This is a genomic window from Streptomyces sp. NPDC058619, assembly GCF_042717785.1.
Taxonomy (GTDB): Bacteria; Actinomycetota; Actinomycetes; order Streptomycetales; family Streptomycetaceae; genus Streptomyces.
In genome coordinates, this window is sequence record NZ_JBHXQN010000030.1 from 1 (window position 1) to 83,638 (window position 83,638).

Below are 83,638 nucleotides of genomic sequence, written 5' to 3' on the forward strand. Positions count from 1 at the left end.
CCGGCGCGGCACCCTCCGCCGCAGCCAGCACATCAGCCAGTCCGAACCGGTCCCGCGTCACATCAGCCTCCAAAGGTTGAAGGCTCTCCTTCCCAGGAAACGGCACAATCACAACCCCGACCACCCCGGACGCGCGGGCCGGCGGCATCGCGGCGAAACGGCTCCCCCGGGCGACTGAGCATCCCGGTCGCCCCCCGCCGGGGGATGCTCCGGTGTCGGCATAGGCTTTCCGGCGCGGGGCAGGCGCCGGGTGGGTCGGACTCAGCCCGTGCACCTCCTCCTCCGGAATGCGACACAGGGCAGGGCCCGGCCCGCCACTGCCCGGGGTTCTTCGTTCGCCGGCCACCACAGAACGCGACCGCGGGCGGAGATGCCGTGAGTACGCCGTGTCGGCGTCGCGCCGCTGCGGCAAGGCCCGTACAAGCGGTTCAGCGGCCTGCGCCTCCACGCTGTCGCGTTCGCTTCTGCGCATCTCCTGCCGCTCGTGAGCGGTGGCCGACTCCCGGCGGGGGTTGGCGGGCGCGTGTCGCGCGGGGGATGCGTCCTGGATGCGTCTGGGTGCGGCCGTGGCGGAGGTTATCGGTCTGGTCGGGTGGTGGGGCCGGTGCGGGCAAACTGCGGGGTCCCGGGGGCCGCCGTGGTGCAATGTGAGCTGTCCGGTGCCGTCTTGGCGCGGATCTTCGGGCATCCGGGACGGAGTCCCGGGGCGGCATCGAACAGCAAGGGGTCGCTGTGACCGCAGGAGAGCCGGACGGCGTGCGGACCTCTCGTCCCTCCACGGGCGGGAGACGCCGGGGCAGGGCGATGACTCTGGCGGGGGCGTTGGAGGCGGCGGAGGCCGCGGCGCCGGTGGAGTCGCTCGACGTGGTTGCGCGCATGCTCAAGGACCACCTCGGGGCTGTCTCGGTGTCGTTCCTGATCACCGACTTCACGGGCAGCTCGGTCGTTCGGCTGGGAGTCGCGGACAGTGTCGAGACCGATGAGCCGGCCCGGCGGATTCCGCTGCGCGGCACCCTGTACGAGGACGTGATCCGCAGCCAGCAGCCGCAGGTGGAGCACAGCGGCGAGGGCCGGCTGGTGCGCGTGGTGGCCCCGGTGACCAACCGCGGGGATGCCATCGGGCTCCTGGAGCTGTTCCTGCCCGCGGTACCGGGCGCGGAAGTGATGCGGGAGATCGGCGAGACCGCGCACGCACTGGCGTACATCGTCATCGCGAACCGGTCCCACACCGATGTGTACCAGTGGGGCCGGCGCACCAAGCCGCTGAGCCTGGCTGCGGAGATCCAGCACCGGCTCCTCCCGGCGTCACTGGCGTGTGAGGCGGCACAGTTCGCGGTAGCCGGGGCGCTGGAGCCCGCCGACCATGTCGGGGGCGACACCTTCGATTACGTGATCGACCGGGATACGGTCCAGCTGTCGGTGACCGATGCGATGGGCCACGACGTCGGCGCATCGCTGCTCGCCACCCTGGTGGTGGGCGCCCTGCGACGGGCCCGGCGGGCGGGCGCCGGCCTCGCCGAACAGGCCCACCAAGCCGACCGGGCCATGCGCGATCACGGCCGCAGCGGCTATGTCACCGGTCAGCTGCTGCGCATCAGCCTGCTCGACGGCCAGACGGAATTCGTCAACGCCGGGCACCCCTGGCCACTGCGCATGCGGGACGGGGAGGTCCACGAGATCGTTCCGAAGATCGATCCGCCGTTCGGCCTCAGCCTCTACACCCCGCGCGACAACGACTACCGGGTGCAGGCGCTGGATCTGCGCCCGGGTGACCGGCTGATCATGCTGACCGACGGGATGCTGGAGCGCAACGCCGAGAACCTCGACCTGCCGGACCTGATCATCCGCACCCGCGCACTGCATCCCCGCGAAGCCGCCCGCACCCTCATCAAAGCCATTGTCGACGCCGGTGATGGCCACCTCGACGACGACGCCACCGTCATGTGCCTGGACTGGCACGGCGTCCACCACTCCGAGCGCGACGCCGCCACCGGCGCCGACCTCACCGATGCCTCACAGCCCTCAGGGACGGTCCCCCGCTGAAGGCATCCGTCCCGAATGGCTCGGCGCCGGCCCCGAAGGGTGGGACCCGTCCCGCTGACGGGCTTGCCGTGGCCGTCGGCAGGTCGGCAGGCTGTTACCAGGGGAGCTCCGCGCAGATGGTCTTGCCACCTTCCGGGACCGGATTGATGCGGATGTGGGTGGCAAGTCGCTTGACGAGGAACCATCCCCATCCCCCGGTCCCGTCCGTACTGGGGGTCCGCGGCTGGGGAAGGTGTGGGCTGCGGTCGGTGACACAGACGTCGATGGAGCCGTCGAGGAGTTCCAGGCGCAGGGCGCAGGGGCCGACGGTGTGGCGGATCGCGTTGGCGACGAGCTCGGCCACCACCAGGAGGACGTTGTCCGTGCTCTCGTCCTTGGCGGGGGCCCGCAGGCGGGTTGCGCGGGTGAGGAAGGCACGGGTGGCGTCGCGTGCTGCTGCGGCTGGTCGGTTCATGCGGGACAGGGGCTGGTCCAGGACGGCTGCACTCACCTGTTCCTCCTTCCGTCCTGTGGGCTTGTATGTCGCGCATGCCCCGCTACGCGAGCGGAAACCGGGACACGCCGGCTTTCCGCACTTCGCGCTTGCCCTGGGACACCCACCCCGGCCGCGTCCTTGAGGACAGCGGGTCCTCGCGGGCTGGCGCTGGGCGCCGTCGGCCGTGCGCTTCTCCGCCGCGATCCAGCGGCGTGCCGATGTCTCCCCATTCAGCTGATTAATTCTTTACATGATGCTTATTCCGTCCTTTTCGGGTAGTCGCTGGGTGGGACGGCGTCGATCTTGACGTGATCCCCACCCATGGAGCGCACCACGTGCTCCGCACGACGGATTGGACAGCTGCCATGACCACAGCGAACCCGGGCGGCACCCCCGAAGCCCACCGGACCGCCAAGACAGACGTTTCCGGACACGGGACACGCCGCCTGTCCACCGAGACGAAATCAGCACTCAAGACGACGGAGTTCTTCGTCTACATCGCTGCCGTCATCGCGGTCCTGATCGCCTCCATGGTGGTGGGCACCGAGGATGACCACCGCGACTACTTCCGCGCCGACATGGCATGGCTGTACATCGTGATCCTCACCTTCGGCTACATGATCAGCCGAGGACTGGCCAAATCCGGCAGCCGCGACCACTACGACGGCTCCTGACCCCCGCCCTGCCGACGACCATCACCGGCCAGCCCCCGGAACGCCGTTTCCACTGCGCACAATGAGTCTTGAACACCGGAATCCGGCAGGGAGCAGGCCGCGTTGACGACACCACCACAAGACGCAGGCCAGCCTGCTCAGGGCTGGGCCGACTCCGTCCTCGACCGGCTCGACGTCGCGGACACTCTTGATCGGACCCTGATCACCGCGATCCACGGATACGAGGACCTCGCCGGCGAAACCCACCAGCGGCGCGCCAACGCCGTCCACGCTGCCGCCATGGGCCTCGGACCGCCGGGATGGGCCGCCGCGGCAGGCATCAGCGAGTCCCTCCTCGCCGAATGGAGGAGGGATCCAGTGTTCGACCACGCCCTCACCACGGCCGCGGCCATGGCCGGCGCCGACCGCGCCGACCGCGCGGGACAGCTCAACGGCGTGGGTCTGCGGCTCCTCCTGCTCTCCCTTGCCCAGGGCGCGTCCCTCAGCCGATCCGCCACCGTCGTCGGACTCAGCCTCAGGCAGGTGCACCGCATCCGCCGCAGCGGCACCGCGGTCAGCAGCCTGATCGACGCCGCCATCCTGCGTGGACGCAGCCGACGCGCCCACAAACCAGCCTCCGGCTACCGGCTGGTCCACCGCGCCGAAGACCCTCCCAGCGCGCCGCCCGCAAGCTCCACCCCGCAGTAGACCCACCGGAGCGCACACCCCTTCCGGGCTGTCCGCTCCGGCATCTTCCCGCGGGCCGTTCGGACCAGCCGCGCTGGCGGGGGCCGGTTGCCGGGGTGACGGTGGCGGGAGCGTCGGCGGGCCTGCCGACGCTCGTGCCGCGCCCCGCATGAGGAGCCGTGTGATGTCCGAACGCCATACCGTCCTACGCAGCCTTCACGATGTCGGCCTGGCCGCATGGTTCGGCGGGTCACTGATGGGCGCGGTCGGCCTCAACGGTGCCGCGAAGGAGCAGGGCGCGGACTGGCAGCAGGGTGCCAGGATCGCGAGCGCGGGGTGGGCCCTGTGGGCGCCTGTGGGTGCGGTCGCGATCGGCGCGCACCTCGTCGGGTCCGGCGGCCTGCTCGGTGCCAACGCCGCGCGTATCCTCACCCAGCAGGGCGTCGCCGCCTCCACCCTGGCCAAGACCGCCCTGACCGGGGCCGCGCTGGCCGCCAGCGTCTACGGCCGGGTCCTCGGCAAGAAGATCGAGCTCGCCTCCTCCGAGAGCCCCGAGGACGCGGGGAAGGCCGAACGGCTTCCTGTCGACACCGGGCAGGCCGAGCGCCACCTGTCCTATGTGCAGTGGGCCGTACCTGCCCTGACCTGTGGTCTGATCGTCCTCAACGCCCTCCACGGCGAGCAGCAACGGCCCGCCCAGCAGCTCTACGGAATGCTGCGGCGCGCCCGCACCCTGGCCCCGTACCTGGTGAGCAGCCACCACTGGCATCCGACCCATTGAGCCGTGCCGGCGTACCGGGAGGTCCCCGGCGCGTATCCGGGCGCCGGTCGGACGCCGCTCCCGTCTGTCGCGCCGACCGGCTGGCGCCGGTCGTAGCGGGGCGCGGGTGGGGTCTCACGGCCCGGTCGGTGCTCCGGCGGTGCGCGGCTTCGGGCCCGCGTCCGGCCGGCGTCGCCGCCGTAGTACACGACCTGGGCTCCGGTGTGCCGGTCGTCGGGGGTGAAGGGGCTGCCGGGGGGTGGCGTGGGTCCGGGAGAAGTGGTCGCTGGAGCACTGCGGGGGCAGGGCGGCGAACGCCGCCGTCGATTCGACCGCCGGGCCCTTCTATGCGGCGAGCATGCCGTTTCGCAGCCCGGTCAGGATGCGGGTGAGCAGACGGGATACCTGCATCTGCGAGATGCCGAGCTCGGCACCGATCTCGGACTGGGTCATCTCCTGGGCGAAGCGCATCCGGAGAATCCTGCGGTCTCGTTCGTCGAGGTCGCGCAGGAGCGGCGCGAGGGTGTGGAAGTCCTCGAAGAGGGCCATCGCGGGATCGGTGTCACCGACCGTGTCGCTCAGCGGCCGGCTCTCGCGGCAGGCAGCCGTGCGGTCCGTGGCGCCGGTGGCCGAGTCGATGGAAGCACTGCTGTAGCCGTTGGCGGCCACCAGCCCCTCGATGACCTCTTCCTCGGAGAGTTCGAGGTGCTCCGCGATCTCCCTGACGCCCGGGGCACGTCCGAGGACCTCGGTGAGCGCCTCCTGGCATTTGGCGAGTTCGACCCGCAGTTCCTGCAGGCGGCGGGGGACGTGCACGGCCCAGGTCGTGTCGCGGAAGTACCGCTTGATCTCGCCGGTGATGTACGGGAGGGCGAGCGTGGTGAACTCGACTTCCCGCTCGGGGTCGAAGCGGTCGATGGCCTTGATCAGTCCGATGGTGCCGACCTGGATCATGTCCTCGATCTCGATACCGACGTTGATTCGGGCGGCGAAACGGCGGGCGGCGAACCGGACGAGGGAGATGTTCATCTCGATCAGGGTGTTGCGCGCGTACTGGTACTCCCGGGTCCCCTCCTCCAGCTTCCTCAACCGCGCCAGGAACAGACGCGACAACTCCCTCGCGTCCGCGGGCGCCACCTCCCGCGCGTCGTCGATCCGCGGCAACGCCTCTCCGGGCTGCCCGGCGACCACGGAGGTTTCAGCGCGGGGCAAGGCGCCGGGGACCGTCCCCCGGGCGGCAATGGCGGCTGCGGCGACGTGGGACATGGAACCGTTCCTCCCCTGCACGAATGGGTTGCGCGGGCCGTGTGCCCACACGAGCGGCTCGCAATCAGACCGGCCCCGAGTTGTCGAGCCGATCAGGGCATCGCGGGTGCTCGGGTGCTGCATGCGCGGCGGTGGGCGGTCTGTGCGGCCGACCCGGCCATGGCCCGCGTCTGGGCGAGAGACGGAACAGCCCGGGGCGAAGGCCTTGTGGCGGGCGTGGACGGCCGCGGGCCGGAGCAGCCACGGGCCGGAGCAGCCGCGGGAAGCTGCCTCAGGACCGGTTGGGGAGCAGGCCGGTGATCGCGCGGGTGAACTCGGCCGGCTGCTCGATGTGGCCGAAGTGGCCACTGTGTTCGAGGACGGCCAGCCGGGCACCGGGGATGCCGTCCCGCAGCATCACGGCCCAGCGGGGGCCGCAGATGAAGTCCCGCCGCCCCGCGATCACGAGGGTCGGTGTGGTGATCGCGCCCAGCCGGTCGCGGACGTCGAACGGCTCCGGGTCGGGCGCGGTGGCCGGCTCGGCGCAGATGTGTACGCCGGCGAGGAAGTCAGCGAACTCGTCGCGCCGGGCCCAGTAGTCGGCGAAGTAGACCGGCATTGCTTCACGCAGCCTCGTACTGAGCTGCTCGTCGTCGGCTGCGTTGAGCGCGCTCTGGAAGGCTGCGGGGATGCCGGCCGCCTCGGGCTGGTCGGGGTAGAGGTCCGGGTAGGCGTTCAGCCCTGCCATCGCGGCGGCCCACCAGTCCGGGCCCGCGACGGGTGAGGTGTGGTGGAGAATCAGGCCGGCCAGCCGGTCCGGGTGGTCCAGCGCGTGACGCTGGGCGATGAAACCTCCGTGCGAGTGGCCGAGCAGGTGGACCCGCGGTTCGCCGAGGTGGTCGATGAGGGCGGCCAGGAAGTGGACGTAGGTGTCCAGGCCGTAGGCCGCGGGGCTGTCGGAGGATCCCGTGCCGACCGGCTCCGGGTAGACCACGGTGAAGTGCTCTTCCAGTTCGGGAGAGCGGAGGTAGGCGTAGTCGAAGCCGGGGCCTCCGGGGTGGGCGACGAGCACCGGCCCGCTTCCGGCCACGTGGTACGTCATCCGGACGCCGTCGACGCTTACGGAGCTCATGCGATGTGTTTCCTGCTCGTTCAGAGGGGTTGCGCCCCCGCAGCCGGGCTGGCTGTCGCGTGGTGCGGTGGCCCGTACGGGGTCAGCGGGCGAGGGAGACGGCGAAGGGCGTGAAGCCGTGGCGGTTCAGAATGTGGGGGACGATGAGGATCATGGCCTCGGTTGCGCGGGCTGTGGTGATGTCCCCGAGGTCCTCGATCCAGGCGCGCTGCCACCCCAGGTCACCGAGCAGGCCGGTGACCGTCTCCTTCGCGTCTTCGTCATTGCCCGAGACGTAGACGGTCGGCGGCGTGGCCAGGGTCTCCGGAGCGGTCATGACCGTGAACAGCATGGTGTTGAGGGTCTTGACCACACGGGTGTCGGGGAGGGCGGCCTGTAGCTGTTCGGCGAGGCTGCTGCCGGGGTAGCACAGGCCGCCGGGCAGACCGCCGACGTCGTGGGTGGCGTTGGAGACGTCGATGAGGAGCTTCCCGGCGAGTTCCGTGCGCAGGCCGGTGAGACGGTCCAGGGTGCTGTCGCCGGGCGTCGCGTTGATGACGATGTCCGCGGCGCGGACGGCGGTGCGCTGGTCGGAGAGGGAGAAGCGGGAGCCGGCGGCTTCGCCGAGGGCTGCGGCGGGCGCCTGCGTGCTCCGTCGGCCGAGGATGACGCGGTGTCCGGCGGTGGTGAGTTTGCCGGCGAGGTTGGCGCCGACACGGCCGGCGCCCAGGATGGCGATGCTGGTCATGAGGTGATGCTCCTTGCGGGATCGGGCAGGAGGAAGGATGCGGGCCGCTCCCGGTCAGGCGATGGGCGACAGGATGTCGAGCGCGGCGGCGTGGACGCCGGGGGCGGCGGCCAGGAAGTCCCGGCTGGCGGTGCTCCACGGTTGCCCCGCCAGGTCGGTGACGGTGCCTCCGGCCTCGGAGACCAGCAGGGCTCCGGCGACCAGGCCGGAGCGGACGTCGGAGAACTGCCAGAACGCGTCGGTGCGTCCTGCGGCGACGTGGATGAGCTGCATGGTGGCGGGAACGGACACGCGCACGACCAGGCCGTTGACGAGCATGGCGGTGACAGAGTCACCGATCCGCCGGAAGGTGTCCTTGTCCTCGCCGGGCTTGGCCTGGCCGGTGCCGATGAGCGCGGCGCCCAGGTCGGACTTGGCGGACACCTTCAGGGAACGGCCGTTGAGGCGGGCACCGGCGCCGGCTGCGGCGGTGTAGGTGTCGCCCGTCAGCGGCAGGTGGACGACGGTCAGTACCGGCTGGTTGTCGCGGACAAGGGTGGCGGTGACGGCCCAGTCGTCCATGCCGTGGACGTGGTTGATGTTGCCCTCGGCGGGGTCGACGACCCACCACTCCCCCGGCGGCAGCGCGCCGCCGGCCAGCTCGTCCTCAGCCCACCGCGATCCCTCCCGGGCCCGCAGCAGCGGCTCCCGCAGCACGTGGAGCACCGCGTCGTCGTTGGCGTGGATCTCCTCGACTACCTCGTCCAGGCTCACGCCTCGGGCGTGCGGGGTGTAGCGGTCAAGCAGCGTGGCGCCGGCGGCCTTCACCGCCGCGGTCACATCGGACATGAGCGTCGTACCGGCGGCGAAAGGCATGGCTGTGCTCATGGCGGGCTCCCGGGTTCGATGTGTGCGGGTGATCGCCTGCGTCCCGCACTTCGAAGGTAGGCCGCCCTAGACTTAACAACAAGTGCATGCTTGTCAGTTGTAGAGTTACCGCCATGCAACTGGATCTGAATCTGCTCACGGCTCTGGACGCCCTGCTGGAAGAGGGCAGCGTCGCCGGCGCGGCGGCACGCCTCCACGTCACCGCACCGGCGATGAGCCGCTCCCTGGGCCGCATCCGCAAGGTCACCGGAGACCAGATCCTGGTCCGCACCGGCCGCAGCATGGTCCCCACCACCCGCGCGCTGGCCATGCGCGCCGAGGTCCACGCCCTCGTGCAGCAGGCCCACCGACTTCTCTCCGCGCAGCAGGAGCTCGACCTGGCGGCTCTGGACCGGGTGTTCACCGTGCGCTGGCACGACGCCCTGACCGCCGCCTGCGGCACCGCCCTGATCACCGCCCTGCACCGGCAGGCCCCCGGCGTCCGGCTGCGCCTGTCCGCCGAACCCGGGACGGACGACGCCGAGCTGCGCCGGGGTGAGGTCGACCTCGAATCAAGCTCCATCGCTCCGGCGCTCCCCGACATCCGCCACCGCCTCGTCGGCAGGGACCGGCTGGTCGTTGCCGTCCGGCCGGGCCACACGCTCACCGAAGGCCCGCTGAGCCCCGAGCGCTACGCGGCCGCCGAACACCTCACCGTCTCGCGGCGCGGAAGCCTGCGCGACCCGATCGACGACGCCCTGGCCACGGGCGGTCTCGAACGACGCGTCGTCGCCGCCGGGCCCACCGCCGCCTTCGCGCTGCAACTCGCGCTCGGCACCGACCTGGTCGTCACCCTCCCCGACGCGGTCACCCGCGCCGCCCGGGAACAACTCGGCCTCGTCACGCTGCCCCCGCCGCTCCCGTTGCCCCACGTCCCCCTGTACCTGCTGTGGCACCAGCGCTACGACGACGACCGCGCCCACACCTGGCTGCGCGAAACGGCCACCCAGACCATCCGGGCACTGTTCGCACCACCGGCCGCCTCGCCCAGTCCCGCCTCTGCCTGACCGGCAGAGGCAAGGCCGGGCGGAGGAACCAGGACGGCGCGGCTACAGGGGGGTCGGCCACCCGCCCCGGCCGGTGACCTTCTGCTCGGCGTCACCCGGGCTGGGCCGTGGCGTCATCCCGCGGCTGCGGCCGGGCCGCCGCCACCGGGCTGGGGGCGGCGCAACGTCCGGGTGGCCGCCGAGGCGCGCAGCTTCTCCAGAGCTTCGATCTGCCGCCCGGCGCGTTCGATCAGGGTGTCCAGCTGCTCGGCGGCCAGGCGCTCGTCGGTTTCGGCGAGGGCGCGCAGGGTCCGCCAGCAGGCTGCCTTGCCCTGGACGCCCAGGAGCATGGCCTCCGCTTCGAGGACGTCGCTGAGCGGGGAACGGGAGAGGAGATGCCCGTTGGGCTTGAGCCTGCCTGCTTTCTCGGCGATCCAGCCCATGGCGGCCTTCGAACGGCTGGTGGGCACTCCCAGGTCGGTCATGAGCTGCGCCAGCGCGTCACGGTCCTCTTCGACCTGGCGGGCCAGGTCGGCCAGTGCCGTGCTGCTCTCTCCGCTGGTCTGCGCCGCCGCGGCCCGCCGGAACAGTTCCAGGCCCCCGGTGGCGCCGGCGTAGTGGTCGTTGAGGTAGGTCGCCAGGTAGTCGGCGCCGTCGGAGTCGCCGTCCCGGCTCCCGCTGCCGCCGCTCTGGGCCGCTTCGGGGTGCATCTCGCGCTCCACGGAGGCTCCGAGGTCCTTCCAGCTGTCTTCGAACTTGGTCAGTCCTTCGCGCTCCAGGGTGTCGGTGACATCGGTGAATTCGACGCCGGCGTGCTCCAGCGCCTCGAGGTGGCCGGCGGCGGCCGCGTAGTCGTCCGCGTCCGGCTGGTGGGCGGGGAGGGTGCCGTGGTCGGCGAACGCGGCCAGGGTGGCGCCCGGCATGGTGTTCACGGTGCCCGCGATGACGAGTTCGCTGACGTACATCGTGTCGGGGTAGGACGGGTCCTTCACCCCGGTGGACGCCCACAGGGGCCGCTGGACCCGGGCCCCGGCAGCGGCGAGGCGCTGCCAGCGCGGTTCCGCGGTCATCTGCTCGTACGCCCGGTATGCCAGCCGGGCGTTGGCGACCGCGGCCTTGCCCTTGAGTGCCCGGGCCTCGGGGGTGCCGAGGTCGTCGAGGCGGCGGTCGACCTCGGTGTCGACGCGGGAGACGAAGAACGAGGCGACCGAGTGGATGTCCGACAGGTCGCGCCCTGCGGCCTGCGCCTGCTCCAGGCCGCTCTGGTAGGCGTCCATCACGTCGCGGTAGCGGTCCAGGGAGAAGATCAGCGTGACGTTGACGCTGATGCCCTCGGCGATGACAGCGGTGATCGCCTTCAGCCCCTTGCGGGTGGCCGGGATCTTGACGAGCAGGTTCGGCCGGTCGACCGTCTGCCACAGCTTGCGGGCCTGGGCGGTGGTGGCGTCGGCGTCTTGGGCCAGGCGTGGGTCGACCTCGATGGAGACCCTCCCGTCGGTCCCGCCGGTGCGCTCGTAGACCGGGCCGAAGGCCGCGCAGCCGTTCCGTACGTCGTCGGTGGTCAGGGCGAAGACCGCGTCATCGACGCTGGCCGCGCCGGCGCCGAGGCCGCGCAGCTGCTCGTTGTAGCGGTCGCCCTTGGACAGGGCGGAGGCGAAGATCGTGGGGTTGGTGGTGACCCCCACCACGTGCTTGTCAGCGATCAGCTTGTTGAGCTCGCCACCGGCCAGGAGCTCGCGGGACAGGTCGTCGAGCCATATCGACACCCCCGCTGCGGACAAATCGGCAAGCGGGTCGGGGCCAGCGGAGTAGGACATGCGAAACCTCCAGATGATGCAGCGCCGCTCGCGCTGAGGATGCTTCCCGCCCGGCGGGCGGGCTTGCCGGCGGCGGCGCTCGACACCGTGGTTCTCTTCGCGCATGCCCGCATCGCCCCGTGGCAAGCGCACTGCCCCGCTCCGTGACGGTCTGCGGCGGGCTCCGGCCCGCCTCGCCCCCGGGCTGCCGAGCACCGGGACCGGACGGGGGCCCTGCGGGTTCCTGTCCCCGGCGGGGGCCGTCCCCCGCGGGGGTGGCGCCGGAGGGCCATGGGGATGGTCCTTCTGCCGCCTCCCGTGGTCCTTGGGGCCCCCCTCCCGCGGGAGGGGTTGACTGCATCCGCTGGGGTGGTCGGCGCGGAAGAGGGACGGTTGGCGCGATGGGCGGGAGGACGGGGTGAGCCGGGATTCCGATGTGACCGTCGTCGGGGCCGGGGCGGCCGGGCTGTCGCTCGCGGTCGGCCTCGCGCGGCCCCGCTCCGGGGGAGGGCCGGCGCCGCGCGTGGTCGTGGTCGACGCGCCGCCGGGTCCGTTGCGCCCGCCCGCCCGGACCTGGTGCTTCTGGGAGGCGGGCGCCGGTCCGTACGACGGGCTGCTGGCCGCGAGCTGGAACCGGCTGCGCCTGTACGCGCCGGACGGCGCGGTGATCGACCGTCCGCTGGGGCCGATGCGGTACAAGATGCTGCGGTCGGACCGGTTCGGGGCGGCCATGGCGGGGCGGCTCGGTGCGTACGGGGTCGATGTGCGGCTGATGACGGTGGAGTCGGCGCGGGATGCCGCCGGGGGTGCGGTGGTCTGCGGCAGCGACGCATCGGGGGCGCCCTCGGTGATCCGGTCGGGGCTCGTCTTCGATTCGCGGCCGCCGCGGCGCCTGCCCGCCGCCCGGACCACGCTGCTCCAGCACTTCCGGGGCTGGTTCGTGCGGACCGCCGAGCCGGTCTTCGACCCCGACGCGGCGACCCTGATGGACTTCCGGCTCCCCCAGCCGCCCCGGGGACTCGCCTTCGGGTACGTGCTGCCGCTCAGCCGGTACGAAGCACTCGTCGAGTACACGGAGTTCTCCCGCTCCGTGGTGGACGGGGCGGCGTACGACCGTGCCCTGCGGCACTACTGCACGTCGGTCCTGGGCCTCGGCCACTACACGGTGGGTGAGCGGGAGCAGGGGGTGATCCCGATGAGCGACGGCGTCTACCCCCGTCGCGGCGGGCGCCGGGTCTACTTCATCGGCGCGGCCGGCGGGGCGACCCGGCCGTCCACCGGCTACACGTTCGCCGCGATCCAGCGCCAGAGCCGCCACCTGGCCGAGGCGGTGCGGGCGGGCCGCTCCCCCGCCCGGGCACCCGCCGTGCACGGGCGCCGGGCCCGGGCGATGGACGCGGTGCTGTTGCGCGCGCTGGACACCGGGCGGGTCGACGGCGGGGCCTTGTTCTCCCACCTCTTCGCGTCCCTGCCGGCCGAGCGGGTCCTGCGGTTCCTGGACGGCGCGACCTCGCCCGTCGAGGACTTCGGGATCGGTCTGCGCACGCCCGTCCTGCCCATGCTGCGGTCTCTTCTGGAACTGCCGCTCCTCCGCCGATCCGTCCCGGCCTCGGGGCCGGGACGGTACTGAAAGGCTGTCATGTCACTGCTGCGCGAAGACTCCCTGTCGGTTGCCTTCGACCGTGCCGCGGCACGCTACGACCTGCTGGTCGCGGCGAGCCCCGGCTACCACGGACATCTGCGCCGCTCGGCCCGCCGGCTGGGGCTGCCGGACGCGGGCCGCGGCGTCCGCGTCCTGGACCTGGGCTGCGGTACGGGCGCCTCGACGGCAGCGCTGTTGTCGGCCGCGGGCGCGGCCCGCGTCACCGGGGTGGACGCCTCCGCGGGCATGCTGGAACGGGCCGCGGGCAAGAACTGGCCCGCCGGCGTCGACTTCGTACGGGCGTCGGCCGACCGGCTCGGCGAGGCGGGCGTCCACGGGCCGTTCGACGCCGTCTTCGCCGCGTACCTCTTCCGCAACGTGCCCGATCCCGGCCTGACGCTGGCCCGCGTGCGGGCCGTGATGGCGCCGGGCGCGCGGATCGCCGTGCACGAGTACGCGCTCAGCGGGGAGCCGGTGCACCGGGCGCTGTGGACGGCCGTGTGCCGGACGGTGATCATGCCGCTGGGCCGGGCGGGCGGCGACGCGGGACTGTACGAGCACCTGTGGCGCAGCGTGGTCGGCTTCGACACCGCGCCGGAGTTCGCCGCGCGGATGCGGGCGGCCGGGTTCACGGACGTTCGGGTGCTGCCGCTGCCGGGCTGGCAGACGGGGATCACCCACACCTTCGTCGGGCGGGTCGCCGCGTGAGCGGGGCCTACCCGGGCCGGGACCGGCGGGCCCGGCGCGTCGATCCCCGCGGCGGGCGGCCGCGGGTCGAGCGGGACGGGCCGCGGGTGGCCGTGGTCGGCGGGGGCATCGCGGGCCTGTCTGCGGCCACGGTGCTCGCCGAGCGCGGTGTGCGCGTCGTCCTCTTCGAGCGGGACGCGCAGCTCGGCGGCCGGCTGGCGGGGTGGGGGACGAGGCTGGCGGACGGCTCGGAGGCGACGATGAGCCGCGGGTTCCACGCGTTCTTCCGGCAGTACTACAACCTGCGGGCGCTGCTGCGCCGGACCGATCCGGGGCTTCACGGGCTGACGGGGCTGGCGGACTATCCGCTGCGCCACCGCGACGGCGGGCAGGACAGCTTCGCGCGGGTGCCGCGTACGCCGCCGCTGAGCGCGCTCGGTTTCGTCGCGCAGAGCCCGTCGTTCGGCTGGCGTGATCTGGGGCGGATGAATCCGCGCGCGGCCCTGCCCCTTCTGGATGTCGGTGTCCCGGGGGTGTACGAGGCGCTGGACGCGGTGAGCGCCGACGAGTTCCTGGCCTCGATCCGGTTCCCGGAGGCGGCGCACCATTTGGCGTTCGAGGTGTTCTCGCGGAGCTTCTTCGCGGATCCGGCGACGCTGTCGGCGGCCGAGCTGGTGCTGATGTTCCACATCTACTTCCTCGGCTCCAGCGAGGGGCTGCTGTTCGACGTGCCGCGCGAGCCGTTCCCGCAGGCCCTGTGGGATCCGCTGGCCCGCTATCTGGGCGGGCTCGGGGTGGAGTTGCGTACGGGCACGCCGGTCCACGAGGTGCGCCCCGTCGGCGAGGAGCGGGTGGAGGTCGCCGCGGGGGCAGCCGTGGAGCAGTTCGACGGGGTGGTCCTGGCGCTGGACACCGGGGGGCTGCGGGCGGTGGCCGGGGCGTCGCCACGGCTGGTGGGTCCGGCGTGGCGGGCATCGGTCGCGGGGCTGCGGACGGCGCCGCCGTTCCTGGTGTCGCGGCTGTGGCTGTCGCGGCCGGTGGCGGGCGGCCGGCACGGGTTCCTGGGCACCAGCGGCTTCGGCGACCTCGACAACGTGAGCGTCCTGGACCGGTGGGAGGGCGAGGCGCACCGGTGGGCGCTGCGGAGCGGCGGTTCGGTGGTGGAGCTGCACGCGTACGCGGTCGATCCGGCGGAGCGGCGCCGGGATGTGGAGGAGCGGCTGGTGGGCCGGTTGCGCGAGGTGTATCCGGAGACGGCGGACGCCGGGATCGTGGATGTGCGGCACGAGTGGCGTGAGGACTGTCCGCTGTTCACGGTGGACGGCTACCGGGAGCGGCCGGGTGTGCGGACGGGCGATGCGCGGGTGGTGGTGGCCGGGGACCTGGTGCGTACGGGTCTGCCGGTGGCGCTGATGGAGCGGGCGGCGACGAGCGGGTTCCTGGCGGCCAATGCGCTGCTGGAGCGGTGGGGTGTGCGGGGCGAGACGCTGTGGACGGTGCCGGACCGGGGGCGGTCAGCGGCGGGCCGGCTGTTGGCGGGGCTGGGGCAGCGGACACCGCGCGTGCCGTAGCGGGCCGGCCCGGTCCGGACGGGCCGGTCCCCTTGGCGCGGGGTCGGTTCAGCCGGGGAAGTGTCCTGTGCTGCGCAGTTGCCAGCGGCGCTCGGCGTACGCGAGGTCGTCGCGCCACAGCCGGCCGGCGGTGCGGCGCATGAGGGGCCGCAGGAGGGGGGCGGCGGTGCGGGCGAGGGTGAAGCCGGGTCGGTGGGAGGTGGCGATGACGGCTTCGGTGACCCGGGTGCGGGGGCGGCCGTCGCGGCCGGGCCCGAGCGGGGTGGCGTGGGTTTCCACGACGGAGCCCCGGCCTTCGCCCTCGGTGATGTGCATGACGACGGTGCGGGGGCCGGGGGCGGTGAACTCGGCCGTCACGGGCACGACGATGCGGCGGGCCACCTTGAAGGAGACGCGCACGGTCAGGACGTCGGTGTCGGCGCCGTCGTCGAGGACGGTGAGGTCGGCGAAGGAGTAGGGGTGGAACCACGCCCCGTGCCAGGGGTCGAGGCGGTTGGCGACGATGTCCTCCGGCTCGCAGGCGCCGGTCCCGGTGTAGACGGCGGCCAGGGAGCGGGCGGCGGGTGGCCGGGCCGGCACGGGGGGCGCTTCGAGGGGTTCCTCGCGGCCGTGGTCGTCGAGCCGTACCCAGGCCAGGACGCCGTCGTCGTGGGCGGGGTAGGGGTTCCATCCGGCGAAAGGGGCGCCGGTGAGGGCGAGTCCGTGCCAGGGGCACACCAGGGTGCCGCAGCGGACCGGGGCCTGGGCCAGCGCGGCGCCCAGGTGCGGGCAGGCGCCCGGTCCGGCGACGAGCGCCCCCTCGGCGTCCCGCCAGGCGACGGTCTCGGTGCCTTCGACGGTGACGCCGTACCCGGTGTCCGTACGGACGGAGCTGCTGGGGCCCAGGACGTACCAGTTGCCCGTGGGCCGGGCCTGGGCCCGTTTGAGGGCGGCGTCGATGAGCCGGGGCGAGGCGCTGCGCCAGGTCGGTTCCTGCCGGTGCCAGGCCACGGGTTCGCGGCGCAGGCCGACCGGGATGCGGCGGCGGGGGGCGCGGGGGCTCATCGGGCCGGCTCCTTGGCGGCGGGGGCGGCGGGGGCGGTCAGGCGGCCGGCGGCGATCCGGGCCAGTCCGGCGGCGGCGACGGCCGCCCTGCGGGTGAGGGGGACCGCGGAGCGGTGGTGGACGCTGGCGTACCCGTCGCGGGCGACGGCGTCGAGGATTTCGCCGTAGAGGACGAAGGCGGTGCGGACGCAGGGCCGGGAGTGGGGTTCGAGCATGTTCAGGCCGGGTTGTGCCCTTGCGTAGAAGCGCCGGGCCAGGGCGGCTGCGGAGCGCAGGGCGTGGGTGATGCGGGGGTCGCGGCGGCCGGTGCGTCTGCTCCAGAACAGCAGGTCGCGGTCGACGCCGTCGGCGGCGAGGAGGTCGGCGGGGAGGTAGACGCGGTCGCGGTCGAGGTCTTCGCCGACGTCGCGGATGAAGTTGGTGAGCTGGAACGCCTCGCCGAGGGCGGCGGCGTGCGGGGCGGCTTCGTCGCGGGGGGCGGTGTGGCCCAGTACGGGGAGCATCTGGAGGCCGATGACGGCGGCGGAGCCGTGCATGTAGCCGCGCAGCGCGTCCAGCGTGTCGTAGTCGGTGACGGTGAGGTCGCTGCGCATGGAGGCGAGGAAGTCGTCGAAGTGGCTGTGGGGGATGCGGTAGCGGTGCGCGGTGTGGGCGACGGCGGTGACGACGGGGTGGTGGCCGGTGCCGCCGGTGATCGCCGTGTGGAGGTCGCGCGAGAGGGTGTGGAGCCGTCCGGCGCGGTCGCCGGGCCCGGTGGGGGCGGCCAGGTCGTCGACGATGTCGTCGGCGAGCCGGGCGAAGGCGTAGAGGGCGTGTACGGCGGGGCGGCGGGAGGCGGGCAGCAGCCGGGTGGCGAGGAAGTACGTCTTGCCGTGCCGGGCGTTGAGGCGGCGGCAGCGGTCGAAGGCCGCGCGCAGGGCGGGGTCGGTGATGGCGGCGGCGTCGAGTTCGCGTCGCGTCATGCGGGGCTGCCTTTCGTCGCTGCGGGGAGTGGCGCCGTGGTGCGGGGGCGGGCGGGCAGGCCGGTGATGCGGGCGGCGGCGAGGCGGCCGGAGATCAGGACGGTGGGGACGCCGACGCCCGGGGTGGTGCCGCAGCCGGCGAGTACGGCGTTGGCGGTGCCGCGTACGAGGTTGCGGGGGCGGAAGGGGCCGGTCTGGGGGAAGGTGTGGGCGACGGAGAAGGGGGTGCCGGCGGCGTGGCCCTGGGAGGTCCAGTCGGCGGGGGTGACCAGGACCTCGGTGTCGATGGCGTCGGCGAAGCCGGTCAGGCCCCGGGCCTCCAGCTCGCGCAGCAGGCTGTCCCGGTAGCGGGGGCCGAGGTCTTTCCAGGAGGCGGCCGGGGGGCCGACGGCGGTGTTGGGGCAGGGCGCGAGGACGTAGTGGGTGTGCCTGCCGGGCGGGGCGAGGCCGGGATCGGTGGCGGTGGGCCGGGTGATGAGGAGGGAGGGGTCGCTCATCAGGCGGCCGCTGCGGGTGAGTTCGTGGAAGGTCTGCTTCCATGCGGCGCCGAAGGAGATGGTGTGGTGGGCCAGGTCCGGCCAGGTCCGGTCGGTTCCGGCGTGCAGGACGACGGCCGACGGAGAGTGGCGCAGGGCGAGCGGGCGGCGGGGGCGGGCGCCGAGCAGGCGGTAGGAGACGGGCAGGTCCGGGGTCAGGACGACCGCGTCGCAGGGGATGCGCTGCCGGTCGGTTACGACGGCGGTGATGCGGTCGCCGGTGCGCTCCAGGCGGGTGACGTTCTGGCCGTGGTGGAGGGTGGCGCCCGCCTCGGTGGCGGCGGCGGCCAGAGCGGTGGGGACGGCGTGCATGCCGCCCTCGGGGAAGTACACGCCGGCGATGGTGTCCATGTAGGCGATGACGGCGTAGGCGGCGAGCGCGCGGGCCGGCGGGACGCCGGCGTACAGGGCCTGGAAGGAGAAGACGCGCTGCAGCCGCTCGTCGGTGATGAACCGGCCGATGGCGGGCTGGAGACGGCCGAATCCGCCCAGGGCGGCGAGGCGGGCCAGGTCGGGGTGCAGGAGGGAGAGGGGCGAGTCGAAGTTGGTGTCGATGAAGCGGCCCATCTGCGCCTGGTACAGGTCGTGCAGCCAGTGGCGCAGGCGGCGGTAGCCGGCGGCTTCGCGGCCTCCGGCGAAGCGTTCGATCTCCGCTTCCATGGCGTGGGCGTCGGTGTGGACGTCGAGGCTGCTGCCGTCCGCGAAGCGGGCGTGGTAGGCGGGGTGGAGGGGGTGCAGGGTCAGCCGGTCGGACATGCTCTGGCCGACCGCGGCGAAGGCCTCCTCCAGCAGGTGGGGCATGGTCAGGACGGTGGGGCCGGTGTCGAAGCGGTAGCCGTCGCGTTCGATGAGGCCGGCCCGGCCTCCGGGGAGGCGGTCGCGTTCGACGACGGTGACCCGGCGGCCGGCGCCGAGGAGGTGGAGGGCGGCGGAGAGACCGGCGAGGCCCGCGCCGACGACGACCACGTGGTCGGTGCGGCCGGTGATCGTCTTCATCGGGTGCCTCCGCGGTGGGCGGCGGGTCCGGTGGCGGCGGCGTTGTGCGGCGGGGGCGAGGCGATTTGTCTGAGCAGTTCGGTCAGGTGCCGGGCGGCGGGGCCGTGCAGGCGGGCAGCGGTCAGGTGGCGTTCGCAGGCGCGCACCAGGCGGTCGATGCGCCGTTCGACGTGGGCGGGTGCCCCGGTGGAGTGAAGGGCCGTACGGACCGAGGCCAGGGCCGGGCCGGAGAGGGGGCCGCTCCCCCGGCAGGCCTGGAGGAGGTCGACGACGTCGGTGTTGCCGGTGGCGCGGGCGCGCGCGTGGGCGAGGGCGAGCAGGTACGTCGCCTTGCCGGAGCGGATGTCGTCGCCCGAGGGCTTGCCGGTGACCGCGGGGTCGCCGAACACGCCCAGGAGGTCGTCGCGGAGCTGGAAGGCGATTCCGGCGCACCGGCCGGCGGCGGCCAGGGAGCGTCGGGTGGCGTCGTCGGTTCCCGTCAGTGCGGCGCCCAGGGCCAGGGGCTGTTCGACGGTGTAGCGGGCCGTCTTGAGGCAGACGGTGCGGATGGCGCGGGTGGCCGAGCGGGAGGAGGTCGCCTGGCCGTGGAGGTCGAGGTACTGCCCGGCGACCATCTCCGTCCGCATGGCCCGCCAGATCTGCAGGATGTCGGTTCGTACGGGCGGGTCGAGGTCGGCTCCGGCGACGAGGTCGTCCGCCCAGCACAGCGCGAGGTCTCCGGCGAGGACCGCGACGGACTGGGCGAACGGTGCCGGGCCCGCGTCCTCCGGGAAGGTGTTCGCCGGGAACTGGAGTCCGATCTGCGCGTGGAAGGAGGGCCTGCCGCGGCGTACTGCCGACTGGTCCATGACGTCGTCGTGGACCAGGGCGCAGCTCTGGATGAGTTCGATGGCGGCAGCCAGGCGCAGCGCTCCGGCGACGTGGGCGTCGGTACCGCCGCAGGCGCGCATGGCCCACCACAGGAAGCGGGGTCGGATGCGCGAGCCGCCGCCGAGGGTGAAGGCGGTCAGCCGCTCCGCGACGTCGGTGGCGAAGACGGGGTCGAGCGACCGGCTGTACGCGACGGACTCGGCGCACAGGCGCGCCAGTTCGCCCGTGACGGCGTGGGTGACGTCGGCGTCGACGGCAGCGGCGGTGGGCCGGGAGGCGTGTGCGGTCTGCCGGTGGGGGGTGGTGATGAGGTGGCGGGCGACCGACTTCGCGTGCATAGAGTCCTCCGTGTCGTGAAGTGGTGCTTGCCACCTGTTCCGCGTTCACCCGGCGCACGGATGCGCTCTCCCGCGACCCTGGACCGTGCGAGGCATTTGTCCCCCGCGGGCGGAGGAGCTCAGACAGCAGACGGCGCCCGTCCACCTGATGGGTGCATCGGATGCGGGGCGAACGGCGGCGGGGGCCGCGGGCAGGGGCCTCCGCCGGACGTCGTCGGTGTTCTCCGGCGGCGTCGGGGCACGGCTCGTCCCCTCGCCCGCGTCGAAGGGGGGCCGTCCCCCGGTGCCGGCGGGTGCACGGGCTTCTCGCGATCGGGGCCTTGGCCGCTCGCGCGGTGAGTCGGTCGTGACGGTGGGGAAGGCCGTCCGGGCCCTGACACGACGACCGCGCCCGACCCTGGCGCGGCCGTGAGGGGCGGCTGCGGCGGGTGGGGCGCGGTCGAGGTGGTGCGGTGTGCCTGTCAGAGGGCGGGCGGGAACCTGTCCCAGGCGCGGTGCCCGCCCAGGGCTGCGGTGATCGCCTGTACCGCTGCCGCGCTGCCGTCGCCGAGGGCGACGCCCGGTTCGTCGGCGGTGATGCCGGTGGTTTCGAGGAGTTGCTCCGCGCCGTTCCAGCCGCCGAGGGCCTTGCCGTGGCGGAACGCCTCGGTGAGCAGGAGCAGGACGCGCGGGTCGGGGGCCGAGGGGGGCTGGGCCGTGCCGGCCTTGGCGTCCCGGGCGCCGTAGGCGTCTGCGCCGGCCTGGGGTGCGCCGGCGAGCAGGAGGGCGTCGAACTCGACGGATCGTGCGGTGGCGAAGGTCCGCTGCACCGTGACCGGGTCGCCGTCGAGGCCGAGGGTCCCGCCGGTCGGGGCGATGACGAGGGGGACCATTCCGGCGTCCAGGACGGCCTGCCGCGCGGTCCGTACGCCGTCCAGGTCGGCGGCGGCGTCGGCGATGATGCCGATGACGCGGCCGTCCGTGGGCCAGGTGCCTCCCATCTGGGAGAGCGCGGGGCTGGGGTCGGGAGTGACGAGCGGCACGGTGGCCGCGGGTGCGGGCAGGCCGAGGCCGGTGGCGACTTCTTCGCAGAGCTGCGGGTCGATGTTCGCCAGGACCTTCAGGGTGCGTTCCTTGACGGCCTGCTCATAGCACTTGTTCAGCTCGAAGGTGTAGGCGGCGATGATGTGCTCGCGCTCGGGCGGGGTCATGCTGAGCCAGAACTGGCGCGGCTGGCTGAAGTGGTCGGAGAACGAGGCGGGCGCCTCACGGACCTTGCTCGCCGCGGGAACCTTCACGGGCGTCTCGATGAACGCGCCCATGTCTGCGCCGGCGAGGAAGGGGCAGCCGCCGTCGAGGCTGTTGGGCCGGTACGGGGCCACGCCGGTGTGCACGGCGGTCTGGTGCATGCCGTCGCGGAGCATGTCGTTGACGGGTGCGTGCGGCCGGTTGATGGGGATCTGGCCGAAGTTGGGGCCTCCGAGCCGGCTGATCTGGGTGTCGAGGTAGGAGAAGAGCCGGCCGGCGAGCAGGGGGTCGTCGGTGACGTCGATGCCGGGGACGAGGTGGCCGGGGTGGAAGGCGACCTGCTCGGTTTCCGCGAAGTAGTTCTTGGTGTTGGCGTTCAGGGTCATCAGCCCGATGGGCTGTACGGGGGCGAGCTCCTCCGGAACGATCTTGGTGGGGTCGAGGAGGTCGATGCCTTCGAAGGTCTGCTCCGGGGTGTCGGGGAAGACCTGGATGCCCAGCTCCCACTGCGGGAAGGCGCCGGACTCGATGGCGTCGGCGAGGTCCCGGCGGTGGAAGTCGGGGTCCATGCCGTTGATCAGCTGGGCCTCCTCCCACACCAGGGAGTGCACGCCCAGCTTCGGCTTCCAGTGGAACTTCACCAGTACGCTCTCGTCGGCCGCGTTGACGAGGCGGAACGTGTGGACGCCGAAGCCCTCCATCATCCGGTAGGACCGGGGGATGCCGCGGTCGGACATGTTCCAGAGGGTGTGGTGGGTGGCCTCGGTGTGCAGGGACACGAAGTCCCAGAACGTGTCGTGGGCGCTCTGCGCCTGCGGGATCTCCCGGTCCGGGTGCGGCTTGCCGGCGTGGATGACGTCGGGGAACTTGATCGCGTCCTGGATGAAGAACACCGGGATGTTGTTCCCGACCAGGTCGAAGGTGCCCTCTTCGGTGTAGAACTTCGTGGCGAATCCCCGGGTGTCGCGCACGGTGTCCGCCGAGCCCCGCGAGCCGAGGACGGTGGAGAACCGTACGAACACCGGCGTTTCCACGTCCTTGGCCAGGAACGCGGCCTTGGACACCTCGCCGGCCGTTCCGTAACCCTGGAAGACCCCGTGCGCGGCGGCACCGCGGGCGTGGACGACCCGCTCCGGGATCCGCTCGTGGTCGAAGTGCATGATCTTCTCGCGCAGGTGATGGTCCTGCAGCAGCACCGGTCCACGGGCCCCCGCCTTCAGGGAGTGGTCGGTGTCGGGGAGCCGTGCGCCCTGAGAGGTGGTGAGGTACGCGCCGCTCTGCGCCCTGCGTGTCTGCTCGGCTCCGGTGGCCTGGCCGGTGGGGCTCACGGTCTCCGGTCCCTGCTGGTCCGCCTTCGGCGGCAGGGGCTCTGCGGGTTGCATCGGCTCGGCCACGGGCGGCGGCACCGGCCCGGGCCTGCCCGGCAGCCCGTCTCCGTCTGCGCCGGGGGTGGTGGTGTCGTGTGCTGCGCTCATGATCTCTCCTCAGGGTCTGCGGAACGTCTCGGTCATGACCGCAGAGCCGCGGGGCTCAGGCGGGCCCCCGCTGTCACACGACTGCACGGGGGGCATGGCATCTGCCCGGCGTACCGAACGGGCCGGGTGCCGCGTTCGCCGCCTACCCGGTGGAGAGGGAACAACCCGTCCACGGACGAGAAAGCTCCCAGCCGGGAGAAATCGCCTCAAATGCAGGTCGTGAAATGCAGGTAGTGCGGGGTAACGCGCGGTTCACCGGCGGGCAGGGCCGGCAGGAGCTCGTCGTGCGTCAAGTTTCCCTCGTACTCCACCGTGACGGAATCCGCGGAGTCGCCCACCCGGCAGAATCACCGTTTTGAACGGCCATCCTTCTCTGGGCTCCCGAAAGGCGTTGGCGCAGCTTTTGCCCATGTCAATGCCACTGACTCATTTTCCGGGGTCCTCCTTAACGAAGTGCGGGGATCACCCTGCCCGACACACAGCTCCACCTTGCAGTTGTGTCCGGCCCCACTTCGGGAGCCGGGACACGACCGGATGTAATTTTCGCGGACTAATTCCCGTGCCGTTTGGGGGTCATGGCCTGGCGCCCTGTGGGCAGTAGCGCAGCGAAGGGCATTCATGACCACGCCCGCGTGTCGACGAACGTCGGCGCGTCCGTGAGAGAAGGAGCTGCTTTTCATGTCGCAGGTCGAAGAGTCCATCGAGGTCGACGTTCCCGTCCGGACCGCCTACAACCAGTGGACGCAGTTCGAGACGTTCCCCCGGTTCATGGACGGCGTGGAGAAGATCACCCAGGTCAACGCCACGCTGACCCACTGGGAGACCAGGGTCGCCGGCGTGGAGCGTGAGTTCGACGCCGAGATCACCGAGCAGATCCCCGACGAGCGCGTCGCCTGGACCACGGTCGGCGGCGAGGCCAAGCAGGCCGGCGTCGTCACCTTCCACCACCTGGCCGACAACAAGACCAAGGTCATGCTCCAGCTCGACTACGACCCCGAGGGATTCACCGAGAACGTCGGCGACAAGCTCGGCTTCGTCAAGCGCCGGGTCACCGGTGACCTCAAGCGCTTCAAGGAGTACATCGAGACCCGCGGCGCCGAAACCGGCTCCTGGCGCGGCGAGGTCTGACCTCAGCATCCCGGGCAGCCGCAGACGATCAGCGGGATCGCGGCCATGAGCAGCGAATTCCACTGGCCGGCCGGGGGGCTTCGCCGGCAGTCGGAATGGGCCGGCTGTTTGGGCGGGGGGTTACGGGTCATACGGGTTTGTAAGACTTTTCCTATCGAGCAGGGAGTGATCAGCTGTGTCTGGTGAGCAGAAGGCCGAGGCGAAGGGCGAGCAGGCCAAGGGCAAGCTCAAGGAGACCGCTGGCCGCCTGACGGGCAACGAGCGGATGACCGCCGAGGGGCACGCCGAGCAGGCCAAGGGCGATGCCCGGGAGGCCAAGGAAAAGGTCAAGGACACGTTCAAGCACTGACCCCCGCGCACACGGGGCCGGGACCGCAGCTGCGGTCCCGGCCCCGACGCATGCCCGCGTGCTGTCCGGCGCGGTCAGACGGGTGAAGAGGATCGTGCGGCGGCCGTCGCGCTCCTGCTCCGGAACCTGGGCAAAGGGACAGTCGATGTGTGAGGGTTTCACACTTCCGGTCGTACCTGCGGACCCCCCGCTCCCAGCAAGGTTCAGCCACCCTCCGGTGCGTGCCTTCCACAGCGCTGGATACTCAGATCACCATCATCTCGACGCGAGGGTGCGTGGGTGATCCCCGGTCAGCGGCGGCCGGTGGCCAGGATGACGAGGAACTGGCCGCCGCCCGCCTCGATGTCGGCGCTCACCGGCATCCCCGGTACCAGGCGGGAGAACCGGTCCACCAGCCAATCCGCCGCCTCTTGGGCGTCCTTCCTGGTCGGACAACGGCCCACCATCTCGCGGCCGCCCTTGCGCCCCAGCCTGTCGGCAACGGCGATCAGCGGCGCGGGTTCGACTACGTACAGGCGCTCCGGCCAGGCGATGACCGCCTTGACCGCACCCTTGCGGGTATTGCACCCGCGGTGCGCGAGCCGCTCGGCGACCTTGGCCTTCCGGTCGGCGGTCCGGCTGTCGACACTGGGCCCCCGCGGGTCGTTCACCGACTCGTCGGGGTCGACCGGCTCGTCACACACCCAGCACCGCCAGCCGTCACGCTCGGCCACATCATCTAGAAGACTCATCCCAGCAAACTAGCCTGCCCGGCCGCCACCCGCGCACCAGGGCCCGGCAACGTCCCGACACCGGCCAACAGTGCTGCGACACCGGGTCGACTGGCGTGCATGACACGGGCTCGGCGCGGGCCAGGCCGGCTGGATGCTGCCGGGCAGGACGGGCAGGAGAGGATCGCGGCACGCACCAGGGCCTGGGGCGTCGTAGGAAGCATGTCCGCCCACCGGCCGGTGGCTCTGCGCCTTCGTATGTGCGACGTTCGCAGCGACGGCCTGGCGGGCTCCCGAGGTCATGCGGCCCAGGTGCGGGAGGCCCCCCGTCAGCTCGGCCGGAATGTCATCGCCCAGGACGCCGCGCAGCTGGTCGGCCGGCCCGGGGCCGTCTTCATCCCATCCGGTCAGCCAGGTGATCCGAGGGGGACGGCCGGCCCGTCAGTTCTTCGGCAGGGGCAGCAGTTCGGCATGCCTGACCGTGTAGCCGCCCTTGGTCACCGGGGCGTACGCGGCGGGGGCCATGCAGGTGCCGACCTGGGCTTCCGCGGGAACGGCGTCGCCGCTCGGCAGCAGGTTCACGCCGTTCCAGGAGAAGCCCAGCTGAACGAGCGGACGTCGTCGTCCGGGTAGTAGGGGAGGACGAACCCCCCGCTCCCCGTGACGCTCGCGTACCCGGTCTTGTCCGCACGCTGCTCGGCGGAGGCGACGGGCGCAGCACTCAGGGGTAAGCCGACGGCGAGGGCGGCGAGCAGGGCCGGGAGGACCATCGTCCTGGGGCGGGGCATTGAAGTCATGGGGCTCTCCGCGTGGTTGAGGGCCCCGTTGGCGGGGCCGGCCCCATCCTTGCGCCGGTCCCCGTCCGGGCCATCCGCCGTGATCCGTAACTCATCACGGGTTCGTCTCAGACCCGGGACCGACCGGCGTCAGACCCGGGTCGCACGCACGTGCCACCGCCTTTCCCCTCTGGCCGCTCGTTCGGAGATGCGCCTGTTGCCCCCGCAATCACCAGGGGCACACCGGCCAAGTACCGCCGCAACAGGGTGAACCGCTCATCTCGCGAACCGAGAACGCATCAGTCCTGCGGCGTCTTGGGCGCGGAATGTCTGCGAGGAATGACGTCACCGCGTGGGCCGCCCGGTGTCCGTGGCAGCTCCTTCGAGGTTCCGGAGCCTGCCTGAACGGCGCAAACCTCACAGATCGGTACGCTGGGCAGCTGATCTTCTGACCGGTCGCGGAGGTAGCGATGAGTCTGCCTCGCCCGGAGAGTCCCACCACTGCTGTCACCCCGTCACAGGAGGAACGCGTGGCCCAGCTGTTGAGAGTCCAGAACTTCAACGTCTCGAGTGACGGCATCGGTGCCGGTGATGACCAGACGCTCGAGAGGCCGTTCGGTCATGTCGAGCCCGCGAGGCTGTTCGCCTGGGCGGGGGCCACGGCGAGCTGGCCCATGCGCACCGACCCCGGGGGGAGCCGGGGCCTGGACGACTATTTGACGCGGGACTACGCGCGCAACATCGGCGCCGAGATCATGGGCCGCAACAAGTTCGGGCCCCAGCGCGGGCCCTGGCAGGACCATGAGTGGCAGGGCTGGTGGGGTGAGGAGCCCCCTTTCCGCACCCCGGTGTTCGTCATGACCCACCACCAGCGCCCTTCGTTCACGCTCTCCGACACCACGTTCCACTTCGTCGACGGCGACCCGGCCACGGTCCTCGAGCAGGCCCGGGAAGCGGCACAGGGCAAGGACGTCCGACTCGGCGGCGGGGCCACCACCATCCGGCAGTTCCTCGACGCAGACCTCGTCGACACCCTGCACGTGGTGGTCTCGCCGGTGACGTTCGGGTCCGGAGTACGGCTTTGGGAGTCCCCCGATGAGCTGCTCGACCGGTTCCACCTCGACATCGTTCCCAGCCCGAGCGGAGTGGCGCACCACCTGTTCTGGCGAAAGTGACCCGCTGGTAGGCGCCTGATCGACACCCAGTTCCCGCAATGGGCCGGACTGCCCCCGACCCCGGCCGGGACCGTCCCCCGGCCCGGTTCCCGGAGCCGGGGGCCTGAAGACCGTGGGCTCGGCCTCCTATGTGCTGGGGACGGCTTCGACGTCCCGGCTTGCGAGACGACCATGTTCCTGGTGGCGAAGGGGAATTGCTATCGTCACGGGGATTGCCGGTCCGATGGGCCGATCGGGGAATGCCGAGGGGACGTCGCATGGAGAATCCGCCGCAGCAGCCGGCTTCGCCGCCGTACGTGCCGCCGGCAGCCGCGAGCCCCTCCCGGGCCAAGATCTGGGCGGCCGGGGCCGCCGTGGTGAGTGCCATCGCCGGCGTGGCGACTGCCGTCGCCGCCTTTTCCAACGGGTCGCCCCAGCCGGCGGCCGTGCCGCCGCCTTCTTCGTCCTCCGTCGGCGAGCAGCCCGCGCAGAGCTCCGCCGGCCTCCCTCCGGCCCCGGGCCCTGCGACAGGCGCCGGCGGGGCCGCGGCCGTCCGGTGGTCGGGCAAGGTGGTGCTCGGGCTGGAGGGCATCGACCTCTCCCAGGTGCCGCCGAGCAAGGGCACCAGCCTCGGCGTCCGGCCCGCGGCCGGGCGCAGCGGGTCCAGTTCGATGGAGGTCAAGGGGACCGTCGCCCTGTGGGAGAACACCGGGGATCCCACGCCGCAGGGGTGTAAGGACCTCCTTGCCGGCCAGTCGCGCGACGCGGTTGTCGTGGCGGAGGGCGACAGCGTGTGCCTCGTCAACGAGAAGTCCCCGATCGGCCTGCTGAAAGTCACCGCGACCCGCTACGACGAGGGCAGTTACGGGCTGATCGAGGGCCAGCTGACCACCTGGAACCTGCGCGCCACCAGGTAGTCAGGCCGAGCGGTCAGACCAGGGCACGCCCGCCGGCGAGCTCGCCACCGGGTTGACGGCCGTGGTCCTGGACGACACGGGCGACGACGAGGAGTACCCGCCGAGCGCGCGGGCCAAGCTCGCCGCCGTCGACGCGGCCCTGGACCGTGTCCGCGCCCGCGCCGCGGAGACCGGCCGGCCCCTCCTGGACCGGCCGGACAGTGCGGCGCTCCACGCGCTGCGCGCGCTGGTCGTCGAGGACCGGGAGGCTTTCGAGGGCGGGCTCGCCGGCCTCCTGGCCGGGCACGCCGCCCTGCAGGGCCCCGCGGCCTCCGCGAGCACGCTGCTCCCGCTCGTCCCCATCGCTCTCGCCGCGCTCGCGTACCGGACGCTGGGCTGGGCACCGGCCGTGCGCACCGGCTACCTCCCGCACGCCCTGGTCACGGACTTCGAGACCCGGGGCCCGCGGGTCGCGGGGTTCGGACGGAGCCGGAGGCCCGACGCGGTCGCCGCGGGCCCGCTGGTGGTGGAACGGCCGGCCTGCGAGCGGGAGGGGGTCGCGCACATCGAAGCCACGTACGGGGAGCGCTTGCGAGAGGCGTTCGCCCCCGCCGACGGAAAGCCCCCTGCTGTCTGGCGTCTGGGCAGCGCCATGGCTGATCAGGAGCGCCTCTTCAAGTGGCGGGCGGGGAACCCCGGCGACGTCGCCGGCGCCCAGCTCGCCACCCTCCGGCTGGCCTCCGGCCTGGGGGCGGCCCTGTTCCGCATCGCGCTGGCGGAGCCGGGCACCGAGGTCGAGGTGACCATCGGCGGCCGCACGCTGCGCTACCCGGCCGAGCGGGGCGAGGAGGCCGGCGCCGGGAACTGGCAGCGGGCCACCGCCTTCGCCCTGATCACCGGCGCCTGCGAGGACCTCGCCCCGCTGGTCCTCACGGGCCCCGTCTTCGCCCGCCCGGACGGCTCGGCCTTCGCCGCGTACCGCGAAGCCCTCCACGCCTACCTGAAGGGCGCCGAGCCCGAAGCGGCCGCGCGGCGGGCGCTCCAGGAGGCCGGGAAGGCCAGGGACTGGGGCTTCGCGATGCCGCCGGCCGTGCTGTTGTCACAGCTCGTGGAGGGTGACGAGGAAAGCTTCAACCTCGCCCTGGCCGATGCGCTCGAAGCCCATCGCGCCCACTACGAGGTCGCCGACCGCGCCGACGGCCCGGACGTCTCCGTCAACCTCGACGTCCTGGCCCTGGCCTGCCACGCCCGCCGCCGCGGCTGGGCGATCCGCGTCGAGTCCCCCTACCTTCCGCAGGACCTCCTGCGGGCCGCCGAGCCCTTCTAGGGGCGTATCCAGGCCGTGGACACGGCGATGACCATGAAGGTAGGCCGCGCCGGCCAGGATGCCGCTCGCCCCTGCCGACGCGGCCGGGGCGGGCGCGGAAGGCGGTGCGGTGGCCGGGCGTGGGGGGTGAGGGCCGGTGCGGTGGGTACGGGAGGGGCGCCTTTAGCATGAGGGGGTTGCCGGCAGGGGCTTTTCGTGGAGGACGCTCAGGGTGTTCGCAGTGGATGTCGACCAGTACGCACAGGGCGTGGTGCTGGGACTGCGCGGGGAACTCGATTACGACAGCATCGTGCAACTGCACGAGGCTGCCGCGGCGGAGCTGGTCAAGGGGGCCGGGGCGGGGCTGGTGGTCGTCGACTGCGCCGGGCTGTCGTTCTGCGACTCCTCCGGTATCGGCGCTCTGGTGCAGCTGCACCGGCGGCTGTCGGCGCAGGGCCGGGTGCTGAAAGTGACCTCCGTGCCGGGATCGGTGGCGCGTCTGTTCAGGTTGACGGGGCTGGACCAGGTTTTGTCCGTGCACGCGAAGGTATCCGAAGCCCTGCAGGAGGGGGTCCGCTCCACCGGCACCGACGACGGTGGCGAGCGTCCGGCACGGCACCACGAGGGGCAGAGCGCATGACACGGGTTCCGGAGCAGCCGGCAGCCGGCCTGACGGGGGCCGCGGCGGGAGCGCGTGTGCGGAGCGGGGGCTGGGCCGAGGACGACGTACGGGCCCTGTTCGGGCAGTCGACCGCCGTGTTCGCCTCCCTGGCGGGGCCGGCGCACATGCTGGAGGCGGCCAACCCCGCGTTCTTCGCCGCGATCGGGGGTGCGGAGCGCATCCGTACCGGACTGCCCCTGGGGCAGCTGATGCCCGAACTCGTCGGGCAGGGCTTCATCGCCCTGCTGGACCGGGTGTACCGCACCGGGAAGGCCCACACCGGCCGGGACACCCGGATGCTGCTGGGCCAGGGCGAGCAGGCGCGTGAGGCGTTCTTCGACTTCACCTACGAGCCCCGCCTGGACGCCGGCGGCAACACCATGGGCGTACGGGTCATCGGGGTGGAGACCACCCAGGTCAAGCAGGCCCGGCGGCTGACGGCCGAGCACCGTGCGCTGCTGGAGCAGATCGCCCGCCAGGCCCCGATGGGTGAGGTCCTGGAGGGCATGGCGCTCGTCATCGAGGAGCTCGCGCCCGAGGAGCTGCTGGTGTCGGTGCTGCTGGCCGACGCCGACGGCCGCCACCTGCGGCACGGGGCCGCGCCCAGCCTCCCCGACTTCTACAACGAGGCCATCGACGGCATCGCCACCGGTGAGGGCGTCGGCTCCTGCGGCACGGCGGCCCACCGGCGCGAGAGCGTGATCGTCACCGATATCGCCACCGACGCGTTCTGGGACGACTTCCGGGATCTGGCCGTCAAGGCGGGGGTCGCCGCCTGCTGGTCCACGCCGATCCTGGCCCGCGACGGTTCCCTGCTCGGCACCTTCGCCATGTACCACCGGGTTCCGCGCGTCCCGCGGGAAGCCGACCTGGCCCTGGCCCGGCTCTTCGCCGACACGGCCGCCCTGGCCATCGAGCGCCACCAGGCCGAGCAGGCCCGGCAGGCCGCGGAGGCCCGGGAGAAGGCCGCCCGCGATGACCTGGCCTTCCTGCTGGAGGTCAGTACCGCCCTGGGGTCCGAGCTGGACGCCACCCAGAGCCTCAGGCACCTGGCCGCGTCCTGCGTCCCGAGGCTGGCGCCCCTGTGCGCGGTCGACATCGTCGGCGGGGGCCGGCTGCGGCGCGTCGCGACGGCCGCCCCCACCCGGCGCCAACAGGACCTCCTCGCCACCCACATCCCCGTCTACGACGCGGCCGACGACGCGGTGGCCCGCGTCATGGCATCGGGGGTGAGCGAGGTCGCGCGCCGCACGCCCACCGGGCCCGGGCCCTGGCACGAGCTGGGCGTCACCGGCTACATCTGCGTCCCCCTGCTGGAGCGGGGTGAAGCCTTCGGTACCGTCACCCTGCTGTCCACCGGCGAGCACACCTTCGACGGGCACCATGTCGCCCTGGCCGAGGAACTCGCCCGGCGCGGCGCCTCGGCCGCGCGCAACGCCCGCCAGTACACCCACCGCGTCGCCCTCGCCCGCGACCTGCAGGCCGGCCTCCTCCTGCCCGACCTGCCCGCCGTGCCCGGCGCCGAAGTCGCCACCCACTACCACCCGGCCGGGGAGGGCCTGGACGTCGGCGGGGACTTCTACGACGTCTTCCCCCTCGATGACGGCCGCTGGGCGTTCCTCCTCGGCGACGTCTGCGGACGCGGGGCCCGCGCCGCGACCACCACCGCGCTGGTCCGCCACACCGCCCGCGCCGTCGCCCCCCTGCTGCCCGGGCCCGAGGCTGTCGTCCACGCCGTCAACCGGGCCCTGATCAACCGCCCCGGCAGCCACGGCACCGGCTTCGTCACCCTCACCTACGGCCAGCTCACCCCCACCCCCGACGGCCTGGACATCGAGCTGGTGCGCGCCGGACACACCCTGCCCCTCCACCTCGACGCCGGGCACCGCGTCCACACCGTCGACGTTCCCGGCTCCCTGCTCGGCATCGCCCGTGACGCCGACGTCACCCTGCGCCGTCTTCTCCTGCGGCCGCAGGAGAGCCTCCTGCTCTACACGGACGGCATCACCGAAGCCCGTGACGGCAGCGGCGACCAGTTCGGCGAAGACCGCCTCGCCGAGGCTGTCGCCGGCGTACGGCGGCAGCCGTCCCCGCAGCACATCATCGACACGCTGAACCGGGCCGTTCGCGCCTTCACCGGCGGCCACGGCATCGACGACGACCAGGCCGTCCTGGTCCTGACCGCCACGCCCGCACAGGGAAATCGGGCGGTGTAAGGGGTCGAGGCCGTGTCGTCCGGGGTCGGCCCGTGGACCTCGGCACGCCTCCCCGAGGTGTTCGCGCCCCGCCCCGCCGCCGGGCCCGGGCAGGGCGGGGTACGGCGCCCGCGCGGGTGCCGCGGGTCAGGCGGAGAGCGCAGCCGAGACCACGGACCGTGCCGCTTCCTGGACCTCGGCGAGGTGCTCGGGGCCGTCGAACGACTCCGCGTAGATCTTGTACACGTCCTCGGTGCCCGAGGGGCGGGCCGCGAACCAGGCGCGGTCGGTGCTCACCTTGATCCCGCCGAAGGCCGCGCCGTTGCCGGGGGCGTTCGTCAGTACGCCGGTGACCGGGTCGCCGGCCAGGGTGTCCGCGGTGACCTGGTCCGGGGAAAGGCGGCCGAGCACGGCCTTCTCCTCCCGGGTGGCCGGTGCGTCGATGCGTGCGTACGCGGGTTCGCCGAACCTGGCGGTGAGCCCGGTGTACCGCTCGGAGGGGCTCTGTCCCGTCACCGCCAGGATCTCCGAGGCGAGCAGGGCGAGGAGGATGCCGTCCTTGTCGGTGGTCCACACCGAGCCGTCGCGGCGCAGGAAGGATGCGCCGGCGGACTCCTCGCCGCCGAAGCCGAGGGTGCCGCCGGCCAGGCCGTCCACGAACCACTTGAAGCCGACGGGTACTTCGACGAGTTGGCGTCCGAGGTCGGCGGCCACCCGGTCGATCATCCCCGAGGACACGAGCGTCTTGCCGATGCCCGCGGCCTGCGGCCAGCCCTCGCGGTGGCGGTAGAGGTAGTCGATCGCGGTGGCGAGGTAGTGGTTGGGGTTCATCAGTCCGCCGTCCGGCGTGACGATGCCGTGCCGGTCGGCGTCGGCGTCGTTGCCGGTCGTGAGGTCGAAGCGGTCCCTTCCCTCGATCAGGGAGGCCATCGCGTACGGGGAGGAGCAGTCCATCCGGATCTTCCCGTCCCAGTCCAGCGTCATGAACCGCCAGGTGGGGTCGGTCTCCGGGTTGGTGACGGTCAGGTCCAGGCGGTGCTCCTCGGCGATGCGCCCCCAGTAGGCGACGGAGGCACCGCCCAGCGGGTCGGCGCCGATGCGCACGCCCGCCGCGCGGACGGCGTCCAGGTCGAGTACGGAGGGGAGGTCGCGGACGTAGGTGCCCAGGAAGTCGTACCTGCCGGTGGTGGCGGCCGCGAGGGCGCGTGCGTACGGGGTTCTCCGTACCTCCTTCGAGCCGCCGGTGATGATCTCGTTGGCCCGTTCCTGGACCCAGTCGGTCGCCTCGGATCCGGCGGGCCCGCCGTGGGGCGGGTTGTACTTGAAGCCGCCGTCGCGGGGCGGGTTGTGGGAGGGCGTGACGACCACCCCGTCGGCGAGGGCTCCGGTGCGGCCGCGGTTGTGGGCCAGGATGGCGTGGGAGACGGCGGGGGTGGGGGTGTAGCCGTCGGTGGTGTCGATGAGGACGCTCACGCCGTTGGCGGCGAACACCTCGATGGCGGTGACGCGGGCGGGTTCGGACAGGGCGTGGGTGTCGGCGCCGAGGAACAGCGGTCCGTCCACTCCCTGTCGGGCCCGGTATTCGCAGATGGCCTGGCTCGTCGCGGCGATGTGGTCCTCGTTGAAGGCCGTGTCGAGGGACGAACCCCGGTGCCCCGAGGTGCCGAAACTGACGCGTTGGGCCGGATCGGCGGGGTCGGGGTGCAGGGCGTAGTACGCGGTCACCAGGCGGGACACGTCGATGAGGTCCTGCGCCCGCGCCGGCTGCCCGGCTCGTTCGTGTCGCATCCGTTCACTCCTCCGTTTTCGGTCGGGACTCCCGACGGGGCCCGTACCGCTCCATGGTCGTCTGCACGGCGCCCGCCCGGGCCCGACGCCCCGCCACGCCCTTCACACGGCCTACCCCGCAAGGCCCGGGTCCCAGCACTCCCCCGGCGTGCTCCCGAACACATCAGCTGCTCTATGTGCGTTTTTTCGGGCATGTGACGGTAATAACGTCTATGCACCGTTCGCCCGCGGTGGACGCAGCGGGCGGGATGGGCGGCGACGCCGTCTTCCACCGTTCCGAGGGAGGATCCGATGGGCAAGATCAGCGGCGGGGTCAAAGTGCTCCGCGGCATGAAGCAGGAAGCAGACGGCAAAGCGCTGATGGACACCCGGCTGCGGACAGCGGGACGAGAGCTCATCGACAGGGGGCGCACCGAGATCCACCGGCCCCGCGCGGCCGGTCGGCGCTGACCCCGGCCACGACAGGGACCAGGGCTGCGGTGTCGGTGCGCTGACGTATCCTTCCCGCCACCGCACACCGACTCGGAGGACCAAGAGAATTGTCTGCCCTGTCCGCTTTCCCGCTGCCCTTTCACGCTTCCCGTTCCATATCGTTCGCGACGCCCCGAACACTGCGGGAACTCCAGATGATGCAGTGCAGTTCGCACATCCGGGCGAAGCCGGGATGGTTCGACAAGATGAACGATGCCGACGTCGTCGGCAGGTGGACGCGGGAAGCGGTCGCCCAGGGCCTCACCGAAGCACAGGTCCGCTACGTGCTGGCCGAACTCGGCTATTACGCCGCGCTGCGGGACGGGCGGACCGGCGTCGAGGTGTCGGCCGTCGACGGCGTGTGGCAGTCGGACACGCTGGTCGACGACACGCTCCGGTCCCGGCTGCGCGAAGCGGTCCGGGTTCTGGAAGAGGTCCCCGCAGCAGAACAGGACTGGCATCCCGGATCCGACGGTCAGGTACTGGATCTGGTTCACCCCTCACTGTTCTGCCTGGTACGGGAGGTGAGCGGCGCACCCGAGCGGGCTTGGCACAACCCGACGGACCGCTACTCGGCATACGAATTCTCGGAGAAGTTCCAGTGGCTGCCCACGGACGTCGACGTCAGTGAGGACGGCGATGTCACCTTCCGTTCGTACGTCAACAACGTCCACCCCGGGATGCACCGCGAACTGGACTCCGTCCTGCCGGACTTGTTCGCGCGCATGCTTCCGCTGCTGGAGAACGTGCTCACCTCTCTGCGCCATCCGCGGCCCCCGCGGATCGAAGCCGATCCCTACGGGTGGTACGAATCGAAGCCGGAGCGGCCGAACCAAGCCTCCTACAGCGATGACGGGGCCTACGCGGAGGCCCGCCGCGCCTGGGAAGAGGCCCTGGACGACTGGTGGGGGAACCGCCGTCCGGCCGTCCCGGACGCCCCGGCCTTCACCCCGCCCGAGCCGCCCGGCGAATCCGCCCGGGTCGACCTGCGCGGCCGCCGTCTCCAGGTCATCGTCAAGCTCGCCGTCATTCACCTCACCCCGGACAAGCCCGAGTACCCCGGTGGTTCCTGGCACGTCGAGGGGATGATGAACGAGCGGATCGTCTCGACCGGCATCTACTACTGGGACAGCGAGAACATCACCGCAAGCCGGCTGAGTTTCCGGGCGGCACTCGACGACCCGGACTACGAACAGAACGACGACAGCGGCCTGCGCGAGGTCTACGGCCTGGAGGACGAGGACGCGCTGAACCAGGTGCTGGGATCGGCGTCGACCCCGGCGGGCCGCTGCCTGGCGTTCCCGAACGTCCTGCAACACCGCGTCGGCCCGTTCCGCCTCGAAGACCCCACCCGCCCGGGGCATCGCAAGATTCTCGCGTTCTTCCTGGTCGACCCGTCGGAGACGATCGTCTCGACATCCGACGTGCCACCGCAGCAACCGTGGTCCGCCACCTCGACCATGACGCTCCAACAGGCCGAGAACTACCGCGAACAGCTCATGCAGGAACGCAAGTTCTTCGTCGACGAACACAACGAGCAGCTCTACGAACGAGAATTCTCCCTCTGCGAGCACTGATCCTCTCTGCCGGCCTGAGGTCAGTCGGGCAGGTGCCAGCGGTAGGGGGTGACGAGGGCGTCGATGCCGTCCGGCCCCCAGCTCCCGGGCGCGTACGGTTGCACCGCCGGCGGCGCGTCGAGCAGCGGGGCGGCCACCTCCCAGAGCCGTTCGACGCCGTCGGACCGCGTGAACAGGGACTGGTTGCCGTGCATGGCCTCCAGGAGGAGGTGCTCGTACCCCTCCAGGAAGTTCTGTGCGGCGAACGAGGTGCGGTAGGTGAAGACCATGGCGGCGTCGGCGAGCTGCATCGACGGGCCCGGCTCCTTGACCAGGAACCGGGCGGTGATGGAGCCCGGATCGTCGAAGTCGATGACGAGTTCGTTGCTCCGGCCGTCCGCGGCGGCCCGCGCGTCCAGCGGGAACATCCGCAGGACCGGCTCGCGCAGGCCGAGCGTGACCACGTGGCGGCCCTCGGCCAGGGCCTTTCCCGTACGCAGGTGGAAGGGCACGCCCGCCCAGCGCCAGTTGTCGATCTCGACGCGCAGCGCCGTGAACGTCTCGGTGTCCGACGCCGGATCCACGCCCTGCTCGTCGCGGTAGCCGGTGTACTGGCCGCGGACGACGTGCGCGGGGTCCAGGGCGCGCATGCTGTGGAAGACCTTGACCTGCTCGTCGCGGAGCGCGTCCGCCTCCAGGGCGACCGGCGGTTCCATGGCGAGGAACCCGAGCAGCTGGAACAGGTGGGTGACCACCATGTCGCGGAAGGTTCCGGTGCCCTCGAAGAAGCCGGCCCGGCCCTGGATGTCGATGTGCTCGGGCACGTCGATCTGTACGTGGCTGATGTGCTCGCGGTTCCACAGCGGCTCGAAGAGGCCGTTGGCGAAGCGGAGCGCCAGGACGTTGTCGACGGCCTCCTTGCCGAGGAAGTGGTCGATGCGGAACACCCGTGACTCGTCGAAGACGGCGTGGATGGCGGCGTTGAGCGCGCGGGCGGACGCGAGGTCGGTGCCGAACGGCTTCTCCACGATGACCCGGCCGCCCTCGGCGAGCCCCGTCGCGCCGAGCAGGTCGATCATCGAGGTGAACGCGACCGGAGGCACGGCGAGGTGGAAGAGCCGGCGCGGTTCGCCCCCGAGGGCGGATTCGGCCTCGCGCACCGCCCGGATCAGGGGGTCGGCGGCTCCTGTGCCGGCCGCGCCGAAGGACAGGGCGGCCGCGAACGCCTCCCAGGCCGGCCCCTCGGGCCGCGAACGCCCGAATTCCGCCACGGCCTGCTGTGCGTGGGCCCGGAACTCCTGATCGGTGAGGGCCTGCGCCGCCGGCGCCGTGCCCACGATGCGGTAGCGCCGCGGCATCAGCCCGGCTCGCGCCAGGTGGAACAGGCCGGGCAGCAGCTTGCGCCGGGCGAGGTCGCCCGTGGCGCCGAACAGGACGATGACGTGGTCCGCAGGGGGTTCGGGAGACTGGGCCGGCTGGGCCATCGGCATCCTCACTGGTCCGCGCCTGAGCGCTTGCACCGCGGCACGGCCCGGGCCCCGTGCCGTGTCCGGCGTCGCGGCGGTGGCCGTGCGTCCTCAAGCCCCACTCTGCGCGCCCCCGGCCGATGCGGCACCCGGGCCGTCCGCACCGGTCCGGGGCCCCGCAGGCCTGCGGGGCCGGCCGTGTGCGACCCCGGCGGGGCCGCCGTCGCCGGGCCGGTCACCGGCGGTCCCGGTAGCCGCCGTCGCCGTGACGGCATCCGCGCCGCCTGACCGTGCCGTTCGCTGGTCCGGGGTTCCTCCGGTCCGTGGTTCCTCCGGTCCGTGGTTCCTCCGGTCCGTGGTTTCCCTTTCCTGCTCAGAGCAGGCGCAGGACGGCGTGGATGGTCTTGCCGCCGGGGCGGGCGCGGACGTCGATGCGTTCGGTGAGGCGCTGGACGAGCGGCCATCCGTACCCTCCCGGGCGGCCCGGGGCGGTGGGGCGGGGGAAGGGTGCGCGGGGGTTCGCGTCGCTGACGGACAGGTGCAGGGCGTCGTCCGTGACGGCGGTGTGGAAGCGGGTGATGCCGCCGCCGTGGCGTATCGCGTTCGTGACGAGTTCCGTCGCGACCAGCAGGGCGTCGGCCGCGGTGACGCTGTCGAGGCTGATGCCCGCGCGGTCCAGGAGGTCGGCGACGGTGCGGCGGGCGGCGGACGGCGTGGTCACGGTCGGCCGGCAGCCGTCGTTGCAACGGCTGGAGCCGGTGGCGCGGTCGGCTTCTGCTGGTTCATACCGTTGTCGCCTGCCCTCGGCCGTGGGGGTCATGCGGCCCCCCACCCGTTCGGCCGGTGGGCGGCAATGCCCTCGCGGAGCTCCGCGGCGGCGGAACGGCCCGCCGGAACCGGAGTTCCGGCGGGCCGCCGCCCTCCCGGGCCGCACGGGCCGGGCCGTGCCGGGCCGGGTGTCAGCCGGTCACGGCGTGCGCGCGGGTTCCGGCCCCGGGGTGGCTCACCTGCCGAAGTAGGCGTTGTGGATCGTGACCGTCGACCGGTTGTCGTCCTTGTCGGTGACGACGGCCTTCAGTGAGATCGCCTTGCCCTTCTCGGGAGTGCGTACCGTGATCTTGTCCGCGTCGACCGGGGCGGGCGTCCAGTTCTTGCCGTCGTACGACACCAGGACCTGGAGGGTCTTCAGGTTGGCGCCCGCCGCCGCGCCCTGCACCAGGACGGGGAAGGTCTGCTTCGCGCCCGCCGGGACGGTGGCGTCCGGCGCCAGGCGCGGCAGGAAGCGGACCGTGGAGACCGGAAGCTTCGTCGGGATGTCGGTACGGGCCGAGGTGAAGGTCCACGAGGCGTCGATGCGGGTCCCGGCGCGGTTGTACGCCGGGTTCCGGTCGATCGTGGTCTCCACCGTGTACGCGGCGGACTCCGGGGGCAGGGTGAAGGACGCCTGGTCGATGGCGGCGTCCTTCTTCGCGTACGGCACGCCGTCGCGGTGGATGGTGGTGCTCGCGCCCGCGTACCGGACGAAGCCGGAATGGCCCGCCCCGTCAGCGGCCAGCATCAGCGACCCGTAGATGTCGTCGCCGTCGCGCACGATCCCGTCGTTCGCGTTCAGCAGCGGTCCCTGTACGCCGGTGTTGAAGTCCTCGGTGTAGGTCTTCCCGGCCGCGAAGCGCCGCGGCTCGCCGAGCTGGTAGACCGAGTCGAAGCTCCGGAAGCCCGCCGGGTCCGCCGCGCCCAGGATGCCCGCGGCGATGTTCCAGGCGGCCCCGTCCCCCGTGGACAGGTACACGTTCCGCGTCCCCGGCGCCGGCCGCACGGAGTACGGCGCCTCGACGCCGCCCCCGTTGTCCAGGATGCCGTGCGCCGCGAGGCCGCCTTCGAGGCCGGGTACGGACGAGCCGGTCCTCGCCTTCACCAGGGCCATGTCCTTGGTCCGGTACGTCTTGCCGTAGCCGGTGGCCAGTTCCCGGACCGGGCCGCCCGTGAGGACGTTGTACTCGGTGGCGCCGTGCTCCCAGTGGGCGGACCACTGCTGGGTGAGGGCGCCGTCGGCCATCCGGGGGCCGAGGTACCCGGTGCGCAGGTTGTCGAAGGCGGTGAGCTCGACTCCCTCGATGAGGAACGTCTCGGGCGTGCTCAGGGTGTACATCATCCCGGCGCGCGTCGAGCGGGCCTTGCCGTCCGGCACCTTGACCGTCACCGGCCGGGTGGTCCGGGCGTCGAGGGTGACGGTGGTGGGGCCGGTCACCGAGAACTGCGGGTGGTTGAGGAGGTCGGCACCCTTACCCGGGGCGGCGGGGTCCACGAGCATGTCGGCCGACAGGTTGTAGGTGCCGCGGGGCAGCCGGACCGTGGCGGAGCCCGAGGACAGGTCGGGGAAGGTCCGCCAGCCCGCGGCGAGGCCTTCGTAGCCCTTCAGGTCGGCCTGCCAGGAGGTGCTGGGCGCGCCGTCGCGTCCGAGGGTCTTGAAGGTGACGTCGTACGACTCGGCCTCGCGTTCCACCGCTGCCGCGGTGCGTACGCTCTTGCCGGCTCCGGACGCGAGGACCGTGGTGGAGTACGAGCCGTCGGCGGCGCCGAGCCGGGTGTCGGCGGTCAGGCCGACGGCGGCGGTACCGCCCGCGGGGACCGTGATCCGCTGCGCTCCGAGGGTGAAGAACCCTGCCGGGGCGGGCTGTGCGTCGCCGCCGGTGGGCGGGGTCAGCGACAGGTCCAGCGTGAGCGCGGTGGTGCCGTTGTTGCGGTAGGTCACCTGCCGGGTGACGGGTGTGTCGTCGGTGTGGGGCCACTGCTGGGTGCCCAGGCTGATCGAGGCCGGTTCGGAGACGACGCTCTGGTCGATCGCCTGGTCGACCGCGAGGCGGCCCGCGCCCTGCTGGAAGACCGTGTGGGCGCCGTCCTTGGCGGATCCCGTCAGGGCGGCCTTGATCCGTGCGCCCGTCCAGGTGGGGTTCTTCTGCTTGAGGACGGCGGCGGCGCCCGCGACGTGCGGGGTGGCCATCGACGTACCGCTCTTGCTGACGTATCCGAGCGGGTCCTGTCCCCCGGTGCCCTCCGCGGCGGCTGCCGTGATCTCCACGCCCGGTGCGGTGATGTCGGGCTTGACGGCGTGGTCGCCGGTGCGGGGGCCCACTGCGGAGAAGTCGGCGATCGCGTCGTTGTCGTCGACGGCGCCGACGGTCAGGGCTTCGTCGGCACTGCCCGGGGAGTCGACCGTGCCCCGGCCCGGGCCGCTGTTGCCCGCGGCGACGGCGAACAGGACGCCCTTCTCGGCGGAGAGCTTGTTGATCTGGGCTTCCATCGGGTCGATCCCGGGGGTGTCGGGGCCGCCCAGGCTCATGTTGATGATGTCGGCGCCCTGGGCCACGGCCCAGTCGACCCCGGCGATGATGCCGGAGTCGTCGCCGGTCCCCCGGTCGTCCAGCACCTTGGCGTTGATCAGCTGTGCTCCGGGCGCGACGCCCTTGAACCGGGCGTCCTTGGTCCCCGTGCCGGCCGCGATGGAGGCCACGTGGGTTCCGTGCCCGACACGGTCCCGGGTGTCCGGGGAGGCGCTGAAGTTGCGTTCCGCGACCACCCGTCCCGCCAGGTCCGGATGGGTGGCGTCGATCCCGGAGTCCGCGACGGCGATCTTCACACCGGTGCCGTCGTACGAACGGGCCCAGGCCGCCGGGGCGCCGATCCGGCCGGTGCTGCGGTCGAGCGACGCCTTCCGCACGCCGTCCAGCCAGATCTGCGCGATGCCGGAGGTGGTGGCGGCCGTGCCGTCGCCCTGCGGGCGGGTCAGGGCGTCCCACAGTGCGCCCGTGCTGTCGGTGACGCTGGTGACGGCGTCGGCGTCGAGGGCCGACAGGGTCCGGCGGACGGTGGTGCCGTCGGAGGCCCGCACGTGCGCGCGGGCGGACTGGGCCGCGGCTCCCCGGTATCCGACGATCACCTTGAGCCCGGCCCGGTGGGCCTCGCGGCTCTCCGGCTTGGCGAGTTCGGTGATGTCGAACAGCCGCTGGTCCAGCGTGCCGTCGGCGATCAGCTTCCGGGCGTCACGCGGCACCACGTAGGTGCGGCCGTCGTGGACCTGGGTGAAGAAGGGTATGTCCTCCCGGCCCTTGGCCCGTTGGATGCCGCCGACCCGGCCGCGGGAGTCCACGAGGACCCGGTCGCCGGTGACCAGGGGGACGGTGTGCACGGTCCTGCCGTCCGCCGTGAGGCCCTTGGCCAAGGGCGCGGGGGCCGTGTCCGGGCCGCCGGGGGCAGCCGACGCGGGGCCGGTCAAGCCCGCCGTCAGGGCGACGGCGGCCGCGAGGGCAACGGGGGTGGCGTACGCCTTCTTTGGCAATTTTCGCAAGATTTTCCCTGCTCAGGAGTGGATACGGGCAGGCGCAGGGCCGGCCCGTACGGGGGTGTGTCCGTGTCGCTGCGTTTCCCTCTCGCCCGCGGGGCGGCCGCCGGTGCGCGGCACAGGCGGCCCCGTCGGCTGTGGCGGTCGTGTGGTGGCGCAAGGGGGCCCCTGGTGGCGTGGGTTCGGCGACTCCCCCCTGGATACGTTGCGGTGAACCGCCGGTGCCAGGTCCTGCCGGGCAGCATGGGCCGGCCGAAGGGGCAGCTTCCGGCGGCCGGTCGCCGCCGGCGGCGTCCGGTGTGCGGTGTCGGCGTCGGTGTCGCGGGGCCGTGCGTGGAGGCCTGCCGTACGGGTGCCGTACGGCCCGTGTGACCATGTCCGTCGATCATCCGCACCACATGGGGGGACCATGCGCACCCGTACCCGTACCCGCACCGATACCGTCGTGACCGGCTTCGGCGCCGCGCTCGTGGCGTTCCTCGTCCTGGCCGGCTGCACCGGCGCTCCGGCCGGGGACCGGCACGGGACCGAGGCGTCCACGGCTTCCGCGCCCGCGCCCGCACAGGGCTCCGCGTCCGGGGCGGGGGCCGGTGGCGGCTTCGAGGGGCCGCGGCCGCAGGACCAGAACCTGCTGGCCTGGACCGGAGACCCCAACGACGCGGGTCACGTCACGGCCCAGTCGGCCGCGGGGGTCGGCGGGCGGATCACCCTGGTGCGGATCGTCCTGCGCGAGCGGATCACCTGGTCGAACGTCTGGCTGGGCCTGGCCGGCATCGACCCCAACGCCCAGCTCGCCAACTGCCGCCTCGGTGTGTACAGCGAGGGCGGCGCCCTGCTCGGGACCACCCCCGACATCTCGTCCCAGCTGATGACCGATGCCATCGCCAAGCCCCTGGCCCTGGAGAAGCCGTTCACGGCCGCGCCCGGAACCTACTTCATCGCCCTGCTCCTCAACGGCAGTTGGGCCACCAACGCGCTCACCCTGAAGTCCACGGGCGCCGGCATCTCGGTCAACGCCGGGCTGACGCCGCCGAAGCTCCGTTACAGCACCATCCTGACGGGCCAGACCTCGCTGCCGTCCCAGGTGGACCTGGCCGCACAGTCCGTGAGCACCATCAACACCGGCTGGGCCAGCCAGTGGTACGCCGTCTCCTGACCACGGGGGCGAACCCGGGTCCTCGGCCCCTCCGGATCCTCGGCAAACCTGGGTCCTCGCTCGGCCCGTATGTCCGATGTTTCATCTTTTGATCGTGGGACAGTCGATAGACAGATCGCGACTTTCCCTTTCGAAGGAGACATTTCATGCGTGTGGCGTTCCTCGTGGCCACCGAGGGCATCGAACAGGTCGAACTGACCGAACCGTGGCAGGCCGTCTCCCGGGCCGGGGGCCACCCCTCCCTGATCTCCCCCGAGCCGGGCCGGGTCCAGGCCTTCGACCGCCTGGACAAGGCCGACACGTTCCCCGTCGACCTCACCGTGGGCGAGGCGAAGGCCGAGGACTTCGACGCCCTGGTCCTGCCCGGCGGCGTGGCCAACCCCGACGCGCTCCGGGTGGACGAGGAGGTCCACGTCTGCACGGCGGCGCCCTCCGCGCTGATCACCAGCCGGAACCCGGGCGACCTGCCCGCGTTCTGCACGGCACTGCTGGCCGAGCTGAAGGGCTGAGGGGACGCGCCATGGGAATCATCGCCTGGATCCTGATCGGACTGCTGGCCGGCGCCATCGCCAAAGCGATCACCCCCGGCCGCGACCCCGGCGGCTGCCTGATCACCATGCTGATCGGCATCGCCGGCGGCCTGCTCGGCGGCTGGCTCGGCAAGGTCATCTTCGGAGTCGAATCGATCAACGGCTTCTTCCACCTGTCCACCTGGATCGCGGCCGTCGCGGGCTCGGTCATCCTGCTCCTGCTGTACCGGCTCGTGGCCGGGCGCCGCAGCCACTGACGCCCCCTGCCCCGCCCGGGGTCAGTGCGGCACGGCCGTGTGCCGTGTCTGCAGGGTGCGCAGGAGGTCGAAGGCGGGGCGGTCGACCGGGCGCGGGGTATTGCCGAGGGCGATGACCCCCAGCCGCTTCTCCGGGTCGAAGGCGACGAAGGAGGAGAACCCGCCGGTGCCGCCGTTGTGCCAGATCTGGAGGTGGGCGCCCTGGCGGGGGTGGAGGCGGTGGGCCATCCAGCCGAGGTGGACCCAGGCGAAGGGGCTCTTGCGGTACTCGACGTCCCGGCTCAGGCGGATCGCGTCCGCGAGGGGCTCGGGGCCGCCGTCGATCTGGGCCCGTACGAAGGCCGCCAGGTCGGCCGCGGTGGACCGCAGGCCGCCGGCTCCGGTCAGGTCGGCGAGGTTCCAGGCAGGGGTGGGCCGGCCGCGGCGGTCGTGGCCTTGGGCGGTGCGTTGCGCGCGTGCGGCGTCCACGCCCACCACGGTGTCCCCCATGCCCAGGGGGGTCAGGATCGTCCGGGTGACGAGGGTTTCGTAGTCGGTGCCGGCCCGGTGGGCCAGGGCCAGTCCCAGCAGTCCGCTTCCCAGGTTGGAGTAGCGGAACCTGGCGCCCGGTGCGGCTCCCAGGCGGGTCCGGGCCAGCCCCGACAGGAGCCACTCGGAGCTGCAGTGGGCGTACGGGTCCGGCTTGGCGGGGCGCAGCAGGGCCTGGAGCAGCATGCCCCTGGGCAGCCGGGGCAGGCCGGAGGTGTGGGTGCCGAGGTGGCGCAGGGTGATCCGCTCGCCGCCGCGTGACGGGACGGCCGTCCCGTCGGGCAGCAGGTCGCTCAGCGGTTCGTCCAGGTCTGCTTCGCCGGTCACGGCCATCCGGGCCAGGGCCAGGGAGGTGAACGCCTTGGTCACCGACCCGATCTCGAAGAGGGTGTCGGGCCCCGGTACACGAGCGTGGTCCGTGCCGGTGCTGCCGGCACCTTTGATCTCTACGTGGTCTCCCGCGAGGGCGGCCACCACCACGCCGACGCGGCGGTCGGCCAGCCGGTCGGCGGTCTGCTGGACGAGGGTGCCGAGTTCTTGATCCATGAACGAAATCATCGCGGTGTCCGGTCGCCGGCCCGTGCGCCCTGATGATGAATTGCGGTGCGCGGCACTGCGACTTGAGCAGGAGGGCTGTGTGCTGTCTCCTGCGCCGGGAGGTGGATGCGGCGGGGGGGGGCAGGCTCCGGCCGGCAGCGTGCGCGACCACTGCGCGGTCACGTCGCCGGCCTTCGGCAGCCGCGGCTTCCCGCCGGGGGTGATCCTCCGGGGTGTGGATGTCCCCGTCTGCCTGGCCGGCCCGGATCAGGTCGGTCACGGCCTGTCCGGCGCGGTCAAACCCCCCTCCTGACGGCGCCGGTGCGGCTACAGGCCGAATTCGAGGTGTTCGATGTCGGTGAAGCGGACTTCTTCGAGGGAGCCGGCGCGGCGGCCGCCGTCCTGGAAGTAGGTCTCCCTGAGGGCTTCGGCGGCGATCTGCTGGAGGTCGGCGTCGGTGGCGCCCCGCGCGCGGGCGTCGAAGAGGCGGGCGGCGTGCCGGGGCGGCAGGGCGACGGTCAGGTGCCGGATCCGGCTCTCGTCCGTCGTTGCGACCGGGGCGTCGTAGCCCAGGCGGGCGCGGAAGTCGATGACGATCCCGTCGGTCGTGGCCGCCCTCGCCCTCGCCTTCGCCCGGACCTGCGGCTGCCACCGCGCCTTCACCTCGCGCTGCATGCGCGCGGCGAGGTCCCGGCGGGGCTTCTTGATCTGGCCCTTCACGTACCGCTCGACGGTGCGCTGGGAGACCCGCAGCATCCCGGCGGCCGCGCGGGTGCCCCCCAGCTGCCTGACCAGGTACCGCATCTGCGCGCCGGCCGTCTTCGGTGCCGGGCGGGTGAAGGCCTGCTGCACCGCCTGGTCGAGGCCGTCCCCGAACCTGCTCATCGCGGCTGTCCCTACTCTCCGTTGTCGTGGTCGGTGACGGCGCCGTCCTTGATGTAGCGGGCGAGGTTGAGGTCCGGGGCCTGGAACCGTTCGCGTACGCCCTCGCCCCACAGGACGCTCTGGGTGCCCTCGTGCTTGACCAGGCCGGGGTTCACTCCGAGTTTGAAGCCGCCCGGCAGCGGCTTCCCGTCCCGGTAGGGCAGGAAGTCCAGCGGGGACGGGCCGTCGGAGGAGTAGACGGCGCAGTCGGAGAGGATCGCGACCGGGTACTGCCCGGTGGACGCGGCGTGCTTGACGATCTTGCGGTGCATGTTGGTCCGGGTGCGGGAGATGACCGCCGCGCGGATGTCGGGCCGCCAGGTGGGCCGGGACAGTGCCCGCCAGGGCCGGCCGGGCCGCCAGTCCTCGCCGCGGGGGCGCTCGCGGAGCTTGCCCAGGCCGCCCTTGACCGTGGCCTTCACCGCCGAGACGACGATCGCCAGCTCGGGGTCGCGGTCGCGGTAGCCGTCCATCGCCGCCAGGAACTCCTCCGGCGGCAGGTCTGCGCCGACGCCGAGGTCGGCCATCGTGGCGAGGTAGGCGTCGCGCAGGCGGTTGTACCAGTCGTCCAGGTAGCGGCCGTTGTCGTGGTGGACGTACGCCTCGGAGGGTGCGACGTCGTAGCCGAGCTCCACCGCGTACGCGACGGTCGGTGTCGCGTACCAGGCCGGGCCGGTCGGGTGGTCGCCCTTCGGTGTGAACGGGCTCGGGAGCAGGCTGCCGTCCAGCTCCACCCACGTGTCCCTGCCCTGCTTCACCTTCGACAGGTCGACGTGGGAGAGGTCGACCAGCCAGGAGCCGGGCAGTTTCGGGTCGAACGTCGGCGCGGTGACGTGCCGGGGGGCGTCGAGGCCGACGAGCAGGCTGTTCGCTCCGGCGGCGAAGGCCATGTTCACGTCGATGCCGACCAGGTGGGAGCGCATGCACTCGGCGTCGGTGAGCGGGCGGGCCCAGTCGTACGCCTCCTCGAAGAGCTTCTCGGCGGGGCCGCGGACGTGGAAGCGGGGCAGGTCCGCCAGGAGGGGGTGTCCGTCGGGGGCCTCGCAGGGCGCGCAGTCGACGGGGTCCTTCCCCAGGGAGCCGGGGTTGTGCTCGGAGTGCCGCTTGCCGTCGGCGTCGGGTTCGGTGGCGCGGGTCGGCGGGACCAGGGCGGTCATCAGCTCCAGGCCGGTGACGGCGGTGGAGCCGCGCGGGGTCGTCACCCGGGACGCGTACACGCCCAGGACCCGGGCCAGTTCCGCGGGCGGGAGCTGAGCGGCGGCGCCCCAGTGGCGGGTGTCGAGGGCCTGCCAGGAGGGGATGCACAGCTGGACGCAGGCCCGCTCCGAGCCGGTCGCGGGGCGGTAGATCCGCGCCCACGGGCCGAGCCCGCGCTTCGTCAGCTGCCACTGCGCGCGGGCCAGTTGCCTGACGGCCTTGTGGTCCTCCGGGATCCGCCCGGCGTGCCGTTCCTCCTCGGTGAGGGTGGTGGGCAGGCCGTAGCGCTCCAGCGCGGCCCCGGTGAGCACGAGGAGCGGGTCGGCCGGCCTGCCCGGCCCGGAGAGCTTCGGATGCCCGAGCCGGGCCAGGCCGAGGGTCCATTCCACCAGGGCCGGAAGGGACGCGGCGGGGACCTCCAGGACCTGTCCGCCGGTGCAGTGCGCTACGACCCGGCCGTCCTCGACGTCGACGACCGCGAGCGGCCCGTTGTCGAACCGCTGCTCGGACGCCTCCGGCGCGGCGGCCGGGGCCGCCCCCCGCGCGCCCGGGCCCGGGCGTTGCGGCCTCGACGACGGCTTGGCGGCGGGGGCCGGGGCGGGGGCGGGGGCGGGGGCGGGGGCACGCTCGGGCTCCGGCGTGCGTGTCGCCGCTTCCGCCGGGGCGGGGGCGGGTTCGGGCGTGCGTGTCGCCGCTTCCGCCGGGGCGGGGGCGGGTTCGGGTTTGGCGGCCGGTACCGGATCGGCGGACGGGGCGGGTTCGGGTTCGGCGGCCGGGACGGGGTAGAGCTCGGCGAGCTGCCGCAGCAGCCGCGCGTACGCCTCGCGCTCCGGCGGGCGGGGCTCGGTCCGGCCGGACTCCCAGGCGCTGACCGTGGCCCGGCGCACGCCCAGTGCGGTGGCCACCTCGTCGATCGTCAGGCCGTGCGCGGCCCGCAGGCGCTTGCGCTCCGCCGGCGGCGGCAGGGGCGAGCGGGATGCGACCAGCGCGTCGACCGCGTCGAACAGCTTGGACATGGAGACCTCCTGCCTCGCACACTATCCAACGGAACGCACATTCAGCGTGCATGGAGCGTGCGGTGTCCGTACGCACGGCGTTCTCCGGGGGCGAGTCCCACCTGCGGACTCCGGGCGAAACGCGGCCCGGCCCCGCCCGGAACAGGGAAGCCGCCCGATCCGGTGCGGCCCCCTCAGGAGCGGGGCGCGCTCAGGGTGAGTGGTGGTTCCAGTCCAGGCGCAGTACGGCGAGGTCGTCGGAGTGGCGGCCGGCGTTCAGGGCGTGGGCTTCCTCGATGAGGCTGTCGGTGTGGGCGGCGGGGTCGGTCTGCGGGAGCCGCTCGATCAGGGCGAGGAGCCCTTCGACTCCGAGGCGGCCGGTGCCGTTGCCGTTGAACCCCTCGGTGAGCCGTCGGTGTAGAGGGTCAGGGCTCCGGCCGGCGGGAGCGGTATCTCCGTGGCGGGCCCGGCAGGTCGTCCCGGGACGATGCCGAGGGCGATCCCGTGTGCGATCCCGTGTGCGGCGGGCACTTCGCGGGTGCCCTCCCGTGTGGTGAGGAGGGGGTCGTGGCGGCCGGCGAGGTGGACGTCCGGCAGGTGCAGGTCGAGCAGGACGCAGTCGATCGCGCGGGTGGTGAGTTCGGTGCGGGCGTCGGCGAGGCTGGTGCGGGTGGTGAGTTCGAAGCGCAGGCCGGTGTCGTGGAGGAGCTCGTCGACGAGCAGGGCGTCGCCCCGGTCGTCCTCGACGAGGAGGATGCGGTACAGCGGGCCGGGCGGGCCGGCGGCGGGGGCGGTGGTCGTGGTCGTGGTCACGGCGCGGGTTCCGTGCCGGGCCTGGTCGCTTCCGCGTAGGGCGGACGGGCCGGTGGCCGCGGGGAGGGCCAGTACGGTGAGGGCCAGGGCCACTCCCGGCCGGCGCCGGGTCGTCCAAAAGGAGGGCTGCCGCGTGCGGGGCCGTCTTTCGCCGCCGGTCATCGTCTGAGCCCCTCCGCTGTGACGGCCGTCTTCAGGACGGCGCAGCGCTCACTCTCAAGGGGTGGCGACAACCCTTGTTGTCGTGGGCGGGTCATGGGCCTAAGGTGCGGGTATGCCTGGCAAGAACTTCGTATTGCGGACCACCCCGCCGCAGACGGCCGCGGTCGCGGACGCGGCGGTCGGCAGTCTCGCGCGGCGCCTTGCCCTCGAGTTGCTCGAAGACCCCGCGCAGCCCTCCGCGAACGATCCCGCGGCGGCCCTGTCCCTGCTCCACGTGCTGGACCAGCTCCAGCAGGCCGCCGAGCGGCTCCAGCGGGACGCGGCCGGGGCCGCGGCCCGTGCGGGCGCGGGGTATCCGCAGATCGGCGCCGCCTGCGGGATGACCCGTCAGGGTGCCCGGCAGCGGTGGCCGGGGCTGTTCAACCACACCGACGAAGCACCCGCGGAGCACCCGATGACGACCGAGCCCGCCCGGCCCTTCGACGTCCTGCTGGTCGAGGACGACATCGCCGACGCCATGCTCATCGAGGAGGCCCTCTCCGAGCGCGGGGCCCGCAACCTGGTCCAGGTCACCGACGGAGTCGCCGCGCTGGAGCACCTGCGCGCCCCCGGGAGCGTGCGCCCCGACCTGATCGTGCTCGACCTCAACATGCCGCGGATGAGCGGGCGGGACCTGCTCAAGGTCCTCAAGAGCGACGAGAGCCTGCAAACCATCCCGGTGGTCGTGCTCACCACGTCCGCGGCGCCGGACGACGTCGCGGGCGCGTACAGCAGCCACGCCAACGCCTACGTGACCAAGCCGGTCAACCTGGAGGAGTTCGAGCAGGCCGTGCAGAGCATCGACGCCTTCTACCTCGACACCGCCGCGCACCCCCCGCGCACCTGAGGCACGGCCCGCCGCCGCGCCCGGGGGACGGGCGCGGCGGCGGGTGTCGGGGGGTGCGGGTGGTGTCAGGGGGTGGGCGGGGTCCAGTCGGCGGGGAGGCCGGACTGGTCGAGGACGGCGGCCAGGCTGTAGTGGTCCCGGGCTTGCTCGGCCGCGCCCCCGCCCGGTCCCACCGGCCGCCGTGGCCGCATCCCCGCCCGGCCCGCCGGCCGCCGTGGCCGTCCGTCCGTCGTCCGGTCCTCGCGTCGCGGACGTTTGCCCGCGGGGGCCGGTGGAAGAGTCGGACGTACGGTCGACCGGGCGCCGCCGGTCTCACGCCCGGCGGCGCCCGGCCCTCCTCGACGCCATGACCCGAACGGGAGCCCGCTGATGCGCCTGTACGCCCAGACCCCCGCACGTCGCAACCGCCAGGTGCTCGGGGACCTGATCGCCCTGGTCCTGATGGCCGCCGCGGTGTGGTTCGCCCTCGCCGTCCGCGATGCGATCATGCTGCTGGCCGAGCCGGGGCGGAGGGTCGAGAGGTCGGGTGACAGCCTCGCCGCCGCACTGGGCGACGCCGGTGACGCGGCCTCGGACGTACCGCTCGTCGGCGGCCTCCTGGAGAAGCCGCTGCGGTCCGCGGCCGACGCCGGTACCGGGTTCGCCGACGCCGGGCAGTCGCTCCAGCACACCGTCGACCAGGTCGCCACGCTCACCACCACGGCCCTGATCGTCGTCCCGGTGGCCGTCGTCCTGCTGCTGTGGCTTCCTCCGCGGCTGCGCTGGATCCGGCGCAGCACCACCGTCCGGCGCCTCCTCGACGCGCCCGGGGGCACCGACCTGCTCGCCCTGCGCGCCCTCACCGGCCCGCTGCGCGACCTCGCCGCGCTCCCGGCCCCTGCGGGCGGCCTCGCCGGCGCCTGGCGCCGGGGGGACCGGCAGGTGATCGCCGACCTCTCCGCGGTCGCGGTCAGGCGGGCGGGCCTGCGGCCCTGACGGGCCTCGGGGGTCCTCGCCGCTGTCCGCGCAGTGCTGCGCGACCTCGTCCAGCACCGTGTCGGTGGTGGCGGCGTCCACCGAGCGTGCGGCCAGGGCGAGTCGGACCCGCGCGTTCCACCGGGTGGCGGGGTCACTCATGGGTCTCCTCCGCGCGGGGGGACAGGAGTCGGGCCATGGCGTCGGAGAACTGCAGCCAGCCGGCGGTCTCCTGCCGCAGCCGGGCCCGGCCGGCGTCGGTGAGCCGGTAGACCTTGCGGCCCGGCCCGCCCTCCCCCGGTTCCCACCGGGCCTCCACCGTCCCGTCGGCCTCCAGCCGGCCGAGCACCGGGTACAGCGCGCCGCCGCGGACGGTGCCGAAACCCCGCGCGGCCAGCTCCTGGACCAGTGCGTAGCCGTGCCGGTCGCCCTCGGCGAGCACACCGGCGAGGGCGAGGGGCAGCACCCCGCGCAGCCAGCCGGCCATCGACTCCGTACCGGCCATCCGAAAGCCATCCCCGTTCTCTGCTCCCGGAACCCGACCAGTTCGTTCTCAGACTAGTGTGACGCGCGTCTGCTCCGCGTCAACAGCCTTCAGGCGGAGGCTGCTTGACCGGCGGGGCAGGCGGGGCGCGGCGGGGGTCAGCCGATGCGCGGCGCCCGGGTGACGCGGTCGTCGGCGTCGGTGAAGACGCGGACGCGGTCCTCCCGGAAGTCCATCGTCACCAGGGAGCCGTCCGCGACGACCGGGACCTGGACGATGTCCGGGTTGGTGCGGCGGATCACCGCGACCGCCTCGTCCGCCGTGCGTCCCACCAGCTCGGGCCACTGCTCTGCGGGCATGTGCTCGTCCTCCTTCGGTCCGGGTGACCGTCTCCCCCACCCCCTACCCGTCCGGCAGGGGGCAAACGGGAGCGGCCGGGCCGGACGCCTGCCGGGACGCACCGCCCGGAGCCCGCCGGGGCCGGTCCGGGGCCGGTTCGGGGCCGCCGTAGGCTGGGCGGGTGACCCTGCGCAGCCTTCACGACCGATCCGCCCTGGCCGACCGCTTCGGGCGCGACCCGGCGATGCACCTGATGGAACTCGGCGACCTCGACGACCTGCTGTGGCCGCACACCAGTTGGTACACGGTGTCGGACGGCGGCCCGGTCGCCCTGCTGTACGCGGTCGGCGACATCCCGACCCTGCTCGCCTTCGCCCGCCCCGGGGAGGCCGCCGGGCTGGAGGAGCTGGCCGAGGCGCTGCTGCCGGTCCTGCCCCGGCGCTTCTTCGGCCACCTCACCGGAGCGGCCGGCAAGGTGCTGGAGTCGGCGTACGCGGTCAGGCCGCACGGCACCCTGGTGCGGATGGCGCTCACCGACCCCGGCCGGGCCGCCCGGCACCCGGACGGCCCGTGGCGGCCCGCCCCGCTGGACCGGAGCGATCTGCCGGAGCTGCTGGCCCTGTTCGAGCAGGCGTACCCGGGCAACTGGTTCGACCACCGGATGCTCGACACCGGCCAGTACGTGGGCGCGCGGCAGGACGGGCGGCTCGTCGCCGTCGCGGGCGTGCACGTCTACTCGGCCGCCTACCGGGTCGCCGCGATCGGGAACGTCGCCACGCACCCCGGGGTGCGCGGGCAGGGCGCGGGCGGGGCCTGTGTCGCGGAGCTGTGCCGGCGGCTCGGGAGGAACGTGGACCACATCGGGCTGAACGTGCGGGCGGACAACGCCACGGCCGTCGACCTCTACCGCAGGCTCGGGTTCTCGGAGGTCACCGAGTTCGCCGAGGCCACCTTCACGGCGCTCCCGCAGCCGCCGACCGGCTGAGCGGCGCCCCGCGGTCGCCCGCGGGGCGGGCCCCGGCCGCGGGCCCGGCCGCTCACCGGGCGGGCGTCGGCCGGTCCGTGGCCAGGCCCAGGAAGAAGCGGCAGGTCCGGGCGAGTTCCTGGAGCTGCACGTACGCGGCGGGCCCGTCGTCGGGCAGTCCGTCGGCCAGGACGCGCCGGGTGTCCTCCAGGGTCGCGGTGTCCGGGCGCTGTCCGGGCCGGGCGGCCAGCGGCATGAGCAGGCCCAGGTGCCCGCTGAGCCACAGGAACCACAGGCGGCGCAGGGCGGCGGGGGGCAGGCCCTCGCTCGGCGCGAGGACGATCGTGATCGACTCGCCGATGACCGCGACGTCCAGCGGCGCCGCGGCGGCGGCGGGGTCGTCGGCGTCCCGTACGAGGAATGCGCCGGCCTTCGCGGATGCGCTCACGCGTGTCCTGTCCCTTCTCTCCACGGCTCACCGGTGGTCCCGGGGCGGTTCGCCCGCGGGGAGAAGTCTCGCGCGAATCCGCCGGCGGGAACGTGAAATGGGGCGAGAACGCACCACGGGGCATCTCGTGGGAGTAACGTCTACCCTCCCCCTCACCGCTTCGCCCTGCCCTCCCTGCGCCGCACGCCCGTACGGCGGGCGGCGCGGCGGGGTTCGGCGCCCGGCTCCGGGGCCGGGGCCGGGGTTCAGGTTGCGGGCCGCAGGCCGGCCAGCAGGACGTCCAGGCCCAGTTCCGTCGCCTCGGGCAGCGGGGTGTCGTCGATGAGCGGGGCGACCGCGAGGGTCCGCCAGGCCGTGGACGGTCGAGGAGGCGACCTGAGCGAGCCGGACGGGATCGCCCGGGCGCACGTCGCCCGTCTGCCGGCCTTCCGCGATCAGCCGGGCGACGGTCAGCAGGCTCTCGTGGCCGAGGTCGCGCGGCTCCGCGCTGGGGTCGTCGGCGTGTTCGGCGGTGAACATCAGGTCCAGCAGCACCGTGTGCCCGACCGCGAAGTCCACGTAGGACCGGCCCAGTTCGGCCAGTAGGGCCCCGACCGACCTGGCCGCCGACGGCCGGGGGGCGCTGGTCACCCTCGCCGGCACCGCAGCCTGCCAGCCCACCCCGTCGATGGCGCTCTACGGGGCGACCAGGGCCTCGTGAGACCCGGAGCTCCGCGCTGCGCGTGCTCGCCGTCTCCCCCGGGCCGACGGGCACCGAGTTCTTCGGCGGGGTCGGCAGCCGGGGCGCGGTCGTGGGCAGGCTCGCCACGGCGGGTCGGGTCGTCTCCGCGGCCCGCCGCGCCATCGGACGCGGCGCGACCCCGCCGAGCGTGGTCGCGGGCCTCGGCAACCGGGTCTCCGCGCTGGCCTCCCGGCTCGCCCCGCGCCGTCTCGCGCCGGCCCGCGCCGGCCGTCGTCGGCTGTCGTCGGCCGGGCCCTGAATGCCTGAGCCAGGTCCGGGCCCGGGCCGAGCCCGGCCTGAGCCCGGACCGGGGCCGGACCGAACCCCGGACCGGCACGGGGCCCGGACCGGCACGGGGCCCGGACCGGCACGGGGCCAGCGGGTCCGTCAGCCCCCGTTCGACGGGGTCTGCCTGATGCCGTCGACGACGGCCCGGTGCGTGATCGCGCTGGTGAAGGTGATCGTGCCGGGCGGGATCACGGCCCCCGCTCCGGCGTCCGCGGCCGCGGCGACCTGGACGGTGCGCCGTCCGAGGAAGACGTGGGTCGTCCTGTCGAAGATCCACTCCTCCCGCTGTCCGCTGTTCCCGTCCAGCCGGGCGACGCCCACGCCGTGCCGGCCCAGCGCGTCCACCACGCCCTGCACGACGACGACGCCGGGGATCTTCGCGGCGGCCCGGAACAGGGCCGGGTACAGCTGCGCGGGCGGGTAGCTCTCGCCCAGCAGGTCGCCGATGGTGGTGAAGGCCTGCTGGTCGGGTGAGGTCCCCTTCCCTTTGGTCTCCCTGTAGATCTTCGCGAGCAGTTCGTCGGGGTCGGTGGTCAGCGTGTCCAGGTAGTCGTACGACGGGGTGTTCAGGGTGGCCACCGGCGGCCGGCCGTGCTCGTCGGGCAGGCTCAGCGTCTCTCCCCCGGAGCCGGGGTTGCTGGCCGGGTCGATCAGCCAGCCCCTGGTGCCGTCGGGGGAGTTCCACTTCTGGCGGCGGTGCAGCGCGTAGCTGGCCAGGGTGGTCTTGTCGCCGACCGTCTTCAGGAAGGTGTCCGAGGTCTGGGACTCGATGTAGAGGTACTGGCCGGGCCTGACGGCGGGGCGGGGCCCCTCGGCCGCCGCCAGCGAGATCCGGTCCAGGAGCTCCGGCACGCCCTGGGTGGTCGCGACGCCGACCGGGGTGGTCATGGCCGGTCCGGTGGCGAGGGCGCCGGGCCCCCCGGCGGGCAGGGCCAGTACGACCACGACCGCCCCGGCCACGGCGGCGGCCGCCAGGGGCAGGGTGATCGACGGGCGCGGCAGCCGAAAACGCCGCGCCCCGGCGGGTGTTGTCGTCTCCGTACGCTGTTCCTGCTGGATCCGGGCCATCAGACGCTCCTTGTGGAACTGGTGGCGGCCCGCCGGCAGGTCACGCGCCGTCCGGGACAGGAGCTGTGCGCTCTCGTCCGGTCCGGCCGGACCCTGCCCGGGCGTGTTCGCGTTCGCGTTCATCGGTTTCCTCCCTGCGCGGGCCGGACCACGGGTGTGTGGTCACCCCTTGTCTGTCGCCCGGGGCCGGCGCCTTCCCGTTTTCCGCGTACGTTCTTCGGCGCCGCACCGGCGCCGGCAGCGGCAGCCGCCCCGCCCGTCGCGTCCGGGCCGTCCGCACCGTCCGCCGCGAGCGCGCGCAGCTTCCTGCGCGCCCGGGACAGACGGGAGCCGACGGTGCCGACGGCGATCCCCAGCGCCCGCGCCGCGGACTCGTAGTCCAGGCCCTCCCCCAGGCACAGCGCCACCACCTCGCGCTCGGTCCGGCGCAGCGAGGCGAGGGCGGTCAGGGCGCGGGCGAGGCGGCGCCGGTCGTCGACCCGCCGGGCCACCTCCTCGGCGTGGTCGGGGACCGACAGCTCGGCCGCCGCGGCCGCGAGGGCCGCCGCCCGGTAGCGCCGGTTGCTCCGGTACTGGTTGCGCGCGGTGTTGGTGGCGATGCCCAGCAGCCACGGCCGCAGGGACCCGCCCTCGGGGTCGACCCGGTCGCGCAGCCGCCACGCCTCCATGAACGTCGCGGCCATCACGTCCTCGGCCGTCGACCAGTCGGCGGTCAGTCGGAAGGCGTGGTTGTAGACCGCGCGGGCATGGCTGTCGAACAGCTCCGCGAACGCGCTCGAATCCCCGGCCCGTATCCGGGTTCGCAATTGGGTGTTCACCTCCATGAGCTGTCCGGCACCGCACACCGCCTTCCCGTGACCTGCGACACACCGGGTGGACAGGCCGGCCGGGCAGCGGGGCCGGAGGTGACGGGGACCGCCCGGGCAGGGTACGAAGTCCTGGTGAACGAAGAGACCCAGGCCGCGACCGTCCGCGTCTTCATAGCGCTCGCCCCGCCCGACGACGCGAAGGAGGAGCTGGTGCGGGCGCTGCGCCCCGCCTACGACGCGTACCCGCAGCTGCGGTGGAACCGCGTCGAGGACTGGCACATCACGCTGGCGTTCCTCGGCGAGCTCCCGGCGGGAGCCGTGCCGCTGCTGCGGGCGCCGCTCGCGGACCTCGCGGCGGCGGGCCGTCCCGTACGGCTGGCGCTGCGCGGCGGCGGGCACTTCGACGAGCGGGTGCTGTGGAGCGGGATCGAGGGGGACGTCGAGGGGCTGCACCTGCTCGCCGCCGGGGTGCGCGGCGTGGTCAAGGAGTGCGGGATCGCCTTCGAGGACCGGCCGCTGCGCCCCCACCTGACGCTGGCCCGGGCGCGCCGGGGCGACCCGTCCGGCGCGGTGGAGGCCGCCGCGGGGCTCGCCGCGTTCGCCGGCCGCCGGTGGGAGGCCGCGCGCCTGCACCTGGTCGGCAGCAACATCGGCCGCGGCCCGGGGCCCATCCGCTACCGCGACATCGAGGCCTGGGACTTCGGCGGCGGGAGCTGACGGCCCCCCGCGGTCCCGCGACCGGGCCGGCGCAGACCGGGTCCGGGCCGGCACACCGGGCCCGGGCCGGCGCATCAGGCCGGCGCGGCGGGCGGCCTCGTCCTCCGCGGCCGTACCCGGGCGTCTGCCGGGCTTGGAGCGCAGGACGTAGCGGAAGGGGAGGCGGCGGGCACGCCGCCGAAGCGGGTGTCCCCGGCGAACCGCACCTGGTCCCGGGGGTGTTGCCGGGTCGCCTTCGGTCCGTCCCACCCCTCTTCGGGCGGCGGGAACGAGCAGTGGCTCTGGCCGTCGGGCCGCAGCAGCACGACGCGGCCGGAAAGTCTGCGGCAGCCGGATGTCCGGCACCCCGTTTGGCGCGGCGGAAACGGGAAACGCGGGTGTCAGCGGGCCGGCACGACAACCCCCCTGTCGCAGGCCCGCCCGGTGGAGCGCCGTACGCGCACGCCCCGTCCCCCCGGGCGCGCGTACGGCCCACCCTCCCCCTTACCGCTCCCCCGCCCCGCCCGCCTCCGTGGCGCCGCGGGGCTCTCTTGCGTCCGGCCGCGCGGGAAACCGGACCGGTTTTGCATGAACATACGCAGTCATGCATAATCTTCCTATGTCTAAGGTCCTCACCTCCCTTCCCGCCGGCGAGCGCGTCGGCATCGCCTTCTCAGGCGGCCTCGACACCTCGGTCGCGGTCGCGTGGATGCGCGACAAGGGCGCCGTCCCGTGCACCTACACCGCCGACATCGGCCAGTACGACGAGCCCGACATCGCCTCGGTGCCCGGCCGGGCGAAGGCGTACGGCGCCGAGATCGCGCGCCTGGTCGACTGCCGCGCGGCGCTGGTGGAGGAGGGCCTGGCCGCCCTCGCCTGCGGTGCGTTCCACGTCCGCTCGGGCGGTCGCGCCTACTTCAACACCACGCCGCTCGGCCGCGCCGTCACGGGCACCCTCCTGGTGCGGGCGATGCTCGAGGACGACGTGCAGATCTGGGGCGACGGCTCGACGTTCAAGGGCAACGACATCGAGCGGTTCTACCGCTACGGGCTGCTCGCCAACCCGCACCTGCGGATCTACAAGCCCTGGCTGGACGCGGACTTCGTGACCGAGCTCGGCGGCCGCAAGGAGATGTCGGAGTGGCTCCTGGCCCACGAGCTGCCCTACCGCGACAGCACGGAGAAGGCGTACTCCACCGACGCCAACCTGTGGGGCGCCACCCACGAGGCCAAGACGCTGGAGCACCTGAACACCGGTGTGGAGACCGTGGAGCCCATCATGGGCGTGCGGTTCTGGGACCCGTCGGTCGAGATCGCCACCGAGGACGTGACGATCGGCTTCGACCAGGGCCGCCCGGTGACGATCAACGGGAAGGCGTTCTCCTCCCCCGTCGACCTGGTGATGGAGGCGAACGCCATCGGCGGCCGCCACGGCCTGGGCATGTCGGACCAGATCGAGAACCGGATCATCGAGGCCAAGAGCCGCGGCATCTACGAGGCCCCCGGCATGGCCCTGCTGCACGCGGCGTACGAGCGGCTGGTCAACGCGATCCACAACGAGGACACCCTCGCGCAGTACCACAACGAGGGACGGCGCCTGGGCCGGCTGATGTACGAGGGCCGCTGGCTGGACCCGCAGGCGCTGATGGTCCGCGAGTCTCTGCAGCGCTGGGTCGGCGCGGCCGTCACCGGCGAGGTGACGCTGCGGCTGCGGCGCGGTGAGGACTACTCGATCCTCGACACCACGGGCCCGGCGTTCAGCTACCACCCGGACAAGCTGTCCATGGAGCGCACCGAGGACTCGGCGTTCGGCCCGGTGGACCGGATCGGCCAGCTCACCATGCGCAACCTCGACATCGCCGACTCCCGGGCCAAGCTGGAGCAGTACGCCGCGCTCGGCCTGATCGGCACCGGGCACCCCGCCATCGGCGCCGCCCAGGCGGCCGCGACCGGGCTGATCGGGACCCTGCAGGAGGGCGGCGCCGAGGCCATCGCCTCCCGCGGCGAGGTCTCGGACGACGACGTGATGCTGGACCGCGCGGCGATGGAGTCCGGCACCGACTGACGCCTCCCCACCGGCTCCTGCGGGAAAGGGCCGGCCGGGCGCCCGAGGGCGCCGGGCCGGCCCTTTCAGGCGCAGGACCCGCCGGCCGGCTCGCCGCCGCCGCCGCGCGGGCGGGCCGCCGCCCGGGGCCGGTGACGGCCGCTCACGCGGGCGGGGCCAGTTCTCGGCGCGGGCGGTGACGGTGAAACCGAGGCCGGCGAGGATGCGGGCGGTGCCCGCGTCCCAGGGGTTGGGGACGACGAAGGGCTCGGTACGGGCGTGCAGGTCCCGGAAGGCGACGCCGTGGCGGTGGCGCACGGCGGCCGCGCCGGCGGTGGTGGGGGCGGTGTCGGGTTTCATGCGGGCGGCTCCTCGCTGGTCCGTCGGCCGGTGGTCGGAGCGCTCCAACGCAGCGGCCGGGCCCGGCCGATCCGGCGGCCGCGGCCGGACGGTGTGGTTCCGCTGTCGCGGCGCGGCCGGCCCCTACGGTGAGGCGGGTGACGGAACACGCGGCGGACCCGAAGGCGGCCGCGGCCCAGCTCAAGGAACGCCTGTACGCGACGATCACCATGATCTCGGTGGTCATCGGACTGGCCGCCGGCAGCCACGTGGACGTCCTCGGCGCCGTGTCGACCGTGGCGACCGCGTCGCTGGGCCTGTGGCTCGCCGCGTTGGTCGCCGACCAGCAGGCGCACCGGGTGACGCACGGGGCCTTCGCGACGGGACGGGAACTGCGCGCGATGCTCTTCGTCAGCAGCCCCCTGCTGCTGTCCGCGGTGGGACCGCTGGTCCTGATCGGCGTCTCGGCCCTGGGCGCGATGGGCCTGGAGACCGCCCTGCTCACGGCGGCCGGCGTCAACGTCGCCACCCTGTTCGCGTGGGGGTGCTACGGCGGGCTGCGCATGGGCGGGGGAACGGCGTTCGCCCTGCTGGCCGGTGTGATCGACGCGGCGATCGGCACGGCGGTGGCGGTGGTGAAGGCCTCCGCCGGCCACTGAACCGGCCCGCGGCCTCCCCCGGGCCGTCCGGCGGTTCCTCGCGCTCCCCCGGGCCGTCCGGCGCTCCCGCGGCCTCCCCCACCTCGTCCGGCGGGTGCGCGTGCCCGCGCGCCCCGCTCAGAAGCCCCGGGCCGCCCGGCACGGCGAAGCCGGACTGCTCGCCGTCGGACTGCCGGAGCTGATGCTGATGCGGCTGTGTCTCCTGGCGCCGTGGTGGCGGGATGCTCCCGGACGGACGGCCGCGGAACTCCGGGCGGTCGCCGAGGCGTACCGGGAGGAGCTGTCCGACCTCGACGGGTGGCGCGACCGTGCGGCCCGGACGCTCGGCCTCGATCCGGCCGCGCTTCCGTCCGGGGCGGCGGTCCTGGCCCGGCTCGTGGAGCTCTCGCAGGGGCCCGTCGCAGCCACCTGTCTCGCAGTGGGGTACGAGGACGATCCCTCCGGTCCTCTGTTTGACGCTGTCCCCGGCCGTCCCCGACCAACCGGCCGGGCCCGAAACCGCCGGCCCGTGGCCCACACCGTGTCGGGGGCGGGGTCAGGTCCACTGTTCGGTCGGCTTGCGGCCGGGGAGCGGCTTGCCGATGACGGCCAGCGGGATGAAGAAGTTGACCTGGCCGATCGCGAGGGCGAGGGTGGCGAGCGCCTTGTCGTCGTAGTGCGCGGAGACCTCGGCGTACAGCGCGTCGGTGACCCGCTCCCCCTGCGCGGAGGGCTGGATGACGGCCTCCAGCAGGGCCAGCGCGGCCCGTTCGGGCCCGGTGAAGCAGGGCGCGTCCCGCCAGGAGGCCACCGCGGCGATACGCTCCTCGCTCTCGCCGGCCTTCCGCAGGCTGGTCGTGTGCATGATCGTCAGGTAGGTGTTGCCGACGATCTGCCCGGCCCGCAGCTGGATGAGGCCGATGGTGGTGCGGGGCACCGAGCGGTTGCCGGTGGCCCGGTAGAGGGCCGCGCCGATGTCGGCGAGCTCGGGGACCAGGAGCTGGGGGTCGGGCATCCGCGAGGCGGGGGCGGCCGGGGCGGCGGGGGCGGTCTGCGGGGTGGTGTGCGTGTCCATGACCGGGTTCCTCTCGGGTCCTTGGTGGTGCCTTCACTGCTCTGACGGACCGCGCCGGGGGAATGTGACCGGTCGGGCCGAAAACCTTTCCGCGGGTCCCGGGTGGGTCTCCGGGTGGGGCTGCGGGGGGTCATTCGCCGCTGCCGGTCGGCCGGCCGTGGCGCAGGAGGGTTGAGGCCATCATCCCGAGGAGCAGGGTCAGCAGGGCTCCGGTGAACGCCCGGTCGGCGAAGAGGAGGGTGAAGGCGGAGACGGCCGCGATCGCGGTCAGGGGGCCGGGCCCGGGTCGGAACTCGGCGAGCTGCTGTCGGAGTGGGCCCTGGGCGAGCTGGGGCTGGACCGGCTCCTGATCGAGGTCGACGAGGCGAACGCGGCCTCGCTGCGGGTTGCCGTGAAGTGCCGGTTCGAGCGGGTCGCCGGCCGTACCGGGCCGGACGCGGAGGGCGGCCGGCGTACGCCGGTCGTCTTCGCCCGCCGGGCGCCACGGCGGTAGGCGGCAACGGAGCCGCGCGGGCACCGGGGCGGGGCGGGGCAGGGGAGCACGCCGACCGGCCCGCCACTTTCATCCGTTTTGTGACGCAGTGGTAGGTTCCTGACCGTCAGTGACGTGTGAGGCTCCGCCAGGGAGTGCTGCTGTGGCATCTGTCGGGGCGTCCGCGCGCGGCGGGCTCGGCCGGAACCGTGGCGCGGCGACGCTCGCACTGCTGTCGTTCGCCATGCTGATCGTCTCGCTCGACCAGTACATCGTCGTCGTGGCGCTGCCCGACATCGCACGCGACCTGGGCTATTCCGCGCGGACGCTGCAGTCCGTGATCAGCGCCTACGCGGTGGCCTCCGCCGGATTCCTGCTGTTCGGCGGACGCGCCGCGGACCTCGTCGGGCGGCGCCGGGTGCTGGCCGCGGGCCTGGCCCTCTTCGCCGCGGCGGCGCTCGCGGGCGGGCTGGCCACCGGGCCCGGAGTGCTCCTCGCGGCCCGCGCGTTCCAGGGGCTCGGCGGGGCGCTGGTCTTCCCCACCACACTGGCGCTCATCAACGTCACGTTCGCCGAAGGGCGGCTGCGCAACCGTGCGCTGGGGATCTGGGGCGGTGCCGGTGCGGCCGGTCTGGTGATCGGCGTACTCCTCGGGGGGCTGCTGACGCACGCGTTCGGCTGGGAGGCCGTGTTCCTGGTCAACGTCGCCCTGGCGGGTCCGGCCCTGTTGCTGACGTTCGCGCTGATCCCCCGGGATCCGCCGCGCGACAGGGGACGCACGTTCGACCTGCCCGGTGCGCTCAGCGTCACCCTCGGGGTCACGCTGGTCGTGTTCGCACTGGTCCAGGGGCCGGAACTGGGCTGGCTCTCGCCGGGCATCCTCGGGAGCGCGGCGGCCGGTCTCCTGCTGCTGGGGGTGTTCGCGCTCGTCGGGCGGAGCAGCGGCGACCCGCTCGTGCCGCCCCGGCTGCTCGCCAACAACAGCCTCGTCACGAGCTTCGTCATCGCGTTCATGTTCATGGCGACGTTCGGCTCGGTTCTGTACTTCCTCTCGATCCACTTCCAGGAGGTCCTCGGCTACGACGCCCTGCGGACCGGCGCCGGCTTCCTGGTCCCGACGGCGGTCGTCGTCGCGGCGTCGGCGACGGCCGGGCGGCTGGTGACGCGGTTCGGCCTCAAGGCCACGCTGCTCGGCGCGCTGGCCACCGGCGCGGTCGGCGCCGTCCTGCTGGGCCGGGCGATCTCCCCGGACGGCTCGTACGCCTCGCTGTTGCCCGGGCTCGTCGCGCTCGGCATCGGCGACGGGATCGTGTTCACGGCCATGTTCATCGCCGCCGGAACCGGTGTGTCCGACCGCGAGCAGGGCATCGCCTCGGGGATCGCCGCCACCGGCTCGGGGATGGGAGCCGCGGTGGGCCTCGCCGTCCTGGTCCTCGTGGCGACGGCCGGCCTCGACGGCGCGACGGGAGAGCGGCTGCGCGACGGGACGGCGCACGGGGTCAGTACGGCCCTGTACGGGGTGGCGGCGGGGATCGCGGCCACCTTCGTCACCGCCCTGTTCCTGCGCGGCGGGACGGCCGGCGCGCACCCGGCGCCCGTACCGTGCCGGGGCCGGCGCTGCTGACGGCCCCGGTCAGGTGGCCCGGTCGGTGTCCGCTTCGCGGTGCATGCGGGCCCTGTCGGCGGCTGCCAGCAGCCGGGCGAGGGCGGGGCCCCGGGGGTGCTCCCAGCGTTCGGCGCGGGCGGGGAGGTCGTGGTCGTCGCCGGCCAGGAGGAGCGGGAGTACGGCCCGGAGCGCGGCCGGGGAGGCCAGCCGGTCCACGGGCAGGGGCTCGGCGAAGTCTGCGCCGCCCCACTCGTCGGTCAGGGCGGCGTAGCTCCAGCCGTCGACGGAGTTCCAGAACAGCAGCATGCCGTGCGGCCACTCCTCCGTGTCGAGCACGGGGGCGATGGTGACCGGGAGGCCGTCGCGCTCCACCGTCTTCGGGCCGGTGCGCCGGTAGGAGAATGCGGCCTCCAGGCGGCCCGCCTCCTCCTCCGCGGACCACTCGTCCGGCTCGTACGCGCCGCCGGGCCCGTCCATGGCGGCGACGGCCTCGGCGTAGGCGCGGTGCGGGAGCTCGGGCTGTGCGGGCACGGGGCTTCTCCTCAAGGGCCTGCGGGGGCGGTGGCGGGGCGGATGCGGGGCGGGCGGGGCGCGCTCTCGCGTGCGGCTGTCCGTCCGGTTCAACGCCCCCGCCCGGGGCCGGGGAGCGGCCGGGGCGCCGATTTCACCCTCGGGGGCCGGGCCGGTCCCCTTGACCTCGACCGTACTTGAGGGCGCAGGATCGGGGTGTCGTCCCGTCCTGCGGGCGCGTCCTACGGGAGGGAACCCATCGTGAAGTCCGCCGCCGTCCGGTCCGTCACCCGCCCCGACTTCGCCCGCACCGGAGTCGGCGCCGTCAAGGCGAGCACGTGGCGGGTGGGCACCCCCGAGCGGCAGCGGGCCGCCGTGGACGCCGTCAACGCGGCCTGGCAGAGCCGCAACTGGCCGGCCGAGGCCCTCCTGTCGTACACGGTGCTGGCCGGGACGGACGGCGACACCCTCTTCCACTACTCGCAGTGGGCGCAGGAGGCGGCGTACGAGGAGTTCTTCCGCACCGCGCGGGACGACCGCAACGCCGAGGTGGACGCGGCGGTGCCGGGCATCGTGCGGGTGGGCCTGGACGGCTACCGGCCCTACCGGTCGGTGGGCGCGGCGGACGCGACCCCCGGCTGCGTGGTCGTCGTCGAGGCCCGCTTCGACCCGGGCGCGGCGGACGCGGCGCGCGCGTTCGTCGACCTCGTCCTCGAAGCGCAGGCCACCGACCCGGCGCCGGCGGCCGGCATGCTCTCCGGCAACTTCCACCTCTCCGCGGACGGGACCCGCATGCTCAACTACGCCGAGTGGGAGGGCGAGCAGGACCTCGTGGCGGCGCTCGCCGCGCCCGGTCCCGGCGTCGGCTCCGACACCGCGCAGTGGCGCCGGGTGCTGGACTTCCCGGCCCTGGCCTCCAACGGGTTCCGCCGCTACGTCCCGGCCCTGACCCTGGTGCCGCGGCCGTAGGGCGCGCGGCGCGCTGTTTGGGCGGCGGCAGCCGGGTCATACGCGGGGTGCGGGAGACGGCGAGGAGCGGCGCGGTCCCCGCAGCGGCCCCAGCCGCGCGATGGCACCCCCCGTCATCACGCGGCTGGGGATCCGTCTGTTCCGGCCCCGGTGCGGCCGGCCCTGCCCCTGCCCCTGTGTCCGCCCCTGCCGGGCGCGACGTTCGCCAGGCCCCGTCGCATGACGGTGCCTGCGGCCGGGCCGGGCCGTCGGTGCGGTGTCAGGCGCGGCGGAACAGGTCCCCGGCGTCGGCCCGGTGCCGGCCGCCGCGGGGAGGGCCCTCCTGGCGGGGGACTTCGCGGCCTTCCCGGAGCCACTGCCGTTCGAGGGCGTCGTAGATCGGCGACTCGGAGGCCGGCCGGCGGGGCGCCGGCAGCTCGGCGAGGCCCGACCGCGGCGTAACGGTTCTCTGGTCCATACCCGGCCCAACGACCCCAACCGGCCGCCGTGGCGGGCCGTGATCCTTCCGTCATCACCACCCCGGCGCGGCCGCCCGGCGCCCCGCCCCTCCCCCGGCCCGGCCGTGCGCCGGGGGTTCAGCAGCCGAAGAGGCGCAGGACGCGTGCGGCGTGGGGCAGGTCCTCCGGTCCGGCGGCCGTGCCGGACAGCGGCATCAGGTGCCCGTTGACGCAGTCGCCGGGCACCTGGTGGTCGATCTCCCAGTCGCGTGCGCCGGGGGCCGAGCCCGAGCTGGTGGCGTACAGCGGGAGGCGGCACTCCTGGCACCAGTAGAAGGACCGCGCACTCATGCCGTACCCCCGTACGGCGCCCCGGGGCGGGTGCGGTCCGGGGCGGGGGTGCGCAGGGGTGGCCGGCCGGCCGTCCCGGTCGCCGGGTGACAGGGCCGGGCCGCAGAAAAGCGGAATCTCTCGTTCACATCGGCTGAAACGATCCGGCACCGCCTCACGTCACCCCGGAACCGCAGGTCTCACCCCGTACGGACGGAAATCCGGCACCCCCGGCTTCGGACGTCCGGCGAACGGCGGAGCGGCGGCGTCGGCGGCGCGAGCGGTGTCCGGCCTGCGGAGGTCCCGGGGCCGCCGCCGGGCGGCTCTGGCGGCGGCGCCGGGCGTGGGGGCGCCGAGTTCGCGGGTCCCGTTTGCCCAGCAGCCGCTCGGTGACCGGCTGGGGGACGGAGAGGCCGTACGGGTGGGCCGTGCCAGCCGCTCCGGCCACGGCTTCGCGGCGCCGCCGAGGAAGGCGCCGGTGCGGAAGGTGTCGCCGGCCGCGCGGAACCGTCCGAGCAGGCCGCGCTGGTCCATGGTCTCGACGCTGCGCGCGTGCAGGCCGCGGCCGCGGACCTGCCCGGTCGGCTCGGTCAGCCGTTCCAGCACGACCACGCGTACGCCGTGCAGCCGAGTTCGCAGGCCGGCATCAGGCCGGTCGGCCGCCGCCGACCACGATCACGTCGATCAGCGAATCGTCACGTCCGTTCGGTGCGGGAGGGGAGGCGGGGCCGGCCGGGCGGTGCCGTGGGGGGCGGGGGCTATTCGGCGGCCCGGGTCGCGAGGGCCAGGGTGGAGCCGGCGGCGGATTTGCCGACGTGGAGCTGGCTGGTGATGCGGCGGCGGAGTTCGGGGACGTGGCTGATCAGCCCGATGGTGCGGTCGTGGGCGCGCAGCGAGTCCAGGACGTCGAGGACTTGGTGGAGGGTGTTCTCGTCGAGGGTGCCGAAGCCCTCGTCGATGAAGAGGGTGTCCAGGGCCCGGCCGCCCGCTTCGTGGGTGACGACGTCCGCGAGTCCGAGGGCGAGGGCCAGGGAGGCGAAGAAGGACTCCCCGCCGGAGAGGGTGTCGGTGTCGCGGTCGCGGCCGGTCCAGGCGTCGGTGATCTTCAGGCCGAGGCCGGAGCGGCCGCCGCGGGCGGTGCGGTGGTCGCTGTGGGCGAGGGTGTAGCGGTGCTCGGACATGCGCTGGAGGCGGGTGTTGGCCGCGGCGACCACCTGTTCGAGGCGTGCGGCCAGGACGTACGCCTCCAGTTCCATGCGGTCGTTGTTGCCGGGTGAGGTGCCGTGGATGAGTTCCTGGAGGTGGTGCACCGTCTCGTAGGAGCTCTGGAGGGGTTCCAGGCGCCGGACGAGGGTGTCGAGTGCCGCGGACAGGGTGGTGAGGTCCGCGTGGCGGGTGCGGGCGCCCGCCTCGTCGGCGACGGTGCGGGCGTGGTGGTCGGCGGCCGTCTCGCGCAGGGCGACGGCGGCTTCGAGGTCGGCGGGTGCCTGGGCGGCGGCCTCGGCGAGGCCGGGTTTGCCGAGGGCGGCGGTGTGTACGGCGTGCTGCCGGTTCCACTGCTCGATCTCCTCCTCGACGGCGCGCAGGGCGTCCTCGTCCAGGAGCGCCTGTTCGGCGTCCCGGAGGGTGGGGAATCCCTGGTCGCGGGCGGCGGAGGCGGCCCGGGCGGTGTGCCCGTCGCGTTCGGCGAGGGTGCGGGCGGCGTCGGCGGCGGCGTCGGCCGCGGTGGCGAGCAGGCCGGTGAGGCGGGCGAGTTCGGTGATGCGGGCGGCTATCGAGGGGGCGCCGGCGCGGGTCGCGTCCAGGCGGGTGTCGAGTTCCTTCAGCCGTACGGCGGCGTGGTCGTACTGGGCGTCGAGTGCGGACAGCCGCATCCCGGCCCGGGAGTCCTGGTGGAGCATGTCGGCGCGGGTGCGGTCCAGGGCGGCGAGTTCCTCGGTTGCCGTGCCGAGGTCGCCGGCGTGTTCCAGGGCCCGGGCGCGTTGTTCGTCGAGGGTGCGGATCGCGGTGCGCAGGTCGGCCAGGGGGGTGTCGCCCGCCTCGCCGGCGGCGGCCGCGGCCCGCTCGCGGGCTTCGCGCAGGGTGTCGCCGACGGCCTGTTCCTCGTGCTGGGCCTTGAGGTGGCGGGCGTCGGCCTCCTCCTCTTCGGCGCGGCCCGGCTGGCCCGGGTGGGGGGCGGCGGGTGCGGGGTGGACGCAGGATCCGCAGACGGGGCAGGGGGTGTTCTCGGTGAGGCCGGCGGCGAGTTCGGCGGCCATGCCGTCGGTGCGGCGGCGCCGGACGGCGATGTAGGCGGCCGCGGCGGCGGCGGTGGTCTCGCCGGCGGCGGTGAGGAGCTCCTCGGCCGCGGCGGCTTCGGCGAGGCGGGCGTCGCGCTGGGCTGCGGCGTCCGCGCGCCTGCGGACGTCCTCCAGGGCGCTCTGGTGCTGCCGGGCCGCGGTTTCGGCGTGGCGGGCGGTGTCCATGCGGGTGGTCAGGGCGGCGCGGCGGTCGGGTTCACCGGTGAGCCAGGTGCGGGCCTCGCGTTGTTCGGCGGCGCGTTCGACGCGTTCGGCGTCGAGGTGGTCGAGGTCGGTGGTGAGCTTGCGGACGGTGTCCTCGTCCGGCAGGAGGGCTTCGGCGCGGGCGGCTTCGGCGCGCAGCTGCCGGTCGGTCGAGGCGAGTTGGTCGGCGGGGGCCGTGGCGTGGGCGGGGGTGAGGGCGGCGCGGGCGTCGGCTTCGGCGCGGGCGGCGCGGTCGTGGGCGGTGTGGGCGGTGTGTGCGGTGTGGAGGGCGGTGGCGAGTCGGGCGGCGCGGCGGGCGTCTTCGAGGCGGGTGGTGAGTTCCTCGCGGCGGGGTCGGTCCCGCAGGAGGAGGTCGAGGTGGGCGCGGGCTTCGCGGTGTTCGTGCTGCTGCTGGTGGAGGGTGCGGGTGGTGACTTCGAGGGCCTGCCGGGTGGCCAGATCTGCGGCGGCGGCGGTGGTGTGGCGGGTGGTCTCCTTAAGGTGTGCCGCCGCGGCGGCGGCCAGGGCCGCGGCCCAGGCCCGGGCGGGTCCGGTCAGGCTGTGCGGGTCGTCGGCGGCGGGGGCCGCGCCGGTGTGGTCGAGGGTGCCGGCGGCCTGGTGGATGCGTTCGATGAGGCCGGTGGTCTCGGTGCGGGCTGCGGTGAGGGCGTGGGCGGCCTCCCTGCTGCGGTCCTGGAGCCAGCGGTCGATGTCGGTGAACCGGCCGGTGTGGAAGAGCCTGCCGAGGAGTTCCCTGCGTTCGGGGGCCTTGGCCCGCAGGAACTGGGTGAACTCGTTCTGGGGCAGGAGGACGACCTGGCAGAACTGGTCGCGGCTCATGCCGAGCAGCGACAGGATGATGTCGCCGGCTTCCTGGTGGGATGTGCTGGAGGCCTCCCAGCGGCCCTGCCCGGGGGTGTCGCCCTCCTTCCATTCGCGCAGTGTGGTCTGGGCGCTGCGGGTGGTGGTGCCGGCGCTGCGGGCTTTGGGTTTGGTCTGCTGGGGTGTGCGGGTGATCTCCAGGCGGCGGCCGGAGAGGGTGGCTTCCAGGGTCACCTGGGTGAGCAGGTGGGCGGGGGCGTGGTCGCTGCGCAGCAGCAGGTCCCGGTTGCCGGGGGGTTTGCCGTAGAGGGCGAAGCAGATGGCGGCGAAGACGGTGCTCTTGCCGGCGCCGGTGTCTCCGTGGAGGAGGAAGAGGCCGTCGGCGCAGAGGGTTTCGAAGTCGACGGTGTGGGTGCCGGCGAAGGGGCCGAAGGCTTGCAGGGTCAGCTGGTGCAGGCGCACTGGACGGTCTCCTCTTGCGTGGAGCGGATGCGGGAGGCTTCGACGGCCCGGGTCAGCAGGTCCTGCTCGGCGGGGGTGGGGCCGGTGCCGCGGACCTTCTTCACGAAGTCGCAGGCGATCTGGAGGTCGGTGCGGCCCTGGAGGCGCTGGGTGTAGGTGGGGCGGTCCGCCTGGTCGGGGGTGTCGGGGCGCTGGTGCAGGAGGTGCATGGTGTGGGGGAAGCGGCGGCGCAGTTGTGCCATGGGTTCGTAGGGCAGGGCCGGGTCGGTGAGGGTGACCTGGAGCCAGGACCGGGTGAGGTGGTCGTGGGCGGGGTTGGTCAGCAGGTCGTGGAGGGTGCCCTGCAGGCGGGCGAGGGGGCGGGGTACGGGGGTGGGGATCCGGGTGAGGGTGAGGGTGGCGTCGTGGGCGAGGTCGGCCACGGTGAGGGTCTTGGTGTGGTCGGTCTCGGAGAAGGAGTAGGCCAGGGGCGAACCGCTGTAGTGGATGCGTTCGCCGGGGCTCTGGGCGCCGTGGAGGTGGCCGAGGGCGGTGTAGTCGATGCCCCGGAAGGTGTCCGTGGTGACGTGGTCGATGCCGCCGACGGTGATGTCGCGTTCGCTGAGGCAGGGTTGGGCGCCGGCGACGAAGGCGTGGGCGAGGACGACGGAGCGGGTTCCGTCCGGGTAGGTGGCCAGGTCGGCGCGGACGCGGTCCAGTGCGGCGGCCAGGACGCCCTGGTGGCTCTTGTCGGCCTGGAGCGCGTCGTGGGTGAGGGCCGGTTCCAGGTAGGGCAGGCCGTAGACGGCGACGGTGCCGTGGGCGTCGTCCAGGAGGACCGGGGTGGTGCAGGCGGTGGCGGGGTCGGTGCGCAGGTGGACGCCGGCGCGGGCGAGGAGGCGTGAGCCGACTCCGAGGCGGTGGGCCGAGTCGTGGTTGCCGCTGATCATGATGATCGGGAGGTGGAGGTCGGCGAAGTGGTTGAGGGCTTCGTCGAAGAGGCGTACGGCGTCCAGGCTGGGGATGGCGCGGTCGTAGATGTCTCCCGCGACGAGGATCGCGTCGACGCGGTGGTCGCGGGCGGTGTCGTGTACGTGGGTGAGGAAGGCGCGCTGGGCGTCGATCAGGTCCGCCTCGTGGAACCGGCGGCCCAGGTGCCAGTCCGAGGTGTGCAGGAACTTCATGGGCACAGACCGTAACCATCTGGTGGTGGGTTTCGGGCGGTTTTCCTCTCAGCGGATCCGGAGGGGCGGATGTGGGGCGCTGGTTGAAGGTTTCTGCCGGGGGTGGTGTCCAACCTCCGTGTGCGGCAGTGGGTTTGGCCGTTCGGGCCGTCGGGTGCGGGGGCGGGTCGGGTGGGGTGGGGTGGGGGTGTGTTCGCGGTGGGAGGTGTGCGGGGTGCGTGGGTGTGCGGTCAACGGGGCATAGTGGCTGGACGCGGAGGGTGTTCCGCGGTGCACCGTGTGCGCGATCCCGTGTCACGGGCAGGTGTGGTGCGTACCATCGCGTCACGCTTCTCCCTTACGAAAGACGACGAGGAACACATGAGTTCAGCGACCAACGCCACGCGCGTCGAAGACGGATACGCCCAGCAGATCTCCGGGGACCTGGCGGGGAACCAGGCGGCCCAGGAGCAGGCACGGGCCGAACTGCTGCGGCTGCAGGAGGAGCTGGCGCAGCTGGAGGACAGCGAGAAGGTCCTCCTGAAGATGCAGGACGCCCTGGGCGTCTCGGTGAAGTCCGCGTCCGCGCCGGCCGCGAAGCGCGGTGCGAAGCGTGCCGCGGTGCCGTCCGCGCGCAGGGCGCCCCGGGGTGCGGGGAAGGCGGCGGAGCCGAAGGGCGCGGCGGCCGTGAAGCCGGCGCGCACGCGCAAGGCCGCGGGCGGGAGCGCGGGCGGCGGCGCGGTGAAGAAGGAGGCCGTGAAGAAGGAGGCCGCGGTGAAGGACGCGGTGAAGAAGGACGCGGGCGGCCCGTCCTGGCTCGACCTCGTCACGGCGGCCATCGCCGGGGAGTCGGAGCCCAAGTCGGTCGGTGAGGTGGCCGACGCCGTCGGCGCCGCGCACCCCGGGCGCAAGGTCCAGCCGACCATCATCCGCAACACCCTGGAGCAGGGTGTGGCCCGCGGTCTGCTGGAACGTTCCAAGCAGGGCCGTTCCGTCTACTACACCCGGGTGGCCGCCGCCCCGGCAGCCCCGGACGCCGGCCCCGTCCCGCCGCAGTCCGCGTAGCTCCCGGCGGCGCCGCTCCCGCGGGTGCGTGCGGCCGGCGGCCGCGCCGGGAGGCACCCGGGGGCTCCGCCGGTGCGGGCGGGCGGTAGGCGGTAGGCCGAATGCCACGCCCCGGCTGGCACCGCACCGCCTCGTGGGGCGAACATGTGGGTGCGGGTACGAGCCCCGGCGCAGCAGCGCCGGCTCCCCCCGCCCGAGACCAGGGCCCGGCCGGATACCCCCCCCCATCCCGCCGGGCCCTGTCCCGTGCCGCGGCCCGTGGACGGCGCCCCGGTGCGGGGGCCGGTCCGGGACCGCGGGCGGCGCCCGGAAAGCGTTGGGCCGGCCGGGCGCCGGGCCAGCACAATGCGGGCATGAGCGAGCGTTCCGACGATCTTCCCGAGTCCCGCGTGCCGGCCCGGTCCGCGCAGTGGACCACCACGCCGATCACCGCGGGTCTGCTGCGCGGCGCCCTGGAACTGGAGCACACCGGGCGCGGGGTGCTGCCGCACCGGCTGCCCGCGCGGGCCCGCGCGCAGTGCGCCGACGGGCAGCTGGCCATGGCGGAGTCCCAGCCCTCCGGCGTACGGCTGGTGTTCCGTACCCGGGCCACCGCCGTCGAGGTGGACGCGCACCGCACCGTGACGCAGTACGCGGGCGCCCCGCCGCGGCCCGAGGGGGTGTACGACCTGCTCGTGGACGGCCGGCCGGCCGGACGGGCCGGGGTGGGCGGCGGGGACGTCCTGACGGTGGACCTGACCACCGGGTCGGTGCGGACCCGGTCCGGGCCGGCCGGCACCGTCCGGTTCTCCGGCCTCGCGGACCGGGTCAAGGAGGTCGAGGTCTGGCTGCCGTACAACGAGGTCACCCGGCTGGTCGCGCTGCGCACCGACGCGCCCGTCGAGCTCGTGGCGCCGGGGGGCCGTACGAGGTGGCTGCACCACGGCAGCTCGATCAGCCACGGCTCGGACGCCGCGGGTCCCGCCTCGACCTGGCCGGCGCTGGCGGCGTCCCTGGGCGGGGTGGAGCTGACCAACCTGGGGCTGGGCGGCAGTGCCCTGCTCGATCCGTTCACCGCGCGGGCCCTGCGCGACACCGCCGCGGACCTGGTCAGCGTGAAGATCGGCATCAACCTGGTGAACACCGACCTGATGCGGCTGCGGGCGTTCGGACCGGCGGTGCACGGCTTCCTGGACACCGTCCGCGAGGGCCATCCCGAGGTTCCGCTACTGGTCGTGTCGCCGGTGCTGTGTCCGGTCCACGAGGACACCCCGGGGCCCAGCGTCCCGGACTTCGGCGGCCTCGCGGAGGGCAGGATCCGGTTCCTGGCCGCGGGTGACCCGGCGGAGCGGGCGGCGGGGAAGCTGACCTTGAACGTCATCCGGGAGGAACTGGCCCGCCTGGTGGGGCAGCGGGCGGCCGGCGACCCGAACCTGTACTACCTGGACGGGCGTGCGCTGTACGGGGAGGCGGACTTCGCGGAACTGCCGCTGCCCGACGGGCTCCACCCGGACGCGGCGGCGCACCGCCGCATCGGCGAGCGGTTCGCCGCCCTGGTGTTCGGCGCCGGCGGGGCGTTCGCGGCGGCCGGGCGGCCCTGAACGGCCTGCTCCCGGGCGGCGGGTGCCGCCGCCCGGCCCGGGAGCGGGCGGTCAGTCCTCCAGGGCCCGGCGCAGGCCGGGGCGGTCGGTGCCCAGCTTGGTGAAGACCGCGGACAGCAGCTCCGAGACGGTGTGGGCGTCGGTGTACATCTCCTTGGCGATCGCCGTGTTGTCGAGGCCGCGGGCGGCGTGGCGGGCCGCCACGTTCTCCGCGACCGTCAGGGTGTCCTGTTCGGAGGTGTACAGGCGGCGCGGGCGCAGTCCGGCCGAGGCGAGCTGGGCGCGGGCGCGGTCGGCGAGTGCGTCGGCGCCGCAGGCGGAGGCGGTCTCCATGCCCCGGTAGAGCTGTTGGGCGGCCTGGTGCGGGTCGCCCATGGTGTGCAGGGCGATGCCGTGGTCGACGAGTGCGTGGGCGAGTTCGCAGGCGGCCGGGGACTGTTCGAGGCGGTCCACCGCTTCCTGGAGCAGGACGGCAGCCCGGGCGGGGTCGGTGGCGGTCGCCGCGACGCGCAGGGCGTGCCCGATGGTGCTGGACGCTCCGAACGCGCGGGCGCGTGCGACGGCTTCGGTGGCCGTGGCGCGTGCCTGCTCGGGGTCGTGGGTCACCTGGGCGAGGGCGAGGTCGAGTTGCCAGGGGCTCCAGGAGGGGTTGCGGGTGCCGCGGAGGTCGAGGCGTCTGCCGGCTTCGGTGAGGTGCTGTTCCGCCTCGTCGATGCGGCCCTGGGCCAGGAGGAATTTGCCCCAGACGGCCTGGGGGTCGGGGTAGACGACGGCTTTGGGGAAGCCGTCGGCGAGTTTGTAGGTGCGGGCGACCTTCTTGGCCTCGGTGACGTTGCCGCGGGCGAGGAGGGTCTCGATGAGGGTGCCGATCGCGTACCACTGGGCGGGGATGTCCTGGCCGATGCGGTCGGCGATCTGCAGGCCGTTGCGGACGAAGTCCTCGGCTTCGGCGAGGCGTCCGCGGCGGTAGCGGACGTAGCCGAGGAGGGTGTAGACGAAGGAGAGGTGTGCGCCGCGCCAGCCCTTCGACTCGAAGTCGACGATGGCGCTGTTGAAGAGTTCCTCGGCGCGGCCCGGCTGGTCGCAGTACATGAGGGTGAGGGCCACGACGGCGGGCACCTCGAAGCCGAAGTCCTGGTCGGTCCAGCTCATGCCGCCGTCCAGGGCCTGTTCGGCGTACTCCAGTGCGGTGGCGGCGGATTCGCCGCGCAGGGCGGCGTCCCAGGCCCGCAGGCCCAGGATGTGGCGTTCGGCGACGCCGCGGCCGGTGAGCCGTTTGGCGAACTGGGCCAGGAGCCGGGAGCGGGCGGGCGAGTTCTCCTCGTCGACGCGGACCGAGTTCCATTTGAACTGCTCGGCCTGCATGCGCAGCCGGGTGCGGGAGCTGGTGGCGCGCCGGGCCTCCTCGGCGAGGAGGGCGGCGGCCTGTTCCAGCTGGCCGGTGTGGCCGAGGGCCTGTGCGAGGCGGTAGGTGATCGCCTCGCGCAGGTTCTGCTCGGTCTTGGGCTCCTCCAGTGCGGTCCTGAGCTGGTTGATGGTGGTGAGGGGGTCGTGCAGGAGGTTGGCGGAGCCGAGTTCGAAGAGGACCTCGGCCCGGTCCTCGATCTCGGGCGGTTCGCGCAGGGCGCGGGCCAGGTAGCGGCGGGCGGCGTCGGGGGCGCCCGCGGAGAAGCTGTCGCGGGCGGCCTGGCGCAGCTGCTGGACCACCCAGGGGTCGCCTTCGGGGTGCATCTCCAGGAGGTGGCGGGCGGCCGCGCCGGCGCCGTGGCCGTCGTCGACCAGGGCCTGGGCGGCCATGCCGTGCATGGCGACGCGGACGCCGGGCGGGATGGAGCGGTAGACGGCGGTGGCGATGAGGGGGTGGAAGAAGTCGACGACTTCCTTGCGGCGCAGGCTGGTGAGGACGGTCAGGATGCGGGCGGTGCGGAGCTGTTCGATGGCCTGGGCGGCTTGGGCCTCGCCGAGGGCGGCGACGTTTCCGACGATGCTGACGGGGACGGCGGTGCCCAGGACGGCGGCGGCCCAGGCGAGGCGGACGGTGGAGGGTCCGAGCTGTTCGATGCGGTCGATGAGTCCGCTGCCCTTGACGGCGGAGGCCAGGTCGCGGAGCTGGGGGATGTTGTCCTGGAACGGCTTCAGTCCGCGGTCGCGGCCCTTCATGACCAGCTCGACGACCTCGAAGGGGTTTCCGCCGGTGATCGCCCAGCATTCGCGGCAGAACACGTCGTCGGCGCTCTCGCCGAGGGTGTCGCGGACGATGCGCGCCACCCCGCTCGTGGTGAGGGAGGCGAGTTCGTGGGGGCGGGTGCCCTGGCGTCCCATGAGGGCGCGCAGGGAGGCGGCGTCGGCGGGGATCTCGTCCGGCCTGCAGGCCACCATGATGAGCATGGCGAGTTCTTCGGCGCGGGCGGCGAAGGCGGTGAGCCAGGCCAGGGATTCGGCGTCCGCCCAGTGGGCGTCGTCGATGACCAGGACGACGGGTGCGCTGCGGACGGTTAAGTGCGTGACGACCCAGTCCAGGCCGTCGCGGACGCCTTGCGGGTCGGGTGCGGTGGGGCCTTTGGGGGCGGCGGTGAGGCCGAGCGCGGGGGCGACGATGCTGTGCCAGGTGCCGAGGACGTCGCGGCGTTCGTCCTCGCTCATGGCGGCGAACGTCGGCTGGATGAGCTGGCGCATCACGTGAAAGGGGACCTGGCGTTCCTGTTCGCCGCCGCGGGCGGACAGGACGGTGCAGCCGCGTGCGGCGGCGTGCCGGCGGGCTTCGGCGAGCAGGGTGGTCTTGCCGATGCCGGGTGATCCCGCGAAGGTCAGCACTCCCCCGCGGCGGGTGGCCGGGCCGCGGGCGGAGGTGCCGTAGAGGTCGTCCACCGCGCGGTGGATGGCCAGGATCTCGGCTTCCCGTTCGAGGAGGGGATGGGAAGCCTCTCCTCCGGGTTCCGTGACATGTGACATTCTTGCCCCCTCCTGCGCGTGCGGCCGAGTGTACGGCGCGGGAGCGAGATGATGCGTCTTAAAAGTTATTAATGCGGTATCTCGCCACTCGTACGGGGACAATCCTGTACCCTCGGCCCACTTCATTGCGCTGTTGTGTTGAAGAATTGGCGGGAATCGCACCGGTAAAGAACGCGATCGGTCGGATTCCGTCAGCGTCGCGCGATGGGAATCATGGGCAGCTCGCTGGGCTGCGGTATGCCGGCGGGGACCTCGCGCACCGTGACGCCCGGGGCGGGGGCCAGCCGCCAGCGGGTGGCGACGCTCGCCACCGCGGTGAGGATCTCGGCCACCGCGAACGAGTCGCCTATGCACTTGTGCTGGCCCGCCCCGAACGGGACGTACCGGTGGTCGCGCGGCCGGTCGCCGCCGTCCTCCTGCCAGCGGTCCGGGTCGAAGACGGTCGGGTCGGGGAAGAGCGCGGGGTCGTGGTGCAACGCGTAGGGGCTGTAGCCCAGTTCGGCCCCGGCGGGGATGGAGACCCCGCCCAGGGTGAGGGGGACCAGGGACCGCCGGGTGAACAGCAGCGGCGAGTGCAGGCGCAGCGCCTCCTGGAAGACGTTGTTGGTGTACGTCAGCCGGCAGAGGTCGGCGGGGCGGACCGGGCCCTCGCCCACCACCGCGTCGACCTCGTCGTGCAGGCGCTTCTCCACCTCGGGGTGACGGCCGAGTTCGTGGAAGATCCAGGCGAGGGTGGTCGCCGAGGTCTCCGTGCCGGCGAACATGATGGCGATCACCTCGTCCCGCACCTGTTCGGCGCTCATCGTCGCGCCGGTCTCCGGGTCGGTGCTGGACAGCAGCAGGGACAGCAGGTCGCCGCGGTCCTGTCCTTCGGCGCGGTACTGGGCGATCACCTGGTCGATGATCGCGCGCAGGCGGGCGGCGGCGGCGTCGAACCGCCGGTTGAGCGGGATGGGCAGCCGGTCCAGGGACTTGGGCATGACGGCGCGGACGAGCATGCCCTCCAGGACGACGGGCAGCGAGCGGTGCACCTCGTCGACGGCGGGGCGGCTCAGGTCCCCCGAGAAGATCATCTCGGCGACCGAGGAGAGCGCGTACCGGCGGGTCTCGGTGACCATCGAGACCTCCCGGCCCGCCGTCCACGAGGCGGACATCGCCTCCGCCTGGCGGCCCATCACCTCGGCGTACTCGGCGATGTGGTTGCGGTGGAAGGCCGGCTGGATCATCCGGCGCTGTTTGCGGTGGAAGTCGCCGTCGGTGGTGACGAGGCCGTTGCCGAACATCGGGCGCAGCCGGTCGAAGACCCTGCCGCGGCCGAACTTCTGGGCCTGCTGGACCAGTACGGTGTGGACGTGGTCGGGGCTGGTGAGGACGTGGACGGGCCAGGTGCCGATGTCGAGCCGTATGATCCCGCCGTGGTCCCGCAGGGACTCCAGGAACGCGATCGGCTCTCGCCACAGGTGCAGTACGTGGCCCAGGAGCGGTAACCGCCCCGGGGCCACGGGGGCTTGGACCACCGGGCCGGGCTGCTGCGGGTGCGCCATGGTCGGACTCCCTGTCATGCCACGGAGACCAGGTCCGGGCGGGTGTACGCAGACTCCAGCCCGGCCGCGAACCGTTCGTCGCTGTACCGCGTGCACTCGTAACGCTGCCACAGATCCGCGCCGATCATCCAGTCTTCGTAACTGCGCACGCAGCGGGTGACGGCGGCGCGGACCGACGGTTCCGTCCCCCCGTGGGCGTCCAGGGCCTCGAACAGGCGTCGTTCTCCGGCCAGATATTCCTCGATGCGGGTCTGGATGCGGCCCTCGACGGCGCGGACCGCGTCGGCGAGCGAGCACCTCTCCCAGGCGGAGATGAGGGCGACGAGGTTGTTGTTGTCGCCGCAGGCGTGCTCCTTCGGCAGGGAGAACACGTCGTTGCCCCAGGAGATGATGTCGACGGCGCTGGCGATGAGCGCCTGGTAGTCGGGGAGGTCGTGGATGTGCTGCGGCACCTCCAGGCCGAGGCCGGCCTCCACCATGTCCATCATCGGGAGCAGTTGGGAGCTGTGGCGGCGCATGAGGACGTAGTCCTGGACCGCCGGCCGGCCGGCGCCGCCGGACGCCCCGCGGTTGCCCGCCTCCTGGTCCAGGGAGCCGAGCATGAGGGGGACGTGGGCCCGGTAGCGGGCCGCGGTCAGCGTGCCCATCCCGTCCAGGATGCGGTCGCACAGGTCGGTGAACCCGCTCACCAGCGGGTTGCCGTGCGCTGCCGTGCCGGTGATCCGCCCCGTCCTGAGGTGCTCGGTGATCGCGGCGGCGACGGGGCGCCAGGCCGCGACCTCCCCCGTGCGGATGAGGTGGTCGTGCTGGTCGTCGAGGACGAACGACCAGGCCATCCATTCGGCGAGCAACACGACGGTCTCATAGGGGACTTCACCGCTCACGCGGCCCGCGAGGTGGCCGAAGCCGATGCCGGCGAACTGCTCCACGGCGTCGGTGACGAGTTCGTGGCGCACCACCCAGGACGTGGCTTCGGCGTTGGCCCGCGCGGCCTGGGGGTGCTTGGAGTTCCCGAACGGAAGGTGGAAATCGGGAACGGAGAAAGAGTCGAGACGGGTCATTGATCCCCCCATAAAAGAATCTGATTCGTCAATACCCGCTCAATCTACAATCGTGATCGTCCCGCCCCTGAAACACCTCTCTGCTGCGGCATCGCCACGGCGACACGCTGACGTCGCCGGAAGGATGTGGTCGTGGAGCGACCAGATCCCGCCGACACGCGACCACATCCGGCCACCTGCGAAGTAATTAACTCTCAGAGCGCAGCGGACTGTCAACGCGAGGCGAGGAATGATACTTAATTCATCCCGAAAATACCGAAAGTGCATTCGCTTCGAATGTGTGGATGGCATATTCGGCGCCGGCGGGCGTGCGCGTGGGGACCGCGGGGGGGGCGCACGCGTGTCGCCGGCCCCTCCTGTCCCTGGGGCCCCGCGGCGGCCGGGGCGGGGATCGGGGCGCATGGCCGAAGACCGCCCTGGGAGTGGCGGAGGCTGCCTAGACTGCGGTGGGACACGGCCGTACGGGAGGGGTGGGACATGACCGAGAGCCATCCGGCGGATCCGGGGGACGGCGAGGGGCCCGATGTCCTGGGCCCCTACCTGGAGGTCCTGCGGGCGCGTCTGAGCGGTGAGCGTTTCGCGCTGCTCATCCGCGCGGTGGAGACCACCTGCAGGCTGTTGGGGGACGGCCACCAGGCCGTGCTGGAGCTGCCCGGGGAGGGCGAGCTCGCTCCCGAGCTGCAGCGCGAGTACCTGTCCCTGATGGCGGTGATGATCACCGGCCACCTCGACCACCGGCTGGTCGAGGTCACCTCCCCCGACGGCGGCAAGGGCTGGGCGGTCGTGGAGAACGCCGTCGCCCCCGCCCTGGCGCGCGGGGCCGACCGGGAGTGGATCGACACCGAGCTCGACGGCATCGTCCGCGCGAGCGGCTCCACGGCGCCCTGAGCCTCCGGCGTCCTGTGGCGCGTACGCCCTAGCCGCGTCGCAGGGCCTCGGCGAAGGCCGCGTGGGCCGCCGCGTCGAAGAGCACGAAGCGGACCTCCTCCACCGGCGCGGCCGCGGCGGCGCGCGCCGTTTCGACCGCGATGCGGGCCCCGTCGTCCATGGGCCAGCCGTAGATGCCGGTGGACACGGCGGGGAAGGCGACCGTACGGGCGCCCAGTTCGGCGGCGACGCGCAGGGACTCCCGGTAGCAGGAGGCCAGCAGGTCGCTGCGGTCCTCCTCGCGGGACCAGACCGGCCCCACCGTGTGGATCACCCACCGGGCGGGGAGGCGGCCCGCCGTGGTGGCGACGGCCCGGCCGGTCGGCAGGCCCTTGCCGTAGTGGGAGGCGCGCAGCGCGCGGCAGGCCTCCAGGATCTCCGGGCCGCCGCGGCGGTGGATGGCCCCGTCCACTCCCCCGCCGCCGAGCAGGGAGGAGTTCGCGGCGTTGACCAGCGCGTCCGCCCGCTCGGCGGTGATGTCTCCCCGGACGAGGGTGATGCGGGCCATGGGGTTCCTTCCGTACGCGGCCGCCGGCCCCTGCCGGACGGTGCTGCCGGTCCAGGCTAGGCCGCGGGCCCGCCCGCGGCGGTCCGCGCCGCCTGTTCGCCCGTGCCGCCTGAAGCGCCCCGGACCACCTGCGGAACCCGCTGCGGCCGGACCTGCGGGTGTGCGGGGGGTGGCCGGGCGCGGGAGTGGGCGCGGGGGTGGGGGTGCGCGGGGCTCAAGAGGTGGTGGAGGATCGCTCGAATGGACCGGCCGCCGGAGCGCTACCGCCCGTATAGTCGCCCTGACTTGACGATTTGATGACCCGTTCCCGAAGAATCGATGACCGAGATACTCCGCGGACGGACGAGCAGGGGGACACCCGATGGAGACCGCACGCCTTGCCTCGCTCATCGCCGCGACCGTCTCGATGGGACTGGTGAGCGGCCTGTTCTACGGCTTCTCCGTCTCCGTGATGCCCGGCCTGAAGCGCACCGACGACCGTACGGTGATCGAGGTGATGCAGCGCATCAACGTGGCCATCCTCAACGGGTGGTTCGTCCTGGGCTACATCGGCGCGTTCCTGTTCACCGCTCTGGCGCTGGCCCTGCACATCCCGTCCGACGGGCGCGAGGTGCTGCCGCCGCTGATCGCGGCGCTGGTCTGCTACGTCGTGTCGATGGGTGTCACCAACAAGGTGAACATCCCCCTGAACAACGCGCTGGAGAAGGCCGGCCCGGTCGCCCGGATCGGTGATCCGGCCGCCGTGCGGCGTGCCTTCGAGGGGCCCTGGGCGCGTGCCAACGTGTGGCGGACCCTGCTGTGCACGGCGGCGGTCGGGTTCCTGGCGTGGGCCCTGGTCCTGCACGGCCGGGCGGGCTGAGCGGCGGCCGGGCCGCCCCCGCGGTGCGTGCGGTGTGCGTGCGGTGTGCGGTGTGCGTGCCACCACGAAGTCCCCCGGTCGGGTGGGCCGGGGGACTTCGTGGTGGCACGCGGGGGGCTCGGGACCCGGCGGGGCCGTCGGGGTGGGTCAGCGGGTGGCGCGCCCGTACAGGATCAGGGCGCGGGACAGGGCGGTGAGGGCCACCGTGCACAGCAGGGTGCGGACGATGTTGGTGGAGACCCAGGTGCCCTTGAACTTGTCGACGACGGAGAAGTCCGTCATCTTCGCGGCGTCGCCGGCGTCCGCGAGCTCGTTGTTGAGGGGGATGTTCACGGAGAAGGTGATCATCAGGACGACGAGGTAGGCCACGGCGGCCGCCGCGACCCAGATCGCCACGCCGCGGCGCCCCTTGCGGAACTCGACGACCGCCGAGGCGGCGGAGGCCAGCAGGGCGATGACGAACGCCATGCCGAAGAGGCCGTTGCCGTCGATGGCCTTGTTGAAGGCCTGCATCGCGGTGACGTAGGTGCGTTCGTCGCCCGCCGCCAGACCCGGCATGACCGAGACGTCGAAGGCGAAGAAGAGGCCCGCCATCAGGCCCACGAGGACCGTGGAGACCAGGAGGAGCGCGGTGGCCGCCCTGCCGCGCGGTGCGGCGGCCGCCGGTGCGGGCGGCTGGGGCTGGTGCTGGGCGTGGTAGCCCGGAGGGGCCGTGTAGGGGCTCGGGCCGCCGGCAGGGTGGTGCGGGGGGCTACCGGCCGGGTTGGGGTTCATGGGACATCCTCGTCTGCGGTGGTGGGAGTACTGCTCGCCCTCGGCTCGGACATCCGATCGTGACACTCCCCGGGATGCCCGGCCACGGGGTTCCACCGGCTCTCGAGGGAAGGTCGAGAGCCGGTGGCGTGGTGTGTTCGGCCCGTGGGCCGGGGCGGGCCGGTCAGTAGCGGTAGTGGTCCGGCTTGTACGGGCCGTCGACGTCGACGCCGATGTACGCGGCCTGCTCCGGGCGCAGGGTGGTGAGCCTGACGCCGAGGGCGTCGAGGTGGAGGCGGGCGACCTTCTCGTCGAGGTGCTTGGGCAGCACGTAGACGCCGGTGGGGTACTCGGAGGGCTTGGTGAAGATCTCGATCTGGGCCAGGGTCTGGTCGGCGAAGGAGTTCGACATGACGAAGGAGGGGTGGCCGGTCGCGTTGCCGAGGTTCAGCAGGCGGCCCTCGGAGAGCACGATGAGGACCTTGCCGTCGGGGAACTTCCAGGTGTGGACCTGGGGCTTGACCTCGTCCTTGACGATGCCGTCGATCTTGGCGAGGCCGGCCATGTCGATCTCGTTGTCGAAGTGGCCGATGTTTCCGACGATCGCCTGGTGCTTCATCCTGGCCATGTCGGAGGCCATGATGATGTCCTTGTTGCCCGTGGTGGTGATGAAGATGTCGGCGCTTTCGACGACGTCGTCGAGGGTGGCGACCTGGTAGCCGTCCATGGCCGCCTGGAGCGCGCAGATCGGGTCGATCTCGGTGACGATGACGCGGGCGCCCTGGCCGCGCAGCGACTCCGCACAGCCCTTGCCGACGTCGCCGTAGCCGAAGACGACGGCGGTCTTGCCGCCGATGAGGACGTCGGTGGCGCGGTTGATGCCGTCGATCAGGGAGTGGCGGCAGCCGTACTTGTTGTCGAACTTCGACTTCGTCACGGCGTCGTTCACGTTGATCGCCGGGAAGAGCAGGGTGCCCTCGGCCATCATCTCGTACAGGCGGTGGACACCGGTGGTGGTCTCCTCGGTCACGCCGCGGATCTCGGCGGCCAGGGCCGTCCAGTCGATGCCGGTCTTGCCCAACAGGGCCAGGACGAGGGCCATTTCCTCGTTGTCGGCGGTGGAGGGGTCCGGAACGGCGCCGGCCTTCTGGTACTCGACGCCCTTGTGGACCAGGAGGGTGGCGTCGCCGCCGTCGTCGAGGATCATGTTGGGGCCGGTGTGGCCGGGCCAGGTCAGCGCCTGCTCGGTGCACCACCAGTACTCCTCCAGCGTCTCGCCCTTCCAGGCGAAGACGGGGACGCCCTGCGGGTCGTCCTGGGTGCCGTTCGGGCCGACCGCGACGGCGGCGGCCGCGTGGTCCTGGGTCGAGTAGATGTTGCACGACACCCAGCGGACGTCGGCGCCGAGGGCGACGAGGGTCTCGATGAGCACGGCCGTCTGCACGGTCATGTGCAGGGAGCCGGTGATCCGGGCGCCGGCCAGGGGCCGGGCGGCCGCGTACTCGGCGCGGATCGACATCAGACCCGGCATCTCGTGCTCGGCCAGGGTGATCTCCTTGCGGCCGAAGTCCGCGAGCGAGAGGTCGGCGACCTTGAAGTCCATGGGATCTACTCCGTGATGGTGGTGGCTGGGTTCGGGCTGACGTTCAGGTTCTGATGGATCTCTAGAGTCGCGGTGGACTTGTTGAGGGTGATGTAGTGCAGGCCGGGTGCGCCCTCGGCGAGGAGGCGTTCGGACATGGCGGTCGCGTAGGCGACGCCGATGCGGTGGCCTTCGGCGGGGTTGTCCTGGGCCGCTTCGAGCCGTCGGGCGAGCGCGTCGGGGAAGCGGGCGTCGCTGAGTTCGGCGAAGCGGCGGATCTGGCGGAAGTCGGTGGCGGGCATGATCTCGGGGATGACCGGGGTCAGGCAGCCCACGGAGGCGAGCCGGTCGCGCAGGCGCAGGTAGTCCTCGGCGTGGAAGAACATCTGGGTGATGGCGTAGTCGGCGCCGGCCCGGCACTTGGCGGCGAAGTGGTGGATGTCCTGGCTCCAGGAGGGTGAGCGGGGGTGGCGTTCGGGGAAGGCCGCCACGCCCACCGTGAAGTCGCCGAGCCGCCGTATGAGGGTGACGAGTTCGTGGGCGTGGGTGAGGCCTTCGGGGTGGGCCGTCCACTCCCCCTTGGGGTCGCCGGGCGGGTCGCCGCGCAGGGCGAGGACGTCGCGGATGCCCGCGTCGGCGTACTGGCCGATGATGTGGCGCAGTTCGGTGATCGAGTGTCCGACGGCGGTCAGGTGCGCGACGGGGCGCAGGGTGGTCTCCGCGGCGATGCGCTTGGTGACCTCGACGGTGCGGTCGCGGGAGGAGCCGCCGGCGCCGTAGGTGACGGAGACGAAGGAGGGGGCGAGCGGTTCGATGCGGCGGATGGCCGCCCACAGGGTGCGTTCGCCGGCGTCGGTCTTGGGGGGGAAGAATTCGAAGGAGAAGGTCTGCCGGCCCTGGGCCAGCAGCTCGCGGACGCCGAGGGTGGCGGGGGCGGACGTGCGGGGGCGTTCGGCGGTGACGGCCACGGCTGCCGGCATGTCGGGCTCCTTTCCGGATCGCGGGGTTCAGCGTGCGTTGAAGTACTTGGCCTCGGGGTGGTGGATGACGATGGCGTCGGTGGACTGCTCGGGGTGGAGCTGGAACTCCTCGGAGAGGTGGACGCCGATCCGCTCCGGCTGGAGGAGTTCGGCGATCTTCGCGCGGTCCTCCAGGTCGGGGCAGGCGCC

The 83,638-nt window shown here is 73.2% G+C and carries 76 protein-coding genes and 1 pseudogene; 34 read left to right on the forward strand and 43 right to left on the reverse strand.

What is annotated here, in order from left to right; translation table 11 throughout:
- The first annotated feature begins 804 nt into the window (after positions 1–804).
- The gene (locus ACFWTC_RS25590) at positions 805–2,043 is read left to right on the forward strand and encodes a PP2C family protein-serine/threonine phosphatase (RefSeq protein WP_383926635.1); all 1,239 of its coding nucleotides are present in this window, start codon (positions 805–807) and stop codon (positions 2,041–2,043) included.
- A gap of 94 nt (positions 2,044–2,137) precedes the next feature.
- Here the strand turns inward: ACFWTC_RS25590 and ACFWTC_RS25595 are convergent, their stop codons facing one another.
- On the reverse strand, positions 2,138–2,533 hold the full coding sequence (locus ACFWTC_RS25595; RefSeq protein WP_384028612.1) for an ATP-binding protein: 396 nt from the start codon (positions 2,531–2,533) through the stop codon (positions 2,138–2,140).
- A gap of 350 nt (positions 2,534–2,883) precedes the next feature.
- On the opposite strand from ACFWTC_RS25595, the gene ACFWTC_RS25600 reads away from it, so the two are divergent.
- From ACFWTC_RS25600 to ACFWTC_RS25610, 3 genes are all read left to right on the forward strand, one after another.
- Positions 2,884–3,192, forward strand: coding sequence for a hypothetical protein (locus tag ACFWTC_RS25600; protein WP_384028610.1), 309 nt, complete (start codon positions 2,884–2,886; stop codon positions 3,190–3,192).
- Between the two features lie 102 nt (positions 3,193–3,294).
- Positions 3,295–3,879, forward strand: a complete 585-nt coding sequence (locus ACFWTC_RS25605) for a hypothetical protein (RefSeq protein WP_384028608.1) — start codon at positions 3,295–3,297, stop codon at positions 3,877–3,879.
- Positions 3,880–4,042: 163 nt separating this feature from the next.
- On the forward strand, positions 4,043–4,639 hold the full coding sequence (locus ACFWTC_RS25610; RefSeq protein ID WP_383926624.1) for a hypothetical protein: 597 nt from the start codon (positions 4,043–4,045) through the stop codon (positions 4,637–4,639).
- 324 nt (positions 4,640–4,963) lie between these two features.
- Here ACFWTC_RS25610 and ACFWTC_RS25615 read toward each other — a convergent pair whose 3' ends face one another.
- The 4 genes from ACFWTC_RS25615 to ACFWTC_RS25630 all read right to left on the reverse strand — a co-directional run bounded on the left by ACFWTC_RS25615 (position 4,964) and on the right by ACFWTC_RS25630 (position 8,589).
- Complete coding sequence (locus ACFWTC_RS25615) at positions 4,964–5,884, reverse strand: SigB/SigF/SigG family RNA polymerase sigma factor (protein WP_384028607.1); 921 nt, start codon at positions 5,882–5,884, stop codon at positions 4,964–4,966.
- Positions 5,885–6,155: 271 nt separating this feature from the next.
- Positions 6,156–6,995, reverse strand: coding sequence for an alpha/beta hydrolase (locus ACFWTC_RS25620; RefSeq protein WP_384028605.1), 840 nt, complete (start codon positions 6,993–6,995; stop codon positions 6,156–6,158).
- Positions 6,996–7,077: 82 nt separating this feature from the next.
- A complete protein-coding gene (locus ACFWTC_RS25625; protein WP_383926638.1) occupies positions 7,078–7,761 on the reverse strand; it encodes an NADPH-dependent F420 reductase in 684 nt (227 codons plus the stop codon).
- Between the two features lie 15 nt (positions 7,762–7,776).
- Complete coding sequence (locus ACFWTC_RS25630; protein ID WP_383926615.1) at positions 7,777–8,589, reverse strand: inositol monophosphatase family protein; 813 nt, start codon at positions 8,587–8,589, stop codon at positions 7,777–7,779.
- A 113-nt stretch (positions 8,590–8,702) separates the two neighbouring features.
- Between ACFWTC_RS25630 and ACFWTC_RS25635 the strand changes: the two genes are divergently transcribed.
- Entirely contained in the window at positions 8,703–9,635 is a 933-nt protein-coding gene (locus ACFWTC_RS25635) for a LysR substrate-binding domain-containing protein (protein ID WP_383926612.1), read from the forward strand.
- A gap of 113 nt (positions 9,636–9,748) precedes the next feature.
- Here ACFWTC_RS25635 and tal read toward each other — a convergent pair whose 3' ends face one another.
- Positions 9,749–11,431 carry a transaldolase gene (gene tal, locus ACFWTC_RS25640; protein WP_383926609.1) on the reverse strand — a complete coding sequence of 561 codons (1,683 nt, stop codon included), beginning with the start codon at positions 11,429–11,431 and terminating at the stop codon, positions 9,749–9,751.
- 397 nt (positions 11,432–11,828) lie between these two features.
- Between tal and ACFWTC_RS25645 the strand changes: the two genes are divergently transcribed.
- The 3 genes from ACFWTC_RS25645 to ACFWTC_RS25655 are packed head-to-tail and all read left to right on the forward strand — an operon-like array spanning position 11,829 to position 15,310.
- Positions 11,829–13,040, forward strand: a complete 1,212-nt coding sequence (locus ACFWTC_RS25645; RefSeq protein ID WP_383926606.1) for a lycopene cyclase family protein — start codon at positions 11,829–11,831, stop codon at positions 13,038–13,040.
- 9 nt (positions 13,041–13,049) lie between these two features.
- Complete coding sequence (locus ACFWTC_RS25650; protein WP_383926604.1) at positions 13,050–13,760, forward strand: class I SAM-dependent methyltransferase; 711 nt, start codon at positions 13,050–13,052, stop codon at positions 13,758–13,760.
- A complete protein-coding gene (locus tag ACFWTC_RS25655; protein ID WP_384028603.1) occupies positions 13,757–15,310 on the forward strand; it encodes an FAD-dependent oxidoreductase in 1,554 nt (517 codons plus the stop codon). The genes ACFWTC_RS25650 and ACFWTC_RS25655 overlap by 4 nt, the downstream gene beginning before the upstream one ends.
- 48 nt (positions 15,311–15,358) lie before the next feature.
- Here ACFWTC_RS25655 and ACFWTC_RS25660 read toward each other — a convergent pair whose 3' ends face one another.
- The 5 genes from ACFWTC_RS25660 to ACFWTC_RS25680 all read right to left on the reverse strand — a co-directional run bounded on the left by ACFWTC_RS25660 (position 15,359) and on the right by ACFWTC_RS25680 (position 22,758).
- The gene (locus tag ACFWTC_RS25660) at positions 15,359–16,354 is read right to left on the reverse strand and encodes a DUF5914 domain-containing protein (RefSeq protein ID WP_383926598.1); all 996 of its coding nucleotides are present in this window, start codon (positions 16,352–16,354) and stop codon (positions 15,359–15,361) included.
- Positions 16,351–17,316: a phytoene/squalene synthase family protein gene (locus tag ACFWTC_RS25665; RefSeq protein ID WP_383926596.1), complete on the reverse strand. Its 966-nt coding sequence runs from the start codon at positions 17,314–17,316 to the stop codon at positions 16,351–16,353. The genes ACFWTC_RS25660 and ACFWTC_RS25665 overlap by 4 nt, the downstream gene beginning before the upstream one ends.
- Positions 17,313–18,848, reverse strand: coding sequence for a phytoene desaturase (locus ACFWTC_RS25670; RefSeq protein WP_383926593.1), 1,536 nt, complete (start codon positions 18,846–18,848; stop codon positions 17,313–17,315). Before ACFWTC_RS25670 ends, ACFWTC_RS25665 begins: the two co-directional genes overlap by 4 nt.
- Positions 18,845–20,056 (reverse strand): polyprenyl synthetase family protein, encoded by a 1,212-nt coding sequence (locus tag ACFWTC_RS25675; RefSeq protein ID WP_383926591.1) that lies wholly within the window; start codon positions 20,054–20,056, stop codon positions 18,845–18,847. The genes ACFWTC_RS25670 and ACFWTC_RS25675 overlap by 4 nt, the downstream gene beginning before the upstream one ends.
- Before the next feature lie 461 nt (positions 20,057–20,517).
- Entirely contained in the window at positions 20,518–22,758 is a 2,241-nt protein-coding gene (locus ACFWTC_RS25680) for a catalase (RefSeq protein ID WP_384028601.1), read from the reverse strand.
- A gap of 678 nt (positions 22,759–23,436) precedes the next feature.
- Between ACFWTC_RS25680 and ACFWTC_RS25685 the strand changes: the two genes are divergently transcribed.
- Both ACFWTC_RS25685 and ACFWTC_RS25690 read left to right on the forward strand, forming a co-directional pair.
- Positions 23,437–23,886 carry an SRPBCC family protein gene (locus tag ACFWTC_RS25685; protein ID WP_383926585.1) on the forward strand — a complete coding sequence of 150 codons (450 nt, stop codon included), beginning with the start codon at positions 23,437–23,439 and terminating at the stop codon, positions 23,884–23,886.
- A 175-nt stretch (positions 23,887–24,061) separates the two neighbouring features.
- A complete protein-coding gene (locus ACFWTC_RS25690; RefSeq protein ID WP_383926582.1) occupies positions 24,062–24,235 on the forward strand; it encodes a CsbD family protein in 174 nt (57 codons plus the stop codon).
- A gap of 290 nt (positions 24,236–24,525) precedes the next feature.
- On the opposite strand, the gene ACFWTC_RS25695 is transcribed toward ACFWTC_RS25690, so the two are convergent.
- From ACFWTC_RS25695 to ACFWTC_RS25705, 3 genes are all read right to left on the reverse strand, one after another.
- The gene (locus ACFWTC_RS25695; protein ID WP_383926579.1) at positions 24,526–24,966 is read right to left on the reverse strand and encodes a hypothetical protein; all 441 of its coding nucleotides are present in this window, start codon (positions 24,964–24,966) and stop codon (positions 24,526–24,528) included.
- A gap of 420 nt (positions 24,967–25,386) precedes the next feature.
- The gene (locus ACFWTC_RS25700; RefSeq protein WP_383926576.1) at positions 25,387–25,527 is read right to left on the reverse strand and encodes a hypothetical protein; all 141 of its coding nucleotides are present in this window, start codon (positions 25,525–25,527) and stop codon (positions 25,387–25,389) included.
- Positions 25,524–25,742: a hypothetical protein gene (locus ACFWTC_RS25705; RefSeq protein ID WP_383926573.1), complete on the reverse strand. Its 219-nt coding sequence runs from the start codon at positions 25,740–25,742 to the stop codon at positions 25,524–25,526. Before ACFWTC_RS25705 ends, ACFWTC_RS25700 begins: the two co-directional genes overlap by 4 nt.
- Before the next feature lie 509 nt (positions 25,743–26,251).
- On the opposite strand from ACFWTC_RS25705, the gene ACFWTC_RS25710 reads away from it, so the two are divergent.
- The 5 genes from ACFWTC_RS25710 to ACFWTC_RS25730 all read left to right on the forward strand — a co-directional run bounded on the left by ACFWTC_RS25710 (position 26,252) and on the right by ACFWTC_RS25730 (position 31,954).
- The gene (locus ACFWTC_RS25710; RefSeq protein ID WP_383926570.1) at positions 26,252–26,896 is read left to right on the forward strand and encodes a dihydrofolate reductase family protein; all 645 of its coding nucleotides are present in this window, start codon (positions 26,252–26,254) and stop codon (positions 26,894–26,896) included.
- A 257-nt stretch (positions 26,897–27,153) separates the two neighbouring features.
- The gene (locus ACFWTC_RS25715) at positions 27,154–27,792 is read left to right on the forward strand and encodes a hypothetical protein (protein ID WP_383926568.1); all 639 of its coding nucleotides are present in this window, start codon (positions 27,154–27,156) and stop codon (positions 27,790–27,792) included.
- A gap of 61 nt (positions 27,793–27,853) precedes the next feature.
- The gene (locus tag ACFWTC_RS25720) at positions 27,854–29,098 is read left to right on the forward strand and encodes an Imm49 family immunity protein (RefSeq protein ID WP_383926565.1); all 1,245 of its coding nucleotides are present in this window, start codon (positions 27,854–27,856) and stop codon (positions 29,096–29,098) included.
- 220 nt (positions 29,099–29,318) lie between these two features.
- Positions 29,319–29,717, forward strand: a complete 399-nt coding sequence (locus tag ACFWTC_RS25725) for an STAS domain-containing protein (protein ID WP_383926562.1) — start codon at positions 29,319–29,321, stop codon at positions 29,715–29,717.
- Positions 29,714–31,954, forward strand: coding sequence for a SpoIIE family protein phosphatase (locus tag ACFWTC_RS25730; RefSeq protein WP_383926560.1), 2,241 nt, complete (start codon positions 29,714–29,716; stop codon positions 31,952–31,954). The genes ACFWTC_RS25725 and ACFWTC_RS25730 overlap by 4 nt, the downstream gene beginning before the upstream one ends.
- A gap of 126 nt (positions 31,955–32,080) precedes the next feature.
- Here ACFWTC_RS25730 and pgm read toward each other — a convergent pair whose 3' ends face one another.
- Positions 32,081–33,721: a phosphoglucomutase (alpha-D-glucose-1,6-bisphosphate-dependent) gene (pgm, locus tag ACFWTC_RS25735; RefSeq protein WP_384028599.1), complete on the reverse strand. Its 1,641-nt coding sequence runs from the start codon at positions 33,719–33,721 to the stop codon at positions 32,081–32,083.
- Positions 33,722–34,012: 291 nt separating this feature from the next.
- On the opposite strand from pgm, the gene ACFWTC_RS25740 reads away from it, so the two are divergent.
- Together ACFWTC_RS25740 and ACFWTC_RS25745 are read left to right on the forward strand one after the other, a co-directional pair.
- A complete protein-coding gene (locus ACFWTC_RS25740) occupies positions 34,013–34,171 on the forward strand; it encodes a hypothetical protein (protein WP_383926555.1) in 159 nt (52 codons plus the stop codon).
- An 89-nt stretch (positions 34,172–34,260) separates the two neighbouring features.
- Entirely contained in the window at positions 34,261–35,769 is a 1,509-nt protein-coding gene (locus ACFWTC_RS25745; RefSeq protein ID WP_384028597.1) for a DUF4246 domain-containing protein, read from the forward strand.
- A 20-nt stretch (positions 35,770–35,789) separates the two neighbouring features.
- On the opposite strand, the gene zwf is transcribed toward ACFWTC_RS25745, so the two are convergent.
- The 3 genes from zwf to ACFWTC_RS25760 form a co-directional block, all read right to left on the reverse strand.
- A complete protein-coding gene (zwf, locus tag ACFWTC_RS25750) occupies positions 35,790–37,238 on the reverse strand; it encodes a glucose-6-phosphate dehydrogenase (protein WP_384028595.1) in 1,449 nt (482 codons plus the stop codon).
- 349 nt (positions 37,239–37,587) lie between these two features.
- Positions 37,588–38,034: an ATP-binding protein gene (locus tag ACFWTC_RS25755; RefSeq protein ID WP_384028593.1), complete on the reverse strand. Its 447-nt coding sequence runs from the start codon at positions 38,032–38,034 to the stop codon at positions 37,588–37,590.
- A gap of 183 nt (positions 38,035–38,217) precedes the next feature.
- A complete protein-coding gene (locus tag ACFWTC_RS25760) occupies positions 38,218–41,559 on the reverse strand; it encodes a S8 family serine peptidase (RefSeq protein WP_384028591.1) in 3,342 nt (1,113 codons plus the stop codon).
- Between the two features lie 403 nt (positions 41,560–41,962).
- Here ACFWTC_RS25760 and ACFWTC_RS25765 point away from each other — a divergent pair, with 403 nt between their 5' ends.
- The 3 genes from ACFWTC_RS25765 to ACFWTC_RS25775 all read left to right on the forward strand — a co-directional run bounded on the left by ACFWTC_RS25765 (position 41,963) and on the right by ACFWTC_RS25775 (position 43,496).
- Positions 41,963–42,709, forward strand: a complete 747-nt coding sequence (locus tag ACFWTC_RS25765) for a hypothetical protein (protein WP_383926540.1) — start codon at positions 41,963–41,965, stop codon at positions 42,707–42,709.
- Between the two features lie 146 nt (positions 42,710–42,855).
- A complete protein-coding gene (locus ACFWTC_RS25770) occupies positions 42,856–43,218 on the forward strand; it encodes a DJ-1/PfpI family protein (protein WP_384028589.1) in 363 nt (120 codons plus the stop codon).
- Between the two features lie 11 nt (positions 43,219–43,229).
- Positions 43,230–43,496, forward strand: a complete 267-nt coding sequence (locus tag ACFWTC_RS25775; RefSeq protein ID WP_383926533.1) for a GlsB/YeaQ/YmgE family stress response membrane protein — start codon at positions 43,230–43,232, stop codon at positions 43,494–43,496.
- Between the two features lie 21 nt (positions 43,497–43,517).
- Here ACFWTC_RS25775 and ACFWTC_RS25780 read toward each other — a convergent pair whose 3' ends face one another.
- From ACFWTC_RS25780 to ACFWTC_RS25795, 4 genes are all read right to left on the reverse strand, one after another.
- The gene (locus tag ACFWTC_RS25780; RefSeq protein WP_384028587.1) at positions 43,518–44,570 is read right to left on the reverse strand and encodes a serine hydrolase domain-containing protein; all 1,053 of its coding nucleotides are present in this window, start codon (positions 44,568–44,570) and stop codon (positions 43,518–43,520) included.
- Positions 44,571–44,888: 318 nt separating this feature from the next.
- The gene (gene tpg, locus ACFWTC_RS25785; protein WP_383926527.1) at positions 44,889–45,446 is read right to left on the reverse strand and encodes a telomere-protecting terminal protein Tpg; all 558 of its coding nucleotides are present in this window, start codon (positions 45,444–45,446) and stop codon (positions 44,889–44,891) included.
- A gap of 11 nt (positions 45,447–45,457) precedes the next feature.
- Positions 45,458–47,698: a telomere-associated protein Tap gene (gene tap, locus ACFWTC_RS25790; RefSeq protein ID WP_384028585.1), complete on the reverse strand. Its 2,241-nt coding sequence runs from the start codon at positions 47,696–47,698 to the stop codon at positions 45,458–45,460.
- A 324-nt stretch (positions 47,699–48,022) separates the two neighbouring features.
- Positions 48,023–48,490: a hypothetical protein gene (locus ACFWTC_RS25795; protein ID WP_384028583.1), complete on the reverse strand. Its 468-nt coding sequence runs from the start codon at positions 48,488–48,490 to the stop codon at positions 48,023–48,025.
- A 274-nt stretch (positions 48,491–48,764) separates the two neighbouring features.
- On the opposite strand from ACFWTC_RS25795, the gene ACFWTC_RS25800 reads away from it, so the two are divergent.
- Both ACFWTC_RS25800 and ACFWTC_RS25805 read left to right on the forward strand, forming a co-directional pair.
- Positions 48,765–49,538, forward strand: coding sequence for a response regulator (locus ACFWTC_RS25800; RefSeq protein ID WP_384028581.1), 774 nt, complete (start codon positions 48,765–48,767; stop codon positions 49,536–49,538).
- A 369-nt stretch (positions 49,539–49,907) separates the two neighbouring features.
- Positions 49,908–50,513, forward strand: a complete 606-nt coding sequence (locus ACFWTC_RS25805; RefSeq protein WP_383928798.1) for a hypothetical protein — start codon at positions 49,908–49,910, stop codon at positions 50,511–50,513.
- A gap of 133 nt (positions 50,514–50,646) precedes the next feature.
- Here the strand turns inward: ACFWTC_RS25805 and ACFWTC_RS25810 are convergent, their stop codons facing one another.
- Positions 50,647–50,997: a PadR family transcriptional regulator gene (locus ACFWTC_RS25810; protein ID WP_383928795.1), complete on the reverse strand. Its 351-nt coding sequence runs from the start codon at positions 50,995–50,997 to the stop codon at positions 50,647–50,649.
- 137 nt (positions 50,998–51,134) lie between these two features.
- On the reverse strand, positions 51,135–51,335 hold the full coding sequence (locus ACFWTC_RS25815) for a serine protease inhibitor (RefSeq protein ID WP_383928793.1): 201 nt from the start codon (positions 51,333–51,335) through the stop codon (positions 51,135–51,137).
- A 161-nt stretch (positions 51,336–51,496) separates the two neighbouring features.
- Between ACFWTC_RS25815 and ACFWTC_RS25820 the strand changes: the two genes are divergently transcribed.
- Positions 51,497–52,300 carry a GNAT family N-acetyltransferase gene (locus tag ACFWTC_RS25820; RefSeq protein ID WP_384028579.1) on the forward strand — a complete coding sequence of 268 codons (804 nt, stop codon included), beginning with the start codon at positions 51,497–51,499 and terminating at the stop codon, positions 52,298–52,300.
- A gap of 52 nt (positions 52,301–52,352) precedes the next feature.
- Here the strand turns inward: ACFWTC_RS25820 and ACFWTC_RS25825 are convergent, their stop codons facing one another.
- Both ACFWTC_RS25825 and ACFWTC_RS25830 read right to left on the reverse strand, forming a co-directional pair.
- A complete protein-coding gene (locus ACFWTC_RS25825) occupies positions 52,353–52,727 on the reverse strand; it encodes a DUF6415 family natural product biosynthesis protein (RefSeq protein ID WP_383928789.1) in 375 nt (124 codons plus the stop codon).
- A 27-nt stretch (positions 52,728–52,754) separates the two neighbouring features.
- Positions 52,755–53,387, reverse strand: coding sequence for a TetR-like C-terminal domain-containing protein (locus ACFWTC_RS25830; protein WP_384074655.1), 633 nt, complete (start codon positions 53,385–53,387; stop codon positions 52,755–52,757).
- Positions 53,388–53,449: 62 nt separating this feature from the next.
- Here ACFWTC_RS25830 and ACFWTC_RS25835 point away from each other — a divergent pair, with 62 nt between their 5' ends.
- On the forward strand, positions 53,450–53,707 hold the full coding sequence (locus tag ACFWTC_RS25835; protein ID WP_383928786.1) for a hypothetical protein: 258 nt from the start codon (positions 53,450–53,452) through the stop codon (positions 53,705–53,707).
- Positions 53,708–53,835: 128 nt separating this feature from the next.
- On the opposite strand, the gene ACFWTC_RS25840 is transcribed toward ACFWTC_RS25835, so the two are convergent.
- Positions 53,836–54,927 carry a CU044_5270 family protein gene (locus ACFWTC_RS25840; protein ID WP_383928784.1) on the reverse strand — a complete coding sequence of 364 codons (1,092 nt, stop codon included), beginning with the start codon at positions 54,925–54,927 and terminating at the stop codon, positions 53,836–53,838.
- Entirely contained in the window at positions 54,924–55,628 is a 705-nt protein-coding gene (locus tag ACFWTC_RS25845; RefSeq protein WP_383928781.1) for an RNA polymerase sigma factor, read from the reverse strand. Before ACFWTC_RS25845 ends, ACFWTC_RS25840 begins: the two co-directional genes overlap by 4 nt.
- Before the next feature lie 117 nt (positions 55,629–55,745).
- Between ACFWTC_RS25845 and thpR the strand changes: the two genes are divergently transcribed.
- The 3 genes from thpR (at position 55,746) to ACFWTC_RS25860 (ending at position 59,351) form a co-directional block, all read left to right on the forward strand.
- Entirely contained in the window at positions 55,746–56,330 is a 585-nt protein-coding gene (gene thpR / locus ACFWTC_RS25850) for an RNA 2',3'-cyclic phosphodiesterase (RefSeq protein WP_383928779.1), read from the forward strand.
- A 598-nt stretch (positions 56,331–56,928) separates the two neighbouring features.
- Complete coding sequence (argG, locus tag ACFWTC_RS25855; RefSeq protein ID WP_384028577.1) at positions 56,929–58,374, forward strand: argininosuccinate synthase; 1,446 nt, start codon at positions 56,929–56,931, stop codon at positions 58,372–58,374.
- Between the two features lie 476 nt (positions 58,375–58,850).
- Entirely contained in the window at positions 58,851–59,351 is a 501-nt protein-coding gene (locus ACFWTC_RS25860; protein WP_383928773.1) for a hypothetical protein, read from the forward strand.
- Between the two features lie 535 nt (positions 59,352–59,886).
- Here ACFWTC_RS25860 and ACFWTC_RS25865 read toward each other — a convergent pair.
- A complete protein-coding gene (locus ACFWTC_RS25865) occupies positions 59,887–60,405 on the reverse strand; it encodes a carboxymuconolactone decarboxylase family protein (protein WP_383928770.1) in 519 nt (172 codons plus the stop codon).
- A gap of 328 nt (positions 60,406–60,733) precedes the next feature.
- Here ACFWTC_RS25865 and ACFWTC_RS25870 point away from each other — a divergent pair, with 328 nt between their 5' ends.
- Both ACFWTC_RS25870 and ACFWTC_RS25875 read left to right on the forward strand, forming a co-directional pair.
- Entirely contained in the window at positions 60,734–60,898 is a 165-nt protein-coding gene (locus tag ACFWTC_RS25870; RefSeq protein ID WP_384074658.1) for a hypothetical protein, read from the forward strand.
- A 142-nt stretch (positions 60,899–61,040) separates the two neighbouring features.
- Positions 61,041–62,501 (forward strand): MFS transporter, encoded by a 1,461-nt coding sequence (locus tag ACFWTC_RS25875; RefSeq protein WP_384028575.1) that lies wholly within the window; start codon positions 61,041–61,043, stop codon positions 62,499–62,501.
- A 9-nt stretch (positions 62,502–62,510) separates the two neighbouring features.
- Here the strand turns inward: ACFWTC_RS25875 and ACFWTC_RS25880 are convergent, their stop codons facing one another.
- Positions 62,511–63,014 carry a hypothetical protein gene (locus tag ACFWTC_RS25880; RefSeq protein ID WP_384028573.1) on the reverse strand — a complete coding sequence of 168 codons (504 nt, stop codon included), beginning with the start codon at positions 63,012–63,014 and terminating at the stop codon, positions 62,511–62,513.
- 240 nt (positions 63,015–63,254) lie between these two features.
- Here ACFWTC_RS25880 and ACFWTC_RS25885 point away from each other — a divergent pair, with 240 nt between their 5' ends.
- A complete protein-coding gene (locus ACFWTC_RS25885; protein WP_384028571.1) occupies positions 63,255–63,962 on the forward strand; it encodes an antibiotic biosynthesis monooxygenase in 708 nt (235 codons plus the stop codon).
- A 259-nt stretch (positions 63,963–64,221) separates the two neighbouring features.
- On the opposite strand, the gene ACFWTC_RS25890 is transcribed toward ACFWTC_RS25885, so the two are convergent.
- From ACFWTC_RS25890 to ACFWTC_RS25910, 5 genes and pseudogenes are all read right to left on the reverse strand, one after another.
- Positions 64,222–64,419: a hypothetical protein gene (locus tag ACFWTC_RS25890; protein ID WP_383928755.1), complete on the reverse strand. Its 198-nt coding sequence runs from the start codon at positions 64,417–64,419 to the stop codon at positions 64,222–64,224.
- 118 nt (positions 64,420–64,537) lie between these two features.
- On the reverse strand, positions 64,538–64,750 hold the full coding sequence (locus ACFWTC_RS25895) for a hypothetical protein (protein WP_383928752.1): 213 nt from the start codon (positions 64,748–64,750) through the stop codon (positions 64,538–64,540).
- A gap of 346 nt (positions 64,751–65,096) precedes the next feature.
- Positions 65,097–65,417 (reverse strand): annotated as a pseudogene (locus tag ACFWTC_RS25900) (FAD-dependent monooxygenase); the annotation flags it as partial.
- 70 nt (positions 65,418–65,487) lie between these two features.
- The gene (locus tag ACFWTC_RS25905; protein WP_384028569.1) at positions 65,488–68,496 is read right to left on the reverse strand and encodes an AAA family ATPase; all 3,009 of its coding nucleotides are present in this window, start codon (positions 68,494–68,496) and stop codon (positions 65,488–65,490) included.
- Positions 68,478–69,659: an exonuclease SbcCD subunit D gene (locus ACFWTC_RS25910; protein WP_383928747.1), complete on the reverse strand. Its 1,182-nt coding sequence runs from the start codon at positions 69,657–69,659 to the stop codon at positions 68,478–68,480. Before ACFWTC_RS25910 ends, ACFWTC_RS25905 begins: the two co-directional genes overlap by 19 nt.
- A gap of 360 nt (positions 69,660–70,019) precedes the next feature.
- On the opposite strand from ACFWTC_RS25910, the gene ACFWTC_RS25915 reads away from it, so the two are divergent.
- Both ACFWTC_RS25915 and ACFWTC_RS25920 read left to right on the forward strand, forming a co-directional pair.
- Positions 70,020–70,703 carry a hypothetical protein gene (locus tag ACFWTC_RS25915; RefSeq protein ID WP_383928744.1) on the forward strand — a complete coding sequence of 228 codons (684 nt, stop codon included), beginning with the start codon at positions 70,020–70,022 and terminating at the stop codon, positions 70,701–70,703.
- A gap of 353 nt (positions 70,704–71,056) precedes the next feature.
- On the forward strand, positions 71,057–72,283 hold the full coding sequence (locus ACFWTC_RS25920) for a GDSL-type esterase/lipase family protein (RefSeq protein WP_384028567.1): 1,227 nt from the start codon (positions 71,057–71,059) through the stop codon (positions 72,281–72,283).
- A gap of 51 nt (positions 72,284–72,334) precedes the next feature.
- Here ACFWTC_RS25920 and ACFWTC_RS25925 read toward each other — a convergent pair whose 3' ends face one another.
- From ACFWTC_RS25925 to ACFWTC_RS25935, 3 genes are all read right to left on the reverse strand, one after another.
- Positions 72,335–75,235, reverse strand: coding sequence for an AAA family ATPase (locus ACFWTC_RS25925; protein WP_384028565.1), 2,901 nt, complete (start codon positions 75,233–75,235; stop codon positions 72,335–72,337).
- A gap of 191 nt (positions 75,236–75,426) precedes the next feature.
- The gene (locus ACFWTC_RS25930; RefSeq protein ID WP_384028563.1) at positions 75,427–76,779 is read right to left on the reverse strand and encodes a cytochrome P450; all 1,353 of its coding nucleotides are present in this window, start codon (positions 76,777–76,779) and stop codon (positions 75,427–75,429) included.
- Positions 76,780–76,793: 14 nt separating this feature from the next.
- Positions 76,794–77,840 (reverse strand): lyase, encoded by a 1,047-nt coding sequence (locus tag ACFWTC_RS25935; protein WP_383928733.1) that lies wholly within the window; start codon positions 77,838–77,840, stop codon positions 76,794–76,796.
- A 477-nt stretch (positions 77,841–78,317) separates the two neighbouring features.
- On the opposite strand from ACFWTC_RS25935, the gene ACFWTC_RS25940 reads away from it, so the two are divergent.
- On the forward strand, positions 78,318–78,728 hold the full coding sequence (locus ACFWTC_RS25940; RefSeq protein ID WP_383928730.1) for a hypothetical protein: 411 nt from the start codon (positions 78,318–78,320) through the stop codon (positions 78,726–78,728).
- A 28-nt stretch (positions 78,729–78,756) separates the two neighbouring features.
- Here the strand turns inward: ACFWTC_RS25940 and ACFWTC_RS25945 are convergent, their stop codons facing one another.
- A complete protein-coding gene (locus ACFWTC_RS25945) occupies positions 78,757–79,275 on the reverse strand; it encodes an O-acetyl-ADP-ribose deacetylase (protein ID WP_383928727.1) in 519 nt (172 codons plus the stop codon).
- Between the two features lie 361 nt (positions 79,276–79,636).
- Between ACFWTC_RS25945 and ACFWTC_RS25950 the strand changes: the two genes are divergently transcribed.
- Entirely contained in the window at positions 79,637–80,134 is a 498-nt protein-coding gene (locus tag ACFWTC_RS25950; protein ID WP_384028562.1) for a DUF1772 domain-containing protein, read from the forward strand.
- Positions 80,135–80,281: 147 nt separating this feature from the next.
- On the opposite strand, the gene ACFWTC_RS25955 is transcribed toward ACFWTC_RS25950, so the two are convergent.
- The 4 genes from ACFWTC_RS25955 to ACFWTC_RS25970 all read right to left on the reverse strand — a co-directional run.
- Entirely contained in the window at positions 80,282–80,908 is a 627-nt protein-coding gene (locus ACFWTC_RS25955) for a DUF1772 domain-containing protein (protein ID WP_384028560.1), read from the reverse strand.
- Positions 80,909–81,071: 163 nt separating this feature from the next.
- A complete protein-coding gene (ahcY, locus tag ACFWTC_RS25960) occupies positions 81,072–82,490 on the reverse strand; it encodes an adenosylhomocysteinase (RefSeq protein ID WP_384028558.1) in 1,419 nt (472 codons plus the stop codon).
- Positions 82,491–82,495: 5 nt separating this feature from the next.
- Positions 82,496–83,449, reverse strand: a complete 954-nt coding sequence (gene metF, locus ACFWTC_RS25965) for a methylenetetrahydrofolate reductase [NAD(P)H] (RefSeq protein ID WP_384028556.1) — start codon at positions 83,447–83,449, stop codon at positions 82,496–82,498.
- A 27-nt stretch (positions 83,450–83,476) separates the two neighbouring features.
- Positions 83,477–83,638: vitamin B12 dependent-methionine synthase activation domain-containing protein (locus ACFWTC_RS25970; RefSeq protein ID WP_384074661.1), on the reverse strand; the 162-nt coding region annotated here is incomplete at its 5' end.

Coding starts and splice junctions, on each gene's coding strand:
- ahcY (WP_384028558.1), bottom strand. CDS start 82,490: ATGGACTTCAAGGTCGCCGACCTCTCGCTCGCGGACTTCGGCCGCAAG.
- tal (WP_383926609.1), bottom strand. CDS start 11,431: ATGTCCTACTCCGCTGGCCCCGACCCGCTTGCCGATTTGTCCGCAGCG.
- zwf (WP_384028595.1), bottom strand. CDS start 37,238: ATGCCGATGGCCCAGCCGGCCCAGTCTCCCGAACCCCCTGCGGACCAC.
- ACFWTC_RS25705 (WP_383926573.1), bottom strand. CDS start 25,742: ATGACTTCAATGCCCCGCCCCAGGACGATGGTCCTCCCGGCCCTGCTC.
- ACFWTC_RS25770 (WP_384028589.1), top strand. CDS start 42,856: ATGCGTGTGGCGTTCCTCGTGGCCACCGAGGGCATCGAACAGGTCGAA.
- ACFWTC_RS25895 (WP_383928752.1), bottom strand. CDS start 64,750: ATGAGTGCGCGGTCCTTCTACTGGTGCCAGGAGTGCCGCCTCCCGCTG.
- ACFWTC_RS25935 (WP_383928733.1), bottom strand. CDS start 77,840: ATGACCCGTCTCGACTCTTTCTCCGTTCCCGATTTCCACCTTCCGTTC.
- ACFWTC_RS25940 (WP_383928730.1), top strand. CDS start 78,318: ATGACCGAGAGCCATCCGGCGGATCCGGGGGACGGCGAGGGGCCCGAT.
- ACFWTC_RS25600 (WP_384028610.1), top strand. CDS start 2,884: ATGACCACAGCGAACCCGGGCGGCACCCCCGAAGCCCACCGGACCGCC.
- ACFWTC_RS25630 (WP_383926615.1), bottom strand. CDS start 8,589: ATGAGCACAGCCATGCCTTTCGCCGCCGGTACGACGCTCATGTCCGAT.
- ACFWTC_RS25890 (WP_383928755.1), bottom strand. CDS start 64,419: ATGGACCAGAGAACCGTTACGCCGCGGTCGGGCCTCGCCGAGCTGCCG.
- ACFWTC_RS25805 (WP_383928798.1), top strand. CDS start 49,908: ATGCGCCTGTACGCCCAGACCCCCGCACGTCGCAACCGCCAGGTGCTC.
- ACFWTC_RS25670 (WP_383926593.1), bottom strand. CDS start 18,848: ATGAAGACGATCACCGGCCGCACCGACCACGTGGTCGTCGTCGGCGCG.
- ACFWTC_RS25955 (WP_384028560.1), bottom strand. CDS start 80,908: ATGAACCCCAACCCGGCCGGTAGCCCCCCGCACCACCCTGCCGGCGGC.
- ACFWTC_RS25910 (WP_383928747.1), bottom strand. CDS start 69,659: ATGAAGTTCCTGCACACCTCGGACTGGCACCTGGGCCGCCGGTTCCAC.
- ACFWTC_RS25920 (WP_384028567.1), top strand. CDS start 71,057: ATGAGCGAGCGTTCCGACGATCTTCCCGAGTCCCGCGTGCCGGCCCGG.
- ACFWTC_RS25730 (WP_383926560.1), top strand. CDS start 29,714: ATGACACGGGTTCCGGAGCAGCCGGCAGCCGGCCTGACGGGGGCCGCG.
- ACFWTC_RS25865 (WP_383928770.1), bottom strand. CDS start 60,405: ATGGACACGCACACCACCCCGCAGACCGCCCCCGCCGCCCCGGCCGCC.
- ACFWTC_RS25925 (WP_384028565.1), bottom strand. CDS start 75,235: ATGTCACATGTCACGGAACCCGGAGGAGAGGCTTCCCATCCCCTCCTC.
- ACFWTC_RS25680 (WP_384028601.1), bottom strand. CDS start 22,758: ATGAGCGCAGCACACGACACCACCACCCCCGGCGCAGACGGAGACGGG.
- metF (WP_384028556.1), bottom strand. CDS start 83,449: ATGCCGGCAGCCGTGGCCGTCACCGCCGAACGCCCCCGCACGTCCGCC.
- ACFWTC_RS25615 (WP_384028607.1), bottom strand. CDS start 5,884: ATGTCCCACGTCGCCGCAGCCGCCATTGCCGCCCGGGGGACGGTCCCC.
- tap (WP_384028585.1), bottom strand. CDS start 47,698: ATGTCCAAGCTGTTCGACGCGGTCGACGCGCTGGTCGCATCCCGCTCG.
- ACFWTC_RS25715 (WP_383926568.1), top strand. CDS start 27,154: ATGGAGAATCCGCCGCAGCAGCCGGCTTCGCCGCCGTACGTGCCGCCG.
- ACFWTC_RS25665 (WP_383926596.1), bottom strand. CDS start 17,316: ATGACGCGACGCGAACTCGACGCCGCCGCCATCACCGACCCCGCCCTG.
- pgm (WP_384028599.1), bottom strand. CDS start 33,721: ATGCGACACGAACGAGCCGGGCAGCCGGCGCGGGCGCAGGACCTCATC.
- ACFWTC_RS25650 (WP_383926604.1), top strand. CDS start 13,050: ATGTCACTGCTGCGCGAAGACTCCCTGTCGGTTGCCTTCGACCGTGCC.
- ACFWTC_RS25660 (WP_383926598.1), bottom strand. CDS start 16,354: ATGAGCCCCCGCGCCCCCCGCCGCCGCATCCCGGTCGGCCTGCGCCGC.
- ACFWTC_RS25845 (WP_383928781.1), bottom strand. CDS start 55,628: ATGGAGGTGAACACCCAATTGCGAACCCGGATACGGGCCGGGGATTCG.
- ACFWTC_RS25675 (WP_383926591.1), bottom strand. CDS start 20,056: ATGCACGCGAAGTCGGTCGCCCGCCACCTCATCACCACCCCCCACCGG.
- ACFWTC_RS25685 (WP_383926585.1), top strand. CDS start 23,437: ATGTCGCAGGTCGAAGAGTCCATCGAGGTCGACGTTCCCGTCCGGACC.
- ACFWTC_RS25610 (WP_383926624.1), top strand. CDS start 4,043: ATGTCCGAACGCCATACCGTCCTACGCAGCCTTCACGATGTCGGCCTG.
- ACFWTC_RS25740 (WP_383926555.1), top strand. CDS start 34,013: ATGGGCAAGATCAGCGGCGGGGTCAAAGTGCTCCGCGGCATGAAGCAG.
- ACFWTC_RS25815 (WP_383928793.1), bottom strand. CDS start 51,335: ATGCCCGCAGAGCAGTGGCCCGAGCTGGTGGGACGCACGGCGGACGAG.
- ACFWTC_RS25780 (WP_384028587.1), bottom strand. CDS start 44,570: ATGGATCAAGAACTCGGCACCCTCGTCCAGCAGACCGCCGACCGGCTG.
- ACFWTC_RS25945 (WP_383928727.1), bottom strand. CDS start 79,275: ATGGCCCGCATCACCCTCGTCCGGGGAGACATCACCGCCGAGCGGGCG.
- ACFWTC_RS25930 (WP_384028563.1), bottom strand. CDS start 76,779: ATGGCGCACCCGCAGCAGCCCGGCCCGGTGGTCCAAGCCCCCGTGGCC.
- ACFWTC_RS25635 (WP_383926612.1), top strand. CDS start 8,703: ATGCAACTGGATCTGAATCTGCTCACGGCTCTGGACGCCCTGCTGGAA.
- ACFWTC_RS25695 (WP_383926579.1), bottom strand. CDS start 24,966: ATGAGTCTTCTAGATGATGTGGCCGAGCGTGACGGCTGGCGGTGCTGG.
- ACFWTC_RS25620 (WP_384028605.1), bottom strand. CDS start 6,995: ATGAGCTCCGTAAGCGTCGACGGCGTCCGGATGACGTACCACGTGGCC.
- argG (WP_384028577.1), top strand. CDS start 56,929: ATGTCTAAGGTCCTCACCTCCCTTCCCGCCGGCGAGCGCGTCGGCATC.
- ACFWTC_RS25775 (WP_383926533.1), top strand. CDS start 43,230: ATGGGAATCATCGCCTGGATCCTGATCGGACTGCTGGCCGGCGCCATC.
- ACFWTC_RS25915 (WP_383928744.1), top strand. CDS start 70,020: ATGAGTTCAGCGACCAACGCCACGCGCGTCGAAGACGGATACGCCCAG.
- ACFWTC_RS25755 (WP_384028593.1), bottom strand. CDS start 38,034: ATGACCCCCACGGCCGAGGGCAGGCGACAACGGTATGAACCAGCAGAA.
- ACFWTC_RS25765 (WP_383926540.1), top strand. CDS start 41,963: ATGCGCACCCGTACCCGTACCCGCACCGATACCGTCGTGACCGGCTTC.
- ACFWTC_RS25950 (WP_384028562.1), top strand. CDS start 79,637: ATGGAGACCGCACGCCTTGCCTCGCTCATCGCCGCGACCGTCTCGATG.
- ACFWTC_RS25590 (WP_383926635.1), top strand. CDS start 805: ATGACTCTGGCGGGGGCGTTGGAGGCGGCGGAGGCCGCGGCGCCGGTG.
- ACFWTC_RS25800 (WP_384028581.1), top strand. CDS start 48,765: ATGCCTGGCAAGAACTTCGTATTGCGGACCACCCCGCCGCAGACGGCC.
- tpg (WP_383926527.1), bottom strand. CDS start 45,446: ATGAGCAGGTTCGGGGACGGCCTCGACCAGGCGGTGCAGCAGGCCTTC.
- ACFWTC_RS25840 (WP_383928784.1), bottom strand. CDS start 54,927: ATGAACGCGAACGCGAACACGCCCGGGCAGGGTCCGGCCGGACCGGAC.
- ACFWTC_RS25810 (WP_383928795.1), bottom strand. CDS start 50,997: ATGGCCGGTACGGAGTCGATGGCCGGCTGGCTGCGCGGGGTGCTGCCC.